At 61.5% G+C, this 112,689-nt stretch carries 116 protein-coding genes, 2 tRNA genes and 1 other RNA gene (2 of these 119 only partly in view); 91 read left to right on the forward strand and 28 right to left on the reverse strand.

Annotation, left to right across the window (positions count from 1 at the left end; genetic code table 11):
• Both gap and tkt read right to left on the reverse strand, forming a co-directional pair.
• A protein-coding gene (gap, locus tag SMD31_RS15010) for a type I glyceraldehyde-3-phosphate dehydrogenase (RefSeq protein WP_320501712.1) crosses the window boundary here: on the reverse strand, positions 1-569 show its 5' portion. 442 nt of this gene lie to the left of the window's left edge; 569 of the gene's 1,011 nt are visible here — the first part of the coding sequence; the start codon lies at positions 567-569; the stop codon falls past the left edge of the window.
• 141 nt (positions 570-710) lie between these two features.
• Positions 711-2,708: a transketolase gene (gene tkt, locus SMD31_RS15015; RefSeq protein WP_456077537.1), complete on the reverse strand. Its 1,998-nt coding sequence runs from the start codon at positions 2,706-2,708 to the stop codon at positions 711-713.
• Positions 2,709-3,005: 297 nt separating this feature from the next.
• On the opposite strand from tkt, the gene SMD31_RS15020 reads away from it, so the two are divergent.
• The 5 genes from SMD31_RS15020 to SMD31_RS15040 all read left to right on the forward strand — a co-directional run bounded on the left by SMD31_RS15020 (position 3,006) and on the right by SMD31_RS15040 (position 5,265).
• Positions 3,006-3,233, forward strand: coding sequence for a hypothetical protein (locus SMD31_RS15020; protein ID WP_320501714.1), 228 nt, complete (start codon positions 3,006-3,008; stop codon positions 3,231-3,233).
• A gap of 5 nt (positions 3,234-3,238) precedes the next feature.
• On the forward strand, positions 3,239-3,568 hold the full coding sequence (locus SMD31_RS15025; RefSeq protein WP_320501715.1) for a cell division protein ZapA: 330 nt from the start codon (positions 3,239-3,241) through the stop codon (positions 3,566-3,568).
• A gap of 14 nt (positions 3,569-3,582) precedes the next feature.
• Positions 3,583-3,740: non-coding RNA, 6S RNA (gene ssrS, locus SMD31_RS15030), on the forward strand.
• A gap of 84 nt (positions 3,741-3,824) precedes the next feature.
• A complete protein-coding gene (locus SMD31_RS15035) occupies positions 3,825-4,421 on the forward strand; it encodes a 5-formyltetrahydrofolate cyclo-ligase (RefSeq protein WP_320501716.1) in 597 nt (198 codons plus the stop codon).
• 4 nt (positions 4,422-4,425) lie between these two features.
• Positions 4,426-5,265, forward strand: a complete 840-nt coding sequence (locus SMD31_RS15040) for a TIGR00282 family metallophosphoesterase (protein WP_320501717.1) — start codon at positions 4,426-4,428, stop codon at positions 5,263-5,265.
• A 92-nt stretch (positions 5,266-5,357) separates the two neighbouring features.
• Here the strand turns inward: SMD31_RS15040 and SMD31_RS15045 are convergent, their stop codons facing one another.
• Positions 5,358-5,624, reverse strand: a complete 267-nt coding sequence (locus SMD31_RS15045) for a hypothetical protein (RefSeq protein ID WP_320501718.1) — start codon at positions 5,622-5,624, stop codon at positions 5,358-5,360.
• 318 nt (positions 5,625-5,942) lie between these two features.
• Here SMD31_RS15045 and SMD31_RS15050 point away from each other — a divergent pair, with 318 nt between their 5' ends.
• From SMD31_RS15050 to SMD31_RS15140, 19 genes are all read left to right on the forward strand, one after another.
• Positions 5,943-6,692, forward strand: coding sequence for a YebC/PmpR family DNA-binding transcriptional regulator (locus SMD31_RS15050; RefSeq protein WP_320501719.1), 750 nt, complete (start codon positions 5,943-5,945; stop codon positions 6,690-6,692).
• A 15-nt stretch (positions 6,693-6,707) separates the two neighbouring features.
• The gene (gene ruvC, locus SMD31_RS15055; protein WP_320501720.1) at positions 6,708-7,223 is read left to right on the forward strand and encodes a crossover junction endodeoxyribonuclease RuvC; all 516 of its coding nucleotides are present in this window, start codon (positions 6,708-6,710) and stop codon (positions 7,221-7,223) included.
• Positions 7,220-7,840, forward strand: a complete 621-nt coding sequence (ruvA, locus tag SMD31_RS15060; RefSeq protein WP_320501721.1) for a Holliday junction branch migration protein RuvA — start codon at positions 7,220-7,222, stop codon at positions 7,838-7,840. Before ruvC ends, ruvA begins: the two co-directional genes overlap by 4 nt.
• The gene (gene ruvB, locus SMD31_RS15065) at positions 7,837-8,907 is read left to right on the forward strand and encodes a Holliday junction branch migration DNA helicase RuvB (RefSeq protein WP_320501722.1); all 1,071 of its coding nucleotides are present in this window, start codon (positions 7,837-7,839) and stop codon (positions 8,905-8,907) included. The genes ruvA and ruvB overlap by 4 nt, the downstream gene beginning before the upstream one ends.
• A 151-nt stretch (positions 8,908-9,058) precedes the next feature.
• Complete coding sequence (gene ybgC, locus SMD31_RS15070; RefSeq protein ID WP_320501723.1) at positions 9,059-9,493, forward strand: tol-pal system-associated acyl-CoA thioesterase; 435 nt, start codon at positions 9,059-9,061, stop codon at positions 9,491-9,493.
• Between the two features lie 119 nt (positions 9,494-9,612).
• Positions 9,613-10,311, forward strand: coding sequence for a protein TolQ (gene tolQ / locus SMD31_RS15075; protein ID WP_320501857.1), 699 nt, complete (start codon positions 9,613-9,615; stop codon positions 10,309-10,311).
• Positions 10,311-10,781 (forward strand): ExbD/TolR family protein, encoded by a 471-nt coding sequence (locus SMD31_RS15080; RefSeq protein WP_320501724.1) that lies wholly within the window; start codon positions 10,311-10,313, stop codon positions 10,779-10,781. Before tolQ ends, SMD31_RS15080 begins: the two co-directional genes overlap by 1 nt.
• 16 nt (positions 10,782-10,797) lie before the next feature.
• Positions 10,798-11,697 carry a hypothetical protein gene (locus SMD31_RS15085; RefSeq protein ID WP_320501725.1) on the forward strand — a complete coding sequence of 300 codons (900 nt, stop codon included), beginning with the start codon at positions 10,798-10,800 and terminating at the stop codon, positions 11,695-11,697.
• A gap of 150 nt (positions 11,698-11,847) precedes the next feature.
• Positions 11,848-13,176 carry a Tol-Pal system beta propeller repeat protein TolB gene (gene tolB / locus SMD31_RS15090; protein WP_320501726.1) on the forward strand — a complete coding sequence of 443 codons (1,329 nt, stop codon included), beginning with the start codon at positions 11,848-11,850 and terminating at the stop codon, positions 13,174-13,176.
• A gap of 92 nt (positions 13,177-13,268) precedes the next feature.
• Positions 13,269-14,504, forward strand: coding sequence for a Tol-Pal system beta propeller repeat protein TolB (gene tolB, locus SMD31_RS15095; RefSeq protein ID WP_407652144.1), 1,236 nt, complete (start codon positions 13,269-13,271; stop codon positions 14,502-14,504).
• A 154-nt stretch (positions 14,505-14,658) separates the two neighbouring features.
• Complete coding sequence (gene pal, locus SMD31_RS15100; RefSeq protein ID WP_320501727.1) at positions 14,659-15,165, forward strand: peptidoglycan-associated lipoprotein Pal; 507 nt, start codon at positions 14,659-14,661, stop codon at positions 15,163-15,165.
• Between the two features lie 177 nt (positions 15,166-15,342).
• Entirely contained in the window at positions 15,343-15,864 is a 522-nt protein-coding gene (gene pal / locus SMD31_RS15105) for a peptidoglycan-associated lipoprotein Pal (protein WP_320501728.1), read from the forward strand.
• A gap of 220 nt (positions 15,865-16,084) precedes the next feature.
• Complete coding sequence (ybgF, locus tag SMD31_RS15110) at positions 16,085-17,056, forward strand: tol-pal system protein YbgF (RefSeq protein ID WP_320501729.1); 972 nt, start codon at positions 16,085-16,087, stop codon at positions 17,054-17,056.
• A 61-nt stretch (positions 17,057-17,117) separates the two neighbouring features.
• Entirely contained in the window at positions 17,118-18,371 is a 1,254-nt protein-coding gene (gene tilS, locus SMD31_RS15115; RefSeq protein WP_320501859.1) for a tRNA lysidine(34) synthetase TilS, read from the forward strand.
• Between the two features lie 94 nt (positions 18,372-18,465).
• Entirely contained in the window at positions 18,466-20,397 is a 1,932-nt protein-coding gene (gene ftsH, locus SMD31_RS15120) for an ATP-dependent zinc metalloprotease FtsH (RefSeq protein WP_320501730.1), read from the forward strand.
• 79 nt (positions 20,398-20,476) lie between these two features.
• Positions 20,477-21,511, forward strand: coding sequence for a dihydropteroate synthase (gene folP, locus SMD31_RS15125; protein ID WP_320501731.1), 1,035 nt, complete (start codon positions 20,477-20,479; stop codon positions 21,509-21,511).
• Between the two features lie 73 nt (positions 21,512-21,584).
• On the forward strand, positions 21,585-22,946 hold the full coding sequence (glmM, locus tag SMD31_RS15130; protein ID WP_320501732.1) for a phosphoglucosamine mutase: 1,362 nt from the start codon (positions 21,585-21,587) through the stop codon (positions 22,944-22,946).
• A 30-nt stretch (positions 22,947-22,976) separates the two neighbouring features.
• Positions 22,977-23,366 carry a lactoylglutathione lyase gene (gloA, locus tag SMD31_RS15135; protein WP_320501733.1) on the forward strand — a complete coding sequence of 130 codons (390 nt, stop codon included), beginning with the start codon at positions 22,977-22,979 and terminating at the stop codon, positions 23,364-23,366.
• A gap of 149 nt (positions 23,367-23,515) precedes the next feature.
• Positions 23,516-25,114: a methyl-accepting chemotaxis protein gene (locus SMD31_RS15140; protein WP_320501734.1), complete on the forward strand. Its 1,599-nt coding sequence runs from the start codon at positions 23,516-23,518 to the stop codon at positions 25,112-25,114.
• 128 nt (positions 25,115-25,242) lie between these two features.
• Here SMD31_RS15140 and gltA read toward each other — a convergent pair whose 3' ends face one another.
• Entirely contained in the window at positions 25,243-26,661 is a 1,419-nt protein-coding gene (gltA, locus tag SMD31_RS15145; RefSeq protein WP_320501735.1) for a citrate synthase, read from the reverse strand.
• 246 nt (positions 26,662-26,907) lie between these two features.
• Between gltA and SMD31_RS15150 the strand changes: the two genes are divergently transcribed.
• The 10 genes from SMD31_RS15150 (at position 26,908) to SMD31_RS15195 (ending at position 38,056) form a co-directional block, all read left to right on the forward strand.
• Positions 26,908-27,864: an ABC transporter ATP-binding protein gene (locus tag SMD31_RS15150; RefSeq protein ID WP_320501736.1), complete on the forward strand. Its 957-nt coding sequence runs from the start codon at positions 26,908-26,910 to the stop codon at positions 27,862-27,864.
• On the forward strand, positions 27,861-29,258 hold the full coding sequence (locus SMD31_RS15155; protein ID WP_320501737.1) for a hypothetical protein: 1,398 nt from the start codon (positions 27,861-27,863) through the stop codon (positions 29,256-29,258). The genes SMD31_RS15150 and SMD31_RS15155 overlap by 4 nt, the downstream gene beginning before the upstream one ends.
• Before the next feature lie 101 nt (positions 29,259-29,359).
• On the forward strand, positions 29,360-30,223 hold the full coding sequence (locus SMD31_RS15160; protein WP_320501738.1) for an ABC transporter permease: 864 nt from the start codon (positions 29,360-29,362) through the stop codon (positions 30,221-30,223).
• On the forward strand, positions 30,220-31,038 hold the full coding sequence (locus SMD31_RS15165) for an ABC transporter permease (protein ID WP_320501739.1): 819 nt from the start codon (positions 30,220-30,222) through the stop codon (positions 31,036-31,038). The genes SMD31_RS15160 and SMD31_RS15165 overlap by 4 nt, the downstream gene beginning before the upstream one ends.
• Positions 31,039-31,097: 59 nt before the next feature.
• Complete coding sequence (locus SMD31_RS15170; protein WP_320501740.1) at positions 31,098-32,255, forward strand: extracellular solute-binding protein; 1,158 nt, start codon at positions 31,098-31,100, stop codon at positions 32,253-32,255.
• Between the two features lie 77 nt (positions 32,256-32,332).
• Entirely contained in the window at positions 32,333-33,382 is a 1,050-nt protein-coding gene (locus SMD31_RS15175; RefSeq protein WP_320501741.1) for an ABC transporter ATP-binding protein, read from the forward strand.
• 135 nt (positions 33,383-33,517) lie between these two features.
• Positions 33,518-34,870 carry a glutathione-disulfide reductase gene (gene gor / locus SMD31_RS15180; RefSeq protein WP_320501742.1) on the forward strand — a complete coding sequence of 451 codons (1,353 nt, stop codon included), beginning with the start codon at positions 33,518-33,520 and terminating at the stop codon, positions 34,868-34,870.
• A gap of 67 nt (positions 34,871-34,937) precedes the next feature.
• Complete coding sequence (locus SMD31_RS15185; protein ID WP_320501743.1) at positions 34,938-35,390, forward strand: hypothetical protein; 453 nt, start codon at positions 34,938-34,940, stop codon at positions 35,388-35,390.
• 139 nt (positions 35,391-35,529) lie between these two features.
• The gene (locus SMD31_RS15190; RefSeq protein ID WP_320501744.1) at positions 35,530-36,909 is read left to right on the forward strand and encodes a class II 3-deoxy-7-phosphoheptulonate synthase; all 1,380 of its coding nucleotides are present in this window, start codon (positions 35,530-35,532) and stop codon (positions 36,907-36,909) included.
• Between the two features lie 7 nt (positions 36,910-36,916).
• Complete coding sequence (locus tag SMD31_RS15195; protein WP_320501860.1) at positions 36,917-38,056, forward strand: nicotinate phosphoribosyltransferase; 1,140 nt, start codon at positions 36,917-36,919, stop codon at positions 38,054-38,056.
• Here SMD31_RS15195 and SMD31_RS15200 read toward each other — a convergent pair whose 3' ends face one another.
• Complete coding sequence (locus tag SMD31_RS15200; protein ID WP_320501745.1) at positions 38,057-38,353, reverse strand: hypothetical protein; 297 nt, start codon at positions 38,351-38,353, stop codon at positions 38,057-38,059.
• A 116-nt stretch (positions 38,354-38,469) separates the two neighbouring features.
• Here SMD31_RS15200 and SMD31_RS15205 point away from each other — a divergent pair, with 116 nt between their 5' ends.
• The 4 genes from SMD31_RS15205 to SMD31_RS15220 all read left to right on the forward strand — a co-directional run bounded on the left by SMD31_RS15205 (position 38,470) and on the right by SMD31_RS15220 (position 43,599).
• Positions 38,470-40,128 (forward strand): NAD+ synthase, encoded by a 1,659-nt coding sequence (locus tag SMD31_RS15205; protein ID WP_320501746.1) that lies wholly within the window; start codon positions 38,470-38,472, stop codon positions 40,126-40,128.
• Positions 40,129-40,172: 44 nt separating this feature from the next.
• Positions 40,173-41,498: a glutamate--tRNA ligase gene (gene gltX / locus SMD31_RS15210; RefSeq protein WP_320501747.1), complete on the forward strand. Its 1,326-nt coding sequence runs from the start codon at positions 40,173-40,175 to the stop codon at positions 41,496-41,498.
• Positions 41,499-41,521: 23 nt separating this feature from the next.
• Positions 41,522-42,904 (forward strand): cysteine--tRNA ligase, encoded by a 1,383-nt coding sequence (cysS, locus tag SMD31_RS15215; protein ID WP_320501748.1) that lies wholly within the window; start codon positions 41,522-41,524, stop codon positions 42,902-42,904.
• A gap of 146 nt (positions 42,905-43,050) precedes the next feature.
• On the forward strand, positions 43,051-43,599 hold the full coding sequence (locus tag SMD31_RS15220; protein ID WP_320501749.1) for a PAS domain-containing protein: 549 nt from the start codon (positions 43,051-43,053) through the stop codon (positions 43,597-43,599).
• On the opposite strand, the gene SMD31_RS15225 is transcribed toward SMD31_RS15220, so the two are convergent.
• A complete protein-coding gene (locus SMD31_RS15225) occupies positions 43,532-44,167 on the reverse strand; it encodes a LysE family translocator (protein WP_320501750.1) in 636 nt (211 codons plus the stop codon). The two genes, SMD31_RS15220 and SMD31_RS15225, sit on opposite strands and share 68 nt — an antisense overlap.
• A 118-nt stretch (positions 44,168-44,285) precedes the next feature.
• Here SMD31_RS15225 and cimA point away from each other — a divergent pair, with 118 nt between their 5' ends.
• The 5 genes from cimA to rpsD all read left to right on the forward strand — a co-directional run bounded on the left by cimA (position 44,286) and on the right by rpsD (position 48,831).
• Positions 44,286-45,878, forward strand: coding sequence for a citramalate synthase (gene cimA, locus SMD31_RS15230; protein WP_320501751.1), 1,593 nt, complete (start codon positions 44,286-44,288; stop codon positions 45,876-45,878).
• Between the two features lie 4 nt (positions 45,879-45,882).
• Positions 45,883-46,623 carry an RNA methyltransferase gene (locus SMD31_RS15235; protein ID WP_456077536.1) on the forward strand — a complete coding sequence of 247 codons (741 nt, stop codon included), beginning with the start codon at positions 45,883-45,885 and terminating at the stop codon, positions 46,621-46,623.
• Positions 46,624-46,670: 47 nt separating this feature from the next.
• On the forward strand, positions 46,671-46,940 hold the full coding sequence (locus SMD31_RS15240; RefSeq protein ID WP_320501752.1) for a MoaD/ThiS family protein: 270 nt from the start codon (positions 46,671-46,673) through the stop codon (positions 46,938-46,940).
• Positions 46,941-46,952: 12 nt separating this feature from the next.
• Positions 46,953-48,029: a WD40/YVTN/BNR-like repeat-containing protein gene (locus SMD31_RS15245; RefSeq protein ID WP_320501753.1), complete on the forward strand. Its 1,077-nt coding sequence runs from the start codon at positions 46,953-46,955 to the stop codon at positions 48,027-48,029.
• A 187-nt stretch (positions 48,030-48,216) separates the two neighbouring features.
• A complete protein-coding gene (gene rpsD, locus SMD31_RS15250) occupies positions 48,217-48,831 on the forward strand; it encodes a 30S ribosomal protein S4 (protein WP_320501754.1) in 615 nt (204 codons plus the stop codon).
• A 170-nt stretch (positions 48,832-49,001) separates the two neighbouring features.
• On the opposite strand, the gene metC is transcribed toward rpsD, so the two are convergent.
• Complete coding sequence (gene metC / locus SMD31_RS15255; RefSeq protein WP_320501755.1) at positions 49,002-50,168, reverse strand: cystathionine beta-lyase; 1,167 nt, start codon at positions 50,166-50,168, stop codon at positions 49,002-49,004.
• Positions 50,169-50,392: 224 nt separating this feature from the next.
• Between metC and SMD31_RS15260 the strand changes: the two genes are divergently transcribed.
• The 4 genes from SMD31_RS15260 to SMD31_RS15275 all read left to right on the forward strand — a co-directional run bounded on the left by SMD31_RS15260 (position 50,393) and on the right by SMD31_RS15275 (position 54,682).
• Positions 50,393-51,430, forward strand: coding sequence for an amino acid ABC transporter substrate-binding protein (locus tag SMD31_RS15260; RefSeq protein ID WP_320501756.1), 1,038 nt, complete (start codon positions 50,393-50,395; stop codon positions 51,428-51,430).
• An 86-nt stretch (positions 51,431-51,516) separates the two neighbouring features.
• Positions 51,517-52,728, forward strand: coding sequence for an amino acid ABC transporter permease (locus SMD31_RS15265; RefSeq protein WP_320501757.1), 1,212 nt, complete (start codon positions 51,517-51,519; stop codon positions 52,726-52,728).
• A 7-nt stretch (positions 52,729-52,735) separates the two neighbouring features.
• Positions 52,736-53,881: an amino acid ABC transporter permease gene (locus SMD31_RS15270; protein WP_320501758.1), complete on the forward strand. Its 1,146-nt coding sequence runs from the start codon at positions 52,736-52,738 to the stop codon at positions 53,879-53,881.
• A gap of 72 nt (positions 53,882-53,953) precedes the next feature.
• Positions 53,954-54,682, forward strand: a complete 729-nt coding sequence (locus SMD31_RS15275; RefSeq protein WP_320501862.1) for an amino acid ABC transporter ATP-binding protein — start codon at positions 53,954-53,956, stop codon at positions 54,680-54,682.
• Here the strand turns inward: SMD31_RS15275 and SMD31_RS15280 are convergent.
• From SMD31_RS15280 to SMD31_RS15295, 4 genes are all read right to left on the reverse strand, one after another.
• A complete protein-coding gene (locus SMD31_RS15280; protein WP_407652145.1) occupies positions 54,679-55,206 on the reverse strand; it encodes a thiamine phosphate synthase in 528 nt (175 codons plus the stop codon). The genes SMD31_RS15275 and SMD31_RS15280 overlap by 4 nt on opposite strands.
• 76 nt (positions 55,207-55,282) lie before the next feature.
• A complete protein-coding gene (locus tag SMD31_RS15285; RefSeq protein ID WP_320501759.1) occupies positions 55,283-56,203 on the reverse strand; it encodes a class I fructose-bisphosphate aldolase in 921 nt (306 codons plus the stop codon).
• Positions 56,204-56,322: 119 nt separating this feature from the next.
• Complete coding sequence (locus SMD31_RS15290; RefSeq protein ID WP_320501760.1) at positions 56,323-56,637, reverse strand: hypothetical protein; 315 nt, start codon at positions 56,635-56,637, stop codon at positions 56,323-56,325.
• A gap of 17 nt (positions 56,638-56,654) precedes the next feature.
• Positions 56,655-57,095, reverse strand: a complete 441-nt coding sequence (locus SMD31_RS15295; RefSeq protein ID WP_320501761.1) for a group III truncated hemoglobin — start codon at positions 57,093-57,095, stop codon at positions 56,655-56,657.
• A 185-nt stretch (positions 57,096-57,280) separates the two neighbouring features.
• On the opposite strand from SMD31_RS15295, the gene SMD31_RS15300 reads away from it, so the two are divergent.
• The 10 genes from SMD31_RS15300 (at position 57,281) to SMD31_RS15345 (ending at position 67,044) form a co-directional block, all read left to right on the forward strand.
• Positions 57,281-58,267 (forward strand): YcgJ family protein, encoded by a 987-nt coding sequence (locus tag SMD31_RS15300; RefSeq protein ID WP_320501762.1) that lies wholly within the window; start codon positions 57,281-57,283, stop codon positions 58,265-58,267.
• A gap of 145 nt (positions 58,268-58,412) precedes the next feature.
• Positions 58,413-60,128, forward strand: a complete 1,716-nt coding sequence (locus SMD31_RS15305) for an ABC transporter permease (RefSeq protein WP_320501763.1) — start codon at positions 58,413-58,415, stop codon at positions 60,126-60,128.
• On the forward strand, positions 60,125-61,240 hold the full coding sequence (locus SMD31_RS15310) for an ABC transporter ATP-binding protein (protein WP_320501764.1): 1,116 nt from the start codon (positions 60,125-60,127) through the stop codon (positions 61,238-61,240). The genes SMD31_RS15305 and SMD31_RS15310 overlap by 4 nt, the downstream gene beginning before the upstream one ends.
• A gap of 147 nt (positions 61,241-61,387) precedes the next feature.
• Positions 61,388-61,603 (forward strand): twin-arginine translocase TatA/TatE family subunit, encoded by a 216-nt coding sequence (gene tatA, locus SMD31_RS15315; protein ID WP_320501765.1) that lies wholly within the window; start codon positions 61,388-61,390, stop codon positions 61,601-61,603.
• Between the two features lie 60 nt (positions 61,604-61,663).
• Positions 61,664-62,140: a Sec-independent protein translocase protein TatB gene (gene tatB, locus SMD31_RS15320; RefSeq protein WP_320501766.1), complete on the forward strand. Its 477-nt coding sequence runs from the start codon at positions 61,664-61,666 to the stop codon at positions 62,138-62,140.
• The gene (tatC, locus tag SMD31_RS15325) at positions 62,137-62,943 is read left to right on the forward strand and encodes a twin-arginine translocase subunit TatC (RefSeq protein ID WP_320501767.1); all 807 of its coding nucleotides are present in this window, start codon (positions 62,137-62,139) and stop codon (positions 62,941-62,943) included. The genes tatB and tatC overlap by 4 nt, the downstream gene beginning before the upstream one ends.
• Positions 62,944-63,016: 73 nt before the next feature.
• Positions 63,017-64,294, forward strand: a complete 1,278-nt coding sequence (gene serS / locus SMD31_RS15330; protein WP_320501768.1) for a serine--tRNA ligase — start codon at positions 63,017-63,019, stop codon at positions 64,292-64,294.
• A complete protein-coding gene (gene surE / locus SMD31_RS15335) occupies positions 64,287-65,126 on the forward strand; it encodes a 5'/3'-nucleotidase SurE (protein WP_320501769.1) in 840 nt (279 codons plus the stop codon). Before serS ends, surE begins: the two co-directional genes overlap by 8 nt.
• Positions 65,123-65,800 (forward strand): protein-L-isoaspartate(D-aspartate) O-methyltransferase, encoded by a 678-nt coding sequence (locus SMD31_RS15340; protein ID WP_320501770.1) that lies wholly within the window; start codon positions 65,123-65,125, stop codon positions 65,798-65,800. Before surE ends, SMD31_RS15340 begins: the two co-directional genes overlap by 4 nt.
• Before the next feature lie 2 nt (positions 65,801-65,802).
• Entirely contained in the window at positions 65,803-67,044 is a 1,242-nt protein-coding gene (locus SMD31_RS15345) for a LysM peptidoglycan-binding domain-containing M23 family metallopeptidase (RefSeq protein WP_320501771.1), read from the forward strand.
• Here SMD31_RS15345 and SMD31_RS15350 read toward each other — a convergent pair.
• The 4 genes from SMD31_RS15350 to choX form a co-directional block, all read right to left on the reverse strand.
• Entirely contained in the window at positions 67,041-67,898 is an 858-nt protein-coding gene (locus tag SMD31_RS15350) for an ATP-binding protein (RefSeq protein ID WP_320501772.1), read from the reverse strand. The two genes, SMD31_RS15345 and SMD31_RS15350, sit on opposite strands and share 4 nt — an antisense overlap.
• Before the next feature lie 58 nt (positions 67,899-67,956).
• Complete coding sequence (locus SMD31_RS15355; RefSeq protein WP_320501773.1) at positions 67,957-68,556, reverse strand: glutathione S-transferase family protein; 600 nt, start codon at positions 68,554-68,556, stop codon at positions 67,957-67,959.
• 72 nt (positions 68,557-68,628) lie between these two features.
• A complete protein-coding gene (locus tag SMD31_RS15360; protein ID WP_320501774.1) occupies positions 68,629-69,612 on the reverse strand; it encodes an alpha/beta fold hydrolase in 984 nt (327 codons plus the stop codon).
• Positions 69,540-70,472 (reverse strand): choline ABC transporter substrate-binding protein, encoded by a 933-nt coding sequence (choX, locus tag SMD31_RS15365; protein ID WP_320501775.1) that lies wholly within the window; start codon positions 70,470-70,472, stop codon positions 69,540-69,542. The genes SMD31_RS15360 and choX overlap by 73 nt, the downstream gene beginning before the upstream one ends.
• 136 nt (positions 70,473-70,608) lie before the next feature.
• Here choX and betI point away from each other — a divergent pair, with 136 nt between their 5' ends.
• Positions 70,609-71,220 carry a choline-binding transcriptional repressor BetI gene (betI, locus tag SMD31_RS15370; protein ID WP_320501776.1) on the forward strand — a complete coding sequence of 204 codons (612 nt, stop codon included), beginning with the start codon at positions 70,609-70,611 and terminating at the stop codon, positions 71,218-71,220.
• On the opposite strand, the gene SMD31_RS15375 is transcribed toward betI, so the two are convergent.
• Positions 71,201-71,785: a 4'-phosphopantetheinyl transferase family protein gene (locus tag SMD31_RS15375; protein WP_320501777.1), complete on the reverse strand. Its 585-nt coding sequence runs from the start codon at positions 71,783-71,785 to the stop codon at positions 71,201-71,203. The two genes, betI and SMD31_RS15375, sit on opposite strands and share 20 nt — an antisense overlap.
• Before the next feature lie 100 nt (positions 71,786-71,885).
• Here SMD31_RS15375 and SMD31_RS15380 point away from each other — a divergent pair, with 100 nt between their 5' ends.
• The 16 genes from SMD31_RS15380 to SMD31_RS15455 all read left to right on the forward strand — a co-directional run bounded on the left by SMD31_RS15380 (position 71,886) and on the right by SMD31_RS15455 (position 86,032).
• Positions 71,886-72,644: a beta-ketoacyl synthase chain length factor gene (locus SMD31_RS15380; RefSeq protein ID WP_320501778.1), complete on the forward strand. Its 759-nt coding sequence runs from the start codon at positions 71,886-71,888 to the stop codon at positions 72,642-72,644.
• Positions 72,634-73,407 (forward strand): lysophospholipid acyltransferase family protein, encoded by a 774-nt coding sequence (locus SMD31_RS15385; RefSeq protein WP_320501779.1) that lies wholly within the window; start codon positions 72,634-72,636, stop codon positions 73,405-73,407. The genes SMD31_RS15380 and SMD31_RS15385 overlap by 11 nt, the downstream gene beginning before the upstream one ends.
• A 6-nt stretch (positions 73,408-73,413) precedes the next feature.
• Entirely contained in the window at positions 73,414-73,698 is a 285-nt protein-coding gene (locus tag SMD31_RS15390) for a phosphopantetheine-binding protein (RefSeq protein ID WP_320501780.1), read from the forward strand.
• On the forward strand, positions 73,685-73,933 hold the full coding sequence (locus SMD31_RS15395) for an acyl carrier protein (RefSeq protein ID WP_320501781.1): 249 nt from the start codon (positions 73,685-73,687) through the stop codon (positions 73,931-73,933). Before SMD31_RS15390 ends, SMD31_RS15395 begins: the two co-directional genes overlap by 14 nt.
• Positions 73,914-74,516: a COG4648 family protein gene (locus SMD31_RS15400; RefSeq protein WP_320501782.1), complete on the forward strand. Its 603-nt coding sequence runs from the start codon at positions 73,914-73,916 to the stop codon at positions 74,514-74,516. Before SMD31_RS15395 ends, SMD31_RS15400 begins: the two co-directional genes overlap by 20 nt.
• Positions 74,509-76,200, forward strand: coding sequence for an AMP-binding protein (locus tag SMD31_RS15405; RefSeq protein WP_320501783.1), 1,692 nt, complete (start codon positions 74,509-74,511; stop codon positions 76,198-76,200). The genes SMD31_RS15400 and SMD31_RS15405 overlap by 8 nt, the downstream gene beginning before the upstream one ends.
• Positions 76,197-77,876, forward strand: a complete 1,680-nt coding sequence (locus tag SMD31_RS15410) for a glycosyltransferase family 2 protein (protein ID WP_320501784.1) — start codon at positions 76,197-76,199, stop codon at positions 77,874-77,876. Before SMD31_RS15405 ends, SMD31_RS15410 begins: the two co-directional genes overlap by 4 nt.
• On the forward strand, positions 77,873-78,289 hold the full coding sequence (locus tag SMD31_RS15415; RefSeq protein WP_320501785.1) for an acyl-CoA thioesterase: 417 nt from the start codon (positions 77,873-77,875) through the stop codon (positions 78,287-78,289). The genes SMD31_RS15410 and SMD31_RS15415 overlap by 4 nt, the downstream gene beginning before the upstream one ends.
• A 62-nt stretch (positions 78,290-78,351) precedes the next feature.
• Positions 78,352-78,894: an outer membrane lipoprotein carrier protein LolA gene (locus tag SMD31_RS15420; protein WP_320501786.1), complete on the forward strand. Its 543-nt coding sequence runs from the start codon at positions 78,352-78,354 to the stop codon at positions 78,892-78,894.
• Positions 78,891-81,197: an MMPL family transporter gene (locus SMD31_RS15425; RefSeq protein WP_320501787.1), complete on the forward strand. Its 2,307-nt coding sequence runs from the start codon at positions 78,891-78,893 to the stop codon at positions 81,195-81,197. The genes SMD31_RS15420 and SMD31_RS15425 overlap by 4 nt, the downstream gene beginning before the upstream one ends.
• On the forward strand, positions 81,194-81,757 hold the full coding sequence (locus SMD31_RS15430) for a DUF3261 domain-containing protein (protein ID WP_320501788.1): 564 nt from the start codon (positions 81,194-81,196) through the stop codon (positions 81,755-81,757). The genes SMD31_RS15425 and SMD31_RS15430 overlap by 4 nt, the downstream gene beginning before the upstream one ends.
• A complete protein-coding gene (locus SMD31_RS15435) occupies positions 81,754-82,923 on the forward strand; it encodes a beta-ketoacyl-ACP synthase (protein WP_320501789.1) in 1,170 nt (389 codons plus the stop codon). The genes SMD31_RS15430 and SMD31_RS15435 overlap by 4 nt, the downstream gene beginning before the upstream one ends.
• Positions 82,917-83,402, forward strand: a complete 486-nt coding sequence (locus SMD31_RS15440) for an ApeP family dehydratase (RefSeq protein ID WP_320501790.1) — start codon at positions 82,917-82,919, stop codon at positions 83,400-83,402. The genes SMD31_RS15435 and SMD31_RS15440 overlap by 7 nt, the downstream gene beginning before the upstream one ends.
• Entirely contained in the window at positions 83,399-84,115 is a 717-nt protein-coding gene (locus SMD31_RS15445) for a 3-ketoacyl-ACP reductase FabG2 (RefSeq protein WP_320501791.1), read from the forward strand. The genes SMD31_RS15440 and SMD31_RS15445 overlap by 4 nt, the downstream gene beginning before the upstream one ends.
• Positions 84,115-85,338, forward strand: coding sequence for a beta-ketoacyl-ACP synthase (locus SMD31_RS15450; protein ID WP_320501792.1), 1,224 nt, complete (start codon positions 84,115-84,117; stop codon positions 85,336-85,338). The genes SMD31_RS15445 and SMD31_RS15450 overlap by 1 nt, the downstream gene beginning before the upstream one ends.
• 4 nt (positions 85,339-85,342) lie before the next feature.
• Positions 85,343-86,032: a polyamine aminopropyltransferase gene (locus tag SMD31_RS15455; RefSeq protein WP_320501793.1), complete on the forward strand. Its 690-nt coding sequence runs from the start codon at positions 85,343-85,345 to the stop codon at positions 86,030-86,032.
• On the opposite strand, the gene SMD31_RS15460 is transcribed toward SMD31_RS15455, so the two are convergent.
• Together SMD31_RS15460 and SMD31_RS15465 are read right to left on the reverse strand one after the other, a co-directional pair.
• Positions 86,010-87,062 carry an ABC transporter substrate-binding protein gene (locus SMD31_RS15460; protein WP_320501794.1) on the reverse strand — a complete coding sequence of 351 codons (1,053 nt, stop codon included), beginning with the start codon at positions 87,060-87,062 and terminating at the stop codon, positions 86,010-86,012. The two genes, SMD31_RS15455 and SMD31_RS15460, sit on opposite strands and share 23 nt — an antisense overlap.
• Before the next feature lie 236 nt (positions 87,063-87,298).
• Positions 87,299-87,373, reverse strand: a tRNA-Thr gene (locus tag SMD31_RS15465).
• Between the two features lie 208 nt (positions 87,374-87,581).
• Here SMD31_RS15465 and SMD31_RS15470 point away from each other — a divergent pair.
• From SMD31_RS15470 to SMD31_RS15500, 7 genes are all read left to right on the forward strand, one after another.
• Complete coding sequence (locus tag SMD31_RS15470) at positions 87,582-87,758, forward strand: hypothetical protein (protein WP_320501795.1); 177 nt, start codon at positions 87,582-87,584, stop codon at positions 87,756-87,758.
• A 118-nt stretch (positions 87,759-87,876) separates the two neighbouring features.
• Positions 87,877-88,431: a dCTP deaminase gene (dcd, locus tag SMD31_RS15475; RefSeq protein WP_320501796.1), complete on the forward strand. Its 555-nt coding sequence runs from the start codon at positions 87,877-87,879 to the stop codon at positions 88,429-88,431.
• 21 nt (positions 88,432-88,452) lie between these two features.
• Positions 88,453-89,736 (forward strand): UDP-N-acetylglucosamine 1-carboxyvinyltransferase, encoded by a 1,284-nt coding sequence (gene murA, locus SMD31_RS15480; RefSeq protein ID WP_320501797.1) that lies wholly within the window; start codon positions 88,453-88,455, stop codon positions 89,734-89,736.
• A gap of 30 nt (positions 89,737-89,766) precedes the next feature.
• Complete coding sequence (locus tag SMD31_RS15485) at positions 89,767-90,261, forward strand: DUF2948 family protein (protein ID WP_320501798.1); 495 nt, start codon at positions 89,767-89,769, stop codon at positions 90,259-90,261.
• Positions 90,258-90,908, forward strand: a complete 651-nt coding sequence (hisG, locus tag SMD31_RS15490; protein ID WP_320501799.1) for an ATP phosphoribosyltransferase — start codon at positions 90,258-90,260, stop codon at positions 90,906-90,908. The genes SMD31_RS15485 and hisG overlap by 4 nt, the downstream gene beginning before the upstream one ends.
• A gap of 12 nt (positions 90,909-90,920) precedes the next feature.
• Complete coding sequence (locus tag SMD31_RS15495) at positions 90,921-91,391, forward strand: UPF0262 family protein (RefSeq protein ID WP_320501800.1); 471 nt, start codon at positions 90,921-90,923, stop codon at positions 91,389-91,391.
• A gap of 6 nt (positions 91,392-91,397) precedes the next feature.
• On the forward strand, positions 91,398-91,844 hold the full coding sequence (locus SMD31_RS15500; RefSeq protein WP_320501801.1) for an arsenate reductase ArsC: 447 nt from the start codon (positions 91,398-91,400) through the stop codon (positions 91,842-91,844).
• Positions 91,845-91,877: 33 nt separating this feature from the next.
• On the opposite strand, the gene SMD31_RS15505 is transcribed toward SMD31_RS15500, so the two are convergent.
• A complete protein-coding gene (locus tag SMD31_RS15505) occupies positions 91,878-93,170 on the reverse strand; it encodes a tetratricopeptide repeat protein (RefSeq protein ID WP_320501802.1) in 1,293 nt (430 codons plus the stop codon).
• 108 nt (positions 93,171-93,278) lie between these two features.
• On the opposite strand from SMD31_RS15505, the gene SMD31_RS15510 reads away from it, so the two are divergent.
• From SMD31_RS15510 to SMD31_RS15525, 4 genes are all read left to right on the forward strand, one after another.
• Entirely contained in the window at positions 93,279-93,869 is a 591-nt protein-coding gene (locus SMD31_RS15510) for a Maf family protein (RefSeq protein ID WP_320501803.1), read from the forward strand.
• A gap of 2 nt (positions 93,870-93,871) precedes the next feature.
• Positions 93,872-94,810, forward strand: a complete 939-nt coding sequence (locus tag SMD31_RS15515; RefSeq protein WP_320501804.1) for a ribonuclease E/G — start codon at positions 93,872-93,874, stop codon at positions 94,808-94,810.
• Positions 94,803-94,964, forward strand: a complete 162-nt coding sequence (gene yacG / locus SMD31_RS15520; RefSeq protein WP_320501805.1) for a DNA gyrase inhibitor YacG — start codon at positions 94,803-94,805, stop codon at positions 94,962-94,964. The genes SMD31_RS15515 and yacG overlap by 8 nt, the downstream gene beginning before the upstream one ends.
• Positions 94,965-95,043: 79 nt before the next feature.
• A tRNA-Phe gene (locus SMD31_RS15525) sits at positions 95,044-95,119 on the forward strand.
• Between the two features lie 226 nt (positions 95,120-95,345).
• Here SMD31_RS15525 and SMD31_RS15530 read toward each other — a convergent pair.
• The 5 genes from SMD31_RS15530 to SMD31_RS15550 all read right to left on the reverse strand — a co-directional run bounded on the left by SMD31_RS15530 (position 95,346) and on the right by SMD31_RS15550 (position 102,526).
• On the reverse strand, positions 95,346-97,133 hold the full coding sequence (locus SMD31_RS15530) for a methyl-accepting chemotaxis protein (RefSeq protein WP_320501806.1): 1,788 nt from the start codon (positions 97,131-97,133) through the stop codon (positions 95,346-95,348).
• A 365-nt stretch (positions 97,134-97,498) separates the two neighbouring features.
• Positions 97,499-98,632: an NAD(P)/FAD-dependent oxidoreductase gene (locus SMD31_RS15535; protein WP_320501864.1), complete on the reverse strand. Its 1,134-nt coding sequence runs from the start codon at positions 98,630-98,632 to the stop codon at positions 97,499-97,501.
• A gap of 50 nt (positions 98,633-98,682) precedes the next feature.
• On the reverse strand, positions 98,683-101,112 hold the full coding sequence (locus SMD31_RS15540) for a DUF3772 domain-containing protein (protein ID WP_320501807.1): 2,430 nt from the start codon (positions 101,110-101,112) through the stop codon (positions 98,683-98,685).
• 137 nt (positions 101,113-101,249) lie between these two features.
• Positions 101,250-101,936: a ChrR family anti-sigma-E factor gene (locus SMD31_RS15545; protein ID WP_320501808.1), complete on the reverse strand. Its 687-nt coding sequence runs from the start codon at positions 101,934-101,936 to the stop codon at positions 101,250-101,252.
• Positions 101,933-102,526 carry a sigma-70 family RNA polymerase sigma factor gene (locus tag SMD31_RS15550; protein WP_320501809.1) on the reverse strand — a complete coding sequence of 198 codons (594 nt, stop codon included), beginning with the start codon at positions 102,524-102,526 and terminating at the stop codon, positions 101,933-101,935. Before SMD31_RS15550 ends, SMD31_RS15545 begins: the two co-directional genes overlap by 4 nt.
• A 326-nt stretch (positions 102,527-102,852) precedes the next feature.
• On the opposite strand from SMD31_RS15550, the gene SMD31_RS15555 reads away from it, so the two are divergent.
• From SMD31_RS15555 to SMD31_RS15575, 5 genes are read left to right on the forward strand one after another with little or no spacing between them, the layout of a single operon-like run.
• Positions 102,853-104,283, forward strand: coding sequence for an NAD(P)/FAD-dependent oxidoreductase (locus SMD31_RS15555; protein ID WP_407652146.1), 1,431 nt, complete (start codon positions 102,853-102,855; stop codon positions 104,281-104,283).
• Positions 104,280-105,017: a DUF1365 domain-containing protein gene (locus tag SMD31_RS15560; protein WP_320501811.1), complete on the forward strand. Its 738-nt coding sequence runs from the start codon at positions 104,280-104,282 to the stop codon at positions 105,015-105,017. The genes SMD31_RS15555 and SMD31_RS15560 overlap by 4 nt, the downstream gene beginning before the upstream one ends.
• Before the next feature lie 32 nt (positions 105,018-105,049).
• A complete protein-coding gene (locus tag SMD31_RS15565) occupies positions 105,050-106,273 on the forward strand; it encodes a cyclopropane-fatty-acyl-phospholipid synthase family protein (RefSeq protein WP_320501812.1) in 1,224 nt (407 codons plus the stop codon).
• 23 nt (positions 106,274-106,296) lie between these two features.
• On the forward strand, positions 106,297-107,589 hold the full coding sequence (locus SMD31_RS15570) for an MFS transporter (RefSeq protein ID WP_320501813.1): 1,293 nt from the start codon (positions 106,297-106,299) through the stop codon (positions 107,587-107,589).
• A gap of 22 nt (positions 107,590-107,611) precedes the next feature.
• Positions 107,612-108,211: a DUF3833 domain-containing protein gene (locus SMD31_RS15575; RefSeq protein WP_320501814.1), complete on the forward strand. Its 600-nt coding sequence runs from the start codon at positions 107,612-107,614 to the stop codon at positions 108,209-108,211.
• Here the strand turns inward: SMD31_RS15575 and SMD31_RS15580 are convergent.
• From SMD31_RS15580 to SMD31_RS15595, 4 genes are all read right to left on the reverse strand, one after another.
• The gene (locus tag SMD31_RS15580; RefSeq protein ID WP_320501815.1) at positions 108,161-108,610 is read right to left on the reverse strand and encodes a nuclear transport factor 2 family protein; all 450 of its coding nucleotides are present in this window, start codon (positions 108,608-108,610) and stop codon (positions 108,161-108,163) included. The genes SMD31_RS15575 and SMD31_RS15580 overlap by 51 nt on opposite strands.
• Positions 108,607-109,350, reverse strand: a complete 744-nt coding sequence (locus SMD31_RS15585) for an SDR family NAD(P)-dependent oxidoreductase (protein WP_320501816.1) — start codon at positions 109,348-109,350, stop codon at positions 108,607-108,609. Before SMD31_RS15585 ends, SMD31_RS15580 begins: the two co-directional genes overlap by 4 nt.
• Positions 109,350-109,991, reverse strand: coding sequence for a DUF6134 family protein (locus SMD31_RS15590; RefSeq protein ID WP_320501817.1), 642 nt, complete (start codon positions 109,989-109,991; stop codon positions 109,350-109,352). Before SMD31_RS15590 ends, SMD31_RS15585 begins: the two co-directional genes overlap by 1 nt.
• 108 nt (positions 109,992-110,099) lie before the next feature.
• Positions 110,100-112,211, reverse strand: a complete 2,112-nt coding sequence (locus SMD31_RS15595) for a sensor histidine kinase (protein WP_320501818.1) — start codon at positions 112,209-112,211, stop codon at positions 110,100-110,102.
• A gap of 178 nt (positions 112,212-112,389) precedes the next feature.
• On the opposite strand from SMD31_RS15595, the gene shc reads away from it, so the two are divergent.
• Positions 112,390-112,689, forward strand: partial view of a squalene--hopene cyclase gene (gene shc, locus SMD31_RS15600; protein ID WP_320501819.1) — the beginning only. 1,656 nt of this gene lie beyond the right edge of the window; only the first 300 of its 1,956 coding nucleotides appear in the window; the start codon lies at positions 112,390-112,392; its stop codon lies off the right edge, out of view.

Here is a 112,689-nt window from a genome sequence, read left to right on the forward strand (position 1 = left end):
TCGAGCGTCGGCTGGTCGCCGGTATAGGAATGGATCGTCGTCATGTAGCCATGCTCGATGCCGATCGCCTTGTTGAGGACGGCAACGACCGGCACCAGGCAGTTCGTGGTGCAGGAGGCGTTCGAGATGATCTTGTGCGCTTTTTTGAGCTTCTTGTCGTTGACGCCATAGACGACGGTAAGGTCCGAATTGGTGCCCGGGGCCGAAATAACGACGCGCTTGGCGCCCGCCGCAATGTGCTGCATCGCCTTTTCACGGTCGGTGAACAGGCCGGTGCATTCGGCAACGACGTCGATCTTGAGGTCCTTCCACGGCAGCTTGGCCGGATCGCGCTCGGCCGTCACTGTGATCCAGCCGCGGCCCACATCCATGGCGCCGGCCTTGGTCTTCACCTCGCCCGCAAACGCGCCGTGCACGGAATCGCGGCGGAAGAGGTGTGCGTTGGTCTCGACGGGGCCGAGATCGTTGATCGCGACGATCTCGAGGTCCTTGCGGCCCGATTCCATCATCGCACGGAGCACGAGACGGCCGATGCGGCCGAAGCCATTGATCGCAACCCGGATTGCCATGTTCTTACCTTTCTCGATATTGAGCGAATGCCCTAACTACAGCGTCATTGCCGGGCTTGACCCGGCAATCCACTCTTGCAGTTGATAGAGTGGATGCCCGGGTCAGGCCCGGGCATGACGAATGAAACAGTCGGTCCAAGCTTAAAGTTTCGCGGTCACGGCGTCGACGATGGCCGCCGGCGTGATGCCGAAATTGGTATAGAGATCGTTGATCGGAGCGGAGGCGCCGAAGCCCTTCATGCCGATGAAGATGCCGTCCGTGCCGATATAGCGCTCCCAGCCGAAGCCGATGGCCGCCTCGACTGCGACCTTGAGGCCCGTGCCCAGCACTTCCTTCTTATAGGCAGCCGATTGCTGCTCGAAGAGTTCCCAGCTCGGCATCGAGACGACGGCGGTGCCGATGCCTTTTTCTTCCAGGATCTTCTGCGCCTCGACCGCGATGGCGACTTCGGAACCGGTCGCCATCAATGTCACCTTGCGCTCCTTCTGCGTCGGGCGGATGACATAGGCGCCGCGTGCGCAATGGTTGGCATTGGCGGCGTCGGCGCGCAGATGCGGCAGGGCCTGGCGGGTGAGGGCCAGAACCGACGGCCGGTCCTTGGTGGTCAGCGCCAGCGCCCAGCACTCGGCCGTTTCCATCGTGTCGCACGGACGGAAGACGAGGAGGTTGGGGATCGCGCGCAAGGCCGCCAGCTGCTCGACCGGCTGGTGGGTCGGACCGTCTTCGCCGAGACCGATCGAGTCATGCGTCATGACATATATGACGCGCTGGTTCATCAGCGCGGAGAGGCGAATGGCCGGACGGCAATAATCGGTGAAGACCAGGAACGTGCCGCCGAAGGGAATGACGCCGCCATGCAGGGCCATGCCATTCATCGCCGCGGCCATGCCGTGCTCGCGGATGCCGTAATAGATATAGTTGCCGCCGTAATTCTCGGCCGTGACCGGCTTCGTCGCCTTGGCCTTGGTGTTGTTCGAACCGGTGAGGTCCGCCGAGCCGCCGATCAGTTCGGGAATGGCCGGAACCAGGGTGTCGAGGACCAGTTGCGACGACTGACGGGTGGCTAGCTTGGGCGCATCCTTGGCGATGCTGGATTTGAGATCGCCGAGGACCTCGGCGAAGTTCGCCGGCAGGTCGCCCTTCATCACGCGCTCGAACTCGGCCTTCTGGCTGTTGGCGTCGAGGCGCTTGCTCCAGGCATTCATGTCGGCAGCGCCACGGCTGCCGATCCCGGCCCAGGCGGATTTGATATCAGCGGGAATTTCGAACGGCGCATGGGACCAGCCGAGCTTCTCGCGGGCGCCGGCCACTTCTTCCTTGCCGAGCGGCGAGCCATGGGTTGCCGAGGTGCCGGCCTTCTTCGGCGCGCCGAAGCCGATCACCGTCTTGCAGGCGATGAGGCTGGGTTTTGAGGATTTCTTGGCGGCGGCGATGGCGGCCGAGACGGCCTCCGGGTCATGGCCGTCGACCCGCGCGGTCGACCAACCACTCGCCTCGAAACGCTTCAACTGGTCGTCGGAGCAGGAGAGGGAGACCGAACCATCGATCGAGATGCCGTTATCGTCGAAGAGAACGATGAGCTTGTTGAGCTTCAGATGGCCGGCGAGCGAGATCGCCTCGTGGCTGATGCCTTCCATGAGGCAGCCGTCACCGGCGATGACATAAGTGTAGTGGTCGACCAGATCGTCGCCAAAGCGGGCGTTCAGCATGCGCTCGGCAAGGGCGAAGCCGACCGAATTGGCGATGCCCTGGCCGAGCGGACCCGTGGTCGTTTCGACGCCTGGCGTATGACCGAATTCCGGATGGCCCGGCGTCTTGCTGCCCCATTGGCGGAAGCGCTTCAACTCGTCGAGCGTGACACCCGGCACACCGGTGAGGTGCAGCAGCGAATACATCAGCATCGAACCGTGACCGGCGGAGAGGATGAACCGGTCGCGATCCGGCCAGCAGGGATTGGCGGCGTTGAACTTCAGATGGCGCTGAAAGAGGACCGTCGCCACATCGGCCATGCCCATCGGCATACCCGGATGGCCGGAATTGGCAGCCTCGACGGCATCCATCGATAAAGCGCGGATGGCGTTGGCGAGGTCTTTGTGGGGGATCGTGCTCTTGGCGGCGGCGGCCGAGTTGGCGTCCATCATCATTCCTTGGATGACCGGTAGATACCGGGGAATCCTCACATGGCGGCCGACCGATCCGGCCACCGGATCGGGGCGGAACATGCCCGCCTGGGGCCGCTAGGTCAACACCGGATTCCCGCTGAATTTGGCGCAAAGTTCCAAGTTCTTGCAGCTCTGTGACAGTTTGGAAGGCGGCTTCGGTTGACGTCGCTTGAAGAGGTCGAGTAAACGAGAAGAACAATATGTTTGAAACCGGCCCCGCGAGGCCGGAAACAGAATCGGACCGTCGCAACCGGGGGCAGGAACCGACCAAGGATGTCCAAGCTGGATATGGCATTGAGCCGCCTCGACGCGGCGATGGCGCGACTGGATTCGGCGGTCGAGGATAGCTCCTCCCGCGGGTACCAGGATCGCGACCTCTTGCAGACCGAATTGGCTGTGCTGCGGCAGACCTATACGCTGCTGCAGACTGAGGCCCGTTTGGTCTCGGACCGGCTCGATGATGTGATCGGACGCATGCATACCGTGACCGAGGGGGCCTGAACACCATGCCGACCGTCACCATTGCGTTGAATGGCCGCAACTATGACATCGCCTGCGGTGAAGGCGAGGAGGGGCGGGTCCAGGAACTGGCCGGCGAACTGCGCCGCCGCATGGAGGGCCTCGCCAAGAATGCCGGGCCGGTCGCTGAAAACCTCCTGTTTGCGCTGACCGGCATCCTCTTGGCCGACGAGCTTGACCAGAAAAACCGGCAGATCGCACAGCTGAAAGGCCAGCAGGAAGACCTGGTGCAAAGGCGCGAGATTGCCCTTGCCGATACCATCGAACGCCTCGCCGTGAAGATCGAGGCTATTGCGGCCAGGCTGGAAGCAGCCTAAGTACCTCCTTGGGCGGACCGCTACGGGGTGCGATAGCCGGGTAATCCCTGAGGCCAATTCTAACCTCTAGGGAGCTGTCCCTACCTGGACCCTTGGTCCTGGCATATGGCGCCCACCTGCTTAGGCAGGCCACGGAGGATTCATACGTGCGAACGGCCCAGGTGGCACCGCCCACCTCATCACAGCCGCATCTCTGATCGATAAACCCGATCAAAGGTGCGGCTGTTTGCTATTTGGTCGATCAAAGTAAGGCTCCATGGATTCCGCAGAACTCGCTGATTTTAAAACACAATTGCGCAAAGAGGCCTTTGCGGTCAGGGAACAGGCGTGGCGTGCCGACCCAGATGCGGGTGAGGGGCTGGAGCGCCATCTGATCGAAGCTTTGGCCATGCCACCCGGGATCGCCATCTCCGGTTACTGGCCGTTGCCGGGCGAGATCGACGTGCGGCCGGCGCTGCGGCACTACCATCGTGAAGGCCACCGGATCGGTCTGCCGGTCGTCATCGGCAAGCACCAGCCGCTGGTTTTCCGGTCGTGGGATCCGGCAGTCGACCTTGTGCAGGGCAGTTTCCGAGTCATGACCCCGCCGCCCGAGGCGCCGGAAGTGGTGCCGACCATCCTTTTGGTGCCGCTGCTCGCCTTCGATCCGGAGGGCTATCGACTGGGCTATGGCGGCGGCTTTTATGATCGCACGCTGGCCAAGCTGCGAGCCGAGGCGCATGCTGTGGCGGTCGGTGTGGCCTATGGCGCCCAGGAGGTACCGCAGGTGCCGCGCGGCACCTTCGACCAGCCCCTCGACTTCATTGTGACAGAGCACGCCGTGTTCAAGTTTTCAGACAAGATCGGATTCTAACTGAATGAATTTGTTGTTTTTAGGTGATCTGGTTGGCCGCGCTGGCCGCGATGTCGTCGTTGACAACCTGCCCAAGCTGCGCCGTGATCTGGCTGTCGATTTTGTCGTCGCCAATGTGGAAAACGCCGCCGGCGGTTTCGGTATCACCCAGAAGCTTCTGAACGAACTCTTCGCCGCCGGCGTGGATTGCGCGACGACGGGCAATCATGTTTGGGACCAGAAGGAGACGGTGGCTTTCATCGGCAGCGAGCCGCGTTTGCTGCGGCCGCTGAACTTCCCGCAAGGCACGCCGGGCAAGGGCGCCGGGGTGTTCCAAACCGCCCGCGGCAAGAAGGTTGTCGTCGCCAATCTGATGGGCCGCCTTTTCATGGATCCGCTCGACGATCCCTTTGCGGCTGCCGAGGCGCTGCTCAAGACCTATCGTCTGGGCGGCAATGCGGATGCGATCCTGTTCGATTTCCATGGCGAGGCCACCAGCGAGAAGATGGCCTTCGGCCACTTCCTCGACGGACGGGTCAGCTTCGTGGTGGGAACCCATACCCACGTCCCCACGGCTGATCACATGGTCTTGGAGAAGGGCACAGCCTACCAATCCGATGCCGGCATGTGCGGCGACTATGATTCCGTGATTGGCATGGAAAAGGCCAATCCGGTGCTGCGTTTCACCCGCAAGCTGCCGACCGAGCGGCTCAGCCCCGCGAATGGCGCCGGGACAATGTGTGGTGTTCTGGTTGAAACCGACGATGCCACCGGCCTTGCGCGTCGTATTGCGCCGGTGCGTGTCGGCGGCAAGCTTGAGCCGGCTCTGCCGAAATGGGCGTCAGCCCTGGCCGCTGCGAAATAGCCCACGGGGTATGACCCGCTGCCCGGGTCAAAAATGTCGTGAAAGAAGGAACTGTGGCTGTTTCAGCCGCCGGAACCCGCGAGAAGGCCTGATCAGGCCCGCTTGCCGCCGGCTACTGCCATGAAGCGGTCGACTTCATCCTGCATCTGCTCCGCCCGGGCCATGAACTGCCGGGCCATGTCGTGCACTCGGTCGCAGGCACGGGGTTCACCATCGCCGGCCATTTTAAGGGCCCCGCTGACGCCTTCGATACCCATTTGACGAGCCACCTGGGTGACGACTTCCGCCATGCGGCGGATCTCGGCCTCCAGATTGACACTCCGGCTCTCGCTTCCGGATTCCCGGATGGTTCGGGACATGGTGAACCCTCGATTTCGTCCGCATTTGGCCCGAATCGGCGCCAATCGTTAAAAGCTATAGGGAGGTTTCCGTAAACGAGTCATGAATTTTGCGGCCCGACTCCAAAAATCTCCGCTAATCCGCAGATTGGGGTGTGCGCTCGGTTCTGGTGGCCGGCGGGGCTCCGCCGGGCTTGGCAGGCCCGGGAATTGTGCTAAAAGGCGTCAAAATCCTGCCATATTCGCGGTCTAGCGTCGCCTCAAGGATGGCGCCGATCCCAACATGTGGTCAGGATTTGCCGATAGTCCACACTAGGTTTTGCGTTCAGGAACGGATCGATGGCTGGCCATTCCCAATTTAAGAACATCATGTATCGCAAGGGCGCGCAGGATGCGAAGCGCGCCAAGGTCTTCACCAAGATCATCCGCGAATTGACGGTCTCGGCAAAGATGGGCAACCCGGACCCGGCGACCAACCCGCGCCTCCGGGCAGCGGTAATCGCCGCCCGCGACGCCAACATGCCCAAGGACACCATGGAGCGCGCGATCAAGCGCGGCGCCGGGGGCGAAGACAACACGGCCTATGACGAGGTGCGTTACGAGGGCTATGGCCCGGGTGGCGTCGCGGTCATTGTCGAGGCCCTGACCGACAATCGCAACCGAACGGCCACTGAAGTGCGCACCGCCTTTGCCAAGGCTGGCGGAAACCTGGGCGAAACGAATTCGGTCAGTTTCATGTTCGAGCGCAAGGGCGTCATCCGCTATCCGGCGAAGGCGGGGAGTGCCGATGCCGTGTTCGAGGTGGCGCTTGAGGCCGGTGCCGACAACGTGGAATCCGACGCCGAGGCGCATGAGATCACCTGTGCGCCGGAGGATTTCGCGGCGGTCCGCGACGGCCTGGAAGCCAAGTTCAAGGAAGCCAAGGAAGCCCGCCTGCAATGGCGCCCGGTGACCACGGCGCCGGTCGATGCCGAGACGGCCGAGGCGCTGTTCAAGCTGATCGACACGCTGGAAGACAATGACGACGTCCAGACTGTCAGCGCCAATTTCGAAGTGTCGGAAGAGACGCTCGCCAAGCTGACGGCATAGAGCTTAAGGAACGGCATGCGAATTCTCGGACTGGATCCCGGTCTGCAGCATACCGGCTGGGGCGTCATCGACGCCGTCGGCTCGCGTATCTCCTATGTCGGTGCCGGCGTGGTGAATTCGGATGCCAAGCTCGATTTGGCGCAGCGCCTCGTTCAGATCCATGACGGGTTGCGCGACGTGATCGACCGCCATCAACCAGACGAGGCGGCGGTGGAAGAAACTTTCGTCAACAAGAACCCGAGCTCGACGCTGAAACTCGGCCTGGCGCGCGGCGTCTCACTGCTGGTGCCGGCGCTCTACAAGCTGCATGTCGCCGAATATCCCACCAACCTCGTGAAGAAGTCGGTGGTAGGGGCGGGGCACGCGGACAAGGAACAGGTCAAGATGATGGTGGGCGTGCTGCTGCCGGCGGCGCGCGACCAGAAGAGCTCTGATGCCGCCGATGCCTTGGCCGTCGCCATCTGCCATGCCCATCACATGGGGACGCTGGGGAAATGGGGTGCCAAGGACTTTCGTGAGGTTGCCCGTTGATCGGCAAGCTCACAGGTGTCGTGGACAGTGTCGCCAGCGATGCCGCGATCATCGACGTCAATGGCGTCGGTTATATCGTGCATGCCAGCAGCAAGACGCTGGGGCGGCTTGGGTCACGCGGCACGGCGGCAAGCCTCCTCATCGATACCCATGTGCGCGAGGATGCCATCTCGCTCTATGGTTTTGCCGAAACGGTCGAGCGCGACTGGTTCCGGGCGCTGCTCAACATTCAAGGCGTGGGTGCTAAAGTCGCCCTGAGTATTCTTTCTGTAATGGCGCCGGATGAACTGGCGCGTGCCATCGCCGCACAGGACAAGGCGGCGGTTGCACGCGCCAATGGTGTCGGACCAAAGCTCGCCCAGCGTGTCGTTTCCGAAATGAAGGATAAGGCCGGTGGCATTGGCCTCGGCGCTGCGCTGGTGGGTGGCGATGTGGCAGTCGCGGCTGCAGTCGAAACCGCTGACGGGCCGCTGAACGACGCGGTCTCGGCGCTGGTCAATCTCGGCTATCGCCGCACGGAGGCCTACAGCGCCGTCGCCAAGGTGATGCAGAAGCAGGGCGCCAATGTCGGTCTCAATGAACTGATCGTGCATGGGCTCAAGGAACTCGCGCAATGAGCTCACCCATTCAAAATGCGGGTGAAACGCGCATGATCACGCCGGAGCGCGCCGAGGAAGACAACAGCGAGCAAAGTCTGCGGCCGCTGGCCCTGGGCGAGTTCATCGGGCAGCAGAAGCTGCGTGAAAACCTTGCCATCTTCATCGAAGCGGCAAAGGCGCGCGGCGAGGCGCTGGACCATGCGTTGTTCTACGGTCCGCCCGGCCTCGGCAAGACGACCCTTTCGCAGATCGTGGCGCGCGAACTCGGCGTGGGTTTTCGCGCAACCTCCGGCCCGGTGATCGCCAGGGCAGGGGATCTGGCGGCCCTCCTGACCAATTTGCAACCGCGCGACGTTCTGTTCATCGACGAGATTCATCGCCTGTCGCCAGCGGTCGAGGAGATCCTCTATCCGGCGATGGAGGACTTCCAGCTTGACCTCATCATCGGCGAAGGACCGGCGGCGCGCTCGGTGCGGATCGATTTGCCGAAGTTTACGCTGGTCGGTGCGACCACGCGCCTTGGCATGATCACGACGCCTTTGCGCGAGCGTTTTGGCATTCCCCTGCGGCTCAATTTCTATACCCATCCGGAATTGGAGTTGATCGTTCGTCGTGGCGCGCGTGTGCTGGGCCTCGATCTTGCCGATACGGGTGCCGCTGAAATCGCCCGCCGTGCGCGCGGAACACCGCGCGTTGCCGGCCGCCTGCTGCGCCGCGTGCGCGACTTTGCAATTGTCGCCAAGGTGAGCCGCGTCGAGGCTCACCACGCCGACGCGGCATTGACACGGCTCGAGGTCGATCAACTGGGCCTTGATGCGATGGACCGGCGCTATCTCACCTGCATCGCCGAGAATTATGACGGCGGTCCGGTAGGCGTCGAGACGATGGCGGCGGCACTTTCCGAACAGCGCGATACGATCGAAGATGCGATCGAACCCTATCTCATCCAGCAAGGCCTGCTGCAGCGGACACCGCGCGGTCGCATGCTGACCCTGAACGGCTACAAGCATCTGGGCCTCACGCCCTCCAGCCATGCCGCACAGGCCGATCTCCTCGGACCGGCGATCGGGGAGGATGAGCTGTGATGCCTACACCCGTCGCTCACCCCCTCTCCCCGACCCTCCCCCACGTAGGGGGGAGGGGGTGCGGTCGAGTTCGCCGTGCCGTTCGCGTTCAGCCTGGCTCTGATTCCCTCCCCCCCACGTGGGGGAGGGTTAGGGAGAGGGGGAGCCAGCGATGACTCTCACCGCACTCAACACCGCTGCCGCGGCACACCATTTTCCGATCCGCGTTTATTACGAGGACACGGATGCGGGCGGCATTGTCTACTATGCCAATTATCTGAAGTTCGCCGAGCGGGCGCGGACCGAGATGCTGCGCGAGGCCGGCTTTCACCATACCGCGATGATGCAGGGCGACGGGCTGATGCTGGCTGTGCGCCGCGTCAATGCCGAGTATCTGCGGCCAGCGAAGCTTGATGACGCCCTGGAAGTCGCCACCAGCGTCATCGGCCTTGGTGCCGCCACAATCGAGCTTGATCAATCTATCCGACGCGGCGGGCAGGAGCTCTGCCGCGTCGTTGTGACCATTGCCTGCGTCGGGCGCGACGGTCGTCCCGCACGCCTGCCGGCACCTTTACGCGCGGCGCTTTCCGCGCATCTCCCATCTTGAAGAAGAAGTGAAGAAGAACCATGGATCCGCAACAGCCAGCACCATCTGCCACCCCCGTTGCCCCGGTTTCGGGCAATGTCATTGACGGGGTCAATGTCGCCGCCCAGAACGCGGTCGGCATGCCGAGCGCCGCAAGTCATGACCTGTCTGTCTGGACCCTGTTCCTGCAGGCCGACTGGATCGTCAAAGGCGTGATGCTGTTTCTGCTCGGCGCCTCGATCTGGAGCTGGGCGATCATTTTCGACAAGATCATCCGCCTGCGCCGCCTGCGGGAACAGGCCCGCCAGTTCGAAGAAGCGTTCTGGTCCGGCGGCTCGCTGGAAGAGCTTTACGACCGCATCTCGAACCGCCCGACCGACCCGATGTCGTCGATCTTCGTCGCCGCCATGCGCGAATGGCGCCGGTCGGCCGCGAAGGGGCTGCTGGCGTCGGAGCAGTTCCGCGAGAGCCTGCAGGACCGCATCGAGCGCGTCATGAACATCACGCTCGGCCGCGAGATGGATCAGATCGAGCGCTACATGGGGTATCTGGCCTCGGTCGGTTCGGCAGCCCCATTCATTGGCCTCTTCGGCACGGTCTGGGGCATCATGAATTCGTTCGCCGCCATCGCCGGTTCGAAGAACACGACGCTGGCGGTGGTCGCCCCGGGTATCGCCGAAGCACTCTTTGCGACGGCGCTTGGCCTCGTTGCCGCCATTCCTGCGGTCCTTGCCTATAACAAGCTTTCGAGCGACATCAACCGTTACGGCAACCGGCTGGAGGCTTTTGCCGGCGAGTTCGGTGCCATCCTCTCGCGTCAGCTCGAGGAGAAGCACTAATGGCCGTCAAGCTCGGCGCCGGCGGCCACCCGTCGCGCGGGCATTCGCGGCGGCGCAAGTTCTCGCCGATGGCCGATATCAACGTGACGCCGATGGTCGACGTCATGCTGGTGCTGCTCATCATCTTCATGGTGACGGCACCGCTGCTGACCGTCGGCGTCGAGGTCGAACTCCCCAAGACCAGCGCCGAGGCGATGTCGAACCCAGACGAGCCACTGGTTGTAACCGTCCGCTCCGACAATGCCGTGTTCCTGCAAGAGACGCAGATCTCCATCGAGGAGGTGGGGCCGCGCCTCAAGGCCATCACCATGAACAAGCCGGACACGATCATTTACGTTCGTGGCGACGCGACGGCGAACTGGGACGGCATTGCCCAAGTTTTGGCGGAATTGCAGGCTAATGGTTTCAACAAGGTCGGTATCGTGACCGATACCAAGGCCAGTGGTGAGCCGGCAAAGAAGTCGAACTGACGCTATGAATTTCGTGATGGAAAAGCTGGGATTCGATGCGGAACTCAATCGGGGCTTCGTTGCTTCGGTCTTGTTCCATGTCGGCCTCTTCCTGGTGGCGTGGTTCGGCCTGCCGCATCTGTTTGAAGACGATCTGATCTACGAACAGGACGGCATCAAAGGCGCGATCATCTCGGAACTCACCAAGGCACCGAGAGTCGACAAGGTTTCCGACAAGGTGCCGGACAAGCCCAAGAAGCAGAAGGTCGAGCAGCCCAAGAAGGATGCGAAGCCCGCGCCTGTCAAAGAAAACCCAAAACCTGCTGCGGCACCTCCGCCGCCACAGGTCGAGGAACAGGCGGTCGTCATTCCGGACCAGACCAAGACCGAGCCGGACAAGAAGGTCGAAAAGAAGCCGGACCAAAAACCCAAGAACCAGAATAAGAATAAGCCGGACGATACCAACAAGAAGAAGCAGAAGCAGCAGGACGAGGACTTTGCCAAAGTTCTCGCTGGAATTGCTCCGGACCAAGCTGCGGATGCTCCGCCAGAAGAGCCGACGCAAAAGGCGGCGGCTGCCCCGACCGAGGAAACGGAAGGCCAACGCACGGCGCTTGAAGGCGATGTGGCCGTGAGTGCTACGGATGCCGAGAGCATTAGCCAGCAAATCGGCCGCAACTGGCGGGTCGATGTGGGGGCACTCCCCGACCCGTCGCAGTACATGGCTTTTCTGCGGGTGACGTTCGACAGTGCCGGGAATGTGCTGACTGTGGAGTTCCTGGAGCAGAACAGGATGGGTGATTCCCGCTATCGCATGGTTGCAGAATCCTGCCGCCGGGCGTTCTTCATCACCAAGCAGATCAAGGCGCCGTCTGGCAAGCCGCTGCCGCCCTCCATTCGATTCGGTTGCGATCCGCAATACGCCAATGGTGCTTAAACTGTTCAGTGATGAACCAATGGTCTCGTCGCGCGTTTGTAAGATGTCAAATGTAGTGAATTAGAGTAGAAGTTAAGAATTAGCGATCAACAGTGGCGCTGTCATTTTGGGCAGGCGCTGGCAGAGATACGAAGACAAGAGGCATAAGCGATGATGCAGAGTTTGAAGTATTTTGTCCGCGCCGCAGCGGTTAGCTTGGCGCTGGTCGCGGTTCCCTTGGCAGCGTCAGCCGAGCCGACGATCATCATTAAGCCAGGCGCTAAGCCCGAGCCGATGCCGATCGCCATCCCGGATTTCTTCGGTGGTACCGCAAACGACGGCCAAATGGCGCGCGATCTTGCCGCCGTGATTTCGGCCGACCTTGAGCGCTCGGGCCTTTTTGCGCCGATCGACAAGAAGGCCTTCATCCAGGATAGCGCATCGCTTCAGCAAGGAACGCCGCGTTTCCAGGATTGGAAGCTGATTAATGCTCAGGCGCTCATTTCCGGGAATGTGACGTCGCAGGCAAATGGCCAGGTCAGCGTGCAGTTCCGCCTCTGGGACGTCTATGGCGAACAGCAGATGACTGGCTTCCAGTATAATGCCGCCAACAATAACTGGCGCCGTGTGGCCCATAAAATTGCTGACGAGGTATATAAACGGGTCACGGGCGAGGAGGGTTACTTCGATACCCGCATCGTCTACATCTCGGAGACTGGGCCCAAGCAGAAGCGTATCAAGCGCCTTGCCATCATGGATCAGGACGGCGAGAACCATAAGAACCTCACCGATGGCGGCACGCTGGTGCTCACGCCGCGCTTCTCGCCGGCGGCACAGGACATCACCTACATGTCCTATTATGGCAACAAGCCGCGCGTTTACCTGTTCAACATCGACAGCGGCCAGCAGGAAGTTCTGGGCGATTTCCCGGGCATGACGTTCGCGCCGCGCTTCTCGCCGGATGGTTCCAAAGTCATCATGAGCATGGCGCAGAACGGCAACACGGATGTTTATGTGATGGATATCCGGACGCGTCGCCAGCAGCGCCTGACCAACACGCCGGGTATCGATACCGGTGCCAGCTATGCGCCGGACGGAAAGCAGATCACTTTTGAAAGCGATCGCGGCGGCAGCCAGCAGATCTATGTCATGGGTGCGGATGGCGGCGGGGCGCGCCGCATCAGCAAGGGGCCGGGGCGTTATGGCACCCCGGTTTGGTCGCCCCGCGGTGATCTCATCGCCTTCACCCGCCAGTACCAGGGCAGCTTCTATATTGGTGTGATGCGCCCGGACGGATCGGGTGAACGGATGCTGTCGCAAGGCTGGCTGATCGAAGGCCCGACCTGGGCGCCCAACGGTCGTGTTCTGGCCTATTTCAAACAGGAGCCGTCGGGGAAAACCCAACTGCATTCTATCGATCTGACCGGGTTCAATGAGCGCGTTATGAAAACGCCACTGGACGGGTCAGATCCGGCATGGTCGCCCTTGCTGCAGGACTAACTATCGCGATGCTGCTGGGGGAGCGGCGCATAGTGGTCGGGCAAACTGGTAGGAGCGCTGCAGTAGCGCTCCTACTTGTCTTGGCGTTCCCCTTGTTCGCCAAAGCGGATGGGCTTGAGACGCAGTCCATCGCTATCCCAGACTTTCACGGCGAGTCATCGCGGGAACAGTCGCTAGCCGAGGATGTCACAAACATCATCCGCAATGATCTGGCAGGCAGCGGGATTTTCACGCAGCCGGATCGATCTGTTTTCCCGCAAGACCCCGAGGAATTGCAGGAGATGCCGCGTCTGGCGAACTGGCGGAAGATTGGCGCAAAGACGCTGGTCACCGGCAATGTGGACGCGCTCGGGGACGGCGTTGTCGTCCTGCAGTTCCGATTGTGGGGGTTGGATCCCGAGGTCCAGATAGCCGGTTTCGAGTACCGGGCCTATGCCACCAACATGCGACGTGTCGCCCATAAGATTGCCGACGAGATCTACGAGCGGCTGACTGGCGAAAGTGGCTATTTCGATACGCGCATTGCCTACGTCGCGGAATCTGGACCGAAGAGCAAGCGCATCAAGAAGATCGCTATCATGGATCAGGACGGCGCCAATGCTGTCGACCTAACGGACGGCAGTGACCTGGTTCTCACGCCGCGCTTTTCACCGTCAGGGCAGGATCTGCTCTACATGTCCTATTACGGGGACAAGCCAAGGGTCTACCTCTTCAACATTGCCACCGGTGAACAGGAGTGGCTGCGCGAATTTCGCAGCATGACCTTCGCGCCGCGCTTTTCGCCTGATGGGGACCGCATCATTCTCAGCATGGCGGAATCCGGCAACTCGGACATCTACGTCATCGATATCCGCACGCACCGCGTCAAGCGCCTGACCGAGACGGCCGGGATCGATACGGCACCGAGCTATTCCCCAGATGGTAGCCAGATTGCCTTCGAAAGCGACCGAGACGGCAGTCAGCAGATCTATGCGATGTGGTCTGACGGATCAGAGCCAGTACGTATCAGCAAAGGTCCGGGCCGCTACGGGACCCCCGTCTGGTCGCCAAATGGCGACCTCATCGCCTTCACCCGCCAGTACCAGGGCAGCTTCTATATTGGTGTGATGCGGCCGGACGGGTCGGGGGAGCGGATGCTGTCCCAGGGCTGGCTGATCGAAGGCCCGAGCTGGGCCCCCAATGGCCGCGTTTTGGTCTATTTCAAGCAGGAGCCGTCGGGCAAAACTGAACTGCATTCTATCGATCTGACCGGCAACAATGAGCGTGTCATGAAAACGCCACTGGACGGGTCGGATCCGGCATGGTCGCCCTTGCTTGGGAATCAATAATGATCTATGTTCCGCCCCGATTCTAGGATCAACTAGACCCTGGAATACCTTGATTCAGCGCGGAATTTAATGCGCGGGCAGATCGGCGATCCACAATCGGGGGGTGGTCGGGGGATTTGCTCGGGCGAAGAACGGACAAAAGAGGAAACTAAAAATGCGTCTTTCGATCTTGTCGGCCCTGGCTGCGGCCGCTCTCCTGGCAGCCTGTTCGTCGGACGTTCCGGTGAACGACGCTGGCGGCGCCGGTTCGGGTAACACGGCCTCGACGGCTGACAGCTCCGGCGTTGCCGGTGCGGCAGTCCCGGGTTCGCCGGAGGACTTCAACCAGAATGTCGGTAACACCGTCTATTTCGACCTCGACAGCTACAGCCTGAGCTCGGACGCTCAGAGCCAGCTGCAGCGTCAGGCCGCTTGGCTGACCCAGTACCCGCAGCGTACGCTGACCGTCGAAGGTCATGCTGACGAGCGCGGCACGCGTGAGTACAACCTCGCCCTCGGCGAGCGTCGTGCGAACTCGGTCGCCAACTACCTGGTCGCCCTCGGCGTCGACAAGGCCCGCTTGAGCACCATCTCTTACGGCAAGGAGCGTCCGCTCTGCACCGAGAGCGATGAGTCCTGCTGGTCGCAGAACCGTCGTGGCGTCAGCGCCATCAACCAGTAATCTCGCTGGTTTCAGCAGATAACTGGCGTCATCAACGCCGGCCTGGAGAAATCCGGGCCGGCGTTTTTGTTTGCGCGCAGATTCCCCGTCTTCGCGCCATTTCCGCCGCAATCCCGCCCTCTTTGGCGTCGAGTTTGTCCGGGTTGGGAACTTTCAACCTCAAGAGGGGACAACTCGATGCAACTTACCAAAGACCGCAGCCGGCAACTGGCGGCGGTGATGTTTGCAGCACTCATGCTGCAGGCCTGCGATACGACGAACGACACGCAGACGGCTGCCAAGGTCGACAAGCCGGCCACGGGGATTGGCGATCCCAACAGCCCGATTGTCGATGGCCAACTGACAGCCGAGCAGGAATGGGAGACGAAGGTCGGCAACACGGTTGAGTTCGCAACGGATGCCTATGACCTCTCCCCGAAAGCGCAGACGACACTCCAGCGCCAGGCGCAATGGTTGCTGCAATACCCGGCCCGCACGGCCGTGGTCGAGGGCCATGCCGACGAGCGGGGCACTCGGGAATACAATCTCGCACTGGGCGAGCGGCGGGCGCAGTCAGCACAAGCCTATCTGATCGCCCTCGGCGTCGATGCCAGCCGCCTGCAGACCACGTCTTTCGGCAAGGAACAGCCGCTCTGTGCCGAGGCCAGCGATGATTGCTGGCAGCGGAACCGCCGCGCCGTGACAGCGTTGAATCCCTGATTTCAGGCGGCTTTGTGCCGGAAGTGGCCTGGGTGGGCGGTCAGCAAAACCTTGCCCAGGCTTGCTTTTCACCGAGTCCCTTTGGCATTGTCAGCTCGCAATTTTGTGACCGCGAGGGGTCCGGCTGCGCCATAATTCCGCCCGGTTCAGTAGTGACCCTGGCGGCTTGAAACGGCGAGGCCTGGGATCTTCCGGCAGACGAGCGATAAGGATGAGCCGCGTGACTTTTGCACATGGGATGAAGATGGCCGCCCAGGCCGGCGTTCTGGCGGGCCTGCTGATGCTGGCGCCCCTCGGCGGCGCCAAGGCGGACGAGATCGACGATCTTCGTGCCGAGGTGCAGCAGCTGAAGCAGCAGATGCTTTATCTTGAGAATCAGATGCCCAAGGGCGGCGGCGCGGTCGCCGGCGGCGGCACTGTCGCCGCGCAAAACGAGGTTCGCTTCCAGCAATATGACCAGCAGATGAGCCAGCTAACCGGCCAGATCGAGCAGCTGGAGCTGAAGCTCAATGACCTTGCCGACAAGTTCGACCGTATGCAGAAGGATACCGAGTTCCGCCTGGGTGAGCTCGAACGGGGCGGTGCCGGTGGCGCGGCTGCGACGGCCCCCGTCGCGGATGCAGGTGCCACCGCCGCAACCGGCACGGGCGCCGCGGCGACCGATCCGGGGGCACCGCCGCAACCGGCCCAGCCCGGTGTCATGGGCACGCTGTCCAACGACCAGATGCAGAACCTGCCCCAGGCGCCAGCGGGTGCCGCCGATCAGGCGGCCTCAGCCGCCGGCGGTTCGGTGGTGTTGCCCGGCGACACGCCGCAGGAACAGTATGATTATGCGACCGGTCTGGTGCAGCGCGGCGCCTATGCCGAGGCCGAACTGGCTTTGAAGGCCTTCGTCTCGGAGCACCCGAAGGATCCGCTGGCTGGCAATGCGCAATACTGGCTGGGCGAGACGTATTACGTCCGCAGCGATTTCAAGAATGCCTCGGTGGCCTTTGCGGAAGGGTATCAGAAATATCCCAAGAGCCAGAAGTCCTCGGACAACCTGCTGAAGCTCGGCATGTCGCTGGGCCAGATCGGGCGCAATAACGACGCCTGCACGGCCTTCCGCCAGCTCGACAAGCAGTTCCCGGATGCCTCGCAGGCGATCAAGGACCGGGCCGCGCGTGCCAAGCAGCGCTACAAGTGCAGCTGAAGGCCCAGCGCTTGGGGATAGCTCGCTAGCATCGCTGGGTGACGAGGCCTTTGCCGCCTTGATGGCGGCCTGTGGGCCGTTCGAGCCTTTCCCGCATGTGGCCGTCGCGGTGTCCGGCGGGGCCGACAGCTTGGCGCTGCTGTTGCTGATGCATCGCTGGACGCGCGCGTTGGGCGGCAAGGTCCGTGCACTGACAGTCGACCACGGGCTGCGGGCGGAATCCGCTGCTGAGGCGCAACAAGTTGCCCTCTGGGCAACCGCAGCCGGCATCGATCATCATATTCTGCGGTGGCTGGGAGAAAAGTCTGGCGCTGGTTTGCAGGCCGCGGCGCGCCAGGCCCGCTATGACCTGATGACGGCGTGGTGCCGGGACGCCGGCGTGCTGCATCTGGCGACGGCACACAGCCTCGATGATCAGCGCGAAACCGTCGCCATGCGTCAGGCCAGGGGCGGGCCATCACAAATGGGCCTCGCCGGCATGAGCCTGATTTCAACCCGCAGCGGCGTGCGATTGCTGCGGCCGCTATTGCCCGTTCCGGGGGCTTTGCTGCGGCATCATCTGACAGTGCTGGGCCAAGCGTGGATCGAGGACCCCAGCAACCGGCTGACACGCTTCGAGCGCATTCGCTGGCGCGAGGGCCGTGAAGGTGCTTTGCCGCAAACGGCAGACATCCGGCATTGGGGCGAACAGCGCGTGGCCGACGAACGGGCGATCGCCGACCTCTTTATTCGCTCGGTCGATATTCATGCGGCGGGCCATGTTTGTGTCGACCTCGATCCGTGGAAGGCCGTCCCTGACCGATGGCGCATTCCCGCCCTGGGGCAGTTGATTCGCCTGGTTGCCGGGGCGGATTACCAGCCCGCCCATGGCGCCCTTGCGCGGGTGGCCGCCGGCTGGCTTGAGGCCCCGCGCGTCACCAGCCTGGGCGGCGCCCTGATCGGCCATTGGCGCGGGCGCGGCCTGATCTGCCGCGAGGCGGCCGGCGTAAGAGAGAAACTGACGACAAGCGGCTTGTGGGATGGGCGATTTGCCGTCGATCTGGCGCCAAACATGACGGTCGGCGCCTTGGGTGAACCGGGCGTGGCAGAAATTGGGCAAAGCGGTCATTCCCAGCACTGGAATAGGGATATTCCGCCATTGGCCAGGGCCGCGCTGCCAGCGGTGCGGGATGCGACAGGTCGTCTCATGCTGGTGCCGTATCTGGGTTTCGACCCATATGGGCGAGGAAGCGACACCCATTTCCGCTTTTTGCCCCATAATTCAGCAACATCAAGCGGCTTTACAGTTGCGTATGGGTGGCAGCACACTATTTAACTAGAACACAAGTGTCGGGTTACCAGCCGCGGGCAGCGTCCTGATCTCAGGCAGCCACTCCGGTCCCCAAGCCGACCTTAAGACCTTATGAGGGATGAAGATTGTGAATTGGGGTAAGAACCTGATGATCTGGGTGGCGATCGGCCTGCTGCTGGTCGTCCTGTTCCATATGTTCGGCGACGCGACATCGCGGACCGCCCAGACCCAGATGGCCTATTCCTCGTTCCTCGCCAAAGTGAACGACGGCTCGGTCAGCGATGTGACCATTCGCGGCCCGGAGATCTCCGGCCACACCACCGATGGCCAGGCCTTCTCAACCTATGCACCGGACGATCCCAAGCTGGTCGAGAACCTCAGCGCCAAGGGCGTTGAGATCAAGGCAGCGCCCCAGGATGACGGCATGAGCCCGCTGATGGCGCTCCTGATCAACTGGGCGCCGCTGATCATCATCGTCGGCATCTGGATCTTCTTCATGCGTCAGATGCAGGGGCAGGGCGGCAAGGCCATGGGTTTTGGCAAGTCGCGTGCCAAGCTCCTGACCGAGCGTACCGGCCGCGTCACCTTCGACGATGTCGCTGGCATCGAGGAAGCCAAGGGCGAGCTGGAAGAAATCGTCGAGTTCCTGAAGGACCCGCAGAAATTCCAGCGCCTCGGCGGCAAGATCCCCAAGGGCTGCTTGCTGGTCGGCCCGCCGGGTACCGGTAAGACGCTGCTCGCCCGCGCCATCGCCGGCGAAGCCAATGTGCCATTCTTCACCATATCGGGTTCGGACTTCGTCGAGATGTTCGTCGGCGTCGGCGCGTCCCGCGTGCGCGACATGTTCGAACAGGGCAAGAAGAACGCGCCCTGCATCATCTTCATCGACGAAATCGATGCGGTCGGTCGTCATCGAGGTGCGGGCCTCGGCGGCGGCAATGACGAGCGCGAGCAGACCCTCAACCAGATGCTGGTCGAGATGGACGGCTTCGACGCCAATGAAGGCGTCATCATCATCGCCGCCACCAACCGACCGGATGTGCTCGACCCGGCGCTGCTGCGCCCGGGCCGTTTCGACCGCCAGATCACTGTGCCGAACCCGGATATCAGCGGTCGTGAGCAGATTCTCAAAGTGCATATGCGCAAGGTTCCGCTGGGCCCTGACGTCGATGCGCGCGTGATCGCCCGTGGCACCCCCGGTTTCTCGGGCGCCGATCTTGCCAACCTCGTCAACGAGGCGGCGCTGATGGCGGCACGTTTTGGCAAGCGCGTCGTCACCATGGCCGATTTCGAGCAGGCCAAGGACCGCGTCATGATGGGTAGCGAGCGCCGCTCGATGGTCATGTCGCCGGAAGAGAAACTGGCGACGGCCTATCACGAGGCGGGCCACGCCATCATCAACCTCGAAGTCCCGGAAGCCGATCCACTGCACAAGGTGACGATCATCCCGCGCGGCCGTGCGCTGGGCCTCACCATGTCGCTGCCGGAGAAGGACCGCTACAGCATCTCGAAGACCTGGATGACGAGCCGTATCGCCATCTGCTTCGGCGGCCGCATCGCCGAGCAGCTGATCTATGGCGAGGAGCATCTCAATTCCGGTGCCTCCAATGACATCCTGCAGGCGACCGAAATGGCGCGTCGCATGGTCACCGAGTTCGGCATGAGCGAGAAGCTTGGGCCACTGCGTTATTCGGATGGCGAGCAGGAAGTGTTCCTCGGCTATTCGATGGGCCAGCAGCGCAAGAGCATGTCGGACGAGACAACGAAGTTGATCGACCAGGAAGTCCGTCGCATCGTCGAAACGGGCGAGAAGAAGGCCCGCGAGATCCTGACCCACCACCTTGAAGGCCTGCATACGGTCGCCAAGGCGCTGGTCGAGTTCGAGACGTTGACCGGCGATGAAGTGCGGGCCCTGATCAACGGCGAGAAGATCCGGCAGGACACCGGCCAGGGTGGCGGTGCTGCGGCGACGATCAAGCCGCGTTCCTCGATCCCCACCGGCACGATCGTTCGGCCAGGGTTCGAGCCGAAGCCACAACCCGGTGCCTGAGGCCGGATTGCGTTCATGACATGATGGTGTTCCGGAGCCCCGCCTGATCGGCGGGGCTTCTGGTATCTGGGGAGTTGCCATGGTGGGGCGTTATCTCATTCCGACGGGCCTGCTGCAGGGGGCTGCGGCCAAGCGAGCTGTTGCAACCGGCATGGCATCGCCGCTGGCGGGCGGGCCGGTTGCTTTTGGCAGCGCCGAACTGGCTGAGCGCGCCGCAGATGGTGCCGGCCAAAGGCGCCCCGTCCTTACCAAGGACGTGCCGGCTGACTTGCTGGCCCCGTTTCTCCCTGCGCCAAAACCTTGGGCGGGTTTCGACCTGTCGCGCGCGTTGGTGATGGGTATCGTTAACGTCACACCGGATAGCTTCTCGGATGGTGGCGATTATGCCGATGCTGCCGCGGCGATCGCGCGTGGCGTGTCGCTCGCCGAGGCTGGTGCGGACATTCTCGATATCGGCGGTGAATCGACCCGGCCAGGCTCGGCGCCCGTCAGCGATAGCGAGGAAATCCGCCGCGTGGTGCCCGTGATCAAGGCGCTTGCCGAGCGGGGCCTTTGCGTTTCGGTCGATACGCGGCACGCAGCGGTGATGACAGCGGCGGTCGAAGCAGGCGCGCGCATCATCAACGATGTGACGGCCCTGACGGGCGATCCGGCAAGCGAACAGGTGGCGGCCGCCTCGGGTGCCGCTATTATCCTGATGCACATGCTGGGCGACCCGCAGACCATGCAGGCCAACCCGGTCTATGCCGACGCAACACTGGACCTTCTCGACTATTTCGCGGCGCGCCTGACACGGCTGGAAGCCCTGGGCGTCGAGCGCGGGCGGATCTCGCTCGATCCCGGCATCGGCTTTGGCAAGAAGGATCCGCATAATCTGCTGATCCTCAACGAGCTGGCGGCCTTTCATACCTTCGGCTGCCCGATCACGCTGGGCGTCTCGCGCAAGAGCTTTATCGGCCGGCTATCGCGCGGCGAGGCCCCCAAGGATCGCCTGGCCGGATCGGTGGCGATCGCGGCCTGGGGGTTGGCGCAGGGCGTCCAGATCGTCCGGGTGCATGATGTCGCGGAGACTTTCCAGATGCGCGCCATGGTCGAAGCCCTGCGGCGGGCTTAACGCGCGCGTTTGCGCTCAAGCGTGGAGGGGGTAAAATGCCGGAATCGCTCGCGATGTTACGATTGGATCACAAATGACCCGCAAAATGTTCGGCACCGATGGGGTGCGTGGTTTGGCCAATGCCGAGCCGATCACCGCCATGACGGCCCTGCGCCTGGCGCTGGCGGCCGGGTCGCATTTCACGCGCGGCGCGCATCGGCACCGGGTCATCATCGGTAAGGACACGCGGCTGTCCGGCTACATGCTGGAAACCGCCTTGACCTCGGGCTTTCTCTCCATGGGCATGGATGTGATGCTGCTGGGGCCGCTGCCTACCCCCGCCGTGGCGATGCTGACCCGCTCAATGCGGGCCGATCTCGGCGTCATGATCTCTGCATCGCATAATCCTTATGAAGACAACGGCATCAAATTGTTTGGGCCGGATGGCTTCAAGCTGTCCGACGATATCGAAGCCGAGATCGAAAGCGGGCTGCAGGGGACCGGTTTTGCGCCAGCCCAAGGCCTCGCACCGTCGGCACAGCTCGGGCGCGCCAAGCGTATCGACGATGCGCCCGGCCGCTATATCGAGTTTGTGAAGTCGAGCTTCCCGAAGGGCCTCAGCCTGGAAGGCCTGCGCGTGGTGGTCGATTGCGCCAATGGTGCGGCCTATAAGGTGGCACCGACCGTGCTGTGGGAACTCGGGGCTGACGTCGTTGCGATCGCCAATGAACCCAACGGCACCAACATCAACGACAATTGCGGCGCCGTGCACACGCAGCGCCTGTGCGACCAGGTCAAAGCCAGCGGCGCCCATCTCGGTATTGCCCTCGACGGCGATGCGGACCGAGTGATCGTGGTCGATGAAACAGGCACGGTCATCGATGGTGACCAGTTGATGGCGCTGATCGCAGAGAGTTGGCAGAGCGCCGGCAGGCTTGGCGGCGGCGGCATTGCCGCAACGGTCATGTCGAACCTGGGCCTGGAGCGGCACCTGCAGAATCTCGGCCTGAAACTGCACCGCACGGCAGTCGGTGACCGCTACGTCGTTGAGGCAATGCGGCGCCTCAACATCAATATCGGCGGCGAGCAATCGGGCCATATCATCCTCAGCGATTTTGCGACCACAGGTGATGGCCTTATCGCGGCCTTGCAGATCCTGGCGGTCCTCATCCGCGCCGATCGGCCGGCGAGCGAGGCAGGCAGGCCGTTCACGCCGCTACCGCAGCTATTGAAGAACGTCCGCTACCAGCCGGGACAGACGCCGCCACTGGAGCAAGTCAAGGTGAAGGATGCCATCGCCGCCGGCGAAGCGGCGCTCAATGGCAGCGGGCGCTTGCTGATCCGCAAGTCCGGCACCGAGCCGCTCATCCGCGTAATGGCCGAGGGCGAAGACAAGGCACTGATTGCGCGCGTGGTCGACGACATCGTCGGTGCCGTCGAAGCGGCCGCACGTTAGATACCCAGATATAGAAGGATAGGGAAAAGCATGTCGAACCGTCTGCTCCACACCATGATTCGCGTCATGGACCTCGACAAGTCGATCGATTTCTATACGCGCCATCTTGGCATGAAGCTGCTGCGCCGCAAGGATTACCCGTCGGGCGAATTCACGCTGGCCTTCGTCGGCTATGGCGATGAAGATGATAACAGTGTCATCGAGCTCACGCACAACTGGGGCCGCAAGGAGCCTTATGAGATCGGCACCGCGTTCGGCCATCTCGCCGTCGGTGTCGAGGACATCTACGGGACCTGCGATAAGCTGGCCAAGGAAGGCGTCAAAATTCCGCGCCCCGCTGGCCCGATGGCGCATGGCGGCTCGGTCATTGCCTTCGTCGAGGATCCGGACGGGTACAAGATCGAATTGGTCCAGAAGTAACGGCCCGTTAAGCATATTCAGACGGAAAGGCGGCCCATTGGCCGCTTTTCTTTTCTCCGCCCGGCAGCCAGTTTGATCTAGGTCATCTGCGGCTAGGACAACCCCGGATAGCCTCATTCGCCACCGCACATGGCACGGAAACGAAGCTCATGAAGATTTCAACCCGCTTGTTGCTGCACGGCCTGGCGAACATCGTCGTCGCCACCGGCCTCATGGCTGTGGTCGTGCTCTATGTCGTCTATCAGGGCAGCATGCGCCAATTGGCCGAGGTGAACGGCGCCGCGCGCCAGCATATCGTCAATGTGTTGAGCGACACTACCATGCCGACCGATGCGGACCTCGCCAAGCTGGCGGGCGAGATCGGCGGCGATATATCGGTCTGGCGCGATGGCAAGTTCCTGGCGACGAGTGTCACCGAGCCCACGGTGCGCGCTGATCTGGAAGCCCTGCTGAACGCCACCGAGACTGCGGCAGAACTGGCGCGCAACCCGGCCTATGAAGTCCCACCGACGCTCGATCTGCCGCTGTCGGACATTCACCTCACCTCAGTCTTTCGTAAAGGCAACGACATCGTCGCGCTGTCGCGGGATTCGGACGTGTTCCTGGGTACCTTCATTGACCTTCTGGTCGCCTTCTCGATCCTGGGTGTTGGTGGTGCGATCCTGTCCGGCCTGGGGCTCTTCTGGTCGGTACGACATTCGCTCCGGCCATTGCTGCTGTTGTCGGACAGCATGACGGCACTGGCCCAGGACCGCTTGCAGGTCGATGTCCCGGCTCGCGACCGCCATGACGAGGTGGGGCTTATGGCGCGTGCCGTCCAAGTGTTCAAGGAGATGGCCCTGAAGCGCCATCAGATGGAAGCGGAGCAGAACCAGCTGCGCGAACAAGCGAGCAGCGAGCGGCGCAATGCCATGCTGACCTTGGCCAGCCGGCTGGAAGGCGAAGTGCAACAGGCTGTCGGCGGCTTACGGTCTGCGGCCGGCCAGCTGGGTGAAACGGCGGCAACGCTCGATCGATCCGCCCGGGTGGCAGCCAATCAGGCACAAGATGCCACCGAAGCGGTCGTCGAGGCAGAGGCCGGTGCGCAGCAGGTGGCAGCCTCGGCGGACGAACTCGCCAATGCCATCACGGCGATCACGGAAAATGTCGAGGGTGCCCGCAACCGCGTGCAGAAGACCGTCAGCGTGGCGGACCACACCAACAACACCGTTTCGCAATTGCATGTCGCAGCCCAACAGATTGGCGAGATCGTCACGCTCATCAGCGAGATCGCCGGCAGCACCAACCTGTTGGCGCTCAATGCGACGATCGAGGCGGCGCGCGCCGGGGAAGCCGGCAAGGGTTTCTCGGTCGTGGCGTCCGAGGTCAAAAGCCTTGCCAATCAGACGGCGCGGGCGACGGAGGATATCACCCGCCAGATCGGCGATATCCGCCGCTCGGCTGAGGAATCGGCACAGGCCATCGGCGCCATCCAGGCAAGCATGCATGAGACGAGTGCGGCCACCAGCAGCATCACAGAGGCAGTCGAGCGCCAGGAAGCCTCGACCCAAAACATGGCCGGCAGCATCCGGCATATGGTCGACGGCACCAAGCGGGTCAGCGGCAGCATTACCGATGTTCGCGCCATTGTCGGCGAGACCAGCGGTGTTGCCCGCCAGATGCTCGACATGGCAGCCGACATGGAAAAGAAGGTCCAGGTGCTGGATGCCGCGGTACGCCAGGTCCTGACCGAGTTGCGCGCTGGGTAAGCTGCAAGCGACCTCCGCCCACGGGTGGGACGCCGAGGTGCATCAAGTGTTGCCGCATTCTTTGGCGGCAAAAGAGAAGGGCGGCGCCTCGCGGCGCCGCCCTTCGATTCTGCGGTATTCTTTCGCGCTTACTTGCGCTTGTTCATCGGCACATAGGGACGCTCGCCATAGCCGGTATAGAGCTGGCGCGGGCGGCCGATGCGCTGGGTGGGGTCTTCGATCATTTCCTTCCACTGTGCGACCCAGCCGACCGTGCGCGCTACGGCGAACAGCACCGTGAACATCGAGGTCGGGAAGCCGATCGCCTGCAGGATGATGCCCGAATAGAAATCGACGTTCGGATAGAGCTTGTGGGAAATGAAGTAATCGTCGCTGAGGGCGATCTTTTCCAGTTCCATGGCAAGCTGCAGCAACGGATCGTTGCGCTTGCCCAGCGCATCCAGCACTTCATGGCAGGACTTGCGCATCACCGAGGCGCGCGGGTCGTAGTTCTTGTAGACGCGGTGGCCGAAGCCCATCAGCCGGGTATTGTCCTGCTTGGACTTCACCTTGCCGATATAGTCCTTGATGTTGTCCTTATGCCCGATCTCGGCCAGCATTTTAAGGACGGCTTCGTTGGCGCCGCCATGGGCCGGACCCCAGAGGCAGGCGATGCCGGCCGCAATGCAGGCAAACGGATTGGCGCCCGATGAACCGGCCATGCGGACGGTCGAGGTCGAGGCGTTCTGCTCGTGATCGGCATGAAGGATGAAGATCTTGTCCATTGCCTTGGCGACGACCGGATCGATCTTGTACTCCTCGGCCGGTACCGCAAACGTCATGCGCAGGAAGTTTTCGGCGTAGGAGAGTTCGTTCTGGGGATAAACGAACGGCTGGCCGACTGAATATTTGTAGGCCATGGCGGCAATCGTCGGCACCTTGGCGATCAGGCGGTGCGAGGCGATCATGCGCTGGCGCGGATCATGGATGTCGGTGCTGTCGTGATAGAAGGCGGAGAGGGCGCCGACCACGCCGACCATGACGGCCATCGGATGCGCGTCGCGGCGGAAGCCGGAGAAAAAGCGCGCGATCTGCTCGTGCAGCATGGTGTGATAGGTGATGTTCTTTTCGAACTCGGCCTTCTGCTTGGCGGTCGGCAATTCCCCTTCCAGCAGCAGGTAACAGACTTCCATGAAGTCGCTGTTTTCGGCGAGGTCCTCGATCTTGTAGCCGCGATGCGTCAGTACGCCGACATCGCCGTCGATATAGGTGATCGAAGACTGTGTCGAGCCGGTGGAACCATAGCCAGGATCATAGGTGAAGAGGCCATGCTCGCCGTAGAGCTTGCGGATGTCGACGACATCGGGGCCGACGGTGCCCTTGACGATCGGCAACTCGAAACTCTTGCCGTTGCGGCTGTCCTTCACCGCGACCGATGCATAGGCCTTGGGTGCGGCCGGCTTGATCCCGCTGTCGACCGTCTTTGATCGAGCCGCCGGCTTTGCCGACTTGGCGACTTTCTTGGCTTTCGCCGCAACGGTTTTCTTGGAGCTCGATTTGCCAGCCATATTCGTTCCCTTCGTCCTATACAGGGGCCGCCCGGCGCGGAACGCGTCGGTGGAATGCCGCAGGTGTTGCTGCAGATGCTAATGCAGATAAGGTTAACGGATGGTGACGCATCTGTCATCTGGTGTGAAATTGTTGGCCGTCTTTTTTGAAGCACCGGCTTCCCCTTGATCCGAATAGGAAAACCCGCACACCCCGGGGAGGGGGACGGGCTTTCCAACCCGGCCAAAAGTGACGAAACTGGGCTCATGCTTCATGTCGAAAACCTGATCTTCGATTATCCCGGACACCGCGCCCTCAACAATGTGTCGCTGGTCCTGGAGCGTGGGACGATCACGGCGCTGGTTGGCCCGAATGGCGCCGGCAAATCGACCTTGATGCGGCTCTGTGCCGCCCTGGACCAGCCCTTTTCCGGCACCGTCCGCCTGGACGATCTTGATGTGCATGCCAATCCGCGCGCGGCGCATCGGCGAATGGGCTTCCTGCCCGACTTTTTCGGCCTTTATGACGAACTGACGGTGCGGCAGGGCCTGATGTATCGCGCGGCCGCCCAAGGGGTGCCGCGGGCGCAGCGGCGCACGGTCGCAGAAGGCGCCGCCGAGCGGCTCGAGATCACCGACCGGCTGGGCCAGAAGGCCGGAACCCTGTCGCGAGGCCTGCGGCAACGCCTGGCCATCGCCCAGGCGGTCCTGCATGAGCCGACCTTTCTGATGCTCGACGAACCGGCGTCCGGGCTCGATCCATCGGCGCGGATCGGTCTTTCCGGCGTCTTGCGCAATCTGGCGCGCGACGGCATGACCATTCTGGTGTCGTCGCATATCCTGGCCGAGCTGGAAGACTATTCGACCCATATTCTGATGCTGCGCCAGGGCCAAGTGGTCGATCATGCGCCGCTGGCGGTGATGGGCACGGTGACCGAGCGGCGGGTCGAGATCCGGCTGGATTTCGCCCGACCCGTTGCCGAACTGCGCAAGCGGCTCCTGGCGATCGGCGGCATCGAGGTCTTAAGCTGCGGTGTCGACGACGCGATCGTCATGTCCGATCCCGATCCGTCGACCCGGGCCACCATGCTGGCAGCGGTGCTGGCGGCGGGGTTGCCGCTGGCATCCTTCGCGCCGGAGCGGCGCAGCCTGCAGGATATCTATCTTGCGCGCATGAAGGCGGCGACGGAACGGCCGCCTCTGCGGTTGGTGGGGCCGCAATGAGCCTCGATCTCAATCCGGAATTCCAGCGGAACCTGTGGCTGCATCTGGGCTGGCAGAGGATGATGGCGGCAGCGACCGTCGGGCTCACGGTTGCCTATGCGGTCCTGCTGGTCAGCGACTTCGACAAGCTTTCCTATGCCGCCAATCTCATCCTGGTGATGGTCTTGGGCATGTGGGGACCGCGCCGTGCGGCGGACACGCTGGCCGAGGAGGTTGCTGGCGGCACCTGGGAATCACAACGCATGTCGGGTCTCTCGGCCTGGTCGATGGCCTGGGGCAAGTTGATCGGCGGTTGCAGCTTCGTTTGGTATTGCGGCCTGCTGGCGCTCGCGGTCTATGTCTTTGCCGGCTTCGAGCGCGGGTTCCCACCCGGGCGGGCCGGGAATTTCTGGCTCGGCATCTATCTGGTCCTCATTGGCGCGTGTCTGGCGCATGTCGTGGCTCTGGGCGTCGCCCTTATCCGCCTGCGCAAGACCGTGCAGTATCGCCGTCTGACGATCACCCTGGCGCAGACCTGCGGCTTCGTCGTCTTTCTGGCCGTGAGCGGTATCGGGACCGCCCCGGTGCTCAACCAGCCGGATTTCGTGCCCGGCACAGCCTATGTCTTTGACAGCGCCTATTCCTGGCCGATGGTGCGGGCGGTACTGGGGTCGGTCTTCGTCGTCTGGGCACTTGTCGCCGTCTATCGGCTGATGCGGGCGGAACTCCAATACCGCGCCTGGCCGTGGTTCTGGGCCAGCTTCGTTGCCTTCTGTGCGGCATTGGCCGCCGGCATTGCGCCTTGGCCTGGCGGTGGGATGGTCGGCGCGGCTTTGCCAATCTTCATTGTCATGATTGCCTTGACCTATCTTTCGGCCCTCGCTGACCGGCGCGACCCGATCCGCTACCGCTCCGGCCTGCTGGCATTGCGGCACGGCGATTTCAGCCGGGCGCTGGCCGAAATTCCCTGGTGGTCGATCGCGATGGCGGGCGCCACGATTGCCGCCCTTTTCGCGATCTATACGCTGGTGACCCTCGGCAGCGATGGCTGGCCGAGCAGCCTGTCGGAGATCTTTCTGCGCCTGCGCCTCATTTCGCTCGATCATCTCGCCGAGACGCTGGTGCTGGTCCTGCTCTTCATGACGCGAGATCTGGCAATTCTTCTGTGGCTGAGCTTTGGCCCATGGCGGAGCCAGTCGGACGTTACTTGGCTGGTCTATCTGGCACTGGTCTATTGGCCGGTCAGCATCATCATGATTTTCGCGGGTTACGGCGCCTATATCACCCTGGTTCTGCCCGTCGCCGGTGACGACATCGTCCTCAGCTTTGCGCCGATCCTTACTCAGTTGGTGGTTCTTGGTGTCATGCTGCATCGCCGCTGGCGTCAGGCGACGCGCAGCGGCGTCGCCGCATAGCGCTGCCTGGCTCCTGAAAGGGCCATAGACACTGCAGCTTTTACCCTGTCATACTGCCGTCAAATAAGAAGTCGTTAGCTTAGACGGGGTGAGGCTCAATCGTGTCACGGGCGTTGGCGCGTCCCTATCTGCTATTGTCTCCGGCAATCCTGTCGCTGTCGCTCTTGATGGTGGCGCCGATCCTCTTTGTCCTGGCCTATTCGTTCTGGCTGCGCTCGGCTGAGGGGCTCGATACACCGGCGTTCCAGTTCGGCAATTGGGCGAGTTTTCTTTCCGACAGTTTCTATTGGCTGGCGCTTTACAGCACCTTCAAAACCGCGCTGCTCACGACGGCGGTCTGCATCGTGCTGGGCTATCCGACCGCTTATTTTCTGGCCCGGGCCGAGATCAGGAACCGCGGCTTGCTGTTGTTCCTGATGTTCCTGCCGTTCTGGGTCTCCTACATCATCCGCACGATGTCCTGGATCAACGTGCTGGGGAAGAACGGCTTCGTGAATGCGGTCCTCGTCGGCATCGGCGTCACCGATGAACCGTTGAAGCTGCTCTACAATGATTTCTCGGTGATCATGGGCTTGGTCTATTTCCAGCTGCCCTATATGATCATCAATGTCTATGTCAGCCTCGACGGCATCGACCGGAATCTGGAATCGGCTGCGCGCGTGCTGGGTTGCACGCCCTGGCAGAGCTTTCGCGAGGTGACCTTGCCCCTGTCGCTACCAGGGCTGGGTGCCGGGTCGCTGCTCTGTTTCGTGCTGGCGGCCGGTTCCTATGTGACACCGCGCCTGCTGGGTGGCACGGACACGTTGTTCTTTCCCGATCTCATCTACGAAGCCATCATCTCGCAGCTCGACTGGCCATTCGGGTCGGTCCTCTCCATCGTGATGCTCGTCGCGCTGGGCCTGGTGATCGCGGTCTATAACCGCTTCATGAGTCTCTCCGACGTCTATCGGAGTTTCGCGCGATGAGCACGGCAGCGGCGCGGAAACCGGGAGAAGGGCGCTTGGGCTGGGCCTTGCTGCGGATCTGCTCGATCGCCGTCTATGTCTTCATGTTCGCGCCCATCGTGGTCGTGATCCTGCTCGCCTTCAATTCGTCGCGCAGCGGTGCCTTCCCGATGGAGGGCTTCAGTCTGCAATGGTTCGGCAAGCTGTTCGCCAACCAATCCATCGTCGATGCCTTCAAGACCTCGCTGATTCTGGCCGCCACGTCGGGGGCTCTTGCCACGATCATCGGCGTGATGGCGGCGCTGGCGCTGGTGCGCTACAGCTTCACGGGCAAGGAAGGTATCCAAACCTTCCTGTCGCTGCCGCTGCTGATGCCTGAAGTGGTGATGGGTGTCGCCCTGCTGATGTTCCTCAAATTCCTCAGCATGCCGCGCAGCTTTGCCGTGCTGCTGCTCGGCCACACCGTGTTGTCGCTCCCCTATGTCGTGCTGGTGGTGCAGGCGCGCCTCGTTGGCCTGCGCGCCAGCTATGAGGAGGCCGCCTGGTCCCTTGGCGCCAACCGGATCCAGACTTTCTTCGAGGTGACATTGCCGCTGATTTCACCGGCGATCGTCGGTGGGTTCTTGTTCGCGGCGACGTTGAGTTTCGACAACATCACGGCGACGCTCTTTTGGAAGAAGCCCGGCATCGAGACCGTGCCGACCAAGATCTTCGCCATGCTGCGCACCTCGATCAGCCCCGAGATCAATGCGCTGGGTGCCGTGATGATCGTGATTACGATCCTGCTGCCGCTCATCGGCGGCTACATGGTCAGGCGATTTGCCAAGGCCAGGTGAAAGCGTTCGACTGGTTTGTTTTCTGCACCGTGTTTTGATTTCAACCGTGGGAGGAAGGCATGAAGAAGTTGACGGATCCAAAGCGCTACGAGCGTCTGCTTGAAGCGGTTCACAGCGGCGATATCGACCGGCGCTCGCTGCTGCGCATCATTGGTGCGACCGCGGCGGCGGTCGGCGTAACCGGTGGCCCGATGGGCTTCCTGCGCAAGAAGGCCATGGCCGAGGTCGATTCCATCCGCTTCGACGGATGGGGTGGTATCGTCTCTGAGGCGTTCCATAATTTTGCCTTCCCTCCGTTCACAGAGAAGACCGGCATCAAGGTTGTCGAAGGCGAATTCGGCGATACCGAAGAGTTCCTGTCCTTGGTCAAGGCGGCGCAGCCCGGCGACTACAACCTGTTCCTGGTCAGCGGCGTCTACGACTATGCACGCTTCTGCAAGGCTGGCTTTGGCGACGTCATCAATGAGGCGAATATTCCGAATCTCGCTAATGTGCTGCCGGCGACCCTTGAGGCGTTCCGCGCCGAGACGGGCGGCAAACTCTCGGCCGTGCCTTTCGACTATGGCGTTACCGGGCTCGCCTATAACCGCAAGTACATCTCGGACGAGGAAGCGAAGGCACAGGGCGTTAAGCTGCAGTTCGACGAGAAGTACAAGGGTAAGATCGCCCTTTACGACAGCTTCCAGACGCGCATCTGGATGGCGAGCCTGCTGCTGGGTCAGGACCCGCAGGGTGCCACGGACATCAACGCCATCTATGACTCGCTCCGCAAGCAGCGCGAGCTTGTCGTCAAGTATTGGAGCTCGGGCCAGGAATTCATCGACCTCATGGCCAAGGAAGAGGTCATCATTTCTGACGGTTGGTCGGGACGCGTCGCGGCGTTGCAGCAGGACGGCCACGATATCGGCTTCCTCAACAATGTCGGCTTCGCCTGGCTGGAAGGACTCTATGTCCTTAAAGGCAGCCCGATGGAGGCAGCCGAGCAACTGCTCAACTTCTGCATCGAACCGAAGGTCGCGATCGCCATTGCCGAGGGCCAGAACTATCCCTCGTCGCTCGATCCGACCAAAGTGCCGATGACGGACAAGATCAAGAGCCTGCCGGCTTATGACGACACCGGCAAGTTCGAAGGTTATGTCTGGGAGAAGGCGCAATACTGGTACGACAACCAGGACGCCTACAAGAAGGAGTGGGACCGCATCTCCAAAGGTGCGTAAGACCCACGTGGCGCCCGGCCGTCCTGGGACGGCGTCGGCCGGGCGCCCAACTATCTTCATGACGGACAAGGCACATCATGAGTTCGGTTGAACTGCGCAAGGTCGAGAAGCATTTTGCCGGCGGGGTGGTGGCAGTTGATGCCATCGATCTCGATGTGCCTGACGGCGCCTTCGTGACATTGCTGGGGCCATCTGGCTGCGGCAAGACCACGACCTTGCGCATGGTGGCAGGTCTTGAGACGCCGACGGGCGGCGAGATCCGCATTAAGGGCCAGCGCGTCAATGAGACACCGATCCATCAGCGCAATCTGGGCATGGTGTTCCAGAATTATGCATTGTTTCCCCACAAATCGATTTTCGACAATGTCGCCTTCGGCCTCAAATATCGCGGTGTGACTAAGGCCGACATCGCGGAGCGGGTGACGCGGGCGCTCGACATCGTGCGCCTGCCGGGCGTCGAGGGGCGTTTCCCGACGCAGCTTTCCGGTGGCCAGCAGCAACGCATCGCCCTGGCGCGCGCCCTGGTGATCGAACCGGACGTGCTATTGCTCGACGAGCCGCTGTCGGCGCTCGATGCAAATCTCCGCGAGGAAATGCGCGGCGAGATCAAGGCCATCCAGCAGCGCATCGGCGTCACGGCCATCTTCGTCACCCACGACCAGGGCGAGGCCCTGGCGATGTCCGATCTCGTGGTGGTGATGAACAAGGGCCGCATCGAGCAGCGCGGGGCACCGGCCGAGGTCTATGAGCATCCGCAGTCTGAATTTGTGGCGAACTTCCTGGGCAACGCCAATTTCCTGCCCGGTAAGGTGATCGCCGTGAACGGCAAGCGCATCAGCGTGGCGCTGGGCGACGGCGCCCGCATCGACGTGGCCGATGCCGCGCGTGCGCTACAAGCGGGTGAGGGGGTAAATGTCATTGTCCGCGCCGAGAAGATTGAACTCGGCAGAGGCGCTCTCACTGGCACCATCGCGGCGGTGGATTACCTTGGCTCTACCGCCCGTTACGATGTGGTTCTGTCGGGTGGCCAGAAAGTGACCGCGCTGGCGACGATCCGTGATGGCGCCAGGCGTGTGGGGGAAGCGGTATCGCTTTCCATAGCCGCAGAGCACTGCCGAATCCTTTGAAGGCCAGGTAAGCCCCTGATGGCGTTGGGGTTATGCTTGAAGCGCGCCTGACATATCACCATTTCCTGGGTGATGGTTGACCGTACCCCCGATCATGTGGTGCAAGTCGGCCAGCAAATGACGTCCGGAGCGGCCATGTCCCAGTTCGACTACGATCTCTTTGTCATCGGCGGCGGTTCCGGTGGCGTGCGCGCCGCGCGCATTGCGGCTGGGCATGGCGCGAAGGTTGCGGTCGCGGAAGAGAGCCGGCTCGGCGGCACCTGTGTCATTCGCGGCTGTGTGCCAAAGAAGCTGCTCTCATATGCCGCCCATTTCCACGAGGATTTCGAGGACGCGCGCAATTATGGCTGGACTGTGGGCGAGGCGACCTTCGACTGGGCGACGCTGATTGCCAACAAGGACAAGGAAATCGACCGGCTGAACGGCATCTACAAGAAGCTGCTCTCAGGATCGAAGGTTGAGCTGCTGGAATCTCGCGCCGTCATCACCGACCCGCACACGCTCAATGTGGGCGGCAAGCGGGTGACGGCGAAGAACGTATTGATCGCGGTCGGTGGCTGGCCAGAGCGGCCGCGTATTCCCGGGATCGAGCATTCGATTACGTCGAATGAGGCCTTCCATCTCGCGCGTCTGCCCAAGGACGTCGTCATCGTCGGCGGCGGCTATATCGCCGTCGAGTTTGCTGGCATCTTCAACGGCCTCGGCACCAAGGTTACACAGCTTTATCGCGGCGCGCAGATCCTGCGCGGCTTCGACGACGATGTCCGGCATTTCCTGGCGGCTGAGATGGCCAAGAAGGGCATTGCGATCAAGACAGAGGCGGATGTCACGCGCATCGACAAGACGGGCGATCGCCTCAGCGTCACGCTGAAGAGCGGCGAAACGCTGTCCTGCGATGCGATCATGTACGCGACCGGCCGGCGCCCGAAGACCGATGGCATGGGGCTCGGGGAGGTTGGCGTCAAACTGAAGGAGAATGGTGCGATCGCCGTCGATGCCGCTTCGCAGACCACTGTGCCGAACATCCATGCTGTCGGCGATTGCACCGACCGAGTCAATTTGACGCCGGTGGCCATTCGCGAAGGGCATGCCTATGCGGATTCGATCTTCGGCAACAAGCCATGGCATGTCGACCACAAGACCATTGCCTCGGCTGTCTTCAGTCACCCGCCGGTCGGCGTCGTCGGCCTTTCCGAAGCAGACGCGCGGAAAGAGGGCCGGGAACTCGATATCTATAAAGCCGATTTCAAGCCGATGAAGCACACGATTTCGGGCCGCGACGAACGGACACTGATGAAACTCGTGGTCGACCGCAAGACGCAGGTTGTCCTCGGCGCACATATGGTGGGCATCGATGCCCCGGAAATCGTCCAAGCCTTAGCGATCGCCGTGAAGATGGGCGCGACCAAGCAGCAATTCGATGCGGCCGTCGCCGTGCACCCGACCGCGGCGGAAGAGTTTGTCACCATGCGGACACCGGTCGGCTGAGCATCGGGGATGGGAACTCGACCGGCCTCGCGACTGTTGTGCCGGGGCGCCGCGTATTGGAGAAAAAATGATGCGAATTCAGATTGGTTTGGGGGTGGCAATCTTGCTGGCGGCGGTATGCCTTGCAACCGTCCCGGCACAGGCCCGCGACACCAAATATGAACTCAAGATCGCCGATGTCATGGCCGACCCGCGGTATGCGGAGAATGTGCCGTCGACTGTGAAGTTCTATTTCGCGAACCAGGCAGCGCCGGCGGGGCAGGACCTTGGCGAGTTCGTCACCAATCGGAAGACCAATTCCTTCGGCAAGCAGGATGAGGAAGCCTGCACTTGGGCCATGATCTCGGCCATGAAGGAACTGGGCGAACGCGCCCTGGCCGAGGGCGGCAATGCCGTGGTCGGCATCGTGAGCTTCTACAAGAAGAAGGTGTTCGCCAGCGACACGCAGTTCGAATGCCATGCCGGCGCCATCGTCGCGGGCGTTGCGTTGAAGGGCAGCGTTGTGAAGGTCGCTCCGTAACTGAACTTATATCGTTTTCTGCCAATAGGTTATGCGCCAATTCAGCATTATTTGCATGAACGCGCCATAAATCCTATATACAGTGCCCTGTTTTCCACAGTTGGCATGACTTACCAGCGCACCCGCGCAGAGGCAGAAGATGAGCACGAAATGGTCGCCGGAGAGCTGGCGCGACAAGCCGATCTCCCAGGTCCCCACCTACCCGGACGCCGCCAAGCTGGCGTCGGTCGAGGAGCGCCTGCGCGCCTTTCCGCCGCTCGTCTTTGCCGGTGAAGCCCGCCGCCTGACCGAGGCCTTGGGCCAGGTCGCCGAAGGCAAGGCTTTCCTGTTGCAGGGCGGCGATTGCGCCGAGAGCTTTGCCGAGTTCTCGGCCAATAACATCCGCGACACCTTCCGGGTGCTGCTGCAGATGGCGGTGGTGCTGACCTACGGCGCCGCCATGCCGATCGTGAAAATCGGCCGCATGGCCGGCCAGTTCGGCAAGCCGCGGTCCTCGCCCACAGAAGTGATCGACGGTGTCGAGCTGCCGAGCTATCGCGGCGACAATGTGAACGGCATCGACTTCACACCAGCGGCGCGCATCCCCGATCCGGAACGCCTGGTGCAGGCCTATAACCAGTCGGCAGCGACACTCAATCTGCTGCGCGCCTTCGCGCAAGGCGGTTTTGCCGACCTCCACAAGGTGCATCGCTGGAACCTCGATTTCGTGGCCGATAATCCGCTGGGTCATCGCTACAAGGAACTGGCCGATCGCCTTTCCGAAACGCTCGATTTCATGGCCGCCTGCGGCCTGACGTCGGAGACCGTGCCGCAGATCCGCGAGACCGAGTTTTTCACCAGCCATGAAGCGCTGCTGCTCAATTTCGAGCAGACCTTGACGCGTACCGACAGCCTTACCGGCAAATGGTATGGCTGCTCGGCCCACATGCTGTGGATCGGCGACCGCACGCGCCAGCCGGACGGTGCCCATGTCGAATACATGCGCGGTATCCAGAACCCGATCGGCCTGAAATGCGGCCCGACCATGGAGCCGGACGACCTGCTGCGGTTGATCGATATCCTCAATCCGCAGAACATCCCCGGCCGTCTGACGCTCATCGCCCGCATGGCGCATGACAAGGTCGAGCAGAAGCTTCCGCCGCTGGTCCGCGCCGTGAAGCGCCATGGCGGCAAGGTGGTCTGGTCCTGCGACCCGATGCATGGAAACACCATCAAATCGTCGACCGGCTACAAGACACGACCCTTCGACCGAATTCTGGGCGAAGTGCGCGGCTTCTTCGATGTGCACCGGGCCGAGGGAACTCATGCCGGCGGCGTGCATTTCGAGATGACCGGCCAGGACGTCACCGAGTGCATCGGTGGTGCGAAGGCTGTTACCGAAGAAGCACTGGCCGACCGTTACCACACCCATTGCGACCCGCGTCTCAACGCCACCCAGGCGTTGGAACTTGCCTTCCTCATTGCCGAGCAATTGAAAGCGGAGCGCGCCGGTGGACAACGCATCGCCGAAGCCTCGTAAAGACAATCTGAAGGATGCCGGCCCGGTTTCGGGGCCGGCGTCCGATCAGGTTGCGGCTTGGTCCGACCAGTATTTCCTGAAGACCAAGGCGACCGTCGCCCATTTCGGCGACGTCAAGGTCACCTATGCGATCTTCATGCGTCGCCCCGTCATCTCCGCGCCGCGTCTGGCGCTGGATTGGCTGCGCCGGGTCGCCGCCGAGCGCGATACCGAGTTCGAGATCGACCTGCAATACGACGAAGGCCGCTGGGTCGGCGCCGGTGAGCCGATCATGTATGTGAGCGGTTCCTTCGTTCACCTCGCCGACCTCGAGACATTGCTGCTGATGAAGCTGGGGCCAGCCTGTGTGGCTGCCTTCAACGCCTTTACCATGTGCGCCGATCTGCCGAGTGTCGCTTTCCTCGCCATGGATGCCCGACACTGCGCGGGTCTGGAGATGGCCGAAATGATGGCCTATGCCGCGTCCGTCGGTTCCGCCCGCGCGACGCGCAAGGTCAAGGCGACGGGCTTCATCGGTAACGCGACGCAAGCGACGGCCCATTATTTCGGCCGCGAAAAGGCGCTGGGCACCATGCCGCATGCGCTGATCGGTTATGCCGGTTCGACCCTGCGCGCGGCCGAAATGTTCCACGAGACGTTCCCCGACGAACCGATGACGGTGCTGGTCGACTATTTCGGCCGCGAAGTGACGGACGCGTTGACCGTCGCCCGGCGCTTTGCCGGCATGGCATCTGAGGGCAAGCTCTCGGTCCGCATCGACACACCGGGCAGCCGTTTCATCGAAGGCCTCGATCCGCCGGCTTCCTATGCAGTGATGGATCGCCATGTGCCGAGGGTCATCCGCGGCTATCGCTCGGAAAGCGAACTTCGCCATCTGGTGGGTGCCGGCGTGTCGGCAGCGGCGATCTGGCACTTGCGCGACGCCCTCAACCGCGAAGGCTTCCACAAGGTGAAGATCGTGGCGTCGTCCGGCTTCGATCCGGCGAAATGCAAGGTGATGGCCGAGGCGCAGGCGCCGATCGATGTAGTGGGGACGGGCTCGTTCCTGCCGCAGCGCTGGACGGAAACCTATGCCACCGCCGACATCATCGAATATAACGGCGTCAAGCGCGTGAAGATCGGCCGCGAGTTCCTGTTCAGGAAATGATCACTTTACGGGCGGCGTGAACGGCACTTCGTTCCAGATGTAGCCGTTCTGATTGTTCTTCACGCCGAATTCCAGGATCCAAGTCTTGCCGGTCTTGGTGTCGAGCAGCATGTTCACCTTGCTGCTGCCATGGGTGAGGTCGCGTTGCGGTTGATCCAGCACCATCAGAAGATAGCGGTTGCCGGCAGGTTCGATGACCGGTGTCGGCGTCAATCCGTCGGGTAGGTTCTGAGCCAGGGCAGGGGTGCTGGCTGCGACCAGGAGCAGGGCGGCAAAGCTGATTATTCGGTTGCGCATTTTTCCAATCCTTCCAGTCCCCCGTATCACAGCCTAGCATAAGCAAAAAGCGGGCCGCATGTCGGCCTTGTGTGCAGCGCAATTGACATCATGTGGCTGCCGGTTAAGTTCCTAACATGACAGACAAAATCAAAATCGCCTTGGCGCAGATCAACCCCAAGCTCGGCGACGTTGCCGGCAATGTGGCGCGCATTTCCAAGGCGCGGGCGGAAGCAGCGGCCAAGGGTGCCGATCTGGTGCTGGCGCCAGAACTGGTCGTGTCGGGATATCCGCCGGAGGACCTGGTTCTGAAACCTGCCTTTCAGGAAGCCTGCCGCAGGGGTGTCGAGATGCTGGCGCAGGATACCGCGGACGGCGGCCCGGCGATCATCGTCGGCTCGCCCTGGGTCGAGGACGGGAAGCTACATAACGGGACGTTTCTGCTGGGGCAGGGCAAGATCCTCGCCAAGCGATTCAAATACGACCTGCCGAATTACGGCGTCTTTGATGAGAAGCGGGTCTTCGTGCCGGGACCGCTGCCCGAGCCGGTTGCCTTCAACGGTATCAAGCTGGGTTTGCCGATATGCGAGGATTTGTGGTTTTCGACGACCGCAGAGCACCTCAAGAAGCAGGGCGCCGAATTGCTGCTGGTTCCCAATGGCAGTCCTTACGACCATGCCAAGCCCGAGCAGCGGCTCGAGATTGCCGGGGACCGGCAGGACGAGACTGATCTGCCGATCGTCTATGTGAACCAAGTGGGTGGTCAGGACGAACTAGTCTTCGACGGCGATTCCTTTGTGCTCGACCGCGGCAAGGTGCTCAAGGCGCGCCTGCCGGCCTTCGTCGAGAAGGTGGCGATCACCGAATGGCAGCGCGGCAATGAGGGCTGGCTGTGCCTGCCGGCCGAGATCGCGCCACAGCCCGCGGCACTGGAATCGATCTACCGGGCGATGGTTCTGGGCCTCAAGGACTATGTCCAGAAGAACGGCTTCCCGGGCGTCTTGCTGGGCCTTTCCGGGGGCATCGATTCCGCGATCTCCGCGGCGGTCGCTGTCGACGCCCTGGGGCCAGACAAAGTCCGGGCGGTCATGATGCCGTCGCCCTATACAAGCCAGGAGAGCCTCGACGACGCGGCGGCCTGCGCCAAGCTGCTGGGCATCCAGTATGACATCGTCTCGATCGAGCCGGCGATGAAGGCCTTCGAGGCCATGCTGGGCGGCATCTTCGCCGGCAAAAAGGCCGACACGACCGAGGAGAACATCCAGAGCCGTTCGCGCGGCCTCACCTTGATGGCGATGTCGAACAAGATGGGGCACATGCTGCTGACCACCGGCAATAAATCAGAAATGTCGGTGGGTTACGCCACACTCTATGGCGACATGTGCGGCGGCTATTCGGTCCTCAAGGACGTCTACAAGATGACCGTTTTTGCGCTGTGCCGCTGGCGGAATGCACATTTTCCGGCCGGTTTGGCGGGCCCCAGAGGGGCCGTTATGCCCGAGCGGGTTATTACCAAGCCGCCCTCGGCGGAATTGAAGCCCAACCAGACGGACCAGGACACTTTGCCGCCCTATGACGTCCTGGACGGGATCCTCACCTGTCTGGTCGAGGAAGAGATGGCCGTGGACCAGATCGTCGCCAAAGGTTATGACAAGGCCACGGTCCTCCGGGTCTGGCGCATGCTGGATCTGGCCGAATACAAACGCCGCCAGGCTCCCCCGGGGGTCAAAATCTCGCGGCGCGCCTTCGGCAAGGACCGGCGTTATCCGATCACCAATGGCTTCCGGCCCCAATAGGGCCTAGGCCCGGCGATAGGTCAGATTGATGGAAATCGAGTGTTGTGATGTCGGTTCGCGTTCGCTTCGCACCCAGCCCCACGGGCCGGTTGCATGTCGGCAATATCTATATTGCCCTGAATAACTGGCTGTTTGCGCGCCAGCGCAACGGCCATTTCCTGCTGCGTCTCGACGATACCGATACCGAACGCTCCACCCCCGAATTCGCCCAAGGCATCGAAACGGACCTCCGCTGGCTGGGGCTCACCTGGGACAGCTTTGCCCGCCAGGTCGATCGCATCGCCGACTATGATGCCGCCGCCGACAAGCTCAAGGCCAGCGGCCGGCTCTATCCCTGCTATGAGAGCGCCGAGGAATTGGCGCTGAAGCGGAAGATCCACCGCGTCTATGACCGGGCGGCACTGAAGCTCTCGGATGCGGATCGCGCCAGATTGGAAGCCGAGGGCAAGCGCCCGCACTGGCGCTTCAAGCTGGAGCACCGACGCGTCGAGTGGAACGACCTTGTGCGCGGGGCCGAGCATATCGATACCGCGAGCCAGTCCGATCCGGTGCTGATCCGTGAGAACGGCACCTATCTCTACACATTCACCTCGGTGGTGGACGACATTGCGCTCGGCATGACGCATATCATTCGCGGTGCCGATCACGTGACGAACACAGGTACGCAGACGCAGATATTCGAGGCGCTGGGTGCCAAGGCGCCAGAATTTGCGCATCTGCCTTTGCTGGTGGATGCCGCGGGCGAGGGGCTGTCGAAGCGGCTGGGATCGCTCTCCATTTCTGATCTCCGGGATCAGGGTCTGGAGCCGATGTCGCTCAATACTTACCTCGCCCATATCGGCACCGGCGTGCCGCTGGTGGTGAAGCCGCATCTCGAGGATCTGGTGAAATCCCATGATCTCTCCAAGTTCGGCAAATCAAGCCCGCGTTTCGATCCGGCCGAGCTGCTGCATTTAAACGCGCGCTTGCTGCATTTGCTGCCGTTTGAAGAAGCGAAAACGCATCTGGCCGGTGTCGGCTTGTCTGACGTCGATGCGGCGCTGTGGGATGTTGCCCGCGCCAACGTTGAAAAGATCGAGGAGATCGGGGAATGGCAACGCATCTGCCGCGGGTCGATCGCACCCCACATCGCGGATTCAGCCTTCGCAGCACTTGCGGCCGATGTTCTGCCGCAGGCGCCCTTGGATGAGGGCAGCTGGAAAACCTGGACCGAAGCGGTGAAGGCAGCGACGGGCCGCAAGGGCAAGGATCTGTTCATGCCCCTGCGCCAGGCGCTGACGGGGCTGGATCATGGCCCCGAAATGCGTCTGCTGCTGCCGCTGATCGGTCGCGACAAAACCCTGCGCCGCCTGCGTGGCGAAACGGCCTGACGGCGCTTAACGGGAAGACTTCAATGACGATTCATCTCTACAACACCCTGCAACGCGAAAAGCAGGTCTTTACGCCGATCGACCCCAACAACGTGCGCATGTATGTCTGCGGCCCGACGGTCTATGACTATGCCCATATCGGCAATGCGCGCCCGGTGGTGGCTTTCGATGTTCTTTATCGCTTGTTGAACCATGTTTATGGCGCGCTGCATGTCAATTATGTCCGCAACATCACGGACATCGACGACAAGATCATGGCCGCGTCGGCAGCAAGTGGCGAAAGCATTGAAAGCATCACCAAGCGGACGGCCGGTTGGTATCACGACGACATGGCTGCCCTCGGCGCGCTGGCGCCCAACCGCGAACCGCGGGCGACCGAATTCGTGCCGCAGATGGTCAAGCTGATCGAGCAATTGATCGCTAAAGGCCATGCCTATGTGGCGGAAGGCCACGTGCTCTTCAACGTCCCATCCATGCCGGATTACGGCGGGCTCTCAGGTCGCAGCCTCGACGACATGATCGCCGGCGCGCGGGTTGAGGTGGCGCCCTACAAGAAACACCCGGCGGATTTCGTGCTGTGGAAACCGTCCGACGCCGGTCAACCCGGCTGGCCGAGCCCGTGGGGGCAGGGGCGGCCCGGCTGGCACATCGAATGCTCGGCCATGTCGGGCGAATTGCTGGGCGAGGTGTTCGATATCCATGCCGGCGGCATCGACCTCATTTTCCCGCATCATGAGAATGAGATCGCGCAAAGCCGCTGCGCCCATGGCACGCCGGTGATGGCGAATTACTGGCTGCACAATGGCTTCGTCCAGGTGAACGGACAGAAGATGTCGAAATCGCTCGGCAACTTCTTCACGGTTCACGAACTTCTGGAAGAAGGGCAGCGCGGCGAGGCGATCCGCCTGGCGCTGCTCTCGGCGCATTACCGCCAGCCGATCGACATCACCCGTGACGGCATCAAGGAGGCCAAGGGCCAACTCGATCGCTTCTATGGCGCGCTTGCCAAGGTGAGTGATGTGGAGGCTGAGGCGAAGGCGCCGGAGAGCATTCTTGCCGCGCTGGCGGATGACCTCAATACGCCGCTGGCGGTGAGCGAGATGCATGAACTGGTAACCGAGCTTAACAAGGCAACGACACCCGCCAAGAAGACGGCCGCCAAAGCCGCCGTTCTGGGTGCCGCCCAGTTGCTGGGCCTTCTATGGCAGGACCCGATGGTCTGGCTGCAGCAGGATGATGGCGGGCAGGGCCGACCGGCGGCAGAGATCGAAGAGCTGATCGCCGCGCGTATTGCGGCGCGCAAGGCGAAGAACTTTGCCGAGGCGGACCGTATTCGCGACATGCTGACGTCGGAGGGAATTCTGCTTGAAGACGGTCCCTCCGGCACCACATGGAAGAGAAGCTGACACGCTTAGGCGTAGTGGCGGAACTCAATCGTTAAGATTCGCCGCTACGCCTTTGTGGTCCTTGCATAAGCACGTCCTCAAGCGGATGATGATTGCGGGGACGACGTATTGCCGGGCGTAAACACGGCATGACGGGCGAGGCTGCTATGAAGTATCAGCGCCTGACGTCGACGCAGTTTCTGAACGTTTGCTCCATACGTTCCGCAGCGCTTTACCGCTATTGGGACGCAAAGAAACACGGCCGCAAGTTGCCGTGCCGCGCCGATATCGATCCTGCCGAAATGCGGCCATGGTTGTCAGGCCTGGTTCTGGTCGATGTCGGCCAGGACGGCCCGGGCAGCAGCGTCTACCGCGTCGTGGGCACAGCTGTTTGTGCCCATCGCGGTTTCGACCCGACCGGTCGACCGGTGCAAGAAGGCCTCTATGGCAACGTCCGTGATGAAGTGCTCGAGAACTATCGGATTGCCATAGAAGAGCAATCGATTGTGTTCGACCATGATGCAACACCGTCCCGTTCAGGCTTGGCGCGGGAAATCGGGACGCTGTTCCTGCCGCTGTCGACGGATGGGAAAATCGTCGACAAGATCCTCATCTATCAGGACATCGAGCCTTATACCATGGCGGCGCTTAACGGCGCTCCGTCAGGGCCAGGCGTATCGCCAAGCCTACAAAAACGAGCGCCGATAGCCGGTTGAGCCAGCGGCCGAGGCCGGCCGATCCGCGTATCAGGCCGGCCGCCGCGGCTGTTGATAGCGCCACGATGCAGTTTACGGCCGTACCGCTGATGTTGAACAAGGTACCGAGGAAAAGGATCTGCAGCCAGACCGGCGCCGTTGCCGTCGGATCGACGAATTGCGGCAGGAACGCCAGAATGAACAGCGCCACTTTGGGATTGAGTACATTGGTCAGCACGCCCTCGGCGAAGATTCGCCAGAGCGGAATGGGCGGCAGGACCTGTGTCGCCGTGGCGCGCGCGGCTCCCGCCATCAGCGCCTTCCAGGCGAGATACAGCAAATAGGCAGCACCCGCGGCTTTGACCGTGACGAACGCGGCCTCGGAATGGGCGAGGATGGCCGAGACGCCGAATGCGGCGAGGGCCGTATGCACGACGCTGCCGCCAGCGATGCCGAAACTGGCCGCGACGCCGGCGGCTCGACCCTGTGTCGCGGTGCGCGCGATGACATAAGTCATGTCCGCGCCGGGGGTGAGGTTGAGGGCGAGGGCGGCCAGGAAGAACGGCCAAAGGCTGGCGAGATCAGGCATTTGATCGTCTTTTCAAGAGGTTGGTAATTATCTGTCGGCTGGGCTGCTTGACGTGCAGAGTCCCATATGCTGAATACCCGGTCAATCGGGGCAAGCACTTGGAAAAGCCAGCAAAATCATGGCCGACGACAAGCGGGTATATCTGTTCGACAGCACGTTGCGCGACGGCGCGCAAACGCAAGGCGTCGATTTCAGCGTCAACGACAAGCTGGCGATTGCGGAAGGGTTGGACCGCATCGGCCTGGATTATGTCGAGGGTGGCTGGCCGGGTGCCAACCCGACCGACGATGCGTTCTTTGGGGCGCCGCCAAGCCTCAAGCGCGCGAAGTTCGTGGCCTTCGGCATGACGCGCCGTCCAGGCCGCTCCGCTGCAAATGATCCGGGCCTCAACGCGCTGCTCAACGCCAAGACGCAAGCCGTGTGCATGGTGGGCAAGAGCTGGGACTTCCATGTCGACGTGGCGCTTGGCATCAGCCGGGCCGAGAATGTCGACATGATTTCGGAGAGTGTCGAATACGCCAAGCAGCGCAGCGGCGAGGTGATGTTCGATGCCGAGCACTTCTTCGATGGCTACAAGGCAAACCCCAGCTACGCGTTGGAATGCGCAAGTGCCGCCTATAAGGCGGGCGCGCGCTGGGTCGTGCTGTGTGATACCAATGGCGGAACGCTGCCCCATGAGATCGAGCGCATTGTGGGTGAGGTGACGGCCAAGATCCCCGGCAACCATCTGGGCATCCACTGCCACAACGACACCGAGAACGCGGTCGCCAATTCGCTGGCGGCGATCCGGGCCGGTGTGCGGCAGGTGCAGGGTACGCTCAATGGCCTGGGCGAACGCTGCGGCAATGCCAATCTGGTGTCGCTGATCCCATCCTTGATGCTGAAGACCGATTTCAAAGTGGGCCTGAATGAGCAGGATCTGAAACAGCTCACCCATCTGTCGCGCCTGCTCGACGAGCGCCTCAACCGTGCCCCGACCCGCAGCGCTGCTTATGTGGGCGAGAGCGCCTTTGCGCATAAGGGCGGATTGCATGTCTCGGCGGTCGAGAAGGATCCCAGGACCTACGAGCACATCGAGCCGTCACTGGTCGGCAACCGCCGGCATATCGTGGTCTCGGACCAATCCGGCCGGGCCAATATCCTGGCGCGCTTCCGCGAGATCGGCCTCGATGTCGATGCCGATGACGGCAAGGTCGGCGCGCTGGTCGAGACGGTGAAGCTGCGCGAATACGAAGGCTATGCCTATGACGGCGCCGAAGCCTCGTTCGAATTGCTGGCGCGGCGGGCCCTGGGTTCGGTGCCGACCTTCTTCAAGCTGGCGCGCTTTCGGGTCATGGACGAACGCCGCTGGAACGTACGCGGCGATCTCATCACAGAGTCCGAGGCGACCGTGACGCTTGAGATCGATGGCGAGCAGTTGATGACCGTGGCCAGCGGCAACGGCCCGGTAAACGCATTGGACGGCGCGTTGCGCAAGGCCTTGATGCCGGCCTATCCGGCACTTGCCGACATGCGCCTCGTCGATTTCAAGGTGCGCATCCTGACGCCGCAAGCCGGCACCGAAGCCATCACCCGCGTCATGATCGAAAGCGCCGACGGCCATGGCGAACGCTGGAACACGGTTGGCGTTTCGCCCAACATCATCGATGCCTCGTTCGAAGCACTCAATGACGCCATCACCTGGAAGCTGCTGAAAGCCAGTGCAAGCTGACGCGATGAGCATGGACCGCCCGACGATCATCCTGGTCTCGGCCCAGATGGGCGAGAATATCGGCACCGCGGCGCGTGCCATGCTCAATTGCGGCCTGACCGATCTGCGCCTGGTGGGGCCCCGCGATGGCTGGCCCAATGTGAAAGCCGAACGCGCGGCGGTCGGTGCCTTCGAAATGATGCAGCCTGTGCGCGTATTCGACACCACCGAGCAGGCTTGTGCGGACCTCACCTATGTCTACGCCACATCTGCGCGCGACAGAAAGATGGTGAAGCCCGTCGTGACGGCGCGCTTCGCGGCCGGTGAGGCGCGCGCGAAGATCGCGGCGGGCGGCAAGGTCGGCTTCATGTTCGGGGCCGAGCGGATGGGTTTGCTCAATGATGATGTCGCGCTGGCCGACGCGCTGCTGACCGTGCCGCTTAATCCCGAGTTCACCAGCCTCAACCTCGCCCAGGCCGTGTTGCTGGTGGGGTATGAGTGGTATCAGTCGGGTGACGCGACGCCGCCATCGCAGATGGATATGAACGGCACTGAGCTGGCGACCAAGGATCAGGTCTATGCCTTCTTTGCGCATTTCGAACGCGAGCTCGATGCCTGCGGGTTCCTCCGTAACGAGGCCGCGCGCCCAAACATGGTGCGCAATCTCCGCAATATGTGGTCGCGTGCGCAACTGACCGAGCAGGAAGTTCGAACGCTGCATGGTGTCGTCAAAGAGTTGACAACCCTGCGCGTCCCTCGAAAATAGCGACCACAGACTTCCTCCCAATTTCGCAAAAGCGAAGGCGGAACAGCGTGGCAAAGATCTCTTTTACCGCGCATCTGCGCAAAGTTGCCCCGGCCGGCGCCACGCACGTTGCGGCGGCGACGCTGGGCTGTGCCTTGTCGGAGATATTCGCCCAGGCGCCCAAACTGCGCGGTTATGTGGTCGACGAGCAGGACAGGCTGCGCCGCCATGTCGTCATCTTCGTGAACGGATCGCGACTTGCGCCAAGCGGCTGGGCTGAATGCGCGCTTCAACCCGATGACGAAGTCTATGTCATGCAGGCTCTTTCCGGCGGCTGATAGGGGAAGTCCATGGGACGAAAGCTGGCGATCGCCTCGCGCAAGGGCCTGATCTTCTACACCGCCGACGGCGAGGATTGGCGCTATGAAGGCGTTCGTTTCCGCGGCACGCCGATCAGCATGGTCATGCAGGACCCGCGCGACGGCAGCATCTATGCAGCGCTCGATTACGGGCATTTCGGTCCGAAGCTGCAGCGCTCCGACGATCAAGGGATCACCTGGACGGAAGTTGCCACACCCGCTTTTCCCAAGGCCGATGCGACGGACGCGGCAGGGGCGTTGGCCGTGCTCAACATCTGGGCGCTGGAACCGGCCGGCAGCGACATGCCGGGGACGATCTTCGCCGGCACGGTCCCGGCTGGCATCTTCCGCTCCGACGACAAGGGGATGAGCTGGGTATTGAACAAACCTTTCATGGCTCTGCCGCAGCGTTCCGAATGGGGCGGTGCCGGCAACGACACGCCGGCGCTCAGTTCAATCGCCATTCATCCCGGCGACAGCCGCCGCATGGCAGTCTCGATTTCGGCCGGCGGCGTCTGGCAGACGGCGGACGGCGGCAAGTCATGGCGAAACACGTCGAAAGGGCTGTGGGCCGCCTATATGCCCCCGGACCAGCGGGAGAATCCGAACGTGCAGGACGTGCACCAGATGCGTCGCTCGCCATCGGCGCCGGATCGGCTCTACATCCAGCATCACAACGCCGTCTTCACGTCGGAGGACGGTGGGGAGACGTGGCGCGAGATTTCCAAGGCGTTCGGCTTTGCGGTCGCGGTTCATCCCACCGACCCGCTGACGGCCTGGTTCGTGCCGGGCGAAAAGGACGAGTATCGTCTGCCGGAGGACGAGACGTTGTGTGTCGCCAAGACGAGCGATGGCGGCAAGACGTTTCGCCGTCTGACCAAGGGGCTGCCGCCAAAGCCGGCCTTCGACCTGGTTTTACGCCATGCCCTGGACGTGGACCGCAGCGGCCATCGGCTCGCTTTCGCCTCGACTACCGGCAATCTGTGGATAAGTTCGGACGCGGGGGAGGGCTGGCGGCTCCTCTCCGGCAACTTGCCGCCAGTCTATTGCGTGCGGCTTTTTGAATAATTTGTGATATATCAATGTGTTGGGCGGGGTGGCACTAGGCCAATCCCTGCTTGACCCAGCGGATTTAACGGCTATATTCCGCCCGCTCCCGCGCCGGACTGCCTAAAGGCATGCCCAGCCGCCGGTTTTTCACCGGGTCGGACAGCCGGGACATCAACAACGTCGTGATAAAACGAGAAGGTAAGTTATGTCGAAGCGTATTGAAGCCAAGCACAAAATCGACCGCCGTTTGGGCGTGAACCTCTGGGGTCGCCCGAAGAGCCCGGTCAATGACCGCGAGTACGGCCCGGGCCAGCACGGCCAGCGCCGCAAGAAGCCGACCGATTACGGCATCCAGTTGATGGCGAAGCAGCGCCTGAAGGGCTATTACGGCTCGATCGGCGAGCGCCAGTTCCGCAAGCTCTATCAGGAAGCCGTGCGCCGTCGTGGCGACACTTCCGAGAACTTGATCGGCCTCCTGGAGCGCCGTCTCGAGACGGTCGTCTATCGCGCCAAGTTCGTCCCGACCGTTTTCGCCGCCCGCCAGTTCGTCAACCACGGCCATGTCCTGGTGAACGGCAAGCGCGTCAACATCGGCTCCTACAAGCTTTCCGACGGCGACGTGGTTGAAGTCCGTGAGCGCGCCAAGCAGCTGACCCTGGTGGTCGGTGCGGCGCAGTCGCAAGAGCGCGACACGCCGGATTACCTCGAAGTCGACCACAAGAAGATGACCGCCAAGTTCGTGCGCGTCCCGGCCCTCGGCGACGTGCCGTACCCGGTCAGCATGGAACCGCATCTGGTCGTCGAATACTACTCGCGCTAATCCACGCGCGAACGACACGGAATAAGAAAGGGCCGGTCTTTGGACCGGCCCTTTTCGTTTGCAGCTCCATTCTGCTGACAGTGGATGGCCGGGTCTACGCCCGGCCATAGCGCCTTTAGATATTCGTCATCCCCGGGCAGACCCGGGGATCCACTCTATCCACCGCTTAGTTAGTTACCCCTGAGCCGATCAAGACCCCGCGCCAAGTCCTCGATAAGATCCTGCGGATCTTCAAGACCGGCGTGGATGCGTATGGTCGGGCCCGCCGTCCATTTGGTCGCGGTCCGCGCGGTCTTCAGAGATGACGGCACCATCAGGCTTTCATAGCCGCCCCAGGAGAAGCCGAGGCCGAACAATTCCATGCCATCGATCATGGCGTGAATGCGCTCATCGGTGGCTGGCTTCAGCACCACGCCGAAAAGCCCGCTGGAGCCCAGAAAATCGCGCTTCCACAGCTTGTGCTGGGGATGGTCGGTGAGGGCGGGGTGCAACACGCGCTCGACTTCGGGGCGACCCTGCAGCCACTTCGCCAAAGTGAGCGCGCTCTCCTGATGCTGTGCCAATCGGGCCGAGAGCGTGCGCAGGCCACGCAGGGCCAGATAACAATCGTCGCCGCCCACAGCGAAGCCCATGCCATGCACCTGGGTTTTCACGCGGCTATAGAATTCTTCGCGCATGGTGATCATGCCCATCATGACGTCCGAATGGCCGACCATGTATTTGGTCGCGGCATGGATGACGATGTCGACACCGTGGCGGAAGGGCTTGAAGTAGAGCGGGCTTGCCCAGGTGTTGTCCATGACAACGACACAGCCCTTGGCATGGGCCGCGGCGGCGATGGCCGGGACATCCTGGATCTCGAAGGTGTGGGAGCCGGGGCTCTCCAGATATACGACTTTAGTATTGGGTTGGATGAGGTCGGCGATGCCAGCGCCGATCGTCGGGTCGTAATAGGTCGTTTCAATCCCAAACCGCTTCAACTGCGTATCACAAAGAAAACGCGACGGTTCGTAGACGCTGTCGACCATCAGCACATGATCGCCCTGGCTCAAGAAGGTGAAAAGCGCACCTGTGATGGCGCCGAGGCCAGACGGGATTGCGACGGCTTTGTCGGCCTCTTCCAAGGCCGCGACGGCCTCCTCGAGGGCGAAGGTTGTCGGTGTGCCATAGCGGCCATAATAGACGTTGTTGAACTTGTCCCGGCCGCGGGCATGCATGTCGGCAACGCTGTCAAAGAGGACAGTCGAGGCATGATAGACCGGGGGGTTAACGATCCCCTTATTGGCCCGCGGGTTGTTGCCTGCATGTGTAATTAACGTTCTGTCGCGCCGTTTCATAGCCCGTTCCACCTTGTTTAGAAGCCTTTCCTTTATCACCGGGCGGGGGCGGTTCCTAGTCAGGTGGAGCTGGGGGCAGCCATAAGGTAAGGAAGCTTGTGAGGGGATTTTTTCCGTGTTACAGAAAATTTAAGCCGGTTTCGCCTCTGGGAACTGCACCCGAAAACGGGGCAATGGTGGGATTGGTGACAAAGGAAGAAATACTCCAGGGAAGGACTGCAAAAATGAACCACATGAAATATGCCGTCGCGACTGTCGCTCTGCTGGCTGGGATGGCCACGGCGGCGCAGGCCGGTACGCTCGATGACGTCAAAGCGCGCGGCAAGCTGCTGTGCGGCGTGACCACGGGCCTCGCCGGTTTCGGCGCGCCGAACGACAAGGGCGAATGGGCCGGCCTCGATATCGACCTCTGCAAGGGCGTTGCCGCCGCCGTGTTCGGCGATGCGAGCAAGGTCGAGTACAAGCCGCTGTCGGCCGAACAGCGCTTCACCGCGCTGCAATCGGGCGAAGTGGACATGCTCGCGCGTAACTCCACCTGGACCCTGTCGCGCGACAGCCAGCTGGCGCTCGATTTCGTCACCGTCAACTACTATGACGGCCAGGGCTTCATGGTGCACAAGGATCTCGGCGTGAAGAGCGCCTTGGAGCTGAAGGGCGCCACCGTCTGCGTGCAGGAAGGCACGACGACGGAAAAGAACATGGGCGATTTCGATAAGGCCAACGGACTTGGCTTCCAGCCCGTGAAGTTCAAGGAAAACGACCAGGCTCGTTCCGCCTATGACGAAGGCCGTTGCGATGCCTACACCACCGATGCTTCGGGCCTGGCCGGTGAGCGCACCGCGCTCAAAGATCCGGCCAACAACATCATCCTGCCGGAGATCATCTCCAAGGAGCCGCTGGGTCCCGTCGTTCGCCATGGCGACAACAACTGGGGCGACATCGTCCGCTGGACCCATTTCGCGACGCTCGTCGCCGAAGAAAAGGGCATCACCCAGGGCAATGTCGACGAAGTGAAGAAGGCAAACGGCACCGACAACGCCAATGCCGACGCCGAAGTACAGCGTCTGCTCGGCGTCTCCGACAAGATGGGCGAGGGCCTCGGCCTCTCGAACGACTGGGCCTACAACATTATCAAGGCCGTCGGCAATTACGGCGAGATCTTTGACCGCAACATCGGCCCGAAGACTCCGATCGGGCTTGAGCGTGGCCTCAATGCCCTGTGGAACAAGGGCGGCCTGCAGTACGCGGCACCCGTTCGCTAAACCACACGATCGCTGATACCTACGCCCGGCCCAAAAGCCGGGCGTAGATGTCTTATTTGCACGCAACCCGTTGGGGAGGCGTTGACATGGCGTCAGCAAAAACAGCGGCTACCGCAGGTGTCGCTGCGAATACTCTTTCTCAAGGCAAACCGCCCTTCTGGCGCGACGAACGCGTGCGCGGGATCATCGCGCAGGTCGTCGTCGTGCTGTTGCTCGTCGCGATGTTCGCCTTCCTGATCTACAACTTCCTCGAGAAGCAGTCGAAAGCGTCCGGCCCTGCCATCAGCTTCGACTTCCTCACCAACATCGCCGGCTTCCAGCTCAGCTTTTCGATCATCAATGTGACGCTCGATTCCCAGATCGGCCACATGATCCTGGCCGGCATGATCAACACGTTGCTGGCGGCGGCCATAGCGGCGTTCTTTGCAACCATCCTTGGTCTGGTCGTCGGCGTGGCGCGCCTGTCCAAGAACTGGCTCATCTCGCGAATTGCTGCCACCTATATCGAGATCATCCGCAACATCCCGTTGTTGTTGCAGCTCGTCTTCTGGTTCGGCGCGATGATCGCAATGCTGCCGCTGGTCAAGGAGAGCGTCACGCTGGGCGATGTGATCTTCCTGAACAAGAAAGGCCTTTTCCTGCCGAAGCCGATCTTTGAAGGCAGCATCATCATATTCCTCATCTCCATCGGGCTCGCGATCGGCATTGCCGGTGTCATTTCGCGCTGGGCGCACCGCCGGCAGATCGCGACCGGCCAACAGTTTCCGGTGATCTCGGTCAATACCGCGCTGATCGTCCTGCTGCCGCTCCTGACCTATGTGATCGTCGATCCGGTGCTGTGGGAGGTTCCGCAGAAGGGTGGCTTCAACTTCAAGGGCGGCCTTACCGTTCAGCCGGAAATGACGGCCTTGATCATCGGCCTCGCCATCAGCACCTCCGCCTATATCGCTGAAATCGTGCGTGCCGGTATCATCGCAGTGAGCCACGGTCAGACGGAGGCCGCGCTGGCCCTCGGCCTCAAGCAGAGCTGGACGTTGCGTCTGGTGATCCTGCCGCAAGCGCTACGGGTCATTATTCCGCCGCTTATCAGCCAGTACCTCAATGTGGTCAAAAACTCGACCCTGGCAGGCTTCATCGGCTACGCCGATCTCTTTGCCGTCATTGGCACGTCGCAAAACCAGACCGGCCGGGCCATTGAATGCATCATCATCCTGATGGGCTTCTATCTGGCGGTCAGCCTGATCATTTCGTCGATCATGAACGTCTATAACAAGCGCGCTGCGCTGGTTGAACGGTGAGGGCGCCATGACCGACATGACAGATACCCCCGTCATTCCCGGCAACCGCCCGAGCCTGCCGCCACCGGTCACCGAGGCCGGTGTCATCGGCTGGCTGCGGCACAATCTGTTCGCCAGCTGGTTCGACGCGATCCTCACGGTCGCAGCCATCGCCCTGCTGCTCTATATCATTCCGCCGATGGTGAACTGGCTGTTCCTCAGCGCGGATTGGAGCTTCCTGCCGGCGGTACTCACCGGCGAAAAGGCGCCGCAATTCTTGGACTGCACCTCCGGTGGTGCCTGCTGGATCTTTGTCAGAGCGCGCTTCGGCCAGTTCATCTTTGGCTTCTATCCAGACGCAGAACGTTGGCGCGTGATCCTCACCTTCATCATGCTGGTGGTGTCGGTCTATGGCCTGCTCGCCGACCGCGTGACGAACAAGAAGCCGTTCGCCTGGTTCTTCTTCGCGATCTTTCCGTTCCTCGCCTTTTTCCTGCTGCATGGCGGGCTGGGGCTGGAGACGGTCCCGACCTCGAAATGGGGCGGGCTGATGCTGACGTTGATCATCGCCGGCATTGGTATCCTCTTTTCGCTGCCGATCGGCATCCTGCTGGCGCTGGGGCGGCGCTCGCAATTGCCAGTCGTGCATTTGCTCTCCGTGATCTTCATCGAGTTCGCGCGCGGCGTGCCGCTGGTGACCATCCTGTTCATGTCGAACATCATGCTGCCGCTGTTCCTGCCGCCGAGCTTCGAGCCGGATATCCTGCTGCGCATCCTGGTCGGCGTCACATTGTTCGCGTCGGCCTATATGGCCGAGGTGATCCGCGGTGGTCTGCAGGCCTTGCCCAAGGGGCAGTATGAAGGTGCCATGGCGATGGGCCTCGGCTATTGGTCGATGATGCGCCTCATCATCATGCCGCAGGCCTTGCGCATCGCCATTCCCGGCATCGTCAATAACTTCATCAGCCTGACCCAGGACACGACGCTGGTCGCCATCGTGGGTCTCTATGATTTCCTGGGCATCGTTCGGGCGGGCTCGCGCGACTCCAATTGGATCGGGACGGAGATGGAAGGCTATGTCTTTTGTGCCTTCGTCTATTGGATCTTCTGCTTCTCCATGTCGCGTTATTCGATGCGGATCGAGCGCAAACTTCAAACCGGTCACCGGCGTTAAAGAACGAGGGTATTTGGCATGAGCACTCAGGCACAGACAGCAGCCCATCAGATGGCCATCACCGACGAGGTGATGATCAGCCTTGCCGGCGTGAACAAATGGTATGGCCAGTTTCATGTCCTGAAGGACATCGACCTGACTGTCATGAAGGGCGAGCGCATCGTCATCTGCGGGCCGTCGGGATCTGGCAAGTCAACGCTCATTCGCTGCATCAACCGCCTCGAAGAACATCAGCGCGGGAAGATCGTCGTCGATGGTATTGAACTGACCCACGACTTGAAGAACATCGAGAAGGTGCGGCGCGAAGTCGGCATGGTGTTCCAGCACTTCAACCTGTTCCCGCATTTGACCGTGCTCGACAATCTGACGCTGGCGCCGATCTGGGTGAAGAAGGTGCCGAAGAAGGAAGCGGAGGAGGTGGCGATGCACTACCTCAAGCGCGTCAAGATTCCGGAGCAGGCCGGCAAGTTCCCGGGCCAGCTGTCGGGCGGCCAGCAGCAGCGCGTCGCGATCGCCCGGTCGCTGTGCATGAGCCCCAAGGTCATGCTGTTCGACGAGCCGACCTCGGCGCTGGATCCGGAAATGATCAAGGAAGTGCTCGACGTGATGATCGAACTTGCGCGCTCGGGCATGACGATGATCTGCGTCACCCACGAGATGGGCTTCGCCCGTACGGTCGCCAACCGCGTCATCTTCATGGATAAGGGCGAGATCATCGAGCAGAACGAGCCGGAAGAATTCTTCAACCATCCGAAATCGGAACGGACGAAGCTTTTCCTAAGTCAGATCCTGCACCACTAAGAGAGCAGCGCGGCGATCGCAGCAACGGCGTCGGGTGTCGCCCAGATCGATGGATCGGGTGCCAGGAAATCGGCGCCGGCCGCGACGAACGCCCGGGCGCTTTCCTGGCTGAACTTGCCGGCAACGACACTGGGGACCGTCATCATTTCGGTCCACCAGGCGATGAGGTCGAGATCGTCCGACGCGGTACCGGGCTGGAACTGAACGTAATCGGCACCGGCTTCACCGGCTTCCATCGCTGCGTGGCGTTCCAAGGGGCAGGCAACGCCGACGATGGCATCACTGCCGACGGTGCGGCGCGCCTTGGTGAGGAGCATAGGGTCGGCGAGATGAACGCCATCGCCGCGTAGCTTCAGGGCCAGATCGGCATCATCGAACAGGACGGCGACGCCCTGATCCTGGGCCAGCGGCAGCAACGGCTTTGCAATCGTCGAAATGCGTGCTGCATCGTCCCCGGCGATCCGCAGGCAGGCGATATCGGCGGCGGCAATGGTTTTCTCAAGCAGATCGGCAAACGCGCTCACGGCAACGCCGCCCGAGACAAGCTCGGGCGGCGTCGTGAGATAGAGCCGGCAGGTTGGGGTATCGGCAGAGATCGCCTTATTCCTTGCCTTGATAGATCTTGATGATGGTGTCGAGCATCTGCAGCGCTTCTTCGCGCGGGCGCTGGAAGGTGTTGCGGCCAATGATCGAGCCGTTGCCACCGCCATCGCGGATGCCACGGATTTCGTTGTAAAGGCCGTCGAGCCCCTTCGAGGCGCCACCCGAGAAGACCACGATGCGCTTGCCGTTGAAGCAGGCCTGGGTCACATGGCGGATACGGGCCGCCATCGTTTCGATGTCGATCTTCTCCTTCTCGTAGACCTTCTTGGCTTCTGCTTGATCGAGGAAGGCGGTCGGCGGCTTCACTTTGATGATGTGAGCGCCGAGAAGGGCGGCCATGTGTGCGGCGTAGGCGCAGATATCCATCGCGGTCTCGCCGTCCTTGCTGACGGTGTCGCCGCGCGGATAGGACCAGATCACAACCGCAAGGCCCGCCGCCTTGGCTTCTTCCGACATCTCGCGGATTTCTTCCATCATGTCGAAAGCATGATCGGAGCCCGGATAGATGGTGAAGCCGATGGCCGAGCAGCCCAGGCGCAGCGCGTCATTGACCGTGCCGGTAATGGCCTGGTCCTTGAGCGTTGCCAGGCTGTTCGAGCTGTTGACCTTGAGGATGGTCGGGATCTGGCCGGCGAAGGTGTCGGCGCCGGCTTCGATCATGCCGAGGGGTGCCGCATAGGCCGAGAGACCGGCTTCGATCGCCAGATCGAAATGGTAATGGGGGTCATAGGCGGCCGGGTTGGCGGCGAAGCTGCGGGCCGGGCCATGCTCGAAACCCTGGTCGACCGGCAGAATGACCAGCCGGCCCGAGCCGCCGAGGCGACCGTTCATCAGGATTCGGGCCAGATTGGCCTTGGTACCCGGATTGTCGGATTCGTAATGAGAAAGGATTTTCTTTACTTTTTGCGTCGTTTTCATGCGCTTAGCTCCCGGAAGGCGGGTCGCGGATGTTGCACCCGCGAAAATGAAGGTCGGGGCTGGTTCATAGCCAGAATCCACCGGCAGTTCAATCCGCCCACAGATTGTTAGCGCTTACGTCACGAAAAAGTCGGACGAGTTGCTAGAACGTGGCCGCCGCACCCCGTTGCGATCGCGGCCACTTTGGCCGTGACCACGGGATCGGCGCGCAAGGCGACATATCTCAGCCCCAGGCGCAAAGCCTCAGCGGCGAGATCGGCGCGGCCGCCGCAATCGAGCACCAGGCGCGGTTCCCGGTCCGGCGCCGCAGATCGCAGGGCCTGCTGCAGCATGCAGAACCACTGGACGCCATGGGTCTCGGCGGCGTTCTCAGGGGACCACAATTCGAGCTCTTCGGCAGGGTGCCTGGACAGCGCCGCTTGGGCTTCGGCCAAGGTTGCTGCCTGTTCGATCACGGCTGGACCAGGGGCGGCATGTTGGGGACCCAGACGGTGGGGTCCTTGGCGTGGAACGCGAAGGCCAGCTTGAAGCTCTCGGCGATCCGCTGCGCGCGCTCGATGAACGCCTCCGCCAGCGGTGCTTCAAAAAGATCGTGGGCGGTCTTTGCGAACAGTTTCAGCCAGCGCGCAAAATGTTGCGGTTCGATTTCGGTGATCTTGATATGAGCGGGAATCGGCCGGCCCTTGTAGCGGCCCGAGGTCAGCATGACCGACGACCAGAAGCTGCACATGGTCTTGAGATGTGGGGCCCAGTCGTCACCGATCACGCGGGTGAAAATGGGGCCGAGTTCGGCATCTCGCCGGATACGGGCGTAGAAGGTTGCGACCAGATCTTCGATCTGGCCTTCCGTGGGAATGGCAGGGTGGCCCGACGGGGCGGAGGTCGACATCATGGGAGCTCTTAAATATGTATCTGACATACATAAATTGTGCAGGTGCGAGCGACAAGGGGAGGTAACCCACCTGCGACAAGGCGCGCAAGGGCTTGCTCTCGATGAAGTGATCACCGGCCGGGGCGTTCCCGTGAGATATGGGAGGCGGGCGCCACCGGCGTTTTCGGCGCCGCTACGAGGGTCTCATGCGGTACTTATTCCTGGCTTTGACGGCCCTGCTTTTCGGCTGCGCTTACCAAAGCGGCCCCCGCTACACGCCGGCTTATGTGCCGGCCTACGGGACTGGCGCCGTCTATAGCAGCCCGTGGACCTCGCCCTACGGCTCTCCCTACGGCTACGGCAACGGCTATGCCGGTGCCGATCACTTTTCGCCCAAGAAGGGCCTGACCTGCGATCGTAAGCGGCACATCTGCTACGACCGGTACGGCGTGGACTACTATGCGACCAACGAGTATCTGGGGAAGAAATCCGCCAAATATGGGATCAAGAAATACGGCGAGCAGGCCTTCATTTTCGCGCCACAGCAGGGGGTGCTGTGCGACCGCCGCAGCCAGTCCTGCTCGGATGGCAACGGGCTCAACGCTGCGCTGACCCGCAAGTATTTCAGCAAGGGCGACACCCGACGTGTTGCCGGATGGACCGGCGCCGATTTGTTTAACCCGCGCCCTGGCGTTGCTTGCAACCGGACAGCGCAGATCTGCAGTGACCAAGGCGGACCGGATGTCGATCTGACACAGGTCTATTTTGGCCGCGCGGCGGCAGTCAATCTCGCCAATCAGCAAAACCAGCCCATAAGCCCGGTACCTGCGATGCCAGAGGCAGGGCAGCCATCTTCGGCACCCGCCAGCGTGCCAACGGTACCGGAACCCGAACCGCAGCCGGCAGCTCAGCCGGCCGATTTGCCGGCGGCAGGGGAACCTCCGGTGCCGGCCGTCACCGATCCCATCTCACCAACCGAACCGGCGGCAATGCCCCTGCCGGAGCCTTCGGCGGCATCTGAGCCGATGCCCTTGCCCATGCCTGCGATGCCAGAGGCCGCCCCGATGCCGGAACCGGTTTCGCAGCCAGAACCGGCCCCTTCCGCAGCACCCGTCGCCGATCCAGCGCCAACCCCAGCACCGGAAGCAGCGCCGGCTCCAGCTGCCTGCGTTGGAGAGACTTGTCCCCAATAACTGTGAGGGGATATGTCGCAGGGAAAGTTAACGGCTTTCCTTGCTATTCAGAATAACTCGCAATATCGTTTCCTCTCACCTTCACGGCGACGCCAGGATTGTCCGAAAGTCGGGCAGGGCGCCGCGCTGTCGCGAGAGTTTGTCCTTGGCTTCCATTGATACCGCAGCCGATGCGCCGGGACGTGCTTTCCCCACGAAGATGGGCCGGTCGCGCATTTGGAATCTCGCCGCCTGGACGATCGCCTTCGCTGTCGCCTTTCCAATCCTTGCCGTTTTTTCGAGCCTCTTTGCCGCCAAGGGTGATATCTGGCGGCATCTCGCCCAGACCGTGCTGTCGAGCTATGTCGCCAATTCGCTGTTGCTGGTGGCTGGTGTCGGCATCGGTGTGCTGTTAATCGGTGTACCCGCAGCCTGGATGGTCACGCTTTGCCGGTTTCCCGGGCGCAAGATATTTGACTGGGCATTGCTGCTGCCGATGGCGATGCCGGCCTATGTGATCGCCTATACCTATACCGGCCTGCTGGATTATGCCGGACCGGCACAAACTGCCCTTCGAGACGTCCTCGGCATGGAAGGCGGGCTGCGATGGCTACCCGACATCCGGTCGCTGCCGGGTGCCGTCGTCATGCTGGTGCTGGTTCTTTATCCATATGTCTATCTGCTGGCGCGCGCGGCCTTCCTGGAGCAATCGGCCTGCGTGTTGGAAGTGAGCCGCACCTTGGGTTGTTCGCCCTGGCGCGGCTTTTTTCACGTGGCGCTGCCGTTGGCGCGGCCCGCCCTCGTCGCCGGCGTGGCTCTCGCGCTCATGGAGGCACTCAACGATTTCGGGACAGTGCAGTATTTCGGCGTCGATACGCTGGCCACCGGTATCTATCGGGTCTGGCGCGGGATGGGTGATGCCGTTGCGGGATCCCAACTTGCAGCCTTGTTGCTGGTGATCGTCTTCCTGTTGCTGGCCATCGAGCGGGGATCGCGCGGGAGCCGCAGTTTTGCGCATACGACGACACGCTATCGCCCACTGCCCCGCTATCGATTGAAGGGCCTGCGTGCCGCCGGCGCGATCGTCGGCTGCGCCTTGCCCGTCAGTTTCGGCTTTCTCCTGCCGGCATCGGTGCTGATCTATTGGGCGATCACCAATCTGGATGCCTGGGTGGGCGAGAAGTTCCTGGTCCTCATTCGCAACAGCTTCTTCATGGCCGGCTTTGCGGCGGCACTGGCCGTTTGCCTTGCCTCGGTGCTGGCCTATGCCACGCGCCTGCATCCGACGCGGCCCACGCGATGGGCGGTAAGGGTTGCAAGCCTTGGCTATGCCATTCCGGGCCCGGTTCTGGCGATCGGCATCCTATTGCCTTTCGCGGCCATCGATCATGGCATCAACGCCTGGGCCAGGGCCACTTTTGGCGTCACCTTCGGCTTGATCCTCAGCGGCACGTTGGTGGCGGTCACTTTTGCTTATCTGGTGCGATTCCTGACGGTCAGCCTGAACGTGGTCGAAACGAGCCTTGGCAAGGTGACGCGGTCCATGGATTTTGCCGCGCGCTCGCTGGGCCGTTCACCATTCGGCACATTGCGCGATGTGCATTTGCCCATCATGCGCGGCAGCCTGCTCACCGCCGGCATCGTGGTCTTTGTCGACGTGCTGAAGGAGCTGCCCGCCACCTTGGTATTGCGGCCCTTCAATTTCGATACGCTGGCCACCATGACCTATAACCTTGCCAGCGACGAGCGCCTCGCCGAAGCAGCTGGTCCCGCTCTCGCCATCGTCGCGGTTGGCATCCTTCCTGTCTATCTGATGGCACGTGCCAGTGCCAAGGCGCGTCCGGGGCAGACCGCACCGGCGATCGAGACATTCACCTCATGACAATTTCATCTGCCAGCGCACTCGAACTCCATGACGTCAGCCACGCTTATGAAAAGCTGTTGGCGGTCGATCACGTGTCGCTTCACGTCAATGAAGGGGAAGTCATCTGTTTGCTGGGGCCGTCGGGTTGCGGCAAGTCGACCATGCTGCGGCTTGCGGCGGGACTGGAGGCATTGCAGCAGGGTCGCGTGGTGATGCAGGGACAGACCATCGCCGATGGCGCGGCGAGGCTCAGCGTGCCGCCGGAACGGCGCGGGGTCGGCCTGGTCTTCCAGGATTTTGCATTGTTTCCGCATCTCAGCGTGCGCCGGAACGTCGGATTCGGCCTAACTGAACTCGAACCCGCGCGGCGCGACCGGCGCATTGCCGAGGTGCTGGATCAGGTAGATATGGCCGATTACGCCACGGCCTTCCCGCACGCTTTGTCCGGCGGGCAGCAGCAGCGCATCGCGCTGGCGCGTGCCTTGGCGCCGCAGCCCGCCGTGCTGCTGCTCGATGAGCCGTTTTCAGGCCTGGACGCGCGTTTGCGCGAGCAGATCCGTGACGAAACGCTCCATGTGCTGAAACGTAGCCGGACCGCGACGCTGATGGTCACGCATGATCCGGAAGAAGCCATGTTCATGGCGGACCGAATTTATCTGATGCAGTCGGGGCGCGTCGTCCAGAGCGGGTCGCCGGACGCGCTCTATCATCGCCCGGTCAGTCCTTTCGTCGCGCGTTTCTTCAGCAACACGAACGAGCTTGTCGGCCGTGTCGATGGTGGGGCCGTCGCGACGCCTTTCGGTGCGCTGCCGGCACCAGGTATGGGCGAAGGGGCAGAGGTGCAGATCCTGATACGGCCCGAGAGCCTGCAATGGGTGTCGGCCGGCAGCGGCGTCCTGCCGACGGCGAGCGGCCGGGTGTCGGAAGTGCGCTTCCTCGGCGGCAGCAAACTATTGGTGGTTCACCTGGCGGGTGGGCCGGCCGAGGGAACGACTGTGCACGCCCGACACACAGGCCGAAATCTGCCCGAGCCGGGCAGCCAAATTCTCCTCCAGCTCGATCCGGCCGATGCCCTTATCTTTCCCGGGGGTTGGGACCGCGCTCGCAAAGACTTGGCTGCCGCCCGGTAACGGCCCCCGAAATTGCGGCCTTGTCAGCGGGTTAGCGACACCTAAATGATAATGACTGGCTATTGTAGCGAAGCGGCGGATTTGCCATAGTCCGCCCGGGTCCGGCGCCCACCGCCGGAGGGATTAAGATTTTAAGGAGAGGCCCAGATGGGTAGCTTCAGCATTTGGCATCTTCTGATCGTTTTGGTCGTCGTGCTCGTCCTGTTCGGTGGCGGCGGCAAACTGTCGAAGATCATGGGCGACCTTGGCGCCGGTATTAAAGACTTCAAGAAGAACATCAAGGACGGCAGCAAGGACGACGCGAACATCAACGTCGCGAAGTCCGAAGAAAAGCCGCGCGAGACGATCGTCGACCGCAGCTGAGAGCCGGCCGTCCGGCTCCCGGGCGCGCGCAACGATCAAGGGTTAAAAGGGTAAGGCTGGATGTTCGACATCGGCTGGAGCGAGATGTTGATCATCGGCGTGGTCGTCCTTGTGGTCTTGGGACCCAAGGAGCTGCCGCACGCCCTGAAGACCTTTTCGCATTGGATGCGCGCGGCTCGTAAGCTTGGTTCTGAGTTCCAGAGCGGCGTCAATGAAATCGTCCGCGAAGCGGAACTGGAAGATGCCAAGCGCGAACTGCAGAAAATCAGTTCGCATTCGATCAGTGACAAGATCGAGAAGGCCATCGACCCATCCGGCGATTTGAAAAAGGCGATCAACGAGCCGGTCGCCGAGACGAAAGCCGCCTTGTCCGAGCCGCAGGCTGAGGCTGAACCAGCCCCGCCGAACATCGCCGATATGACGGCCACCATGCCGTCCCTGGCCGTGACGCCTGAGGCAGCACCGGCTGTTGCCGCCAGTGAGACCAGCGCCGATCAGCCGGTGCAGAACACCACCGACAAGAGCCTGTCCGCATGAGTGGCGCCGAAGAAGATAAGAAGATGCCCTTGTTGGAGCATCTGGTGGAACTGCGCACGCGCCTGCTTTATGCGGCACTCGGCTTTTTCCTGGCCTTCATCGTCTGCTTCTATTTCGCGCAGCATATTCTCGAATTCCTGCAGCGGCCGCTCGCCCTGTTGCTGCCGGCCGGCCGGCCGATGATCTTCACGGATCTCACCGAGCCGTTCTTCACGCAGCTCAAGGTCGCGGCCTTTGGGGCGCTATGCGTGTCCTTTCCCATCATCGCGGCGCAGATCTGGGCCTTTATTGCGCCCGGCCTCTATAAGCATGAGAAAAGCGCGTTCTTGCCGTTCCTGATCGCCACGCCGATCATGTTCGCGGTCGGCATGGCGTTCGTCTATTACGTCCTCATGCCGATGGCGTGGAAGTTCTTCTTGGGGTTTGAGACCGCTGGCGGCGAGGGGAAGTTGGCGATCGAGCTCCTGCCCAAGATCGGCGAGTACATCAATCTGATCATGAAGCTGATCTTCGCTTTCGGTTTCTGCTTCGAATTGCCCGTGCTTTTGACCCTGCTTGCCAAGGTGGGCATCGTCGGTTCGCAGGGTTTGCGGGAAAAACGCCGCTACGCCATCGTCGCGATCGTCGTGGTGGCCGCTGTCGTAACCCCGCCCGACGCCCTCAGCATGATGTCGCTCGCCGTGCCGATGCTGCTGCTCTACGAAGTCTCCATCTTCATGGCCAAGTTGGTCGAAAAGAAGCGCGCCGAGGCTGAAGCCAAGGGTGAGGAAGACCAGCCCGGAACGGACGTCAAACCGGCCTAAGCGTGTCTTTGACCGGCCGCGGGTTCCGTCCTATAAGTTGAGCCGAATCGAGGATCTGGAGCTCGACGGCTAAATGTTTGACCCAAAATGGATTCGTGACAATCCTGACGCCTTTGATGCGGGGCGGGCGCGGCGCGGCCTGCCAGCTTTGGCGGCGACGGTAATCGACCTCGACGGCAAGCGCCGGTCGACGCAGACTGCCTGGCAGGAAATGCAGGCCAAGCGCAACGAGCTTTCCAAGCAGGTCGGCCAGATCAAGTCGAAGGGCGGTGACGCCTCGGCCGTGATGGCCGAAGTGGCCAGCCTCAAGGACCGCATGGCCGAAGCTGAGGTCGAGGAGCAGAAGGCGGCCGCCGAACTGGATGCTCTGTTGGCGCAGCAGCCTAATCTCCCGGTCGCCGACGTGCCCGATGGTGCCGATGAAACCGCGAACCGGATCGAGCGCGAAGTCGGCCAACGCCGCAACTTTGCCTTTGCACCGAAGCAGCATTTCGAGCTCGGCGAAGCATTGGGCCTTATGGATTTTGCTGCGGCGGCCAAGATCTCCGGCGCGCGTTTCGTGGTGTTGAAGGGCGCCTTGGCCCGGCTCGAACGTGCCCTTGGGCAGTTCATGCTGGACCTGCACACGGCCGAGCATGGCTATACGGAAGTCAACCCACCGTTCCTGGTAAAGGACGTCTCGCTCTATGGCACCGGCAATCTGCCGAAGTTCGCCGAAGATCTGTTCAAGACGGAGCAGGGGCATTATCTCATTCCGACATCCGAGGTGCCGCTCACCAATCTGGCGGCCGATGAAATCGTGGACGAGACCAAGCTGCCGTTCCGCTATACCGCGTTGACGGCCTGCTTCCGGTCGGAAGCGGGTGCTGCCGGCCGTGATACCCGCGGCATGATCCGCCAGCATCAGTTCTGGAAGGTCGAGATGGTGTCGATTGCGCATCCGGATGAATCGGATGCCGAACACCAGCGCATGACCAAATGCGCCGAGAACGTGCTTGCGAAGCTCGGCCTGCCGTATCGGGTCATGACGCTCTCGACCGGCGATATGGGTTTCTCCTCGCAGAAGACGTTCGACATCGAGGTCTGGCTGCCGGGCCAGGGAATGTACCGCGAAATTTCAAGCTGCTCGAACTGCGGCGAGTTCCAGGCGCGGCGCATGAAGGCGCGCTGCCGCAAGCCGGGCGAGAAGGGGACGCGCTTCGTGCACACGCTGAATGGTTCGGGCGTCGCGGTCGGTCGTGCCCTTATCGCCGTGCTGGAAAATTATCAGCAGGAAGACGGCTCGATCGTCGTGCCGGATGCTCTGCGTCCCTACATGAACGGTCTCGAGGTCATTCGCCCCCATGCTTAAGACGCCTTTCAACCTGAAGAAGGCCCGCATCCTTGTTACCAATGATGATGGAATCCACGCGCCGGGCCTCAAGGTCCTTGAAAAGATCGCCAAGAGCCTGTCATCCGATGTCTGGGTTGTGGCGCCTGAAAGCGAGCACAGTGGTGCCTCGCATTCCCTGACCCTGCGACGCCCGTTGCAGATCAGCAAAGTGGCGACGCGCAAGTTCGCCGTTTCCGGCACGCCCAGCGATTGCACCTTGATCGCTGTCAATCACCTGATGAAGGATCGCCGGCCGGATATCGTCCTGTCCGGTGTCAATCGTGGCGCCAATCTGGGCGAGGATGTCCTTTATTCAGGCACCGTCGCGGCGGCGATGGAAGGGGCCATGCTGGGCATCCCTGCGATCGCGTTCAGCCAAGTGCGCGTGCGTGCCAAGGACAAGCTGCATTGGGAGACTGCCGCTGCCTTCGGACCGGAGGTCGTGCGCAAGCTGGTAACCATTGCTTGGCCCAAGGGCGTGTTGATGAGTGTCAATTTCCCGCCCGTCCCGCCCAAGGAAGTGACTGGCATCGAGGTTGGCCGCCAGGGCCGGCGCATGTCGCATGTCGAGGTTGTCCATGCGCGCGACCCGTTCGAGCGGGAAGTGACCTGGATCGGCGATTTCCCGACCGACGAACCGGAGCATCCCGAAACCGACCTTGGCATCATCATGACCAAGGCCGTGTCGGTGACGCCGCTCCATTTCGATTTGACGCATGCGGCGATGCTGCGGCGGATGGAAGGTTTGTTCCCCCAGCCGAAGACGGTGGCCAAGAGGAAGACAGGCAAGGTGGACGGCCTGCCTCGATGAGCCTGCATGCGCGCAAGATTCGCATGATCATGGGGTTGCGGCGTGCCGGCTTGACCGACACGGACGTCCTCAATGCGATCGAGCGCATTCCGCGCGAGCTCTTCGTGCTGGATAGCTTCCACGACCAGGCCTATGAAGACCAGGCACTGCCGATCAGCCATGGCCAGACGATCAGCCAGCCGCAGATCGTCGCCATGATGACCGAAGCCCTGGAGGTCAAGAAGACGCACAAGGTGCTGGAGATCGGCACCGGTTCCGGCTATCAGGCCGCTGTGTTGTCGCGACTGTGCCGCCGGCTCTATACGATCGAGCGTTATAAGTCGTTGCTCGCCGAAGCGGAGCAGCGCTTCCATCATTTGCGCCTGCATAACATCACCAGCCGCTGCAGCGATGGTTCGCGCGGTTGGCGCGAACAGGCGCCGTTCGATCGCATCATTGTAACGGCCGCCGCCGCCGAAGTGCCGCAAACGCTGGTGGATCAGCTGGCCGTCGGCGGCATCATGGTCATTCCCGTCGGGCCGGAACGGGGTGACCAGGTACTGGTCAAGTTGACCAAGCAGGAGGATGGCTCGGTCTCGCCGAAAATCATCACGGACGTGCGCTTCGTGCCATTGGTCGAAGGCGCCTTGCCGGAAGGCGAGGGCAGGCCCACGCCGCGACGAATGGAGAATTGAGAATGCGGCGGTGGCTCGGCGTCCTGGCGCTCACGGCGTTTCTTGCGGGTTGCGGCAACATGATCGCGCCCAGCATGAACGCGACCTATTCGTCGGCACCCAAGAATCCCAACATGGGACAGATCGTCAATGGCAGCTATGTCGTGGCGCCGGGCGACACGCTGGCCATCATCTCGAACCGCACCAACACGCCGATCCGGGCCCTCATCGACAATAACGGCCTGCAGCCGCCCTATAACCTGCGGCCCGGCCAGGAACTCCGCATCTCCCAGCGCCAGACTTACGTGGTCAAGGCCGGGGACACGCTGAGTGCCCTCGCCAGGCGCTTCCGCGTTCAGCAGAGTGCCGTGGTCGAGCTCAATGAATTGAAGCCACCATATGCCCTGCGCGTCGGTCAGACACTGACGCTACCGAGTGCTGTGGAGGCGACCCAAAGCGCTGCCGTGCCGCTGCCAAGCTCGACGCCCCCGACGCCGCCCGCACCCGAGGTCGATGTGGTACCGTCGGCAGCCACTGCCGGAAGTGTTTCCGCGACCGCTTTGCCGCCACCGCCCGGGGCGACGACGGCGCCAAAGCCCCTTGCCCCGGCGCCGACCATGCCGGCCACTTCGTCCTCATCGACTGCCAAGGTCCAGCCATTGCCGCCGCCGGTGACCGTGCCGTCGGCAACGACACCGAAGTCGGTGCCAACGACATCGAAAGCGCCGGCTGCCGAGCCCGATTTGACCGCTGCCGAAGAGGCGGTCGAAGGCGCCTATGAACAGCAGCAGGGGGCCAAGACTACACCTGCGCCAGCACCGGCACCGGCTGCGTCGAAAGCGGCACCGGTTCAGCAGGCGGCCGTTGTCTCTGCGCCGAGCAGTTCGGGCTTTGTCTGGCCGGCACAGGGCAAGGTGATCTCGAAGTTCGGCACGACCTCGGACGGGTTGCGCAATGACGGCATCAATATTTCAGCGCCGGTCGGGGCACCTGTCATGGCAGCGGCCGATGGGACCGTCGCCTATGCTGGCAATCAGCTGCGCGGTTTCGGCAACTTGGTTCTCATTCGCCATGCCAATGGCCTGATCACGGCCTATGCGCACAACCAGTCGCTGCTGGTGCAGAAGGGCGACAAGGTCAAGCGTGGCGCGGTCATTGCCCGGGTCGGGCAGACTGGCAATGTGGCCAAGCCCCAGCTTCATTTCGAGATCCGCAAGGGCGAGGAGCCGGTCGACCCGATGAAGTATCTGGACGGCGGTGCCTAAAGCACAATCTTCTTGCCGAGGCGGCCCGCCAAATCCTGGATGAACTGCCAGGCGACACGGCCGGAACGCGATCCGCGGGTCACCGACCATTCGATGGCCTGGGCGTGCACCTCATCGCGCGGCAGGTCGAGGCCGAAGCTGGCGCAATAGCCATCGATGATGGCAAAGAAGGTTTCCTGGTCGCAATTGTGGAAACCGAGCCACAAGCCGAAGCGATCGGAGAGCGACACCTTCTCCTCGACTGCTTCCGAGGGATTGATGGCCGTCGAGCGCTCGTTCTCGATCATGTCGCGCGGCATCAGGTGCCGGCGGTTCGATGTGGCATAAAAGAGCACATTGCCCGGCCGGCCTTCTAGCCCGCCCTCCAGCACCGCTTTCAGCGATTTATAGCTGGCATCATTGGCATCGAAGGACAGGTCGTCGCAGAAGATCACACTGCGGTGCTTCGTATCGCGCAGCAATTGCAGCAGGCGTGGCAAGGTGACGAGGTCTTCGCGGTGGATTTCGATCAGCTTCAGCGGCGTCTTGAGGTCGAGGTTGATGGCGGCGTGAACCGCCTTGACCAGCGAGCTCTTGCCGGTGCCACGGGCACCCCACAGCAGGGCATTGTTGGCGGGCAGGCCGGCCGCAAAGCGACGGGTATTGTCGAGGAGGATATCCTTGTTGCGATCGATGCCCTGCAGCAAGTTGATATGAACGCGCGATACGCTGGGCACCGGCTCAAGCCAGCTCGTCTCGGCTTGCCAGACAAAGGCGTCGGCAGCCGAAAGGTCGACGGCCCTGGCGGCCTGTGGCGCGAGGCGCTCCAGGCTGTCGGCGATGCGCTGCAGCAGGGGAAGGATATCGTTGCTCATCTGCTTCCGGTTCCTTGACGGGATCGGCGGATGTCATAGCGGCTTTGGGCGTTTGAATCTAGGCCGCCCCGGAATCTATAGCTTGGGCGCGCTGGAATGCCGGCCTCGCCGCCGCCCGGGACAGATAGGCCAAAAACGCAGGCTTTTCGGGCACGATGTTCATGATCTTCATGCCGTAATAGAGGCTGGTCACCATCAATATGTCGGCGGCGCTGAAGCGCGCGCCCAACAGCCAGTTTTGTTCCGAGACGGCATTTTCAATGGCGCAGATGCAACGGTCGAAGCTGCCCCAGCCGGCCTGCATTTCCGGCACCTCCAGGTTCATGGCGGCCTGGAAGAATGCCGGCTCCATGTTGCCGGTGGCGAAGTACATCCACTGCTGATAGGGGCCGCGCAAAGGGTCGTCGAGGCGGGGCGCCAGGCCCGCGCCGATGAACTTGTCGGCAAGGTAGGCGCAGATGGCGCCGGATTCCGCCACGTGAACACCGTCGTCTTCCAGTGCCGGCACCTTTCTGAGGGGGCTGATCGCGTCGAAGCCCGGGCGCTTCTGCTCGCCCTGTCGAATATCGACCAGCACACGGTCGTAGGGGCAGCCGATCTCCTCCAGCAGCCAGAGCACGCGGATCGAACGGGTATGTGGCGACCAATAGAGCTTCATGCGCTTGTTCCCCCAGAACGCTGCCAATACCAGATCATCCGGGAGCCACTCTTGCAAGATGCCGGCGATGATTCACGGCTGCGCCAAGGAATCCCAGAAGGCGGAGATTATCCCAGCAACGCACCCGCCATTGTCCTCGGTAAGGACATGACCGGTCTGCGACAATTCGATGAAGCATGCGTCCTGCCGCAACTCGGTGATGGCTGCTGCCTGCGTGAAGGCGATAACGGGATCTTCGCGGCCATGCACCATCAGCAGCGGGACCGTGGTGCCGCCAAGGAGATGTCGGCGATCGCCTGTCGCGCGCATGGCGAGCGCTTGCCGCCAGATCCCGGCGGTATGGTGCCCGCGCGACAGTGCGGCGAGGGTCGCCTGATATCGGGTCGATCGATCGCCTATGAGGCTCGGACCGGCAAAGACTTCCTCAGCCGCGAGGAAGAAGTCGACAAGGCTTTCTTGATCGGCAACCTGGACGATCGAACGTCGCATCATGCGATCGGCCTCTGCTGTGCTGTTCAGCCAGTCTTGGCCCGCGCTGGTCATCAGGCCGGAGACGCTCGATACGCGGTCTGGATGCTGGGCGCCGAGGATCTGGGCGATCATGCCGCCCATTGAGAACCCTGCCAGATGGGCTGTGGGAATCTCCAGCGCGTCAAGCAATCGAATGGTGTCTGCCGCCATATCGAAAAGCGTGTAAGGGGGGTGGCCGGACGGCTGGTTCCAGCCGGGGAACGCCTCCTCCCGCAATTCTGGATCGTGTTGCGGGCCAAACAGTTGCGATAGCCCGGCATCGCGGTTGTCGAAGAGGATCAACGGTCTCGTGCTGGCAAGTGATGACAGCAGGGACGCCGGCCAATCCGTCGCCTGCATGCCGAGACCCTGGATGAGCAGGGCAGGCGGCGCGTCGGAGTTGGGCGAGGGGACGGTGTCGTACCACAGGGTGACACCGTCCAAATCGAGATGAGGCAAATGAGGTATGCGTCTTAGAGGCCGAGTGATTTCTTGACGGCAACCGCTCCATCGCTCCCGTCCTGAGCGGCCACGCCTGCCAGCCATTTGTCGAGATATTCGGGATGCGCCTTCAAGGCTTTGGCGGCCGCCTCGGTGGCGCTCATGCCGTCATGAATGAGGTAGCCCATGCCCTCGTTTTCCAGCGGAACATCGAAGGTGATGTTCTTGAGCAACGCCGCCACATTGGGGCATTCATCGAGATAGCCCTTGCGCACCTGGGTGTGGACGGTGGCGGCGCCAAGGTCAGGCCCGTAATAGGCGTCGCCACCGGTCAGGTAGGCGATCGGAAAATCATTGTTCATCGGGTGTGGCGCCCAACCTTGGAAGACAATCCAATCCTTGTGGCGCACGGCCTTGTCGACCTGGGTGAGCATGCCCTGTTCACTTGACTCAACGACTTCCCAGTCTTCGAGTTTGAACTTGGCATCCTTGGTGATGTCGAACATCAACTGATTGGAGCCTGGTTCGATGCCGTACATCTTCTTGTCGAATTTGTCGGCATGGGCTGCGAGATCGGCGATGTCGTGAACGCCGGCATCATAGACATATTGCGGGACAGCGAAGGTGTATTTGGCGCCTTCCAAATTCTGATGCACTGTTTCAACCGAACCGTCGGCTTTGTAGGGCTGGTAGTAGCTGACCATGGCCGGATCCCAGTAGCCCATGAAGACGTCGAGGTCCTTGTTCTTGAGGCTTTGATAGATGATGTCGAGGCCGAGCAGGTTGCTTTCTGCCTTGTAGCCGAGGCCGTTCAAAATGACGGTCGCGACCCCGGTGGTGAATGTCAGGTCATTCCAGCCCGGTTCGGCGAGGCGCACCTTCGCGCAACTTGCTGGTTCGGCGGCGGTGGCCAGGGCGGGAGCCAGCGACAAGGTGGCGGCTATCAGCAAACAGGTGCGACGCATTGAAATCTCCCCGAAAAGAAGGATCCAGATTGTTGACCATTTGGCTTGTTTATTGACCCATGGGTCAATTTATAGTCCGAATGGACAATGACCGCAAGGCCGAGGACAATGAAATCGATCGATTGGGAGAATCAACGTGCCGCGCTTGAGCATTGAACAGTTGCGCCGACAGGAACTGGCCGCTGCGGCATATGAAATCCTGCAGGAGGAAGGGATCGCCGGCACGACCTTGGCCAAGGTTGCGGAACGGGCCGGCATGTCGAAAGGCATCGTTCTCCATTATTTCAAGGGCAAAGATGCGCTGCTGGAGACTGTGATGCGCCATGCCAATGCTCTTTTGCGGGACGAGGTGATCGCCCGGATGGCGGCGGCAAAGACGCCGCGCGAGCGGGTCGAAGCCATCGTTGCCGGAAACTTCTCACCGAAGTTTTTCAAGCCGGAAATCTGCAATGCCTGGCTCTCGCTCTGTGCCGAAGTGCCTCGCAACCCGACCTTTGCCCGCATCCAGCGCGTCATTCATGCGCGCATGCGCAGCAATTTGCTCTCAGCGTTGAAGGAATTGCTGCCGCCTGAAAAATGTCAGGCTGCGGTGATTGGCATAACCGCCATGATCGATGGTCTGTGGCTGCGCTTCGGGCTGAATCAGGACGGGCTCAGCCTGGAAGAGGCCAAGGCGCAGATGGAATCCGTCATGGTCCTCCATCTGGGCGCTCGCGGCAGCAACCGCGTCAGGCGTCGGTCGGCGTGAAGTAACGCCACGCCATGGCGTCCGCCCGCGCCGCCTGCACGGCGAGGGCCAGATGTCTGCCGGGCGCCACAACATGGCGGGCAAGGTGCCAATCGCGCCAGCGCCATTCGCCGGAATCGGGACCGGTATCCACGCGATCCTGGCGATCCGCTACCTGGACCAGGCCAATGCCTTCTGCCTTTGCGATCGCTTCGCGCAGAGTCCAGATGCGGTAAAAGCCGTCCGTTCCATCGCGTGCTACACGCTTCTGCTCGGCAGGCCCGAAGGCAAAGGCTGCGATATCGGCCACGTTCCGACCTGACCGCTCGATCTCAAGATCGATCCCAAGCGGGCCGGCAAGCGTTCCCGCACAAGCCAGACTCGTAGCGCTGTGACTAAGTGAGATGAATATCTCAGGGTGTCCGGACACGACCGGCCTGCCAGCCGGCTCGTGCGTCATCTCAAACAGGCCATTTGGTTGCTGGGTTGCCAATCTAATACACTGTAAAAGAATGATTTTCCCAAGCGCGCTCCGATTCTGCCGAGCGACATCGTCGATCACGGTGAAATAAACCGTTGGGCTCAAGATATCGCTCTTGTCTGGTGCCGGACGGCCATATAACAACCATTGGATGGCCCAGCACTGTTAACCAATTTGCCCGCCGTGGCGGGATCCTGCACAAGTCATGATCGACCAGGAACAGCCTCGTCAACTGCCACGCCGCGACCTGTTGTTCCAGGTCAGCGATTGGTTTGCCTGGGCGCCTGAGCGCGAGACCCGCAATGCTTGGCGCGCCTGGGCCGGGCAGGCCGATGCTGCGGCCGACGATGCATCCATGCCGGCATTGCCGATGATGCTGCGCCGGCGTGTCACCCCCATCGGGCAGAAGGCCCTTGGGGCGGCGATGGCCTGCAGCAGCGTGACGGAAGCGCGCTATGTCTTGGCATCGCGCCATGGCGAGTTCGATCGGACGGTCACGGTGCTCAACTCACTTGCCCAAGGCGAACAGCCCTCGCCGGCCGAATTCAGCATGTCAGTGCATCACGGACTGGCCGGGCTGCTCTCGATTCATACCGGCAATCGCGCTGGGCACACGGCCGTGGCTGGTTCGCTGGACAGTTTTGGGTACGGACTTGTCGAGGCCGTCTCCTGCCTCGTTGAGGCGCCGATGCGTCCGGTGATGCTGATCTATTTCGACGCGCCTCTTCCCTCGGCATACGCGCCGTTTCGGGCTGGTGCCGAGGTGGACCTGCCCTTGGTCCTGGCGATGACGTTGTCGGCCCCAGCGGGCGATGCGTTGAGCGTTTCGGCGAATGCCGGGGCCGATGAGGACGAAAGCCAAGAAAATCTGCCGCTGTCCTTTCTGCGCTTCCTTTTGGGTGCGCGCCCAACCGCGACCGCCCGGGGCGGCCGCATGACCTGGCGGTGGGATCGTGTTCAATAGCATCAACTATCTTTGGCGGTTGCTGGGGACGGGCTTTTCGTTTGCGATGTTCTTCGGCGGCGGCCTGGTGCTGGCTATCACCGTGTTTCCGGCGATTGCATTGGTCGAGCGCGATGCCGATCGAAGGGGCCGGGCGACGCATGCCGTCATTCATCACGCCTTTAGACTCTTTGTCGCCATGCTCGAGGCGCTGGGTATCATTCGGGTGGAAGTCCGCGGCCGGCAGACGTTGCAATCGGGTGGCGGGCGATTGATCATTGCCAATCACCCGACGCTGCTCGATGTCGTCATTCTGATGTCCTTGGTGCCGCACGCACAATGCATCGTGAAAGCCGATCTGTGGCGCAACCGATACCTCGGTGGCGTCGTCCGCTGGGCTGGTTACATTCGCAATGACCTCGAACCGGAAGCATTGCTTGAAGCGTGCCGCGTGGCAATGGCGGCCGGCAAGGACCTCATCATCTTTCCAGAGGGTACCCGGTCGCGCCCAGGCGAACGGCTTCAGTTTCGACGGGGCTTTGCCAATATTGCGCTGCTGGCAGATGCTCAAATCCAACTGGTCGCGATCGACTGCCGGCCGATCATGTTGAGCAAGGGCGATCCCTGGTGGAAAATCCCGGCCAAGCGCTCGCATTTTCGCATATTGGTTGGGGATCGTCTGGACGCGGCTGATAGCCTTGGCTATCAATACCGCTCGCTGGCGGCGCGACACTTGGTGAAGCGGCTTCAGGCCTATTTCACGGAACAGTTGGAACTTGGATAACGGCGTATGGACGACCTCGAACGCGACATCAAGGCTCTTATCATCGACGCACTGAAACTCGAAGATGTGCAGCCGGAAGATATCGACAGCGAAGAGATGCTCTTCGGGAGCGGCTTGGGGCTCGATTCCATCGACGCGCTCGAACTGGGCATCGCATTGCGCCGTCGCTATGGCCTCAAGATCGAGACCATTACCGACGAAATAAAGAAGCACTTTGCCAATGTGCGCAGCCTGGCGGCCTTCGTCCAATCCGAGGGGCAGGGCGGGAGCGAAGCCAATGCTGTCGCGTGAGCAAATCGAAGGAAAGTTGCGCGGCTATCTCGAAGATATGTTCGAGATTCCCACAGAGAAAATCTCCCTTCAGGCACGCTTGTACGAAGATTTGGATCTGGATTCTATCGACGCAGTTGACCTGGTCGTGAAGCTGCAGGAACTGACGGGCCGCAAGCTCAAGGTCGAGGAATTCAAGTCGGTGCGGTCTGTAGGCGACGTGATTGATCGCGTCCATGCGGTTCTTGCAGAATAACGCCGGGCAGCAAAGCACGGGTCGAGGCGCCACCGCTATCTTCGCCGTGACCGCCTTCGTCTATCCCTTTCTGGTCTACCTGCTGCATGAGCGCGTTTCTTTCTTTGTCTTTGCGCTTGGCGCAAGCCTCCTGCTGTTGCTGCGGGCCTGCTTTGCCTCGACCGGAATCTTGGCATTGCTGCGCCTGCCCTTGGTAATCGCCGCCGGTGCCTTGGCGGCGCTATCTATGGTTGACGCCGCCTTGGCCGCCAAGGCGTATCCCGCCTTGATAAGCCTCATGATCGCGGCATTGTTCGCCAATTCGCTGCGGCGACCACCCAGCCTGATCGAGCGCATGGCGCGGATGCGAGAGCCGGATCTGTCGCCGTCCGGTCAAAGCTATTGTCGTCGACTGACCTGGGTGTGGACCGCTTGGCTGGTGGCCAATGCCGCCATCGCGGCAGGGCTTGCTGCCACACATAGCCTCTCGCTTTGGGCGCTGTGGACGGGGCTGGTCTCCTATCTGTGCACCGGGATGCTGTTCTTCGGCGAAATGTTGGTGCGGTCTTGGCTCTTGCGAACCTACTGGGGCCAGGATGCGTGATCTTGCAACTTTGCTGGTTGGCGACGAACCTGACGATGGCGTGATCGCCTTGCGTGGTGCGGAGCGTATCGATCTCAGGCGGTTTCGCGATGATATCGCCAGCAATGCGGCCCGACTGGCCGCCGCGAACTGCCGCCACGGTCTGTTGGCAACTGCTGATACCTATTGGTGCGCCGTTGGCATGATGGCCTTGTTTCGGATCGGTGCGACAGTCGTGATGCCGCAAAACGCGACGCCGGGCGCGGCTCTGGCAATTGGCGGCGCATGGGATCTGATCATCACTGATCGGCTGGATGGCGACGCCGATGGTCAATTTTTGCTCGGCCGGGGTGATGGCGCCGGCGCCGATCTGCGAGCCATTGACCCGGCTCTCTGCCGTCTTTCGCTCTACACATCGGGTTCCACAGGGCGGCCAAAACGCGTCGACAAGACGCTGGCGGCGATGCAGCGGGAAGCGCTGGCGATCGAGGCGATGCTTGGCAGTTGCGTCGCGCCTGACAGCCACGTCGTTGGCATGGTGACGCACCAGCATCTTTTCGGCCTCAGCTTCAAACTGTTCTGGCCGTTGTTGAGCGGTCGGCCATTCGAAGCGCGGGTATATCAATACTGGGAAGAGGTGCTTGCCGAGAATATCGGCCAGGCGGCCATTGTCGCCAGCCCAGCGCATCTCAAGCGCCTTGGTGATTTGTTGCCGGACGGGAAGCACCTGCCGCCGGCTTGTCTGATCTCCGCCGGTGCCGAACTATCCGACGCCGTCGCCGCAACGGTGCAGGAAGCATTCAACGCACCTCTATTGGAGATCTATGGCAGCACGGAGACCGGGATTGTCGGCCAGCGTTGGCGGAAGACGCGAGATCAGCCTTGGTTGCCGGCGCCGGGTGTCGCCATCGATATCGGTCCGAATGGCGCGCTGCGGATCCAGTCGCCATTCCTGGATGATCCGGATTGGTTCGACGTCGATGATCGTGTCGAGCCCGCCGACGCCGGGTTCCGGCTGAAGGGGCGTGCCGATCGCGTCGTGAAAATAGAGGGCAAGCGTGTCAGTCTCCCGGAAGTCGAAGCGACGCTGGCGGCATCGCCGTTTGTGGCCCAGGTAGCCGTTCTGGCCGTGGGTGCCGAAGGTCCAACGCTGGCAGCGGTCGTCGTTACGAGCGCAGAGGGTGCTAGGGAACTGACTCGTCTTGGCGCCTTCCGCTTGGGTCGAGAGCTGCGCCGATCCTTGGCGGCGCGCCATGAAGCGGCGGCGATTCCGCGGCGCTGGCGCTTCGTGCAGGAACTGCCGACAGGCCCGCTGGGCAAGGTCAGGCAGGAAGATCTGCTGGCACTGTTCGCGGATGAACAGCGTGAACCGGAACTGCTGGCGATGCGGCGAAACGGTCAGGAATTGGAGCTGGACCTCTTCAACGGAGCCGATCTCGCGCAGCTGGATGGGCATTTTCCGGGCATGCCGATCGTTCCGGGCGTGGCACAGATCGATTGGGCGGTGAAACTGGCAGCGAGGTACATGGGAATCCCGCTCGCCAGCGCCCAGACCTATCAGGTCAAGTTCCACCGACTGACTTTGCCCGGCATGGCGGTGAAGCTGTGCCTGGCCCATGACGAGGCGCGCCAGCGCCTCCGATTCTCATATCGGCGGGGTGACGATGTGCTCACCTCGGGCGTCATTCGCTTGGCCGCGACGTGAGCAACACCATGCGCATCTGCGCGGTCATTCCCAGCCACAATCATAGCCTGGCGGTGCCGCGGATTGTCGCTGGCCTGAGGGAGCATGGTCTGCCGGTCTTCATCATCGACGATGGCAGTGATCCCCAACACGCGGCGGCCCTGGCAGGCCTCGCTTCTCAGCGTGACGACGTCAGCGTCGCGCGATTGGAACCGAACCAGGGCAAGGGCGGGGCGGTCCTGCACGGGTTTCAACTGGCGATCGCCGCCGGTTTCACCCATGCCTTGCAAATCGACGCCGATGGACAGCACGACCTCGGCGCGGTGGCCCAGCTTCTGACCCAGTCGCGGGCACGCACCGATGCGTTGGTGGCGGGCGTGCCGATCTATGACAGCTCCGTTCCGCTCGGCCGTGCGATTGGACGATATGCGACCCATATCTGGGTCTGGATCGAGACGCTGTCCCTGGCCATCAGCGACAGCATGTGTGGATTGCGCGTCTATCCACTGTCTGCGGTGGCATCGCTGCTGCGAGACGGCGAGCCGATTGGCCGGCGCATGGATTTCGATACCGAGATCATGGTGCGGCTGTTCTGGCGCGGCGTGCCGATCGTCGAACACCCTGTCGCGGTCACTTACCCGGTCGATAACACATCCAATTTCGATCTTTGGCGCGACAACCTGCGCATTACCCGCATGCATACGCGGCTCTTTTTCGGCATGTTGCGGCGCTTTCCCCGCTTGCTGCGCCATCGGCAAACCTCGTCGCGGCATTGGGCCTCGATCACCGAGCGAGGCGCCTACGCCGGGCTGCAAGTCGCTGCCGGTATGACCCGCTTGCTGGGCCGGCAGGGCTGTTTGTGCCTGTTGGCGCCGGTCGTTCTCTATTTCTACCTGACCGGCCAGGAACAGCGTCGCGCGTCGGCCGATTTTCTGCGCACGGTCCGGCATCAGGGCGCGCATCTTCCGGCATCGCCACCCTGGACACTGGGCCTCCGCCATTTCATGTCTTTCGCTGGTCGTGCGGTCGATACGTTCATCGGTTGGACCGGGCGTATGTCCCCCGATGCAATACGGCCTGGCCGGGTCAGTGATCTTTCGGAGGCTGAACGATCGCCAGCTGGTGCTGTCATCATCGTCGGCCATCTCGGCAATGTCGATCTGGCGCGGGCATTGTTGGACGATGCCACGCGGCAGCGGCTCCTGGTGTTGGTCCATACCCGCCATGCAGAGAACTACAATCGCTTGCTGCGGGAGTTCCGGCCGGAAGCCGCCATCAATACCTGGCAGGTGACTGATCTGGGGCCGGCAGCGGCGATGGAGCTTAAGGCGCGGGTGGAGCAGGGCGCGTGGGTGGTGATTGCTGGGGACCGCATTCCAGTGAACAGCGACCGGGTCAGTGACGTGTTGTTCCTCGGCCGCCGGGCACCGTTCTCGCAGGGGCCCTACATCCTCGCTTCCTTGTTGGAATGCCCGGTTTACACGCTGTTCTGTGTGCGCCGGGGTGAACACTATCAACTTGATGTCGAGAAGCTTGCCGACAAGGTCTTGCTGCCGCGGCAAGGGCGGGAAGAAGCGCTTGAAACCTACGCAGCGGCCTTTGCGGCGCGGCTGGAACGCTATGCGATCAACAATCCGCTGCAATGGTACAATTTCTTCAATTTCTGGAATCCGGCCCGCAGGGGAGCCAGTTCATGATCAGCGCCAGTTGCGAGATCGTCGCGCAGTTTTACGACATCGACCCGATGGAGGTCGTCTGGCACGGCAATTACGTACGCTATTTCGAGCAGGCGCGCGGCCTTCTTCTCGACCGGATCGACTACAACTATGCGCAGATGGCGGAATCGGGCTTCCTGTGGCCGATTGTCGACATGCGGGTCAAATATGTGCGCCCGGTCCGGTATCGACAGCTGATCGTTGTTGAGGCGACCTTGGTCGAATACGAAAATCGGCTGAAGATCGATTATCGCTGCAAGGATGCGGCCAGTGGCGAGATTCTCACGAAGGCCCACACGGTCCAGCTGGCGGTGAATGCGGTTACCCATGAGCTGAGCCTGGAATCGCCCGAGATCCTGCTCAACAAGGTGAGGCGAGTGCTGTGCGCGGTCTGATGAAGGTATTGAGCATACTGGTATCATGCTGGACAGCGGCGGCTTTCGCTGAGGAACCGCAGGTGCTCGGCGCAGGAGAAATGCTGCGCGGCAGTTTCGTCCAGGAGCGCGTACTGCAAGGCTTCGATGGGCCGTTGCGCAGTGAGGGCACGTTCGTTCTGGCGCCTGGCAGTGGCCTCATCTGGCGGACCGAGAGGCCGTTTGCGGTCGTGACCTTGATGACACCAAATGGTTTGGCACAACAGAGCAATGGCGCAACGACCCTCAATGTGCCGGCCAGCCGCGCCCCCATCATGGCGGGGTTGTACGGCATGCTGACCGGGGCTCTCGCTGGCGATTGGACAGAATTGCAAAAGGATTTTGTCGTCGAGAAGACCGAAGCTGACGGCCAATGGCGCCTGCGGCTGAAATCGCGCGAGGGCATGCCGACCGGGGCGATGCCGATTACCGAGATCCGCATCTCCGGCGCTGCCTTTGTCGACACTGTGGAGATTGAGAAACAGGGCGGTGATGTCGACCGCTTGAGCTTCAGCCAACAGCAACGTGGAACGACGGCCTTGACCAGCCAAGAGAAGGCGCTCCTCGACGCCGTCGGCCGGCCATGACTCGACCGCGTCCCGCCGCCGCATTTGCTCTCACCTGGCTGTTGATCACACTTCTGACCGGCGGTTATCTCAGTGTAAATACCTGGCGCGGTATCCCTTTGCGCACCGACCTCCTGTCCCTGCTGCCGGCAGACGCGGCGACGCAGAACTCCCATGCGTTGGCGGGCCGCCTTATGGAGAAGGCTGCCAAGCGCTTCGTCTTGGTCGTCGGCCACAAGGACCGCGGCATGGCGCGCAAGGCAACCGCCGCCATCGAAGCAGAATTGTTGGCGGCCAATCTCGTGAACCTGCAAAGGGCGGGCCCCGACCAATTGAAGACAATGGGCGCACTTTATTTGCCCCATCTTCGCGGATTGCTGGCTCCGACCGACCGCGATGCGTTGCTTGCCGGGAGATCGCAAACGGTCATCGATCGTGCCTTGGCGCAGATTTACGGCGTGGGCGGCTTTGCCGATGCGCACCTGTTGAGGCAGGATCCGTTCCTGTTGTTTCCGGCGTTTCTCTCAAGCTTGCCGGCCCCGCTGTCACGCGTGGCCCCGGACAATGGCTATCTCTCCGTCACGGATGGGGATGTGACATGGGTTGTGCTCACGGGCGATATCGTCGGCGATCCCTACGCGCTTGATGTTCAGGAAAGGGTTACCGCGATACTCGATCAGGCGGTCGGTGACGCGGCGATGCTGGCACCTGGATTGGCTGTGAAGCGCAGCGGCGCCATTTTCTTCGCCGCGCGCGGGTCGCAGGCGGGCTTGCGTGAGACGTCGACCCTCGGCACCATCGCCACGCTCGGCACGATTGTCTTGCTGATCGGTGCCTTTCGCCGTGCCGGGCCCCTGATCATGAACCTGATGGCGGTCGCCATCGGCATCGGTGCCGGACTGTCGGCCAACCTCTGGTTCTTCGGCGAGATTCACATTGCCACTCTGCTGTTCGGCGTCGGACTGACCGGCGTTGCGGTTGATTACGGCATTCACTATTCGGCAACCGTGTTCGATCCTTTGCGACCAACGCCTTGGCAACGACTGCACGAGGTCCTGCCAGGGATCAGCCTTGGCCTGCTGACCACATTGATTGGCTATGCCATTCTGTTGGCGGCGCCGTTTCCTGCCTTGCGCCAGGTTGCGGTGTTTTCGATTGTTGGCCTCAGTGCGTCATTCCTCACGGTGGTTTTCTGGTTCCCGTTCCTCGATCGCGGCCAGGCACCCGGATATGGCCGTCATCTGCTGCGTTTTGCCGACCTCTTCTGGCAGATATGGGAAGATCGGCGCTTGCGGCGCATCTGTCTGTTGTCGTTGGTTGTCCTGGTCGGATTGGCTGCACTTGGGCTGCTGCGCCTCACCGTGAGCGACGATGTGCGACGGATGCAATCGCTCGACCCAGCTCTTTTGACCGAGCAGGCGGATATTCAAAGGCTTACCGGGACCAGTGGCACCCTGCAGTTTGTCGCCATTGAGGCGGTCGATGACGAGACAGCATTGCAGCTGGGGGAGAGGGTCGCGGAGATCCTCGATCGATTGCCATCCGATCATGCGCTGGCGGCGCATCGTGGCCCGGCCGACTTCGTTCCCTCGCTCAAACGCCAGGCCGAGAATGCTGCCTTGGTCGATCGCCTTGACTGGGCCGGACAAGCGCAGCAATTGGGGTTGCGTGCACTGTCGAAACCGGATGTCTCGCCGATCGATCTGCGCCGGGCGCTTGAAAGCGGATCGCTGCCGTTTCTGAAGGAATGGGTGCTGGGCGTGGGCCAGCAGGTCGTTGCCTTGGACGGCGTCAAGGATCCTGCGGCTATTCGGGCCGCATTAACCGGGTTGGCGGGCGTACGCTTCCTGGATCCTGCCGGTGATTTCAGCGAACGGCTTGGGACCTATCGCCACCGCGCCATGTGGTTGATCGGGCTTTCGGCCTTGCTCATGATCCTGCCGCTGGCCTGGCGCTACGGCTTCACAGGCGGGTTGCTCGTGCTTCTGCCGCCGGTGGCGGCCCTACTTCTCACCCCAGCCCTCATTGCATTGTGCGGCGAGCCGATCAGTTTTTTCCACGTCATGGGTTTGATTCTTGTTCTTGCCATCGGCGTTGATTATGCAACTTTTTGTGCGGAAACGGATCAGGCGCACAGACCCGTCACGATGCTCGCAGTGCTCCTCGACATGATAACTACGTTGCTTTCATTCGGCGTTCTGGCGTTCAGCAGTGTGTTTGCCGTCCATGCGTTCGGGCTTTCGATGCTGCTCGGGATCTTCATCGCCTTTCTGCTGGCCCCGCTGGCCGGCTCAGTGAATCCACGTCGCAGGAGGGCGGCATGAGACGGTGGGGGTTTGTCCTGCTCCTGCTGCTGACGGCCTGTTCCGGCGTCGCCACAGGGCAATCCGATAACCAGCCGCTCTTTGCGCCGGGCCGGGTCTTGAACCTGCCGGCGCCGGGTGACCTTGGGCACAGGGCGGAATGGCTGCAACAGATAACCGTGCATCATGGCGCAGATGTCTTTGCTTTCGAGGGCCGCATCAGCGTAACCCCGGAACGGTTCCAGCTGGTTGGACTTGATGGGCTTGGTCGCCGCGCGATGACGGTTGTGTGGGAGAAATCCGGATTGGTCACGGCGACCCGGGCAGACTGGCTACCACCACAGGTGAAGCCCGGCGCCATGCTGGCCGATATCGTCCTGCTCTACTGGCCGCGCGATGTCCTGCGCCAGGCATTGAAATCGTCGGGCGCCACGCTGCAGGAGATCGGCCGCACGCGGATCGTGAGCATTGGGACCGAGGAGGTTCTTCATATCGACGATCTTGGCAATGGTCGCGTGACGTATCGGAACAATGCCTGGGGCTATCTGATCGACGTGCAGACGGTGGAGGTGACACCGTGAGACTGGGTATTGCGGGTATGGGGATCGCAACGCCGCTTGGCACCGGCAAAGCTGATGTGGCGGAAGCACTCTTCGCCGGCACCCGTACCGGTTTGGCCCATGAGATGGTGGTGTTCCCAGATCGCCGGGTGCGGGTGGGGCGTGTCAGTGCCGCACTGCCTCAGGCGCCGACGCGAAATGACGGCCTCATGCGGCTCGTCCTCGACCAGATCGCGCAAGAAGTATCGCTTGCCAAGGCGCGTTTCGGCGCGCACCGCATTGCCGTCATTCTGGGTACGAGCACATCTGGCATCGCCGAGGGAGAAGCCGCCTACCTCGCCCAAAAAGCCGGCGGAGCCTGGCCAGCCGGCTTTCATTATCAGCACCAGGAACTGGGACGCCTGGCAGAGGGTGCCGCCAGCTATCTCGGATTGAGCGGCCCGAGTTACACCGTCGCCACCGCGTGCTCATCGAGCGCCAAGGTTTTTGCCAGCGCGCGGCGGTTGATCGCGGCCGGCCTCTGCGATGCCGCTGTCGTTGGCGGCGCCGATACATTGTGTGCCACGACCGTCAACGGCTTTGCGTCGCTCGATGCCATGGCGCGCGGCCTGTGCCAACCATTCAGCTGCAACCGGGACGGCATCAATATCGGGGAAGGCGCGGCCGCATTTCTTTTGACGCCTGAGGCCGCTGACATTGCCTTGCTGGGGCTGGGCGAGGGCTCGGATGCGTATCATTTGAGTGCGCCCGATCCCAGCGGTGCCGGTGCCGCGGCGGCGATGACGGCGGCGTTGGCGGACGCCGCCGTCTCGGCAGGTGATATCGCCTATGTGAATCTTCATGGCACGGGCACGGCCCTCAATGACGCCATGGAAGGCTTGGCGGTGGCGCAGGTGTTTGGACCCGACACGCCCTGCAGTTCGACCAAGGGCATGACCGGGCATATGCTCGGCGCGGCCGGAGCGTGCGAGGCCGCATTCCTTTATCTGGCTTTGCACCCCGGCTACGGTGCCGGTCGATTGCCGCCGCATCTCTGGGATGGTGAGGCCGATCCGGCCATTCCGCCCCTTCGCCTGGTTGCACAAGATGCACGCGTGGACCTTATGGTACGCTGCGCCATGCTTAGCAATTCCTTCGCCTTCGGCGGCAGCAATATGGCACTGATCCTGGGGCGGGGGGCATGGTGATGCAGGCATGCCCCTATCCGGTCACGGATCTGCTGCCCCATTCGGGGCGCATGGTGTTGCTGGACCGCGTCAGTGGCTTCACGGATGCCGCCATCGAAGCCGACCTCCGCGTTCGGAGCGACAACATTTTTTTCGAGCGTGGCCAAGGGGTCGCGGCGCATATCGCCATCGAGTGGATGGCGCAAGCCTGTGGCGCCTTTGTCGGTCTGGAGGCGCGACGGCAGAACCTACCGGTTCGCATCGGGTTTCTGCTTGGAACGCGCAATTTCTCGGCAACTCGGGCGTGGTTCCGCGAAGGCGAGCAGCTGGTCGTCCGAGCCGAGCTCGTTTTCCGGGATGGCGAAACCGGTGTATTCGATTGTACCTTGCGAGGTGCCGACGTGCTGGCGCGAGCTCAGCTGACTCTGCATCAGCCGGTGGATCTCGCCGCGGTGCTGATCAGCCAGGGGATAGATCTGACAAAGCTGGATAGGCAATGACGAAATCGATTTTGGTAACAGGTGCCAGCAAGGGGATTGGCCGCGCGATCGCTGAAAAGCTGAGCGCCGACGGGTTTGCCATGGTCCTCCATTACGGCCGCGACCGTGCAGGCGCGGAGGAGACGTTGAACCGGATTGGTGGGCGGGGGCGCGTACTGACTTTCGACCTCAAGGACCGCGCGCAGGCACGCCACGTTCTGGAAGCGGACATTGCGGCACATGGGGCGTATTGGGGCCTCGTTCTCAATGCCGGCATTGCCCGCGATGCGGCTTTTCCGGCCATGACCGATGACGAGTGGGATGACGTTCTCGAAACAGACCTCGGTGGTTTCTATAATGTGGTGCGGCCTGCCGTGATGCCGATGGTGAGTGCGCGACAGGGTGGCCGGATCGTCACCATCGCCTCGGTTTCCGGCATAACCGGCAATCGTGGACAGGTGAATTACAGTGCTGCCAAGGCCGGCATCATCGGTGCGACGAAAGCGTTGGCGATCGAACTGGCCAAGCGGAACATCACGGTCAATTGTGTAGCGCCGGGGATCATCGAGACGCAGATGGTCGAGAATCTGCCGATGGAGGAGATCCTGAAGATGGTGCCGATGCGCCGTGCGGGTCGACCGGCGGAAGTGGCCGCCGCAGTTTCCTATCTCTGTTCAGACGGTGCCGCTTATGTGACGCGCCAGGTCCTGTCGGTCAACGGGGGCATGGTCTGATGCGTCGCGTCGTCGTTACGGGCATGGGGGGCATTACAGCACTTGGCAGCAATTGGCCGGAAATTCGCGGTCATTTGGAACGGGCAGAGACGGCCATCCGGCATCTGCCGGAATGGGAACGGTTTTCCGGTATCAACACCCGCCTCGCTGCGCCGGTGCGGGGATTTTCGGTGGATGATCGCTATCCGCGCAAGAAGACCCGCACCATGGGACCAGTCGCCAAAATGGCGGTGCGCGCGACCGAAATGGCACTGGAGGACGCTAGCTTGCTCGATGATGCCGTCATCACATCCGGTCGGACCGGCATCGCCTATGGCTCGTCTTTCGGCAGCCCGGCGCCGGTCATGGCCTTTGCCGAACTGATGAAGGACGGTCAGTCGAAGACGCTGAACGCCACCAGCTACATCCAGATGATGAGCCACACGGCGGCGGTCAATATCGGCCTCTTTTTCGGCATCACCGGCCGTATCATTCCGACGTCCAGTGCCTGCACGTCCGGCAGCCAGGGTATCGGCTACGCCTATGAAGCCATCCGCTGGGGCAAGGCGGAGGTGATGGTGGCGGGCGGCGCCGATGAACTGGACGTCACCGAATCGGCTGTGTTCGATACGTTGTATGCGACCAGCACGCGTAACGATCGTCCGGAAGCCACGCCGCGTCCCTATGATCGCGACCGAGATGGATTGGTGATCGGCGAGGGCGCGGTGACGCTCATTCTTGAAGAGCGCGATCGCGCCATGGCGCGGGGCGCTCCCATCCATGCCGAGATTGTCGGTTTCGCCTGCAACTCGGATGGCAATCACGTCACTCAGCCGCAAGCGGCGACCATGCAGATCGCCTTGCTGGAGGCGCTTGCCGATGCGGGCTTGCCAGCCAGTGAGATTGGGTTTGTGAGCGGCCACGGTACCGCCACCGAATGGGGTGATATTGCCGAAACTGAAGCCACCCGTGCGGCTTTGGGTGGTGCCATACCCATTCATTCGCTCAAATCCTATTTCGGGCACAGCCTGGGTGCTTGCGGTGCCATGGAAGCCTGGCTCGGCATCGAGATGATGCGAGATCAGTGGTTTGCGCCGACGGCCAATCTCGACAATGTCGATCCGCGATGCGCCGAACTCGACTATGTCATGGCGGTACCACGCCGCTTGGATATCGCCCATCTGATGTCCAACAACTTCGCCTTCGGCGGCATCAACACGTCGCTCATCTTCAAGCGCGTTTAAGACCATGGCCTGGGATCTCATCGAGACGGCGCATGTTCCCGATGGCGAATTGACGCTCTATCGGCAGGGCGACGTATTCATGATCCGGGCCAACGGGTACGAACTGATGAATGGCCTGGGTCATCAATCGGAACTGGCGCTGGGACGAATGGCGGTTGAGGTGGCGCAAAAGGCCGATCCGCATATCCTGATTGGTGGCCTGGGGCTGGGCTACACCTTGGCTGCAACGGCAGCGGCGCTTGACGACAGAGGGCGCATAACGGTGGCCGAATTGTCGCCGCAAGTCATCGCATGGTTTTACCGCTTCGTGGCGGCGAGCGTCCTGCCAGCGCGTCCGGACAACCTTGCGATCGTCCCAGGTGATATCGGCGCCTTTGTTCGTCGCGGCGATGTCGGCCCCTTTGACGTTATCGTGCTCGATGTAGATAACGGCCCGGAAGCCCTGGTGGCGCCCGCGAATGCACGCCTCTACTCTGCGGAGGGTCTTCAGTCCTTCGCGGCAAGGCTTCGAGCGGGGGGCGTGATCCTGCTGTGGTCAGCCTTTGAAGCGCCGGACTTTGTCATATTAGCCGAGGCCGCGGGCTTCACCGTCACCTGCGAAACGCTGGCTGCCGTACGTCGCCAGGACCTGCTACACTATGCCTATGTCCTGGCGCCGCGCGAAGCACGTTTTAGCGAGCAAGCCAAGCGTTGAAGCGGCTGTTCAGGCTGCCGCCATGCTCCGACCAGAACCTTGGATCGATCGAAAATGCGGTTGCCACATTAGTCGCTTGTGTAGGCAGGTGTGCCGCGATCGCCGGATCGATCAAAGCTGCGGCATCCGTTCTGGTTGGCCCATAGTCGATATATTTTGAGTGCTGCGCCATGATCTTTGGATCGCTGGCGAATTTCACGAAGTCATAAGCGCGATTGATATTGGGCGTGTCTTTAACGATCGCCCAGAAATCCCAGTCGAGCGCCTGGAAATCCCAAACGATCTTGTAGTTCTTGCCCGACTTTATCGCGTCGTTGACGCGGGCGTGCCAGGCACTGCTCATGACGACTTTGTCTTCGTCGAGAAGGGCTAGCGGTTGTGCGCCGGACTCCCACCAGACGATTTCCGATTTTATGGTGTCGAGCTTCGCGAAGGCACGGTCCACGCCGGCTGGCGTCGCAAGCGCCTTATAGACATCAGTAATCGGGACGCCGTCGGCGAGGAGAGCCCATTCCAAGTTTCCGGCCGCATTCTTCAGCAAGCCGCGTTTGCCTGGGTGCTGTTGAAGATCGAAGAAATCAGCGAGCGATGTCGGCGGGTCTTGCGTGAGCTTGTCGGCATCAAAGGCGAGGATCGTTGAGTACGCGACCGTGCCGACGGCACAGTCCAGAACACTTCCGGGCAGAAAAGCTGCAGTGTCGCCGATCTTCGACATGTCGAGCTTCTCGAAAAGCCCCTGATCACAGCCATCGACAGCATGCGCTGCGTCGACATCAATCACGTCCCAGGTGACGTTCTTGGCCTGGACCATGGCCCTAACTTTATCCAGCCCGCCATCGTACTGGCGTTCGAGGATCTCGGTGCCAGTGGACGATGTGTAAGGCTTGAAGAAGGCCTTCCGCTGCGTATCCGTATAAGCGCCCCCCCACGAGACCACTGTCAGGCTCGTCCCATTCGATGGCTGCTTGGTCGCACATGACGAGACAATCATGGCGGCGAGAAGGAATGCGGCGATGGCTGGCTTGTTCACGCGAACCTCATGCAAGGGGGTTTGATCTTTGACGAATCGTACGATAGTTGAATATTCCTACAACTCAAAACGCATCGATTGAATCTCAAGGGATCTCGCTGCTGAGGCTGCCTATCTATATGGGAAAAAAGCACAATATGGTCGAGCCCATCGCCATCTGGTGGCGCGCTCATTTGAGCCCAGCTGACCCATTGGGATCGCCTTGGCTAGGGAGCGTCTGGCATTGAAGGAAAAAATGGTGCCGTCGAGAGGAATCGAACCTCCGACCCCGTCCTTACCAAGGACGTGCTCTACCCCTGAGCTACGACGGCGCCATGGAAGCTTCGAAAAGGAGGGGCTTGGGTGCGGCCCCGATGAAGCGGCGCGGAAGATGCCAGAAGGCGTTTGCGATAGCAAGCGCTGTGACGCCCGTGGATAAATGGGTGAATGCGGCCCGTGAAGCACCTTGGCGAAACCGCAATTTCGCCCTAATTAAATACTATGAATTCAGTTAGTTGAATGAATTGTGGGAGCATCTGGATGGCGTCACAAAATGACAAGCTGCCGGGCGCTGCGCGGGGCAATCCAGCGGCGGTGGCGAAAGCCGAGCGGCTGGCGGCGGCTTTGCGGGCGAATCTGAAGCGCCGCAAAAGTCAGGCACGCGACCGGGCTGAACTTGAGCAGGACATGGCCGACGAGGCGCCCAAAACACGCTAATCCTTGAGGCTTTCCGGGCCTTCCGATACAAACGGCGCGATTGGGGGGCTGACGAATCCGTGCCGTGCGAAACCTCCGTCACTCCCGCCTTTGACGCTTGAAAGGGACCTATCCGCCAATGTCGATCATGCCCGATACCTGGATCCGCGAGATGTCGCAAAAGCACGGCATGATCGAGCCATTTGTCGAAAGCCAGAAACGTGATGGCGTCATCTCCTATGGCGTCTCGTCCTATGGCTATGACGCCCGCGTGTCGCCGGAATTCAAGATCTTCACCAATGTCGATTCCGCGGTCGTCGATCCCAAGGAGTTCAACCCCAAGAGCTTCGTCGACCGCGAGGCCGATGTCTGCATCATCCCGCCCAATTCGTTTGCGCTGGCGCGCACGGTCGAATATTTCCGCGTGCCGCGCGACGTGCTGGTCATCTGTCTTGGCAAATCGACCTATGCCCGCTGTGGCATCATCGTGAATGTGACGCCGCTCGAGCCCGAATGGGAAGGGCATGTCACGCTCGAATTCTCAAACACAACGCCTCTTCCGGCGAAGATCTATGCCAATGAGGGCGCCTGCCAGTTCCTGTTCCTCAAGGGCGCTACCCCTTGCGAGACGTCCTATAAGGACCGTGCTGGAAAATACATGGGCCAGCGCGGCGTAACGCTGCCGCGCCTTTAACGAGATCGGACAAGAAGACCTATGGACCGTATTCGCATTCGCGGCGGCAACCCACTTAAGGGTGAGATCAGGATCAGCGGCGCCAAGAACGCCGCATTGCCGTTGATGTGCACTTGCCTGTTGACCGATGACGAGGTGCGCCTCGACAACGTCCCGGACCTTGCCGACATTACGACATTGACCAATCTGTTGGCGCATCTAGGTGTCGAGGTGACGACACGCCAGTCACTCAAAGGGCGATCGATCAGCTTCTCCGCCAAAGGTCTTGCCGTGACCACGGCACCCTATGACCTCGTCCGCAAGATGCGCGCCAGCGTTCTGGTACTGGGTCCGCTGGTGGCCCGCCATGGCCAGGCGAAAGTCTCGTTGCCGGGCGGATGCGCCATCGGCACGCGCCCGGTCGATCTCCACATCAAGGGCCTGCAGCAGATGGGGGCCGAGATCGAGCTCGACTCTGGCTACATCCTCGCGAAGGCACCCAACGGACTGAAGGGCTGCGAAATCACGTTCCCGAAGGTCTCGGTGGGGGCCACGGAGAACCTGCTGATGGCAGCGACGTTGGCCAAGGGCGAGACGCATCTGATCAATGCCGCACGTGAGCCGGAGATTTCCGATCTCGCCGCCTGCCTCAATGCGATGGGCGCCAAGATCGACGGCATCGGGACCGACCATCTGAAGATCCAGGGCGTCGAGCGCCTGCATGGATGCACCCACAGCGTCGTCGCCGATCGTATCGAGGCCGGCACTTATGCGATGGCGGCGGCCATCACGGGGGGCGAGGTCGAACTGGTCGGATTGCATCATGAATTGATCGGCGCGGCGGCCTCGACCTTGTCGCAGGCCGGTGTCTCGCTCACCGAGACGCCGCGGGGCTTGCTGGTGAAGCGCAAGAACGGTGCCCTCAACGGTGTCGACGTGATGACGGAGCCGTTCCCGGGGTTCCCGACCGATCTGCAGGCGCAGATGATGGCGCTGATGACGACAGCCGAGGGCGCCTCGATGATCACCGAGACGATCTTCGAGAACCGCTTCATGCATGTGCCGGAACTCACGCGCATGGGGGCCAGCATCAATGTTCACGGATCCTCTGCCATGGTGCGGGGCGTGAAGAAGCTGACAGGTGCGCCGGTCATGGCGACCGATCTGCGCGCCAGCGTGTCGCTGGTCTTGGCGGGTCTGACAGCCGAGGGCGACACTTACCTCAACCGCGTCTATCATCTCGATCGGGGCTACGAAAAGCTGACGGACAAGCTGTCGGCCTGTGGTGCCGAGATCGAGCGCTTGAGTGACGCAGCGGCGGAGTAGGGGATGGCAAGGCCGGCGAATGCCAAAGACATGCGGGTGATGGCAAAGGACGCGGACGATCTCGCGATCGTGGCCGCAGCCCTGCAGGACGCCTTGGTGCCTATTTCCGAGGTGCAGTATCTCAGCAATGAACAGCGCTTCATCATGCTGATGAACCGCTTCCAATGGGAGCGCGAGCCAGCAGGACGCCATGCGGGCATTGCGTCAAAGGACGATGCCAGCTTCCACGACGCCGATGATTATCACGACACCGAACAGCGTATTCATGCCGGCCTCTGTATCGACAAGGTGCTGTCGGTGCGCAGTCGCGACATCGACCTCAAGCAAAGAGGCAAGTTCCTGTCGCTGCTGACGCTGCAGGTGGATGGCGACAAGCTCAACCTGATGTTTTCGGGCGGCGGGGTCATTCAGTTGGTGGTGTCTGAGCTCAGCGTGTTCCTCAAAGACATGGGGGAAGGTTGGCCGACGCAATGGCGGCCCGACCACGACCGGGAAAGTGTCGGCACAGGCAAGGGGCGGGAATGAGCGACGTCTTCGTTCTGGCGCTCCCTAAGGGTCGAATTCTGAAAGAGGTCCTGCCGGTTCTCCAAAGAGCGGGAATCGAGCCGGAGGCAGAATTTGCCGATGAAAATTCGCGCGCCTTGCGCTTTCGGACCAATGATCCGCGCCTCGAGATCATTCGCGTTCGCAGCTTCGACGTCGCGACCTTTGTCGCCTTCGGCGCCGCGCAGCTCGGTGTCGCAGGCAACGACGTGCTGCTCGAATTCGACTATCCGGAAATCTATGCCCCGGTCGATCTCAAGATCGGTCATTGCAGGCTGTCGGTGGCGGAGCCGAGGGATTTGTCGGAGACCGACGATCCCAGTCGCTGGTCCCATATTCGTGTCGCGACCAAATATCCCAATGTCACGCAGAATCATTTCGCCGCACGTGGCGTTCAGGCCGAGTGCATCAAGCTGTCCGGTGCGATGGAACTGGCGCCGACCTTGGGCCTTTGCCGTCGCATCGTCGATCTCGTCTCGAGCGGTGCCACACTGAAGGCGAACAACCTGGTCGAGATCGAGAAGATTGCCGAAGTCACGTCGCGCCTCATCGTCAATCGGACCGCCATGAAGACGTTCCCACGCGAGATCGGCGATTATGTCGAACGCTTGCGGCGCGCCGTTTCCTGATTGCCGCCAGCCATGACGACAGGCCGGCTGATCCGCATCGACCTGGACGAGGAAACAACCGCGCGCCGCACGCCGGAAGTGGAGCGTGAGAGGGCTGTCGCGATATTCGACCTGCTCGAGGAGAATCTGTTTCAGCCGGCGATCGAGCATACCGGTCCTTATCACCTGGCGCTGTCGATCGAGGAAAACCGCCTCGTCTTCGATATCAAGGATCAACAGGGCGACCCGATATACAAGTTCATCCTGTCCCTCTCTCCGTTTCGCCGCATCGTCAAAGAGTACTTCGACATTTGCGAGAGCTACTATCAGGCCATCAAATCTGCCTCCCCGTCGCAGATCGAGGCGATCGATATGGGACGTCGCGGCTTGCATAACGAAGGTTCCGAGATTCTGCGCGAAAGACTTGCCGGCAAGGTAGAGGTCGATTTCAACACCGCACGTCGGCTCTTCACGCTGATCTGCGCCTTGCATGTAAAGATGTGAGGTCGCATGCCGCAGGGTTTGCCCGGCAGCGTCCTGTTCTGTTGCACATTCAACTCTGTGCGTTCACCGATGGCCGAAGCGATCATGAAATACCTGCATGGCAAGCAGGTCTATGTCGATTCAGTGGGCGTACGGGCCCAGGAGGTGGACGGTTTCGTGGTGGCCGTGATGGATGAGATCGGCATCGACGTCACCAAGCACAGGCCCAAAACCTTCGACGACCTCGAGGACGATTCCTTCGACCTCATCATCTCGCTGTCGCCGGAGGCGCAGCACAAGGCCGTCGATATGACCCGGACCATGGCCTGCGATGTGGAATTCTGGAATACGCTGGATCCGACCATCGTCGAAGGCAGCCGGGAAGATCGGCTGGAAGCCTACCGGACCGTGCGTGACGGCCTCATGAAGCGCATTCGCGAGCGTTTCCCGCTCACCGGTGCCCCGCAGATCTGAGTTTGCTGAGGCCGTGTTTGCGGTCATCCGGGCCTAAGGCATTTGCCGGGGTGCGACCGGTCCAAGAGAAGTCGTTCCCGGGGCGATTCCAAGATCGCGCATGGCGTCATCGATATTCCCGTCTCTGTTTCGAGCATCTGCATAGTCCTGTTGGGCGGCCAACGTGTCGCCAAGCCTTTCTTTGACGTAAGCATGCATGTAGAGGGTATTTGCATTGTGGGGGGCTGCCCCGAGTGATCCCTCTAAATCAATCGCGGCTTGTGCCCACTGACCTAATCGCATCTTAAGATAACCACGCGCGCCCAGCGCATTTCCCTTGTCATCTGGGTGCTTTGCCGCGCGGTCACATGGTGAAGTCGCTAGGTCAAGAAAGCCAAGCAGTGTGGTATCGACGCATAGCATCACGAGCAGTGGGGCGTCGTCGTCGCTGCTCTCGTTTGCGGTTGCTAGATCTGCCCGCACGGCGGATGTTGCTGCAGCTGACGCCGGCGATAGTTTGGCAGTGACAAGTGCCCGGTAGTACCACAATTCAGGCGCCTCACGCGGGTCCTGAACGAGTGCGATCCCGCGTCCGACGCTGCGTCCGGCTTCGGCGTATTGCCGCAGGCGATACAGTGCACCGGCACGATAGCGCCAGACGTCTACATTGTGATCGTCGAGTGCGCCGGCCTTGTCTAGATCGACGAGCGCAGCTTGATCATCGCCGATTCTGACGTAATTGTAGCCGCGCCAGATATATGCCTCGGAATTTCTCGGCGCCAGATCTACCGCATGGGTGAAATCTACGATGGCTCTGATGTAATCGCCCTGACGCGTGAATAGTTTGCCACGACCAAGATATGTGTCGTGATTTCGGTCGCCACGCCGAAAAGATGCTGCGTAATCGGCGAGTGCTCGGTCATCGTCGCCGACCTGCTGCAATGCAGAGGCACGATTTAGGAGGCTTTCAGTATCCGCAGGATCGCGTCGGAGCGCTTCATTGAGATCGTCAATCGCTCGCGCGTACTCCCCCATCCTTAGATAAGCCCGACCGCGGTCGCGATAGGAAATCTCGGACGGAGACATAGCTGCCAACTGTTGTACGGTTGGCGGATCACAGTTCAGATATGCCGCACCTCTGACGCAATAGTCATGAGGGCTTGGTTTCAGGAAGAGCATGCAAATGAGCGAAGCGCCAACAAGGCCGCCCAGGATGGCAAGCGGCATATAGCCAGACGCCGCCGTTGCAATAAAATCTGGTATTCGATTTTCCACGCGGGGGACCACTGATTTCGCAGAATCATCGTCTGACATGTTTGGCCAATTATCGTTGCCCATATGTTCCATTAGTGGCTCGTGCCATTGGAAAAGCAAGCAAAAAGAGTACGGGCCGGTAGAGATTGAGGTTTTAGAGGCGATCGATATGATCCGCGCCATTCTTGGAAGGATTATACGTTGACCCGACCCGCTCTCTCTAGCGCCTTCATTCTCGCCTCAGCCTCACCCCGTCGTCTGGATTTGCTTAAGCAGATCGGCGTCATCCCCTCAGCGGTGGATGCGCCGCATATTGACGAGGCCGCATTGCCGCGCGAATTGCCGGCCGCCTATGCGCGGAGGATTGCGAGCGAAAAACTCGCCGCGGTTCATCCGCGTCATGCCGGCGCATTCGTGCTCGCGGCCGATACGGTGGTCGCCTTGGGGCGGCGGATTCTCCCTAAGGCGGAGGATGCCGTGACGGCGCGCCGGTGCCTTGAGTTGCTGAGTGGTCGCCGGCACAAGGTGATCGGTGGGATCGCGATCGCCGCGCCATCGGGGCAGTCGATACTGCGCGTGGTCAGGACTGACGTTGTGTTCAAGCGCTTGAGCACTGCCGAAATTGAGCGTTATATCGCCAGCGAGGAATGGCATGGCAAGGCCGGGGGCTATGCGGTCCAGGGGCTGGCGGCGGCGTTCATTCCCAGCATTGCCGGCTCGTACAGCAATATTGTCGGCCTCAGCCTCAGCGATGTCTATGCGATGTTGACCGGCCTAGGTTTTGGGGAATGACCATGTCGGATCAGGTATTCATCAGCATTTCCGCAGACCGCACCGAGTTCTTCCGCTGGTCCAATGATCGCCTGGCGCAGGCACTGACCGAGAAGCCGGGCGAGGGCAGCAAGGTTGGCGGCGTCTATCTCGGCCGGGTGACCGGGATCGATGCCAGCCTCAACGCGGCCTTCGTCGAGATCGGCCTGGCGCGGCCCGGCTTGTTGCCGTTGAAGAAGCAGGGCAACCAGCCGACGGAAGGCGACGCGGTGATTGTTCAGATCCGTCGTGACGGCCGCGAGGAGAAGGGCGTGCGCCTCACCACCAGCATCAAGACGATGGTGGACGTCAGCGCCAAGGGCAAGCAGGCCCCGGCACTCCTGCTGTCGCCGCCCAATCTGTGGCAGCGCGCGCTTGAGGCATTGGAGGCGGTGGAGAGCATCACCTGCGACCGGCGTGTCGACGTGCCGATCATCGAAGCCTGGTGCGCGAAGTACCGGCCATCTTTGGCCGACAAGGTGATCTTCCAGGCGGAACGCGATTGGATACCGTCGCGCGCGGACATCAAGGACGCAATTGCCGAATGCCTGGAGGAAGAGGTCCTGCTGCCAGGCGGCGGCAAGCTGTTGGTCGAACCAGTGCGTACATTGACGGCCATCGACGTCAATTCCGCCGGCGCCAATGCGGAGAAGGGGATGGAGCGCACCGCGCTGTCGGTCAATATCGAGGCGGCGCGCGAGATTCCCCGCCAGCTGGCGCTGCGCAATATCGGCGGCACCATCGTGATCGACTTCATCGATCTTGAAAACCGCAACAAGCGCGAGCAGGTATTGAACGCGCTGCGCGAAGCGGCCGGGATCGATCCGGCCATCGAATGGGTTGGCAACATGTCCCGCCTGGGGCTGGTCGAACTGTCGCGCCGCCGTAGCGGGCCGACATTGGCGGAGATGTGGCATGGCTAAATGCCCGATCTGCGGTAAGCCCGCCGAACAGGCCTACCGGCCGTTCTGCTCCGACCGCTGCAAGAAGGTCGATCTCAATCGCTGGCTGAGCGGGGTCTACAAGATTCCCGCATCAGCCACGCCGCCGGATGAAGATGAGAAGTCAAGCGATTGATCTGATGCGGCTTTTTTCGTCAATTTGCGGCTGGACAAGCGTCTGCAAAGCCATTAAATATCCGCCCGTTCCGCGAGGGGCCCAGATAGCTCAGTTGGTAGAGCATGTGACTGAAAATCACAGTGTCGCTGGTTCGATTCCGGCTCTGGGCACCACTCTCTTTCTCCTTGAAAAACATCGACAAATAGAGTCGTGGCGCGTCTCGGGCCACGGCGCCTAAACACACGGCTGCCTTCGCTTAAAAAGTCACGGCGCCGTTTTGGCGGCGCCGCTTGATGCGATTTCAACCCGTATCTGTGTCGACGACGTTGCGATGTCGCTAAGGCAGTCGATCTTAAAGGGCCGGCATCACCTGATACCGGCCCCAGAGCGATATGCTGATCAACCGGCGCGAATCTGGCGCAGGAATTGGTCCACCTGGGTGCGCAATGTTTCGCCATTCCTCGCCAGTTCGGTTGCGGCAGTGAGCACCTGATTGGCACCCATGCTGGTCTGCTGCGAGGCTTGCGTTACGCCGGCGACGTTGGACGACACTTCGTTGGTGCCGGTTGCCGCCTGCTGAACGTTTCGCGAGATCTCCTGGGTGGCCGCACCCTGCTCCTCGACCGCCGAGGCGATCGTGGTGGAGATCTCATTCACCCGGGCGATGGTCGACGTAATGCCCTGGATTGCCTCTGCCGACGAGTCGGTGGCATCCTGGATGGAGCGGATCTGTCCACCAATTTCGTCTGTGGCCTTGGCCGTCTGTGTCGCCAGATTCTTGACCTCCGATGCGACCACGGCAAATCCTTTGCCAGCTTCGCCGGCGCGGGCCGCCTCGATCGTCGCATTAAGGGCGAGCAGGTTGGTCTGGCTGGCGATCTCATTGATGAGCGTCACCACTTCGCCGATCTTCTGCGCCGCTACGGCCAGTCCCTTCACCTTGTCGTTGGTGTCGTTTGCCTGGGTCACAGCACCGCTGACGATGCGCGTCGATTCCGAAACCTGATTGCTGATTTCCTGAATAGAAGAGGTGAGTTCCTCGGTCGCGGAGGCAACGGTCTGCACGTTCTGCGTCAGCTGCTGGGAAGCGGCGGCCACGGCATTGGATTGGTGCGCGGTCGCTTCAGCAGCGGTCGACATGGACTGCGCCGTCCTCTGCAGTTCCTGTGCTGCGGTCGTCACGGCAGTGACGACACCGCCCACGCTGGATTCGAACTGGTCGGCCATCGCCAGCATCCCCTTGCGGCGGTCTTCCTCGGCACGTTTCTTGGTCGCTTCCTGCTCGGCGCGCAGACGCTCGGTTTCGATCATGTTGTCCTTGAAGACCTGGACAGCCTCTGCCATCTGACCGACTTCATCCTTGCGACCACGCGCCGGAATTTCGGTCGACACATTGCCTTGCGCCAGGACCGTCATGGCGTTGGTCATCCGCACGATCGGCGCACCGATTGTGCGCGACAGGAAGAACCCGAGCATGACCGAAATGGCAATCGCACCGGCCGCGCCCGCGATCGTCACGGTATAGGTGGTGGCGACCGCTTCGTCCTGGTCGGCGCTGCGCGTTACCAGCAGGCCGCGTTCCGCATCGGCGATTTCCGCAAGCTTGGCACGGAAGCCGTCCATCGATTTCTTGCCCGCGCCGCCGGATTCCATGGCGCGCGCCTGTTCGCTGGTCGCGGGATCCGCCATCAAGGCCACCTCTTTCGCCGCGACATCATTTTGCCAAGTTCTCGCAAGGACATCCAGTTCCTGGAGTCGACCCTGCTGCGTCGCATTGTCGGATGTTAGCTTCTTCACCTTCTCGAAAGCCGCATCGTACTGCTTCAGTCCATTGTGGTACGGGTCGAGGAAACCCTGATCACCTGACACAAGATAACCACGCACGCCTGTTTCCTGATTGACCATGCCAAGCAGCGCGGCATCGAGTGTCTCAAGGACTTCATAGGTGTGAGTTGTCCAGCCCGAGCTTTTGTCAAGGAAGCCTACGCGATTGTAAATAAAGGCGCAGACAGAACTGACCAGAAGGATGAGGATCGCAAATCCAAGGATAAGCTTGTGTGCGATCTTGAGATTCAATAAGGCGGACATCTTTGACTCCACAGATATGAGTAAGCTAGCAACGCCCGCCCGACGTCGATCTGCGGTGGGTGATGGCGCTGTTGCTGTGTGCCCGGAGAAACTGTCCACCTTTTTTGACGGTAAGACGTCCGCTCAAGCGCTTGCGCATCGGCACGCTATCTCGGACACCCTTCAAAAGAATTAACGTCCATGGTTGGTACAACTGGATTTCATTTTTGACATCCGAAATAAGAATGATGTCCAATACTTTAGTTAGGAATGGCAGTGACGTTCCTATACTTTAGGATTGTTGGCCAGCCTCGAGTATTCCGCCGTCTCGCGGTATCGGGAACGAGGGCAGACGAGGGGCGCTGCGCGTTTAAGGCGAATTAATCGCAATAATGCCGCGATATCGAGACTTAGACTCACCTTGTCGCTGGCTCGATGCCGGCGCTGGGCGCTACTCCGCCTTCAAAGAGACCCTCATTTGGCGTTTAAACGTGGAAGAGTTCCGCGTCTTCCTGTGTGGGCAGTACACCGAGGCCCGAAGCAATTCTTTCGGCCAGGGCGAGGCTGGCGGTGAGGCCGGGCGATTCGATGCCGTAAAGGCACACCAAGCCTGGGGCGCCGTGATCTGCCTCCGTCTCGATCCGGAAATCCGAGTCAACACGCGGATCGCGCGACAGCTTTGGCCTGATGCCGCTATAGGCGGGCACCAGGGTGGCGTCGGCCATTTCCGGATAGTACCGACGAATGGCGGGATAGAACCGCTCTGCGCGCCCGGCATCGACCGCATAGTCGATAGCCTCGACCCATTCCACATCAGGCCCAAACCGAACCCGTCCAGCGAGATCAAGGGTCACGTGAACGCCGAGGCCGCCCGGTTCCGGCAAGGGATAGATCAGGCGCGAGAACGGCGGCTTGCCGCCCTGCAATGTGAAGTAATTGCCCTTGGCATAGTGAGTCGTCGGCACCCGGTCGGGGGCGAGGCCGAGGGAGCGCGCGACGCGGCTGGCTTCCAACCCGGCCGCATTGATAACGGTGCGTACCGGAATATCGTCGGGTTGGCTGCCGCCCAGCCCAATCAGCCAGCGATTGCCTTTGTGCATGCCCCTCACGACGGGCGTGCGCAGCGACAGTACTGCGCCGGCATTTTCGGCTTCCCCGAGATAGCTCAACATCAATTGTTGGCTATCGACGATTCCCGTCGATGGCGAGAGGAGCGCCGCGACGCAGTTGAGGGCGGGCTCCAGTGAGCGTGCAGCGCCGACTGAGAGGACCTGCAGGTCCTCGACACCATTGGCGAGCGCCTTTTCAGCGAGTGCTTGCAAAGCCGCGCGCTGTCCGTCGTCGCTGGCGACGATCAGCTTACCGCATTGCCGGTGTGGGACGGCGCGCGCTGCGCAATAGCGATAAAGTGCCTTGCGACCGCTCACGCAAAGCTGCGCCTTCAAGCTTCCCGTTGGATAATAGATACCAGCGTGAATGACCTCGCTGTTGCGCGAACTGGTCTCGCTGCCGATGGCATCAGCGGTGTCTACAATCACGACTTCATGGCCCGCGCGCGCCAGGCGGCGGGCGATGGCCAAGCCGATGACGCCGGCACCTATCACCATAAAGTCGAGCATGTCCACGACACTATCAGCGCGGCAGCCGAGCGTCACGCCATCTGTTGCGGCTATTCTTCCGCAGGGATCGGGCCGGCAGGCTTTGGCTGTTTCGTCGGTTCGGTGACGGGAAGCGGGGCCGTTTCCGGTTTTGGTCGTACGACGCTTGCCGTGTGCGCCATCTCGACACCATGAGCGCGGAAGGCGTTGTCGATCGCGAAATTTAGGTCCGATGTGACCTGGTTGACGTAAGCCGTGTCGATGACGAAGCAGCGAAGCTCGAATTCCAGGCCGATGTCGACAAAGCGTTTGAAGAGAACCGTGGGTGCGGGCTCGGCGCAGACCCGACGTTGCTGCCTGGCGCAGTCCAGCAGCAGATCGCGAACCAGTTTGGTATCGGTTCCTGGCACAACGCGCATCGGGATGACGATGCGGATGATGCGGTCGCGCAGGGTCCAGTTCACGACCGAATTTGCGATCAGTTCGGAATTGGGGAAGATGACGCTGGCATTGTCGAAGGTCTCGACCTCGGTCGAGCGGACGGAGATGCGCTTGACGGTGCCTTCGGTCCCGCCGACGACGATCCAATCGCCGACTTTGATCGGCCGTTCGATCAGGATGAGAATGCCAGCGACGAAGTTTTCGACGATGGTCTTCAGCCCGAAACCGACACCGACGGACAAGGCACCGGCGATGATCGCAATGTTGGAGAGGTCGATCCCCAGCGTGACGACCGCCAGGGTGATGACGATGATGCTGCCGACATAGCCGAAGCCGGCGGTCACGGAATTCTGCAATCCGACATCGAAGCGAGATCGCGGCAGGATCTGGTCTGACAACCACCGCTTGACCCGGCCAACGATGAAAAGACCGGCAACTAGGACAAACAGAGCCAGAATGATCTCGGTCAGCGACAAGGTGACCTGGCCGACCTGAATCCCGCTGACGGCCCTGTTGATGATCAGGTTCAGCAGCGACGGTGACAGGCCGTAGATGACCAGAAGCGAATAGAAGGCCGGTAGCCAGAGCACCGTTTCAACCAGCAGCCTGGCCCAGAAACTGAGACGCAATGCCTGCGTCTGGCCTGGAACGGCGGCGGCGCCCTCGTCGGTGACCTCCGAGCCCAGCACGCGGGCAAGGCCCTCCAGCAAAGCCGAGCGGAGCAGCCAGGCAAGCCCTACGATGACCAGTGTCGCGGTGACAGCGATCAGGATTCGTTCTGAAAGGTCAGCATAGCCTGCTAGCGACAGGAGCGGCGAAACGCAGGCGACGACGATCAGCAGTCGTCGCACCAGGCCCAGGATGCCGGTCAATCTTGCATCCGGTGCCGCCCAATAGGCGCGGCGGAGCAGTGACAGGGCGATGGCACCGACGACGACATCGCGCAAGAACGTGTTGCATGCCCGGAAGGCAGCCGGCGCTTCGGGGCCATCCTTCGTCGCCATCAGATAGATCATGTTGAAGACGGCGACCATGATAGCCAGCAGCGTCACCTTATGGGCGATCTGCAGGGCACCCTGCGGTGTGACGGGGATGACGCGCCAGGTCGGGGCGTGCGGCGACAGCATCGCGCGGGCAAGACCAGAGACCAGCAAGAAGCCAATCAGGTTGGCGGTTGTTCCGCCAACGAACATGGCAAAGAAATCGCTTTTGATCGGGATGATTTCCGTGACCAGCAGCCTCAATGCCGTCAGGAAGATGCACGGCAGCAGAATGTCCGCCACGGCCATGGAACCTGCCGCCAGAATGCGACGGGCATGGCTCGGTTCTTCGATGCTGGGGTTGGGACCCCACCGCCGGCGCAAGAAGATGTGCAACTGCCAGCCGATCAGCAGTGATGTGCTGATCAACAGCAATCCGCCAATCAGAATGATGCTCTCCATCTTCTGGGCGGCAATGGCACGCCACCACTGCTGCGGGGCAGTGACGGTATCGTCGACGGCATTCAACAGCTGCTGCCAGGCCTCTAGCCAGACCGACGGGCGCAACGGCGAGGGCAACCGTTTGAACAGCTGGGCCGTAAATTGCCCCTGCTCGTGCACGCCGAACGCCGCGACCAGGTTTTGGGCGCGCACCATGGTCAATTGGGCCTGGCTGACATAGCCGTCTAACTCGGCCTGCCGCTTGGCGAGCGCCGTCCGCGTCGCTGCGACCTTCTCATCCTCGGGGGGGGCACCTTCTGCGGGTGCCGGGCCAAGGCTTTGCAGCTCGGTGGCTACCGATTGCACAGCCTGCTGGCTGGCAGTTCGCAAAGCCTGGGCGCCGCCTATGACGTTGGTGAGTTCCTTGGTTGTCGCCTGGATCTCGGGCTGGGCGAGATCGTCCCGTTGCAGGATGTCTTCGGCGTCCTTGAGCGTGCGCTCCCAGCCGATGATGCGCTCTGGTACATCTGCCAGCGGATTGGCGGGTGGAGGTGTCTGTGCCACTGCCATGCCAAATGTGCCGAGCAGCAGATAGAAGATGGCAGCGAATAGGATGAAGAGAGAGCGGTTTGCCCGCATTCTGGCGGCCTGTAGTGTGAATTGGCGAAGTGAGACGCCAGACTAGCCCGCCGGACGTCGATGTCCAAGGGGTTAACCATGCGTCGCAGCCGCCTAACAGCCGCAAAATGGAATAGTTTCGCCGCCTTTAGCGCCGGTCAAATACCGATAAAGGGCTGCATCAATCGGCCAATCCAGTTGCCAAAACGCAGTGGCGCATCGGTCACCGCAAGGCAAATGCAGATATCTTCCTTGCCCGCGATGGGACGGTGATTGACCGACTCATCTGCAACTTCGATATCGCCCCGAGCGTAATGCTGACCTTGCGAGGCATAGCTGCCCTTGAGCACGAGAGTCAATTCGGTCCCGCCATGGGTGTGACCGAAAACCGATCTGCCGGGCGCAATGCGCAGCAACCGCGCTGTGGTTGAACCGCTGCGCAGAAGCGGCATGTGGTCGATGCCTGGACCAATCGCTCGCCATTTGGCGCTATCGAGGTCGCCGCCGACATATTGCCGAACGGGCGCCGGAAGGATCGGCTGGGCGCCGGCCGCCAGCGGCGCTGCATCATTTTTCACCGGACCCGACATTAGCTTGGCGCGCGCCAGGGTGGCGGCAAATGCACCTTGGCCCATGGACGCTTCCGGCAGTTCTTCGATCAGATCGCCGCCGACAGATTCAAACAGCGCCACGTGGCTCCGGCAGGCCGGGCAGAGGGTCAGGTGACTAGCGACTGCCAGCGCGCTTGCTTCGTCCAGCGCACCGCTCGCATAGGCTGCGATCAATTCATCGCCCGGATGATAGTCCGGATATCGGTGCGATCGGCGACGTGCCAAGGTATTCATGACGTAGGCTCTCCCAGCGCCTTGCGGAATCTCTGAAAGGCGAGGCGCATGCGCGACTTGACGGTACCGAGCGGAATGCCGAGTTCAGCGGCAATCTCGGCGTGAGGTTTATCCTCGTAGAAGGAAAGGCGGACGATCCGCGCCTGTTCCTGTGGTAGCGCGGCGAGCGCCGCCCTGACGGCAACGGCCTGTCTGCCTTGATCGATCAAGGCATCCGGTGCCTCAGGCTCGTCGGGCACAAGGGCAGGATCATCGAAATCCACTTCCGGGCGACGTTGGCGGCGAAAGGCGTCTATGCGGAGGTTCCGCGCGATCGAGAATATCCAGGTTCCAGCACCGGCTTTCTCGGCATCAAAGAGATGCGCCTTGCGCCAGACTGACGCCATCGCTTCCTGGGCAAGTTCCTCGGCCACGTCTTCCGGCGCGCCCAACTTACGCATATAGGACTTCAGTCGTGGCGCGTAATGGCGGAAGAGCTCCGCAAAAACAGCCTCGTCCCGGACGGCCTTGAGGGCGGATAGCAGCGCCGTCATGCGTGCAGATTCGGTGCCCACGCCGACAACTTCTGGACTGGCGTCGATGGCAGTCATCCTCGCCCTAGATGCATCTGTTTTGATACCATTGGCCCTTTTAGCGGTATTCTCGACCAGCCGCACCCTTCCTGAAAGAGGGGCGTCGGCGAGGGAACCGTCTAGCCGAGGCAGATCCAGGCCGCCCCAGGAGGTTTGGAAGGCAAATGCGTTTTCCATGTGATGCTTACGTCGCCCGTCGCCTTCTGGATCAGCCGATCCACGTTAACAACTGGTGATCCGGGCCGGCTCGGCAGCCGTAAAAGGCTCTGATACAGGGATTTTTTTGTTTTATCCAAGCGAAGGCTCGGCCGATTGGCTCGGCCGAGCGATCGCAAAGGCGCTTCATGGCCCCCAACGACCAGCATTTTCAGTCTCCCGAAATCCGCCACCCACAATATTCGACAGGTCACCCGGACAGCGAGAACCGTAGGCGTATTGCCGTGATTGGCGCTGGCATTTCCGGTATGTCGGCTGCTTGGCTGCTGGCGCAGCGCCACGATGTCACGCTGTTTGAGAAGGGTGCCCTGCCTGGCGGCCACAGCAACACCGTCGACCTCGATCTCACCGAAGGCCCGGTCGCTGTGGATACGGGCTTTATCGTCTTCAACGAACGCACCTATCCAAACCTCACGGCGCTTCTGGCCCATCTGGGCGTCGCCAGCCAGGCGACTCACATGTCGTTCGCGGCGTCATTGGATAACGGTAAGTTCGAATATTCGGGGTCCAGCCTGCGCGGCCTGTTCGCGCAGCGGCGCAATCTGCTGCGCCCGCGCATGTGGCGCATGATCGCCGATATTCTGCGTTTCTATCGCGAGGCGCGGGCAGGCGCATATCCTGCGGACGTGACGCTCGGGGACTATCTCAGCCAACGCGGCTATGGAAACAGTTTCATCAACGACCATTTGCTGCCGATGGGTGGGGCTATCTGGTCGACTTCGCCGCAACAGATGCTGGACCATCCCCTCAGCACGTTTGTCCGCTTCTGCGACAACCATGGCCTGCTGCAAGTGTCCGATCGTCCGGTGTGGCGCACGGTCTGCGGCGGAAGCCGGAATTACGTTCAACGTCTGCTTCAGGATCACCCGATGCAGATCGTGCTCAATGCGTCAATCGCGCGCGTTGAGCGCGGTGCCGCGGGACCCAGCATCGTTTGCGATCGGGGCACAAGGCATAGCTTCGATGCCGTGGTGATCGCAGCACATGCGGATCAGGCGCTCGGTCTGCTGGCCCAACCGACGCCGCAGGAGACGTCCCTGCTGGGTGCCATGCGCTACATCGACAACGAAGCAGTGCTGCACAGCGACATCAGCATGATGCCGCGGCGCCGCGCGGCGTGGTCGAGCTGGAATGTCTTGGGTGCGGGTACGCCGGATGACCGTGGGCTCATTTGCGTCACCTATTGGATGAACCAGTTGCAGAACCTTGGCGTCCAACAGCCGGTTCTGGTGACGCTCAACCCGGACCGTACCATTCGCGAAGACCTTGTCTGGCGCCGCTTTTCCTATGCCCATCCACTGTTCGACGCCGCTGCCATTGCTGCGCAACGGCAATTGTGGTCGCTGCAAGGGCAGGGGGGAATCTGGTATTGCGGCGCCTATTTCGGCGCTGGCTTCCACGAGGACGGACTGCAGGCGGGATTGGCCGTGGCGGAAAGATTGGGAGAGGTAAGGCGGCCTTGGCAGGTTCGCGAGCCGACTGGGCGCATCCACGTCCAGGAGACACCAGAGATGGCGATGGGGCTGCCGGATCAGGCAGCGACAGGTGCCTGGGCATGATGCGATCGGCCATCTATTGCGGCAGCGTCATGCATCGACGGGTACGCCCAAAGAAGCATTACTTGCGCTATAGCGTGTTCTATCTTCTGCTTGATCTGGATGAGCTGCCTCAATTGAACATCCGTCTGCTGGGCGTGGAGCGGCGGTTCCTCTTTTCGTTCCACGCCGCTGACCATGGTGATGGCAGTGGTGATCTTAAGAGCTGGGTCCTGGGGCAACTCCGCGAAGGTGGCATACGCAACGAGGTGACGAACATTCGTCTTCTCTGTTTCCCGCGCGTGCTGGGCTTTGTTTTCAACCCGATCTCGGTCTACTTTTGCAGCGATGCGTCCGGCGAGATTGTCGCGATACTCTATGAAGTGAACAACACGTTCGGCGGCAGACACGCCTATGTGCTGCCGGCAGAGACCTGCAATGGGCGCGTCTTCCACAGCATTGACAAGCGGCTCTATGTATCGCCCTTCAACGATGTCTCCGGTGGCTATCATTTTGCTGTGCGGTTGCCAGCCGATAAAGTCGCACTTTCGATCGATCAGCATGATGGCGATGGGCCTATCCTGAAGGCCGCCTTTGCCGGTCGCCGGTACCCGCTCGACAACCTGAATTTGCTAAGGGTGGCCGTGCTTTATCCGCTTCTGACATTGAAGGTCGTGGCCGCCATCCATTGGGAGGCGTTGAAATTGTGGATGAAGGGCGTCCCGCTTCACAAACGGCCCCAGTTTCGACAATATTGATTTCAATACACCTGCCATGAAGGGGGACAAGCATGACGGGGTCGTCGGTGCGGCCGGAGCTTAGGGCGGGCGGGCAAGGCATCATGTCTGGGCTATGGGAAAACGTGTTCAACCGGACGCTCAACCATTTGAAGGTTGGGCGGCTCGGGGTGCTGTTTCCGGATGGTCGCCGGCATGATGTCGAGGGTGCCGAACCCGGCCCAGCCGCGGAGTTGGAGATTCGTGACGTCAAAGGCATCCAGCGCCTGTTGCGGGGAGGCGATATCGGCTTTGCCGAAGCCTATATGGCGGGCGAGGTGGATAGCCCCGACCTCACGGAGCTGATCGAGCTTGCAGCCCGCAACGAGCACGCCGTGGCAGCAGCGTTGTCGGGCAAGAAGCTGGTCCGCGCGTGGCATCGTCTCTTGCACTTGATGCGGCCGAATACGCGATCTGGAGCCAAGCGCAACATTGCCTACCACTATGACCTCGGCAATGCGTTCTACGGGCAATGGCTTGACCCGTCGATGACCTATTCCTCGGCCTATTTCGAGCGGGGTGCCACCGAGCTGCAGGCGGCGCAGGTCGACAAGTATCGGCGCGTGGCCGAACTTGCGGAACTGGCGCCTGGGAAGCATGTGCTGGAGATCGGCTGCGGCTGGGGTGGCTTTGCCGAGGTGGCGGCCCGGGACTTTGGTTGCAACGTCACGGGACTGACCTTGTCCAAGGAGCAGCTTGCCTTTGCCGAGGCGCGGATGCGGCGCCAGGGACTGTCCGACCGCGTCGAATTGCGGCTGCAGGATTACCGCGATTGTCCGGGCCGGTTCGACAGCATTGTGTCGATCGAGATGTTCGAGGCCGTGGGAGAAGCGCATTGGCGGCGGTATTTCGATGTCCTGCGCGAGAGGCTCAATCAGGGTGGCACGGCGGTGCTGCAGATCATCACGATTGCCGAGGAAAGGTTCGACAGCTATCGGCGCAATGCGGATTTCATCCAGCGCTATATCTTTCCTGGCGGCATGCTGCCCACCAGTTCCGCCTTGCGCAATCTGGCGCGGGATAGCGGTCTGCAATTCCTGGGCGAGGACGGATTTGCCAATTCCTATGCGCGCACGTTGCGGGAATGGCGCGAGTCATTTCTTCAGGCATGGCCGAAAATTCAGCCGTTGGGATTCGATGAACGGTTCCGCCGCATGTGGACATATTACCTCGCCTATTGCGAAGCGGGCTTCAAGGCCGGCTCGATCGACGTCGTGCATCTCAAACTGCAACGCTAGCCGATGGTGATGTATTGGGCGGCATGAAATGGCGCGGCGGTTACCTGGTTTATGGTCTGCCGGCCCTTGCCCTTGCCATTCCCACCGTTCCGGCCCAGGTGTTGCTGCCCAGCTATTACGCTGGACCGCTCGGCTTGGGGTTGACTGCCACCGGCATTGCCATCTTCGTTGCGCGCTTCGTTGACGTGCTCAGCGACCCCCTGATCGGGCATTTCAGCGACGAGAGCGGTCGCCGCAAGCCGTTCATTGCGGTTGGTGCCGTCTTTGCTGCTGTCGCACTCCTCGCCCTCTTCGCGCCGCCACAGGGCATCGGGCCATTCTATCTCGGATGCTGGTACGCCTTGCTCTATATCGGCTGGTCTACGGTGATGGTCCCTTATGCGGCATGGGGCGCCGAACTCAGCGCGGATTACCGCGAACGCTCGACGATTGCCTCCTGGCGTGAGGGATTGGGGCTGCTGGGTATCAGTTTGGCGACAACCCTGCCGGCGCTCCTGCAATGGCATGGCTACGGCCAGGACGCGGCCATGTTGGTGACGGCCATTGTGGCCATCGTTCTCGGTGCGCCGGCACTGGTCATGCTGCTGGCCTGGGTTCCCGAAATTCGGACAAGCGGTTTAGCACCAGCAGGCAATTTGTTGGCCGCCTTTCGGGCGGCGGCGGCCAATCCGCCCTTTCGCCGGCTGCTTGGCGCCTGGTTCATCAACGGTATTGCCAATGGTCTGCCGGCCGGCCTCTTTCCGCTCTTCATCACGTCGTCCTTGCGCGCAAGCGATGTCGAAATGGGATCGGTGCTGTTGATCTATTTCGCTGCCGCGGTTCTGGGCCTGCCGCTCTGGCTGTGGCTGCTTTCGCGACTGGACAAGCACCGGCTGTGGTGCCTCGCCATGCTGATGGCGATCATAGCCTTTGCCTTTGTGCCGTTCCTGCCGCCAGGATCTATCGCGGCCTTTGCCGGGATCTGCGTCGTCACCGGGCTGGCCCTGGGTGCCGATCTCTCGCTGCCGCCCGCCATTCAGGCGGATGTGGTGGATTGGGATCGCCTGCAGCATCGCACCGACCGGGCCGGATTGTTCTTTGCCCTTTCCACCATGTCGGGAAAACTCTCGGGGGCACTGGCGGTCGGCATCGCCTTTCCGCTATTGGCCTATCTTGGCGTCGACCCCGCCAACCCAGCCCAAGGAAGCTTTGCCGTGGCGGTGATCTATGCCTGGGTACCCTGCGTATTCAAGGCTGTAGCGGTGGGAATGATGTGGCGCTTTCCGATAGACCGGGCACGCCAAGCCGACATGGCAGCGAGACTCCACCCGGATTGACAATTTCAGCGCAGGTACGGGCATGGTCGGTTTCAAACGGATCTTAGGCGTGGGCCTCCTGCTCGCGGCCGGTATTGCGCTCAGTGGATGCAATACGATGAAGATTGAAGATTTTGCCGGCAAACAGCCGGTCCTTAAGCCAGAGACTTACTTCCTGGGCGAGACGCGTGGATCGGGCATGTTCCACGACCGCTTCGGAAATCTCCGCCGCCAGTTCGTAGTTGACATGGTGGGCGAGATGGACGGCGACGTCCTGGTCCTCACTGAGGATTTCGTCTACGACGATGGCGAGAAGGAGCAACGCGTTTGGCATCTGAAGCCGATTGGTGGCGGGCGCTATGAAGGCGTCGCCGGCGACGTCATCGGCACGGCCAACGGTGAGGCTGCAGGCAATGCCTTCCAATGGTCCTACCAGATCGACCTAAAGGTCGGCGAAGGCCGTTGGCGCGTGTCATTTGACGATTGGATGTTCTTGCAGCCGGGCGGGGTCATTCTCAACCGGGCCACTGTGACCCGGTGGGGCATAGAGATCGGCACGCTCACCGTGTCGTTTCACAAGAAAGACGCCAAGTCAGCGTTTCTCGGGACGCAGCCGCAGACGGTGGCGCAGGCGGCGGAATAAGCCGCCGATGAGCGGGAAATACTCGAACAGCCCGCTTGCCAGATCCCAGTGGTCCTCATGGAAGCTGATGCGGCCATCTGCCGAAAAGCGGATGTCGCTCATACCAACGACGGACCAAGGTCTGTTGCCAAGTCGACGCAGCAACCCGCTATAGCGCCATTTGACGAAGGCCTGATCGGGTGCAGCCCAGGCAATTGCGATAACCTCCACCTGTGGAGTCGCAACGGCATCGGCAGAATCGCGAAAGATGTGCTTGAGATCGTCGCGCCCTGTGAGGTCGTTGATCGGATCCTTGAAACGAACATCCAGGGTCGTCAATGCATCAAGGCGGTCGAGGTCACGTTCGGGTGAGGGATCGGCCCAAAGGGCGAGATATGCGTCGAGGATCGGTTCGTTCATCGACCGATCATACGCCGGGTGAGGGCAAAATAAAGTCTGTATGGAAGCAGCCGGCCTAACTTCAGCAAAAGCGCGAAGCGCCACGGAAAGACGATCTCAAAGCCAGTACCTGCAAGGCCTCGGCGAATGCGGCGCGCGGCGTCCTCTGGGGTCAGCAGAAAGGGCATGGGGAAGTCATTGCGCTTGGTCATCGGCGTCAGAACGAAGCCAGGATTGACCAGCTGCAGCTTGATGCCAGCGGCATCGGCCTCTGGCTTCAAGGCCTCTGCCATGTTGATGAGTGCGGCCTTGCTGGCGCCATAGGCCGCGGCCTTTGGCAGGCCACGATAACCCGCCACTGAAGCGACGATCGCAATCTGGCCAGTACCACGGCGGCGCATTGATTTCAGCAAAGGATCCAGGCAGTTGGCGACGCCTTGGACATTGGTGGCAAATGTTTGCAAGACGCGATCGGCAGTGAAATCAGCAATATCCATCGGATCATAATGACCGGCATTGAGGACGGCACAGTCAATGGGACCGTGGGTCGTTTCTATTTCGGCCACCGCCGCGCTGACCATCCTGGCATCGGTGACATCAAGGTCATGGGGCATGATGTTGGCGTTCGTCCCGGCAGCGTCTTGCAGGACGGACAGGCGTCGGCCGCTGATGACGACCCTGTCGCCAGCTGCGGCAATCTGAAGGGCGAGTTCTCGGCCAATACCGCTACCGCCCCCGGTGATCCACCACAGCTTACCCATCACTGCGCGGTTGCCAACTGGGCCGGACAGTCGCGACAACGATATTCTATCATCGAACCGTCCTTGCCCTGGAAGCGCATCCCAAGCCAGCGGCCTTCGGCGTCGTACCAGGTTTCGAGGTTGAGATCGCCGGCGAGCGTATAGCGATCTGCGCGGGCCATCCCCGTCGCTGTCGGCACGAAGGCGTCGCTAAGCTTGCTCAGGCGCACCTCGTTCACCCGACCCGTGATCGTATTGATGATCTCGCCTTGCGAAATAAAGCTTTTGGACCAATGTTCGGTAGGTGGCAACGCTGTCGACAGCATCGTACTGCCAGCCGATCCGGTTACACGCAATTTGCCGTTAAGCTGCTCGATCGATACTTGACTTGTGTCGCCGTCATCAGATGTCACGGCGTCAAGATCGACCATGGCACCAGCCCGCCAGACTGAGCGCGAATGATAGTCAAAGCGATATGCGGTCATGAACAGGAATGGTACGGCAATTTTAGACCGCGCTTCAGCAATGATCGTGTCGCCGTGGCGCTGAAACGAAATCAGATGTTCGCCAACCGCGTCGCCGTTGCGTAGGATCTCGTATCGCGCTTCTGGACCGTAAAGGGTGACCGGGTCGACAAAATGAACGGGCATGCCGTCGGCCATGGCCAGGGAAGGCATGCCTAGACCGACCAGGAACGTGATGGCTCTGCCGCAGCGTGATAGGTACATCAAAGTCCTCCGGCAGTTCTACGCAGAAGCTGCCGGGTTGGATCAGTGGATGAGTGCATCTGCACCCAGGGGTGCCGGTTCGGGTTGCCTCACCCGCTGTGGCGGAAATATCAGCCGCATCCGCGTCCCCTTGCCGACTTTCGTTTCCACTGTCACATCGCCCTCATGCAGACGGATGAGGCCGCGGGTAATGGAGAGGCCAAGGCCAGTGCCGCCACGGCCTGCTGATGCATTCTGGGCGATGTGGGCGGAGCGGATTCCGAAGGGAGAGAAGAGCAGCGGCAACAAGCGGTCGGGAATGCCCGAGCCGGTGTCGCTGACGGTTAGTGCCAGGCCACCTTGGGGTGCCGGATCAATGCTGACCGACACCGTGCCGCCGGCTGGGGTGTGCCGGATGGCATTGCTCAAAAGGTTGAGCAGCATCTGGTTCACGGCACGGCGATCGCAATTCAGGACAGCGGTTTCGCCGTCGCGCGGCGCCAGCAAGGCCACGCCGCGGGTGTCGGCGGCCGGCTTGACCATGGCAAGGCAGCTCTCGATCAACGGCTGGAGTTCATGGTCGTCGCATTTGAGTGTCATCTTCTCGGCTTCGATCTTCGACAGATCAAGGATGTCGTTGATCAATTCGAGGAGATGCTTGCCACTGTGATGAATGTGGCCGACATATTCCACGTAGCGCTTGTCCCCAAGCGCGCCGTAGAGCTGCATGTTGAGAATTTCCGAGAAACCGAGAATGGCATTGAGTGGCGTGCGGAACTCGTGACTCATGTTTGCAAGCGCATTCGTCTTGGCGCGGTTGGCCCGCTGCAGCTCGACGTTCCGGCTTTCCAACTCCTGGCGCGCCTTTTCCAGCTTGACGCGTGATTTGCCGATCCGCGTGGCCATGGTGTTGAAGGCGCCGGCCAGGCGGCCGATCTCGTCATTCCGGCAGATTGCGGCACGCGCGGCGTTTTCGCCATCCTCGAAACGCTGCACCGAATTCGCCAGCAACCGAAGCGGCTGAATAACGCGCTGCTGCAGTAGCCAATGAATGGCGACGGCCACCATCAGAAAGGCAATCAAGGTGACGATAAGCGATCCGACAAAGGCGTCGGAAATGCGACCAGCGATGCTGTTCAACGGCACGATGTGGATCAGGGTCCAGTTGGGGCCAGCGATCCGGGTGGCGGTCGCCAAAACCGGCTCGCCCCGGAATTCGGTCAAGGCAATGTGCGGTGCGATCGTCTTGCGCAGGGAATCCTGCACGGGACGCAGGGCATCGTCGATCTCGGCCTTGTCCGATGCGACAAAGGCAGCGCTTTCGATCGCATTCTGCCATTTCCCGGCCAGCATGTAATCGCCGCCGCCATCGATCAGGAAGTCTTCGCTGTCGGCGAAACTGGCGTTGGCAGATAGCCGATCGAATAGCCCTGCCAGGAAGAAGTCGTGCCCGATTGTGCCGACCCAGTCGCCGCCCACGTCCAGCGGTTTAACCGCACTGACCATCCAGGAGCGCGAAATGGGATCGTAGGCCGGCTTTGTCCAGTAGAGCTTGCGTTGCGGGTTGACCACAGGATCGGCACCGGTCATCCATTCGGTTGCGTTGTAATCGTCATCCGGTGTGGCATCCCAGACGTAAGTCGGTACGCGCGGCATCAGCACGATCATGGAATGCCAGCGGGTCAGCAGCCACAATGTATCAAAACGCGGGATGGTGCCGGCACCATAGAGATCGATGATGGGCGCCAGCCGCGAATGGAAGGCCGCCACCGCATCCGTCCGCGGGGTGCGGGGGTCCAGATACATGCCGGCATGCTGGCGGCCGTCGAATGTCTTGGGGTCAGGGCGGAGCGATCCGTCGATGAAGGGTATGACCATCCGCTTCAGGGCGATCTGATCGGCATGGCTGGCAGGTGGCTGCAGCGCCGTGGCGATGTAGCCCTGCAGTTTGCTGAGGCTGGGATCCGCCATCGCCAGCGCCGCCTCGATTTCGTGCTGCTTGCTCTCCTGGATGCTGAGCACGATGCGCTTGGCATCTTCGATCGCCGAACGATCACTGAAAGAATAGAGAAGCAGGCCGGCGGGCGCGCCGATAAGGAACACGCTGATCGCCAACGCAGCAATGAGCTGCCGCGACAGCCGTCCACCCAGCCACCAACGAATTCGTCCCAGCATCGCCTACCTTTCTGACCGACGCTGAAAAATGACGGATGAGGCTTAATAAAGCATTGAAATATCAAGAATTGTTCATTTCCGTGAGAAGTGCCTTTTTCTGGGTTAAGGGGTTGAAAACAGGGGGAAAGTCGCGCATTCTCCGGCCAGATACCGTGAAAAATTAGAGTGATTCAAAAGAATGAGCAGTCGCAACCTCGCTGCCCAGGCGGAGATTGGCGTTGCCGCGATGGCGGGACGTTTGGAGTTGGGAATCGACAAGGCCGCGGACGCGCTGCTGAAGCAGCAACGCGCGGACGGGCATTGGGCGTTCGAGCTCGAGGCTGATGCGACCATTCCGGCTGAATATGTCCTGTTGAAGCATTTCCTGGATGAGATCGATACCGCGACCGAGGCGAAGATTGTCCGCTACCTGAAGGATATCCAGGGCGCGCACGGTGGCTGGCCGCTCTACCACGGCGGCGCCTTCAATATCTCGGCC

The organism is Dongia rigui (assembly GCF_034044635.1).
In the GTDB taxonomy this organism is placed as follows: domain Bacteria; phylum Pseudomonadota; class Alphaproteobacteria; order Dongiales; family Dongiaceae; genus Dongia; species Dongia rigui.

Coding starts and splice junctions, on each gene's coding strand:
- SMD31_RS15190 (WP_320501744.1), top strand. CDS start 35,530: ATGAGCACGAAATGGTCGCCGGAGAGCTGGCGCGACAAGCCGATCTCC.
- SMD31_RS15285 (WP_320501759.1), bottom strand. CDS start 56,203: ATGAAAACGACGCAAAAAGTAAAGAAAATCCTTTCTCATTACGAATCC.
- SMD31_RS15495 (WP_320501800.1), top strand. CDS start 90,921: ATGACGACAGGCCGGCTGATCCGCATCGACCTGGACGAGGAAACAACC.
- SMD31_RS15275 (WP_320501862.1), top strand. CDS start 53,954: ATGATCAGCCTTGCCGGCGTGAACAAATGGTATGGCCAGTTTCATGTC.
- tatC (WP_320501767.1), top strand. CDS start 62,137: ATGAGTGGCGCCGAAGAAGATAAGAAGATGCCCTTGTTGGAGCATCTG.
- SMD31_RS15555 (WP_407652146.1), top strand. CDS start 102,853: ATGGCCCCCAACGACCAGCATTTTCAGTCTCCCGAAATCCGCCACCCA.
- SMD31_RS15470 (WP_320501795.1), top strand. CDS start 87,582: ATGGCGTCACAAAATGACAAGCTGCCGGGCGCTGCGCGGGGCAATCCA.
- SMD31_RS15085 (WP_320501725.1), top strand. CDS start 10,798: ATGGAAAAGCTGGGATTCGATGCGGAACTCAATCGGGGCTTCGTTGCT.
- SMD31_RS15445 (WP_320501791.1), top strand. CDS start 83,399: ATGACGAAATCGATTTTGGTAACAGGTGCCAGCAAGGGGATTGGCCGC.
- SMD31_RS15390 (WP_320501780.1), top strand. CDS start 73,414: ATGGACGACCTCGAACGCGACATCAAGGCTCTTATCATCGACGCACTG.
- serS (WP_320501768.1), top strand. CDS start 63,017: ATGTTTGACCCAAAATGGATTCGTGACAATCCTGACGCCTTTGATGCG.
- SMD31_RS15340 (WP_320501770.1), top strand. CDS start 65,123: ATGAGCCTGCATGCGCGCAAGATTCGCATGATCATGGGGTTGCGGCGT.
- SMD31_RS15025 (WP_320501715.1), top strand. CDS start 3,239: ATGCCGACCGTCACCATTGCGTTGAATGGCCGCAACTATGACATCGCC.
- gloA (WP_320501733.1), top strand. CDS start 22,977: ATGTCGAACCGTCTGCTCCACACCATGATTCGCGTCATGGACCTCGAC.
- SMD31_RS15565 (WP_320501812.1), top strand. CDS start 105,050: ATGACGGGGTCGTCGGTGCGGCCGGAGCTTAGGGCGGGCGGGCAAGGC.
- SMD31_RS15265 (WP_320501757.1), top strand. CDS start 51,517: ATGGCGTCAGCAAAAACAGCGGCTACCGCAGGTGTCGCTGCGAATACT.
- SMD31_RS15395 (WP_320501781.1), top strand. CDS start 73,685: ATGCTGTCGCGTGAGCAAATCGAAGGAAAGTTGCGCGGCTATCTCGAA.
- pal (WP_320501727.1), top strand. CDS start 14,659: ATGCGTCTTTCGATCTTGTCGGCCCTGGCTGCGGCCGCTCTCCTGGCA.
- SMD31_RS15175 (WP_320501741.1), top strand. CDS start 32,333: ATGAGTTCGGTTGAACTGCGCAAGGTCGAGAAGCATTTTGCCGGCGGG.
- SMD31_RS15560 (WP_320501811.1), top strand. CDS start 104,280: ATGATGCGATCGGCCATCTATTGCGGCAGCGTCATGCATCGACGGGTA.
- SMD31_RS15575 (WP_320501814.1), top strand. CDS start 107,612: ATGGTCGGTTTCAAACGGATCTTAGGCGTGGGCCTCCTGCTCGCGGCC.
- SMD31_RS15405 (WP_320501783.1), top strand. CDS start 74,509: ATGCGTGATCTTGCAACTTTGCTGGTTGGCGACGAACCTGACGATGGC.
- SMD31_RS15045 (WP_320501718.1), bottom strand. CDS start 5,624: ATGTCCCGAACCATCCGGGAATCCGGAAGCGAGAGCCGGAGTGTCAAT.
- SMD31_RS15515 (WP_320501804.1), top strand. CDS start 93,872: ATGTCGGATCAGGTATTCATCAGCATTTCCGCAGACCGCACCGAGTTC.
- SMD31_RS15585 (WP_320501816.1), bottom strand. CDS start 109,350: ATGGGTAAGCTGTGGTGGATCACCGGGGGCGGTAGCGGTATTGGCCGA.
- SMD31_RS15035 (WP_320501716.1), top strand. CDS start 3,825: ATGGATTCCGCAGAACTCGCTGATTTTAAAACACAATTGCGCAAAGAG.
- SMD31_RS15185 (WP_320501743.1), top strand. CDS start 34,938: ATGATGCGAATTCAGATTGGTTTGGGGGTGGCAATCTTGCTGGCGGCG.
- dcd (WP_320501796.1), top strand. CDS start 87,877: ATGTCGATCATGCCCGATACCTGGATCCGCGAGATGTCGCAAAAGCAC.
- SMD31_RS15235 (WP_456077536.1), top strand. CDS start 45,883: ATGAGCATGGACCGCCCGACGATCATCCTGGTCTCGGCCCAGATGGGC.
- SMD31_RS15350 (WP_320501772.1), bottom strand. CDS start 67,898: ATGAGCAACGATATCCTTCCCCTGCTGCAGCGCATCGCCGACAGCCTG.
- SMD31_RS15590 (WP_320501817.1), bottom strand. CDS start 109,991: ATGGCCGACGGCATGCCCGTTCATTTTGTCGACCCGGTCACCCTTTAC.
- SMD31_RS15400 (WP_320501782.1), top strand. CDS start 73,914: ATGCGGTTCTTGCAGAATAACGCCGGGCAGCAAAGCACGGGTCGAGGC.
- glmM (WP_320501732.1), top strand. CDS start 21,585: ATGACCCGCAAAATGTTCGGCACCGATGGGGTGCGTGGTTTGGCCAAT.
- tilS (WP_320501859.1), top strand. CDS start 17,118: ATGGCGGCCTGTGGGCCGTTCGAGCCTTTCCCGCATGTGGCCGTCGCG.
- SMD31_RS15205 (WP_320501746.1), top strand. CDS start 38,470: ATGACAGACAAAATCAAAATCGCCTTGGCGCAGATCAACCCCAAGCTC.
- SMD31_RS15170 (WP_320501740.1), top strand. CDS start 31,098: ATGAAGAAGTTGACGGATCCAAAGCGCTACGAGCGTCTGCTTGAAGCG.
- SMD31_RS15595 (WP_320501818.1), bottom strand. CDS start 112,211: ATGCTGGGACGAATTCGTTGGTGGCTGGGTGGACGGCTGTCGCGGCAG.
- choX (WP_320501775.1), bottom strand. CDS start 70,472: ATGCGTCGCACCTGTTTGCTGATAGCCGCCACCTTGTCGCTGGCTCCC.
- yacG (WP_320501805.1), top strand. CDS start 94,803: ATGGCTAAATGCCCGATCTGCGGTAAGCCCGCCGAACAGGCCTACCGG.
- ruvB (WP_320501722.1), top strand. CDS start 7,837: ATGAGCTCACCCATTCAAAATGCGGGTGAAACGCGCATGATCACGCCG.
- SMD31_RS15225 (WP_320501750.1), bottom strand. CDS start 44,167: ATGCCTGATCTCGCCAGCCTTTGGCCGTTCTTCCTGGCCGCCCTCGCC.
- SMD31_RS15505 (WP_320501802.1), bottom strand. CDS start 93,170: ATGGAACATATGGGCAACGATAATTGGCCAAACATGTCAGACGATGAT.
- SMD31_RS15535 (WP_320501864.1), bottom strand. CDS start 98,632: ATGCTCGACTTTATGGTGATAGGTGCCGGCGTCATCGGCTTGGCCATC.
- surE (WP_320501769.1), top strand. CDS start 64,287: ATGCTTAAGACGCCTTTCAACCTGAAGAAGGCCCGCATCCTTGTTACC.
- SMD31_RS15570 (WP_320501813.1), top strand. CDS start 106,297: ATGAAATGGCGCGGCGGTTACCTGGTTTATGGTCTGCCGGCCCTTGCC.
- SMD31_RS15050 (WP_320501719.1), top strand. CDS start 5,943: ATGGCTGGCCATTCCCAATTTAAGAACATCATGTATCGCAAGGGCGCG.
- tatB (WP_320501766.1), top strand. CDS start 61,664: ATGTTCGACATCGGCTGGAGCGAGATGTTGATCATCGGCGTGGTCGTC.
- gor (WP_320501742.1), top strand. CDS start 33,518: ATGTCCCAGTTCGACTACGATCTCTTTGTCATCGGCGGCGGTTCCGGT.
- SMD31_RS15550 (WP_320501809.1), bottom strand. CDS start 102,526: ATGACTGCCATCGACGCCAGTCCAGAAGTTGTCGGCGTGGGCACCGAA.
- SMD31_RS15345 (WP_320501771.1), top strand. CDS start 65,803: ATGCGGCGGTGGCTCGGCGTCCTGGCGCTCACGGCGTTTCTTGCGGGT.
- SMD31_RS15310 (WP_320501764.1), top strand. CDS start 60,125: ATGACAATTTCATCTGCCAGCGCACTCGAACTCCATGACGTCAGCCAC.
- pal (WP_320501728.1), top strand. CDS start 15,343: ATGCAACTTACCAAAGACCGCAGCCGGCAACTGGCGGCGGTGATGTTT.
- SMD31_RS15165 (WP_320501739.1), top strand. CDS start 30,220: ATGAGCACGGCAGCGGCGCGGAAACCGGGAGAAGGGCGCTTGGGCTGG.
- SMD31_RS15455 (WP_320501793.1), top strand. CDS start 85,343: ATGGCCTGGGATCTCATCGAGACGGCGCATGTTCCCGATGGCGAATTG.
- SMD31_RS15540 (WP_320501807.1), bottom strand. CDS start 101,112: ATGCGGGCAAACCGCTCTCTCTTCATCCTATTCGCTGCCATCTTCTAT.
- SMD31_RS15040 (WP_320501717.1), top strand. CDS start 4,426: ATGAATTTGTTGTTTTTAGGTGATCTGGTTGGCCGCGCTGGCCGCGAT.
- SMD31_RS15580 (WP_320501815.1), bottom strand. CDS start 108,610: ATGAACGAACCGATCCTCGACGCATATCTCGCCCTTTGGGCCGATCCC.
- SMD31_RS15425 (WP_320501787.1), top strand. CDS start 78,891: ATGACTCGACCGCGTCCCGCCGCCGCATTTGCTCTCACCTGGCTGTTG.
- SMD31_RS15440 (WP_320501790.1), top strand. CDS start 82,917: ATGGTGATGCAGGCATGCCCCTATCCGGTCACGGATCTGCTGCCCCAT.
- cysS (WP_320501748.1), top strand. CDS start 41,522: ATGACGATTCATCTCTACAACACCCTGCAACGCGAAAAGCAGGTCTTT.
- tatA (WP_320501765.1), top strand. CDS start 61,388: ATGGGTAGCTTCAGCATTTGGCATCTTCTGATCGTTTTGGTCGTCGTG.
- SMD31_RS15200 (WP_320501745.1), bottom strand. CDS start 38,353: ATGCGCAACCGAATAATCAGCTTTGCCGCCCTGCTCCTGGTCGCAGCC.
- hisG (WP_320501799.1), top strand. CDS start 90,258: ATGAGCGACGTCTTCGTTCTGGCGCTCCCTAAGGGTCGAATTCTGAAA.
- SMD31_RS15150 (WP_320501736.1), top strand. CDS start 26,908: ATGCTTCATGTCGAAAACCTGATCTTCGATTATCCCGGACACCGCGCC.
- SMD31_RS15415 (WP_320501785.1), top strand. CDS start 77,873: ATGATCAGCGCCAGTTGCGAGATCGTCGCGCAGTTTTACGACATCGAC.
- SMD31_RS15080 (WP_320501724.1), top strand. CDS start 10,311: ATGGCCGTCAAGCTCGGCGCCGGCGGCCACCCGTCGCGCGGGCATTCG.
- SMD31_RS15450 (WP_320501792.1), top strand. CDS start 84,115: ATGCGTCGCGTCGTCGTTACGGGCATGGGGGGCATTACAGCACTTGGC.
- folP (WP_320501731.1), top strand. CDS start 20,477: ATGGTGGGGCGTTATCTCATTCCGACGGGCCTGCTGCAGGGGGCTGCG.
- ybgC (WP_320501723.1), top strand. CDS start 9,059: ATGACTCTCACCGCACTCAACACCGCTGCCGCGGCACACCATTTTCCG.
- SMD31_RS15360 (WP_320501774.1), bottom strand. CDS start 69,612: ATGGCTGGCAGGCGTGGCCGCTCAGGACGGGAGCGATGGAGCGGTTGC.
- rpsD (WP_320501754.1), top strand. CDS start 48,217: ATGTCGAAGCGTATTGAAGCCAAGCACAAAATCGACCGCCGTTTGGGC.
- SMD31_RS15545 (WP_320501808.1), bottom strand. CDS start 101,936: ATGAATACCTTGGCACGTCGCCGATCGCACCGATATCCGGACTATCAT.
- SMD31_RS15300 (WP_320501762.1), top strand. CDS start 57,281: ATGCGGTACTTATTCCTGGCTTTGACGGCCCTGCTTTTCGGCTGCGCT.
- SMD31_RS15500 (WP_320501801.1), top strand. CDS start 91,398: ATGCCGCAGGGTTTGCCCGGCAGCGTCCTGTTCTGTTGCACATTCAAC.
- SMD31_RS15430 (WP_320501788.1), top strand. CDS start 81,194: ATGAGACGGTGGGGGTTTGTCCTGCTCCTGCTGCTGACGGCCTGTTCC.
- ftsH (WP_320501730.1), top strand. CDS start 18,466: ATGAAGATTGTGAATTGGGGTAAGAACCTGATGATCTGGGTGGCGATC.
- tolB (WP_320501726.1), top strand. CDS start 11,848: ATGATGCAGAGTTTGAAGTATTTTGTCCGCGCCGCAGCGGTTAGCTTG.
- SMD31_RS15220 (WP_320501749.1), top strand. CDS start 43,051: ATGAAGTATCAGCGCCTGACGTCGACGCAGTTTCTGAACGTTTGCTCC.
- SMD31_RS15295 (WP_320501761.1), bottom strand. CDS start 57,095: ATGATGTCGACCTCCGCCCCGTCGGGCCACCCTGCCATTCCCACGGAA.
- SMD31_RS15155 (WP_320501737.1), top strand. CDS start 27,861: ATGAGCCTCGATCTCAATCCGGAATTCCAGCGGAACCTGTGGCTGCAT.
- murA (WP_320501797.1), top strand. CDS start 88,453: ATGGACCGTATTCGCATTCGCGGCGGCAACCCACTTAAGGGTGAGATC.
- SMD31_RS15020 (WP_320501714.1), top strand. CDS start 3,006: ATGTCCAAGCTGGATATGGCATTGAGCCGCCTCGACGCGGCGATGGCG.
- SMD31_RS15245 (WP_320501753.1), top strand. CDS start 46,953: ATGGGACGAAAGCTGGCGATCGCCTCGCGCAAGGGCCTGATCTTCTAC.
- tkt (WP_456077537.1), bottom strand. CDS start 2,708: ATGGACGCCAACTCGGCCGCCGCCGCCAAGAGCACGATCCCCCACAAA.
- metC (WP_320501755.1), bottom strand. CDS start 50,168: ATGAAACGGCGCGACAGAACGTTAATTACACATGCAGGCAACAACCCG.
- gltA (WP_320501735.1), bottom strand. CDS start 26,661: ATGGCTGGCAAATCGAGCTCCAAGAAAACCGTTGCGGCGAAAGCCAAG.
- SMD31_RS15140 (WP_320501734.1), top strand. CDS start 23,516: ATGAAGATTTCAACCCGCTTGTTGCTGCACGGCCTGGCGAACATCGTC.
- SMD31_RS15355 (WP_320501773.1), bottom strand. CDS start 68,556: ATGAAGCTCTATTGGTCGCCACATACCCGTTCGATCCGCGTGCTCTGG.
- SMD31_RS15380 (WP_320501778.1), top strand. CDS start 71,886: ATGATCGACCAGGAACAGCCTCGTCAACTGCCACGCCGCGACCTGTTG.
- SMD31_RS15485 (WP_320501798.1), top strand. CDS start 89,767: ATGCGGGTGATGGCAAAGGACGCGGACGATCTCGCGATCGTGGCCGCA.
- SMD31_RS15260 (WP_320501756.1), top strand. CDS start 50,393: ATGAACCACATGAAATATGCCGTCGCGACTGTCGCTCTGCTGGCTGGG.
- SMD31_RS15270 (WP_320501758.1), top strand. CDS start 52,736: ATGACCGACATGACAGATACCCCCGTCATTCCCGGCAACCGCCCGAGC.
- cimA (WP_320501751.1), top strand. CDS start 44,286: ATGGCCGACGACAAGCGGGTATATCTGTTCGACAGCACGTTGCGCGAC.
- tolQ (WP_320501857.1), top strand. CDS start 9,613: ATGCCGAGCGCCGCAAGTCATGACCTGTCTGTCTGGACCCTGTTCCTG.
- ruvC (WP_320501720.1), top strand. CDS start 6,708: ATGCGAATTCTCGGACTGGATCCCGGTCTGCAGCATACCGGCTGGGGC.